115 protein-coding genes, 1 pseudogene and 1 riboswitch (2 of these 117 cut by a window edge) are annotated in these 111,160 nt (G+C 67.0%); of the genes and pseudogenes, 49 read left to right on the forward strand and 67 right to left on the reverse strand.

The window, feature by feature from the left end; all coding sequences use genetic code 11:
- Together IFT87_RS06115 and IFT87_RS06120 are read right to left on the reverse strand one after the other, a co-directional pair.
- Positions 1 to 1,170: the 5' portion of an MFS transporter gene (locus tag IFT87_RS06115; protein WP_037530031.1), read on the reverse strand. The gene continues 153 nt to the left of window position 1, outside the view; only the first 1,170 of its 1,323 coding nucleotides appear in the window; the start codon lies at positions 1,168 to 1,170; its stop codon lies off the left edge, out of view.
- A complete protein-coding gene (locus tag IFT87_RS06120; RefSeq protein ID WP_037530030.1) occupies positions 1,167 to 1,490 on the reverse strand; it encodes an antibiotic biosynthesis monooxygenase in 324 nt (107 codons plus the stop codon). The genes IFT87_RS06115 and IFT87_RS06120 overlap by 4 nt, the downstream gene beginning before the upstream one ends.
- 181 nt (positions 1,491 to 1,671) lie before the next feature.
- Here IFT87_RS06120 and IFT87_RS06125 point away from each other — a divergent pair, with 181 nt between their 5' ends.
- Entirely contained in the window at positions 1,672 to 2,286 is a 615-nt protein-coding gene (locus IFT87_RS06125) for a class I SAM-dependent methyltransferase (protein ID WP_031394390.1), read from the forward strand.
- Here the strand turns inward: IFT87_RS06125 and IFT87_RS06130 are convergent.
- Positions 2,265 to 2,852: a septal ring lytic transglycosylase RlpA family protein gene (locus tag IFT87_RS06130; RefSeq protein WP_084215170.1), complete on the reverse strand. Its 588-nt coding sequence runs from the start codon at positions 2,850 to 2,852 to the stop codon at positions 2,265 to 2,267. The genes IFT87_RS06125 and IFT87_RS06130 overlap by 22 nt on opposite strands.
- Before the next feature lie 120 nt (positions 2,853 to 2,972).
- Between IFT87_RS06130 and IFT87_RS06135 the strand changes: the two genes are divergently transcribed.
- The gene (locus IFT87_RS06135; RefSeq protein WP_192007881.1) at positions 2,973 to 4,982 is read left to right on the forward strand and encodes a putative bifunctional diguanylate cyclase/phosphodiesterase; all 2,010 of its coding nucleotides are present in this window, start codon (positions 2,973 to 2,975) and stop codon (positions 4,980 to 4,982) included.
- A 19-nt stretch (positions 4,983 to 5,001) separates the two neighbouring features.
- On the opposite strand, the gene IFT87_RS06140 is transcribed toward IFT87_RS06135, so the two are convergent.
- The gene (locus tag IFT87_RS06140) at positions 5,002 to 5,928 is read right to left on the reverse strand and encodes a crotonase/enoyl-CoA hydratase family protein (protein WP_342211134.1); all 927 of its coding nucleotides are present in this window, start codon (positions 5,926 to 5,928) and stop codon (positions 5,002 to 5,004) included.
- Between the two features lie 211 nt (positions 5,929 to 6,139).
- Here IFT87_RS06140 and IFT87_RS06145 point away from each other — a divergent pair, with 211 nt between their 5' ends.
- A complete protein-coding gene (locus IFT87_RS06145; RefSeq protein WP_192007882.1) occupies positions 6,140 to 7,522 on the forward strand; it encodes a hypothetical protein in 1,383 nt (460 codons plus the stop codon).
- 15 nt (positions 7,523 to 7,537) lie between these two features.
- Here IFT87_RS06145 and IFT87_RS06150 read toward each other — a convergent pair whose 3' ends face one another.
- The 3 genes from IFT87_RS06150 to IFT87_RS06160 form a co-directional block, all read right to left on the reverse strand.
- Complete coding sequence (locus IFT87_RS06150) at positions 7,538 to 8,560, reverse strand: lactonase family protein (RefSeq protein ID WP_037530029.1); 1,023 nt, start codon at positions 8,558 to 8,560, stop codon at positions 7,538 to 7,540.
- A gap of 73 nt (positions 8,561 to 8,633) precedes the next feature.
- A complete protein-coding gene (locus IFT87_RS06155) occupies positions 8,634 to 8,906 on the reverse strand; it encodes a CsbD family protein (protein ID WP_192007883.1) in 273 nt (90 codons plus the stop codon).
- A 119-nt stretch (positions 8,907 to 9,025) separates the two neighbouring features.
- Positions 9,026 to 11,269, reverse strand: a complete 2,244-nt coding sequence (locus IFT87_RS06160; protein ID WP_192007885.1) for a TonB-dependent siderophore receptor — start codon at positions 11,267 to 11,269, stop codon at positions 9,026 to 9,028.
- 140 nt (positions 11,270 to 11,409) lie between these two features.
- Between IFT87_RS06160 and IFT87_RS06165 the strand changes: the two genes are divergently transcribed.
- The 4 genes from IFT87_RS06165 to IFT87_RS06180 all read left to right on the forward strand — a co-directional run bounded on the left by IFT87_RS06165 (position 11,410) and on the right by IFT87_RS06180 (position 14,054).
- Complete coding sequence (locus IFT87_RS06165; RefSeq protein WP_037529809.1) at positions 11,410 to 11,967, forward strand: pyridoxamine 5'-phosphate oxidase family protein; 558 nt, start codon at positions 11,410 to 11,412, stop codon at positions 11,965 to 11,967.
- Entirely contained in the window at positions 11,964 to 12,164 is a 201-nt protein-coding gene (locus IFT87_RS06170; protein WP_037529810.1) for a putative signal transducing protein, read from the forward strand. Before IFT87_RS06165 ends, IFT87_RS06170 begins: the two co-directional genes overlap by 4 nt.
- Positions 12,165 to 12,335: 171 nt before the next feature.
- A complete protein-coding gene (locus IFT87_RS06175; protein ID WP_031439291.1) occupies positions 12,336 to 12,674 on the forward strand; it encodes a P-II family nitrogen regulator in 339 nt (112 codons plus the stop codon).
- A gap of 27 nt (positions 12,675 to 12,701) precedes the next feature.
- A complete protein-coding gene (locus IFT87_RS06180) occupies positions 12,702 to 14,054 on the forward strand; it encodes an ammonium transporter (RefSeq protein ID WP_037529811.1) in 1,353 nt (450 codons plus the stop codon).
- A 126-nt stretch (positions 14,055 to 14,180) separates the two neighbouring features.
- Here the strand turns inward: IFT87_RS06180 and IFT87_RS06185 are convergent, their stop codons facing one another.
- From IFT87_RS06185 to recQ, 3 genes are read right to left on the reverse strand one after another with little or no spacing between them, the layout of a single operon-like run.
- Positions 14,181 to 14,594: a hypothetical protein gene (locus tag IFT87_RS06185; RefSeq protein ID WP_192007887.1), complete on the reverse strand. Its 414-nt coding sequence runs from the start codon at positions 14,592 to 14,594 to the stop codon at positions 14,181 to 14,183.
- Positions 14,591 to 15,019, reverse strand: coding sequence for a TIGR01244 family sulfur transferase (locus IFT87_RS06190; protein ID WP_037529812.1), 429 nt, complete (start codon positions 15,017 to 15,019; stop codon positions 14,591 to 14,593). The genes IFT87_RS06185 and IFT87_RS06190 overlap by 4 nt, the downstream gene beginning before the upstream one ends.
- On the reverse strand, positions 15,016 to 16,785 hold the full coding sequence (recQ, locus tag IFT87_RS06195) for a DNA helicase RecQ (protein ID WP_192007889.1): 1,770 nt from the start codon (positions 16,783 to 16,785) through the stop codon (positions 15,016 to 15,018). The genes IFT87_RS06190 and recQ overlap by 4 nt, the downstream gene beginning before the upstream one ends.
- Before the next feature lie 200 nt (positions 16,786 to 16,985).
- On the opposite strand from recQ, the gene IFT87_RS06200 reads away from it, so the two are divergent.
- A complete protein-coding gene (locus tag IFT87_RS06200; protein ID WP_031439295.1) occupies positions 16,986 to 18,059 on the forward strand; it encodes a type I restriction endonuclease in 1,074 nt (357 codons plus the stop codon).
- Positions 18,060 to 18,275: 216 nt separating this feature from the next.
- Here the strand turns inward: IFT87_RS06200 and IFT87_RS06205 are convergent, their stop codons facing one another.
- Positions 18,276 to 20,105, reverse strand: coding sequence for an ABCB family ABC transporter ATP-binding protein/permease (locus IFT87_RS06205; protein WP_192007890.1), 1,830 nt, complete (start codon positions 20,103 to 20,105; stop codon positions 18,276 to 18,278).
- A gap of 19 nt (positions 20,106 to 20,124) precedes the next feature.
- Here IFT87_RS06205 and IFT87_RS06210 point away from each other — a divergent pair, with 19 nt between their 5' ends.
- A complete protein-coding gene (locus IFT87_RS06210; RefSeq protein WP_249403231.1) occupies positions 20,125 to 20,457 on the forward strand; it encodes a hypothetical protein in 333 nt (110 codons plus the stop codon).
- A gap of 145 nt (positions 20,458 to 20,602) precedes the next feature.
- On the opposite strand, the gene IFT87_RS06215 is transcribed toward IFT87_RS06210, so the two are convergent.
- From IFT87_RS06215 to crtY, 4 genes are all read right to left on the reverse strand, one after another.
- Entirely contained in the window at positions 20,603 to 21,550 is a 948-nt protein-coding gene (locus IFT87_RS06215) for a phytoene/squalene synthase family protein (RefSeq protein ID WP_159511967.1), read from the reverse strand.
- Positions 21,551 to 21,698: 148 nt separating this feature from the next.
- Positions 21,699 to 22,280, reverse strand: a complete 582-nt coding sequence (locus IFT87_RS06220; protein WP_037529815.1) for an LOG family protein — start codon at positions 22,278 to 22,280, stop codon at positions 21,699 to 21,701.
- A gap of 198 nt (positions 22,281 to 22,478) precedes the next feature.
- The gene (locus tag IFT87_RS06225; RefSeq protein WP_031394044.1) at positions 22,479 to 23,957 is read right to left on the reverse strand and encodes a phytoene desaturase; all 1,479 of its coding nucleotides are present in this window, start codon (positions 23,955 to 23,957) and stop codon (positions 22,479 to 22,481) included.
- Positions 23,954 to 25,120 (reverse strand): lycopene beta-cyclase CrtY, encoded by a 1,167-nt coding sequence (gene crtY, locus IFT87_RS06230; RefSeq protein WP_037529816.1) that lies wholly within the window; start codon positions 25,118 to 25,120, stop codon positions 23,954 to 23,956. Before crtY ends, IFT87_RS06225 begins: the two co-directional genes overlap by 4 nt.
- Positions 25,121 to 25,355: 235 nt before the next feature.
- On the opposite strand from crtY, the gene IFT87_RS06235 reads away from it, so the two are divergent.
- A complete protein-coding gene (locus IFT87_RS06235) occupies positions 25,356 to 25,940 on the forward strand; it encodes a GNAT family N-acetyltransferase (RefSeq protein WP_192007891.1) in 585 nt (194 codons plus the stop codon).
- Between the two features lie 172 nt (positions 25,941 to 26,112).
- Here IFT87_RS06235 and IFT87_RS06240 read toward each other — a convergent pair whose 3' ends face one another.
- Positions 26,113 to 26,532 (reverse strand): hypothetical protein, encoded by a 420-nt coding sequence (locus tag IFT87_RS06240; RefSeq protein ID WP_183936025.1) that lies wholly within the window; start codon positions 26,530 to 26,532, stop codon positions 26,113 to 26,115.
- Between the two features lie 421 nt (positions 26,533 to 26,953).
- Here IFT87_RS06240 and IFT87_RS06245 point away from each other — a divergent pair.
- The 4 genes and pseudogenes from IFT87_RS06245 to thiC form a co-directional block, all read left to right on the forward strand.
- A pseudogene (locus tag IFT87_RS06245) lies at positions 26,954 to 27,309 on the forward strand (sterol desaturase family protein); the annotation flags it as partial.
- Positions 27,230 to 27,664 (forward strand): DUF2141 domain-containing protein, encoded by a 435-nt coding sequence (locus IFT87_RS06250; RefSeq protein WP_084215143.1) that lies wholly within the window; start codon positions 27,230 to 27,232, stop codon positions 27,662 to 27,664. The pseudogene IFT87_RS06245 and the gene IFT87_RS06250, both read left to right, overlap by 80 nt.
- 69 nt (positions 27,665 to 27,733) lie before the next feature.
- Positions 27,734 to 28,597 carry a MipA/OmpV family protein gene (locus tag IFT87_RS06255; RefSeq protein WP_236701581.1) on the forward strand — a complete coding sequence of 288 codons (864 nt, stop codon included), beginning with the start codon at positions 27,734 to 27,736 and terminating at the stop codon, positions 28,595 to 28,597.
- A gap of 89 nt (positions 28,598 to 28,686) precedes the next feature.
- Positions 28,687 to 28,794, forward strand: a riboswitch (TPP riboswitch).
- A 39-nt stretch (positions 28,795 to 28,833) separates the two neighbouring features.
- Positions 28,834 to 30,756, forward strand: coding sequence for a phosphomethylpyrimidine synthase ThiC (gene thiC / locus IFT87_RS06260; protein WP_031439302.1), 1,923 nt, complete (start codon positions 28,834 to 28,836; stop codon positions 30,754 to 30,756).
- Between the two features lie 55 nt (positions 30,757 to 30,811).
- On the opposite strand, the gene IFT87_RS06265 is transcribed toward thiC, so the two are convergent.
- Entirely contained in the window at positions 30,812 to 31,117 is a 306-nt protein-coding gene (locus IFT87_RS06265; RefSeq protein WP_031439303.1) for an alkylphosphonate utilization protein, read from the reverse strand.
- A 25-nt stretch (positions 31,118 to 31,142) separates the two neighbouring features.
- On the reverse strand, positions 31,143 to 31,268 hold the full coding sequence (locus IFT87_RS20680) for a hypothetical protein (protein WP_260171387.1): 126 nt from the start codon (positions 31,266 to 31,268) through the stop codon (positions 31,143 to 31,145).
- Between the two features lie 168 nt (positions 31,269 to 31,436).
- Here IFT87_RS20680 and IFT87_RS06270 point away from each other — a divergent pair, with 168 nt between their 5' ends.
- Both IFT87_RS06270 and IFT87_RS06275 read left to right on the forward strand, forming a co-directional pair.
- Complete coding sequence (locus IFT87_RS06270) at positions 31,437 to 31,985, forward strand: hypothetical protein (protein ID WP_042466426.1); 549 nt, start codon at positions 31,437 to 31,439, stop codon at positions 31,983 to 31,985.
- A complete protein-coding gene (locus tag IFT87_RS06275; RefSeq protein ID WP_192007892.1) occupies positions 31,978 to 32,616 on the forward strand; it encodes a YbhB/YbcL family Raf kinase inhibitor-like protein in 639 nt (212 codons plus the stop codon). The genes IFT87_RS06270 and IFT87_RS06275 overlap by 8 nt, the downstream gene beginning before the upstream one ends.
- A 43-nt stretch (positions 32,617 to 32,659) precedes the next feature.
- Here IFT87_RS06275 and IFT87_RS20685 read toward each other — a convergent pair whose 3' ends face one another.
- The 3 genes from IFT87_RS20685 to IFT87_RS06285 form a co-directional block, all read right to left on the reverse strand.
- Complete coding sequence (locus IFT87_RS20685) at positions 32,660 to 32,788, reverse strand: hypothetical protein (protein ID WP_268745752.1); 129 nt, start codon at positions 32,786 to 32,788, stop codon at positions 32,660 to 32,662.
- A gap of 335 nt (positions 32,789 to 33,123) precedes the next feature.
- Positions 33,124 to 34,134 (reverse strand): GGDEF domain-containing protein, encoded by a 1,011-nt coding sequence (locus tag IFT87_RS06280; protein WP_327195633.1) that lies wholly within the window; start codon positions 34,132 to 34,134, stop codon positions 33,124 to 33,126.
- 95 nt (positions 34,135 to 34,229) lie between these two features.
- Positions 34,230 to 34,760, reverse strand: a complete 531-nt coding sequence (locus tag IFT87_RS06285) for a peroxiredoxin (protein ID WP_031439307.1) — start codon at positions 34,758 to 34,760, stop codon at positions 34,230 to 34,232.
- Between the two features lie 91 nt (positions 34,761 to 34,851).
- Here IFT87_RS06285 and IFT87_RS06290 point away from each other — a divergent pair, with 91 nt between their 5' ends.
- Entirely contained in the window at positions 34,852 to 35,682 is an 831-nt protein-coding gene (locus tag IFT87_RS06290; protein ID WP_031439308.1) for an inositol monophosphatase family protein, read from the forward strand.
- 141 nt (positions 35,683 to 35,823) lie between these two features.
- Here IFT87_RS06290 and IFT87_RS06295 read toward each other — a convergent pair whose 3' ends face one another.
- Positions 35,824 to 37,947 carry an AsmA family protein gene (locus IFT87_RS06295; protein WP_192007893.1) on the reverse strand — a complete coding sequence of 708 codons (2,124 nt, stop codon included), beginning with the start codon at positions 37,945 to 37,947 and terminating at the stop codon, positions 35,824 to 35,826.
- A gap of 199 nt (positions 37,948 to 38,146) precedes the next feature.
- On the opposite strand from IFT87_RS06295, the gene rpmI reads away from it, so the two are divergent.
- The 7 genes from rpmI (at position 38,147) to IFT87_RS06330 (ending at position 45,709) form a co-directional block, all read left to right on the forward strand.
- A complete protein-coding gene (gene rpmI / locus IFT87_RS06300) occupies positions 38,147 to 38,350 on the forward strand; it encodes a 50S ribosomal protein L35 (protein ID WP_031395289.1) in 204 nt (67 codons plus the stop codon).
- Between the two features lie 19 nt (positions 38,351 to 38,369).
- Positions 38,370 to 38,735, forward strand: coding sequence for a 50S ribosomal protein L20 (gene rplT, locus IFT87_RS06305; protein ID WP_031395288.1), 366 nt, complete (start codon positions 38,370 to 38,372; stop codon positions 38,733 to 38,735).
- Between the two features lie 244 nt (positions 38,736 to 38,979).
- Positions 38,980 to 39,321 carry a GIY-YIG nuclease family protein gene (locus IFT87_RS06310; RefSeq protein ID WP_031439310.1) on the forward strand — a complete coding sequence of 114 codons (342 nt, stop codon included), beginning with the start codon at positions 38,980 to 38,982 and terminating at the stop codon, positions 39,319 to 39,321.
- 22 nt (positions 39,322 to 39,343) lie between these two features.
- The gene (gene pheS, locus IFT87_RS06315) at positions 39,344 to 40,438 is read left to right on the forward strand and encodes a phenylalanine--tRNA ligase subunit alpha (protein ID WP_192008174.1); all 1,095 of its coding nucleotides are present in this window, start codon (positions 39,344 to 39,346) and stop codon (positions 40,436 to 40,438) included.
- Complete coding sequence (gene pheT / locus IFT87_RS06320; RefSeq protein WP_192007895.1) at positions 40,435 to 42,849, forward strand: phenylalanine--tRNA ligase subunit beta; 2,415 nt, start codon at positions 40,435 to 40,437, stop codon at positions 42,847 to 42,849. Before pheS ends, pheT begins: the two co-directional genes overlap by 4 nt.
- Positions 42,850 to 43,039: 190 nt before the next feature.
- A complete protein-coding gene (locus IFT87_RS06325) occupies positions 43,040 to 43,915 on the forward strand; it encodes an aldose 1-epimerase family protein (RefSeq protein ID WP_031438819.1) in 876 nt (291 codons plus the stop codon).
- Between the two features lie 225 nt (positions 43,916 to 44,140).
- Entirely contained in the window at positions 44,141 to 45,709 is a 1,569-nt protein-coding gene (locus IFT87_RS06330; RefSeq protein WP_031438820.1) for a peptide chain release factor 3, read from the forward strand.
- A 61-nt stretch (positions 45,710 to 45,770) separates the two neighbouring features.
- Here IFT87_RS06330 and IFT87_RS06335 read toward each other — a convergent pair whose 3' ends face one another.
- The 5 genes from IFT87_RS06335 to rpmF form a co-directional block, all read right to left on the reverse strand.
- Positions 45,771 to 46,130: a MerR family transcriptional regulator gene (locus IFT87_RS06335; protein ID WP_192007896.1), complete on the reverse strand. Its 360-nt coding sequence runs from the start codon at positions 46,128 to 46,130 to the stop codon at positions 45,771 to 45,773.
- Between the two features lie 8 nt (positions 46,131 to 46,138).
- A complete protein-coding gene (locus IFT87_RS06340) occupies positions 46,139 to 46,438 on the reverse strand; it encodes an integration host factor subunit alpha (protein WP_031395326.1) in 300 nt (99 codons plus the stop codon).
- Positions 46,439 to 46,532: 94 nt separating this feature from the next.
- Positions 46,533 to 47,501: a beta-ketoacyl-ACP synthase III gene (locus tag IFT87_RS06345; RefSeq protein ID WP_031395325.1), complete on the reverse strand. Its 969-nt coding sequence runs from the start codon at positions 47,499 to 47,501 to the stop codon at positions 46,533 to 46,535.
- On the reverse strand, positions 47,498 to 48,526 hold the full coding sequence (gene plsX / locus IFT87_RS06350; RefSeq protein WP_031395324.1) for a phosphate acyltransferase PlsX: 1,029 nt from the start codon (positions 48,524 to 48,526) through the stop codon (positions 47,498 to 47,500). The genes IFT87_RS06345 and plsX overlap by 4 nt, the downstream gene beginning before the upstream one ends.
- Before the next feature lie 27 nt (positions 48,527 to 48,553).
- Positions 48,554 to 48,733 (reverse strand): 50S ribosomal protein L32, encoded by a 180-nt coding sequence (gene rpmF / locus IFT87_RS06355; protein ID WP_031438822.1) that lies wholly within the window; start codon positions 48,731 to 48,733, stop codon positions 48,554 to 48,556.
- Between the two features lie 207 nt (positions 48,734 to 48,940).
- Here rpmF and IFT87_RS06360 point away from each other — a divergent pair, with 207 nt between their 5' ends.
- Together IFT87_RS06360 and IFT87_RS06365 are read left to right on the forward strand one after the other, a co-directional pair.
- Positions 48,941 to 49,384: an MAPEG family protein gene (locus IFT87_RS06360; RefSeq protein ID WP_037529964.1), complete on the forward strand. Its 444-nt coding sequence runs from the start codon at positions 48,941 to 48,943 to the stop codon at positions 49,382 to 49,384.
- Between the two features lie 38 nt (positions 49,385 to 49,422).
- Positions 49,423 to 51,042 carry a M28 family metallopeptidase gene (locus IFT87_RS06365; protein ID WP_192008176.1) on the forward strand — a complete coding sequence of 540 codons (1,620 nt, stop codon included), beginning with the start codon at positions 49,423 to 49,425 and terminating at the stop codon, positions 51,040 to 51,042.
- 187 nt (positions 51,043 to 51,229) lie between these two features.
- Here the strand turns inward: IFT87_RS06365 and IFT87_RS06370 are convergent, their stop codons facing one another.
- Positions 51,230 to 51,898 carry an MBL fold metallo-hydrolase gene (locus IFT87_RS06370; RefSeq protein ID WP_031394761.1) on the reverse strand — a complete coding sequence of 223 codons (669 nt, stop codon included), beginning with the start codon at positions 51,896 to 51,898 and terminating at the stop codon, positions 51,230 to 51,232.
- An 80-nt stretch (positions 51,899 to 51,978) separates the two neighbouring features.
- Between IFT87_RS06370 and pabB the strand changes: the two genes are divergently transcribed.
- From pabB to msrA, 4 genes are all read left to right on the forward strand, one after another.
- Complete coding sequence (pabB, locus tag IFT87_RS06375) at positions 51,979 to 53,739, forward strand: aminodeoxychorismate synthase component I (RefSeq protein ID WP_192007898.1); 1,761 nt, start codon at positions 51,979 to 51,981, stop codon at positions 53,737 to 53,739.
- A 50-nt stretch (positions 53,740 to 53,789) separates the two neighbouring features.
- A complete protein-coding gene (locus tag IFT87_RS06380) occupies positions 53,790 to 54,989 on the forward strand; it encodes a pyridoxal phosphate-dependent aminotransferase (RefSeq protein WP_037529965.1) in 1,200 nt (399 codons plus the stop codon).
- A 199-nt stretch (positions 54,990 to 55,188) separates the two neighbouring features.
- A complete protein-coding gene (locus tag IFT87_RS06385; protein ID WP_192008216.1) occupies positions 55,189 to 55,338 on the forward strand; it encodes a hypothetical protein in 150 nt (49 codons plus the stop codon).
- Between the two features lie 84 nt (positions 55,339 to 55,422).
- On the forward strand, positions 55,423 to 56,082 hold the full coding sequence (gene msrA, locus IFT87_RS06390) for a peptide-methionine (S)-S-oxide reductase MsrA (RefSeq protein ID WP_037529969.1): 660 nt from the start codon (positions 55,423 to 55,425) through the stop codon (positions 56,080 to 56,082).
- Between the two features lie 15 nt (positions 56,083 to 56,097).
- On the opposite strand, the gene pdeM is transcribed toward msrA, so the two are convergent.
- Positions 56,098 to 56,793, reverse strand: coding sequence for a ligase-associated DNA damage response endonuclease PdeM (gene pdeM, locus IFT87_RS06395; protein ID WP_052149152.1), 696 nt, complete (start codon positions 56,791 to 56,793; stop codon positions 56,098 to 56,100).
- A gap of 124 nt (positions 56,794 to 56,917) precedes the next feature.
- Here pdeM and IFT87_RS06400 point away from each other — a divergent pair, with 124 nt between their 5' ends.
- Positions 56,918 to 58,882 (forward strand): potassium transporter Kup, encoded by a 1,965-nt coding sequence (locus IFT87_RS06400; protein ID WP_052149153.1) that lies wholly within the window; start codon positions 56,918 to 56,920, stop codon positions 58,880 to 58,882.
- 160 nt (positions 58,883 to 59,042) lie between these two features.
- Here IFT87_RS06400 and IFT87_RS06405 read toward each other — a convergent pair whose 3' ends face one another.
- The 3 genes from IFT87_RS06405 to IFT87_RS06415 form a co-directional block, all read right to left on the reverse strand.
- On the reverse strand, positions 59,043 to 60,434 hold the full coding sequence (locus IFT87_RS06405) for a M20/M25/M40 family metallo-hydrolase (protein WP_426290462.1): 1,392 nt from the start codon (positions 60,432 to 60,434) through the stop codon (positions 59,043 to 59,045).
- A gap of 80 nt (positions 60,435 to 60,514) precedes the next feature.
- Entirely contained in the window at positions 60,515 to 61,465 is a 951-nt protein-coding gene (locus IFT87_RS06410; RefSeq protein WP_192007900.1) for an aspartyl protease family protein, read from the reverse strand.
- An 87-nt stretch (positions 61,466 to 61,552) separates the two neighbouring features.
- Positions 61,553 to 63,976 carry a ligase-associated DNA damage response DEXH box helicase gene (locus IFT87_RS06415; RefSeq protein WP_084215165.1) on the reverse strand — a complete coding sequence of 808 codons (2,424 nt, stop codon included), beginning with the start codon at positions 63,974 to 63,976 and terminating at the stop codon, positions 61,553 to 61,555.
- Between the two features lie 101 nt (positions 63,977 to 64,077).
- On the opposite strand from IFT87_RS06415, the gene IFT87_RS06420 reads away from it, so the two are divergent.
- Together IFT87_RS06420 and IFT87_RS06425 are read left to right on the forward strand one after the other, a co-directional pair.
- On the forward strand, positions 64,078 to 64,683 hold the full coding sequence (locus tag IFT87_RS06420; protein WP_031438832.1) for a hypothetical protein: 606 nt from the start codon (positions 64,078 to 64,080) through the stop codon (positions 64,681 to 64,683).
- Positions 64,684 to 64,751: 68 nt separating this feature from the next.
- The gene (locus tag IFT87_RS06425; RefSeq protein WP_031438833.1) at positions 64,752 to 65,750 is read left to right on the forward strand and encodes a ligase-associated DNA damage response exonuclease; all 999 of its coding nucleotides are present in this window, start codon (positions 64,752 to 64,754) and stop codon (positions 65,748 to 65,750) included.
- Here the strand turns inward: IFT87_RS06425 and IFT87_RS06430 are convergent.
- From IFT87_RS06430 to IFT87_RS06455, 6 genes are all read right to left on the reverse strand, one after another.
- Positions 65,747 to 67,138 carry a DUF418 domain-containing protein gene (locus tag IFT87_RS06430; protein ID WP_084215164.1) on the reverse strand — a complete coding sequence of 464 codons (1,392 nt, stop codon included), beginning with the start codon at positions 67,136 to 67,138 and terminating at the stop codon, positions 65,747 to 65,749. The two genes, IFT87_RS06425 and IFT87_RS06430, sit on opposite strands and share 4 nt — an antisense overlap.
- A gap of 61 nt (positions 67,139 to 67,199) precedes the next feature.
- A complete protein-coding gene (gene rpoN / locus IFT87_RS06435) occupies positions 67,200 to 68,720 on the reverse strand; it encodes an RNA polymerase factor sigma-54 (RefSeq protein ID WP_037529967.1) in 1,521 nt (506 codons plus the stop codon).
- Between the two features lie 4 nt (positions 68,721 to 68,724).
- Positions 68,725 to 69,519, reverse strand: a complete 795-nt coding sequence (gene lptB, locus IFT87_RS06440) for an LPS export ABC transporter ATP-binding protein (protein WP_107045271.1) — start codon at positions 69,517 to 69,519, stop codon at positions 68,725 to 68,727.
- 90 nt (positions 69,520 to 69,609) lie between these two features.
- Positions 69,610 to 70,155, reverse strand: a complete 546-nt coding sequence (locus IFT87_RS06445; RefSeq protein ID WP_031438837.1) for an LptA/OstA family protein — start codon at positions 70,153 to 70,155, stop codon at positions 69,610 to 69,612.
- 5 nt (positions 70,156 to 70,160) lie between these two features.
- Positions 70,161 to 70,826 (reverse strand): LPS export ABC transporter periplasmic protein LptC, encoded by a 666-nt coding sequence (gene lptC, locus IFT87_RS06450; RefSeq protein ID WP_235188218.1) that lies wholly within the window; start codon positions 70,824 to 70,826, stop codon positions 70,161 to 70,163.
- A gap of 1 nt (position 70,827) precedes the next feature.
- A complete protein-coding gene (locus IFT87_RS06455; RefSeq protein WP_031438839.1) occupies positions 70,828 to 71,448 on the reverse strand; it encodes a ribonuclease D in 621 nt (206 codons plus the stop codon).
- Between the two features lie 249 nt (positions 71,449 to 71,697).
- Here IFT87_RS06455 and IFT87_RS20690 point away from each other — a divergent pair, with 249 nt between their 5' ends.
- Both IFT87_RS20690 and IFT87_RS06465 read left to right on the forward strand, forming a co-directional pair.
- Entirely contained in the window at positions 71,698 to 72,546 is an 849-nt protein-coding gene (locus IFT87_RS20690; RefSeq protein ID WP_183936044.1) for a cold-shock protein, read from the forward strand.
- Between the two features lie 37 nt (positions 72,547 to 72,583).
- Entirely contained in the window at positions 72,584 to 73,405 is an 822-nt protein-coding gene (locus tag IFT87_RS06465; RefSeq protein ID WP_192007902.1) for a glutaminyl-peptide cyclotransferase, read from the forward strand.
- Here the strand turns inward: IFT87_RS06465 and IFT87_RS06470 are convergent.
- The 5 genes from IFT87_RS06470 to IFT87_RS06490 form a co-directional block, all read right to left on the reverse strand.
- Positions 73,402 to 75,012 carry a cisplatin damage response ATP-dependent DNA ligase gene (locus IFT87_RS06470; protein WP_037529944.1) on the reverse strand — a complete coding sequence of 537 codons (1,611 nt, stop codon included), beginning with the start codon at positions 75,010 to 75,012 and terminating at the stop codon, positions 73,402 to 73,404. The genes IFT87_RS06465 and IFT87_RS06470 overlap by 4 nt on opposite strands.
- 152 nt (positions 75,013 to 75,164) lie before the next feature.
- Positions 75,165 to 75,350, reverse strand: a complete 186-nt coding sequence (locus tag IFT87_RS06475) for a DUF1328 domain-containing protein (protein ID WP_031395540.1) — start codon at positions 75,348 to 75,350, stop codon at positions 75,165 to 75,167.
- A gap of 74 nt (positions 75,351 to 75,424) precedes the next feature.
- The gene (locus IFT87_RS06480) at positions 75,425 to 75,922 is read right to left on the reverse strand and encodes a Dps family protein (protein ID WP_031438858.1); all 498 of its coding nucleotides are present in this window, start codon (positions 75,920 to 75,922) and stop codon (positions 75,425 to 75,427) included.
- Between the two features lie 106 nt (positions 75,923 to 76,028).
- Positions 76,029 to 76,595 carry a TMEM165/GDT1 family protein gene (locus IFT87_RS06485; protein ID WP_192007904.1) on the reverse strand — a complete coding sequence of 189 codons (567 nt, stop codon included), beginning with the start codon at positions 76,593 to 76,595 and terminating at the stop codon, positions 76,029 to 76,031.
- A gap of 21 nt (positions 76,596 to 76,616) precedes the next feature.
- Positions 76,617 to 76,958 (reverse strand): hypothetical protein, encoded by a 342-nt coding sequence (locus tag IFT87_RS06490; RefSeq protein ID WP_042466204.1) that lies wholly within the window; start codon positions 76,956 to 76,958, stop codon positions 76,617 to 76,619.
- 205 nt (positions 76,959 to 77,163) lie between these two features.
- On the opposite strand from IFT87_RS06490, the gene rpmG reads away from it, so the two are divergent.
- Positions 77,164 to 77,331, forward strand: coding sequence for a 50S ribosomal protein L33 (gene rpmG / locus IFT87_RS06495; protein ID WP_017977469.1), 168 nt, complete (start codon positions 77,164 to 77,166; stop codon positions 77,329 to 77,331).
- Between the two features lie 107 nt (positions 77,332 to 77,438).
- Here rpmG and IFT87_RS06500 read toward each other — a convergent pair whose 3' ends face one another.
- Positions 77,439 to 77,801, reverse strand: a complete 363-nt coding sequence (locus tag IFT87_RS06500) for a response regulator (protein ID WP_037530317.1) — start codon at positions 77,799 to 77,801, stop codon at positions 77,439 to 77,441.
- 39 nt (positions 77,802 to 77,840) lie between these two features.
- On the opposite strand from IFT87_RS06500, the gene IFT87_RS06505 reads away from it, so the two are divergent.
- The 4 genes from IFT87_RS06505 to IFT87_RS06520 are packed head-to-tail and all read left to right on the forward strand — an operon-like array spanning position 77,841 to position 80,424.
- Positions 77,841 to 78,122 carry a DUF3572 domain-containing protein gene (locus tag IFT87_RS06505; protein WP_037530319.1) on the forward strand — a complete coding sequence of 94 codons (282 nt, stop codon included), beginning with the start codon at positions 77,841 to 77,843 and terminating at the stop codon, positions 78,120 to 78,122.
- Positions 78,119 to 78,745, forward strand: a complete 627-nt coding sequence (locus IFT87_RS06510; protein WP_192007905.1) for an HAD family hydrolase — start codon at positions 78,119 to 78,121, stop codon at positions 78,743 to 78,745. Before IFT87_RS06505 ends, IFT87_RS06510 begins: the two co-directional genes overlap by 4 nt.
- A gap of 33 nt (positions 78,746 to 78,778) precedes the next feature.
- On the forward strand, positions 78,779 to 79,246 hold the full coding sequence (locus tag IFT87_RS06515; protein WP_031396590.1) for a RidA family protein: 468 nt from the start codon (positions 78,779 to 78,781) through the stop codon (positions 79,244 to 79,246).
- 32 nt (positions 79,247 to 79,278) lie between these two features.
- Positions 79,279 to 80,424: a GNAT family N-acetyltransferase gene (locus IFT87_RS06520; RefSeq protein ID WP_192007907.1), complete on the forward strand. Its 1,146-nt coding sequence runs from the start codon at positions 79,279 to 79,281 to the stop codon at positions 80,422 to 80,424.
- Here IFT87_RS06520 and IFT87_RS06525 read toward each other — a convergent pair.
- Together IFT87_RS06525 and IFT87_RS06530 are read right to left on the reverse strand one after the other, a co-directional pair.
- On the reverse strand, positions 80,387 to 81,979 hold the full coding sequence (locus IFT87_RS06525; protein ID WP_192007908.1) for a hypothetical protein: 1,593 nt from the start codon (positions 81,977 to 81,979) through the stop codon (positions 80,387 to 80,389). The two genes, IFT87_RS06520 and IFT87_RS06525, sit on opposite strands and share 38 nt — an antisense overlap.
- A gap of 119 nt (positions 81,980 to 82,098) precedes the next feature.
- The gene (locus IFT87_RS06530; RefSeq protein WP_342211135.1) at positions 82,099 to 83,346 is read right to left on the reverse strand and encodes an argininosuccinate synthase; all 1,248 of its coding nucleotides are present in this window, start codon (positions 83,344 to 83,346) and stop codon (positions 82,099 to 82,101) included.
- Positions 83,347 to 83,495: 149 nt separating this feature from the next.
- On the opposite strand from IFT87_RS06530, the gene IFT87_RS20850 reads away from it, so the two are divergent.
- Positions 83,496 to 83,885, forward strand: coding sequence for an EF-hand domain-containing protein (locus tag IFT87_RS20850; RefSeq protein WP_031396586.1), 390 nt, complete (start codon positions 83,496 to 83,498; stop codon positions 83,883 to 83,885).
- 150 nt (positions 83,886 to 84,035) lie between these two features.
- Here the strand turns inward: IFT87_RS20850 and IFT87_RS06540 are convergent, their stop codons facing one another.
- The 3 genes from IFT87_RS06540 to IFT87_RS06550 are packed head-to-tail and all read right to left on the reverse strand — an operon-like array spanning position 84,036 to position 86,847.
- The gene (locus tag IFT87_RS06540) at positions 84,036 to 85,262 is read right to left on the reverse strand and encodes an SAM-dependent methyltransferase (RefSeq protein ID WP_037530326.1); all 1,227 of its coding nucleotides are present in this window, start codon (positions 85,260 to 85,262) and stop codon (positions 84,036 to 84,038) included.
- A 50-nt stretch (positions 85,263 to 85,312) separates the two neighbouring features.
- The gene (locus IFT87_RS06545) at positions 85,313 to 86,074 is read right to left on the reverse strand and encodes a molybdopterin-dependent oxidoreductase (protein WP_159511931.1); all 762 of its coding nucleotides are present in this window, start codon (positions 86,072 to 86,074) and stop codon (positions 85,313 to 85,315) included.
- Positions 86,071 to 86,847, reverse strand: coding sequence for a cytochrome b/b6 domain-containing protein (locus IFT87_RS06550; protein WP_042466308.1), 777 nt, complete (start codon positions 86,845 to 86,847; stop codon positions 86,071 to 86,073). The genes IFT87_RS06545 and IFT87_RS06550 overlap by 4 nt, the downstream gene beginning before the upstream one ends.
- A gap of 51 nt (positions 86,848 to 86,898) precedes the next feature.
- Here IFT87_RS06550 and IFT87_RS06555 point away from each other — a divergent pair, with 51 nt between their 5' ends.
- The gene (locus tag IFT87_RS06555) at positions 86,899 to 87,516 is read left to right on the forward strand and encodes a flavin reductase family protein (protein ID WP_037530329.1); all 618 of its coding nucleotides are present in this window, start codon (positions 86,899 to 86,901) and stop codon (positions 87,514 to 87,516) included.
- 71 nt (positions 87,517 to 87,587) lie between these two features.
- Here the strand turns inward: IFT87_RS06555 and IFT87_RS06560 are convergent, their stop codons facing one another.
- The 4 genes from IFT87_RS06560 to IFT87_RS06575 form a co-directional block, all read right to left on the reverse strand.
- Entirely contained in the window at positions 87,588 to 88,346 is a 759-nt protein-coding gene (locus IFT87_RS06560) for a sulfite exporter TauE/SafE family protein (protein WP_037530331.1), read from the reverse strand.
- Positions 88,339 to 89,529, reverse strand: coding sequence for a 23S rRNA (adenine(2503)-C(2))-methyltransferase RlmN (gene rlmN, locus IFT87_RS06565; RefSeq protein WP_037530332.1), 1,191 nt, complete (start codon positions 89,527 to 89,529; stop codon positions 88,339 to 88,341). Before rlmN ends, IFT87_RS06560 begins: the two co-directional genes overlap by 8 nt.
- Positions 89,530 to 89,750: 221 nt before the next feature.
- Complete coding sequence (locus tag IFT87_RS06570) at positions 89,751 to 90,224, reverse strand: invasion associated locus B family protein (protein WP_056673477.1); 474 nt, start codon at positions 90,222 to 90,224, stop codon at positions 89,751 to 89,753.
- Positions 90,221 to 90,904, reverse strand: coding sequence for a histidine phosphatase family protein (locus IFT87_RS06575; RefSeq protein ID WP_052149309.1), 684 nt, complete (start codon positions 90,902 to 90,904; stop codon positions 90,221 to 90,223). Before IFT87_RS06575 ends, IFT87_RS06570 begins: the two co-directional genes overlap by 4 nt.
- A 139-nt stretch (positions 90,905 to 91,043) precedes the next feature.
- Here IFT87_RS06575 and IFT87_RS06580 point away from each other — a divergent pair, with 139 nt between their 5' ends.
- From IFT87_RS06580 to gyrB, 6 genes are all read left to right on the forward strand, one after another.
- A complete protein-coding gene (locus tag IFT87_RS06580) occupies positions 91,044 to 91,697 on the forward strand; it encodes an outer membrane protein (RefSeq protein WP_192007910.1) in 654 nt (217 codons plus the stop codon).
- A gap of 132 nt (positions 91,698 to 91,829) precedes the next feature.
- Positions 91,830 to 92,948, forward strand: coding sequence for a DNA polymerase III subunit beta (gene dnaN, locus IFT87_RS06585; protein WP_031395114.1), 1,119 nt, complete (start codon positions 91,830 to 91,832; stop codon positions 92,946 to 92,948).
- A gap of 110 nt (positions 92,949 to 93,058) precedes the next feature.
- On the forward strand, positions 93,059 to 93,853 hold the full coding sequence (locus IFT87_RS06590; protein WP_037531835.1) for a Coq4 family protein: 795 nt from the start codon (positions 93,059 to 93,061) through the stop codon (positions 93,851 to 93,853).
- Positions 93,854 to 93,978: 125 nt separating this feature from the next.
- A complete protein-coding gene (gene recF / locus IFT87_RS06595; RefSeq protein ID WP_192007911.1) occupies positions 93,979 to 95,103 on the forward strand; it encodes a DNA replication/repair protein RecF in 1,125 nt (374 codons plus the stop codon).
- 96 nt (positions 95,104 to 95,199) lie between these two features.
- Positions 95,200 to 95,994, forward strand: coding sequence for an OmpA family protein (locus IFT87_RS06600; RefSeq protein ID WP_037529107.1), 795 nt, complete (start codon positions 95,200 to 95,202; stop codon positions 95,992 to 95,994).
- A gap of 267 nt (positions 95,995 to 96,261) precedes the next feature.
- A complete protein-coding gene (gene gyrB, locus IFT87_RS06605) occupies positions 96,262 to 98,793 on the forward strand; it encodes a DNA topoisomerase (ATP-hydrolyzing) subunit B (RefSeq protein ID WP_037529118.1) in 2,532 nt (843 codons plus the stop codon).
- Positions 98,794 to 98,846: 53 nt separating this feature from the next.
- Here the strand turns inward: gyrB and IFT87_RS06610 are convergent, their stop codons facing one another.
- The 5 genes from IFT87_RS06610 to IFT87_RS06630 form a co-directional block, all read right to left on the reverse strand.
- Positions 98,847 to 99,908 carry a LuxR C-terminal-related transcriptional regulator gene (locus tag IFT87_RS06610; protein WP_052149054.1) on the reverse strand — a complete coding sequence of 354 codons (1,062 nt, stop codon included), beginning with the start codon at positions 99,906 to 99,908 and terminating at the stop codon, positions 98,847 to 98,849.
- A gap of 114 nt (positions 99,909 to 100,022) precedes the next feature.
- Positions 100,023 to 100,481 carry a Csu type fimbrial protein gene (locus tag IFT87_RS06615; RefSeq protein WP_084215084.1) on the reverse strand — a complete coding sequence of 153 codons (459 nt, stop codon included), beginning with the start codon at positions 100,479 to 100,481 and terminating at the stop codon, positions 100,023 to 100,025.
- Positions 100,469 to 102,772 carry a fimbria/pilus outer membrane usher protein gene (locus IFT87_RS06620; protein WP_192007914.1) on the reverse strand — a complete coding sequence of 768 codons (2,304 nt, stop codon included), beginning with the start codon at positions 102,770 to 102,772 and terminating at the stop codon, positions 100,469 to 100,471. Before IFT87_RS06620 ends, IFT87_RS06615 begins: the two co-directional genes overlap by 13 nt.
- 10 nt (positions 102,773 to 102,782) lie before the next feature.
- Positions 102,783 to 103,517 carry a fimbrial biogenesis chaperone gene (locus IFT87_RS06625; RefSeq protein WP_206757224.1) on the reverse strand — a complete coding sequence of 245 codons (735 nt, stop codon included), beginning with the start codon at positions 103,515 to 103,517 and terminating at the stop codon, positions 102,783 to 102,785.
- 21 nt (positions 103,518 to 103,538) lie between these two features.
- Positions 103,539 to 104,060 (reverse strand): Csu type fimbrial protein, encoded by a 522-nt coding sequence (locus IFT87_RS06630; protein WP_052149051.1) that lies wholly within the window; start codon positions 104,058 to 104,060, stop codon positions 103,539 to 103,541.
- Positions 104,061 to 104,555: 495 nt separating this feature from the next.
- On the opposite strand from IFT87_RS06630, the gene msrB reads away from it, so the two are divergent.
- Positions 104,556 to 105,008 (forward strand): peptide-methionine (R)-S-oxide reductase MsrB, encoded by a 453-nt coding sequence (gene msrB, locus IFT87_RS06635; RefSeq protein ID WP_031440471.1) that lies wholly within the window; start codon positions 104,556 to 104,558, stop codon positions 105,006 to 105,008.
- A 40-nt stretch (positions 105,009 to 105,048) separates the two neighbouring features.
- Here msrB and IFT87_RS06640 read toward each other — a convergent pair whose 3' ends face one another.
- From IFT87_RS06640 to pgmG, 9 genes are all read right to left on the reverse strand, one after another.
- Positions 105,049 to 105,474 carry an organic hydroperoxide resistance protein gene (locus IFT87_RS06640; RefSeq protein ID WP_031440472.1) on the reverse strand — a complete coding sequence of 142 codons (426 nt, stop codon included), beginning with the start codon at positions 105,472 to 105,474 and terminating at the stop codon, positions 105,049 to 105,051.
- A 111-nt stretch (positions 105,475 to 105,585) separates the two neighbouring features.
- Entirely contained in the window at positions 105,586 to 106,617 is a 1,032-nt protein-coding gene (locus IFT87_RS06645; RefSeq protein ID WP_056673507.1) for a sensor histidine kinase, read from the reverse strand.
- On the reverse strand, positions 106,618 to 107,061 hold the full coding sequence (locus tag IFT87_RS06650; protein ID WP_031394819.1) for a response regulator: 444 nt from the start codon (positions 107,059 to 107,061) through the stop codon (positions 106,618 to 106,620). It abuts the gene before it with no gap.
- The gene (locus IFT87_RS06655) at positions 107,058 to 108,566 is read right to left on the reverse strand and encodes a sensor histidine kinase (protein WP_056673510.1); all 1,509 of its coding nucleotides are present in this window, start codon (positions 108,564 to 108,566) and stop codon (positions 107,058 to 107,060) included. Before IFT87_RS06655 ends, IFT87_RS06650 begins: the two co-directional genes overlap by 4 nt.
- A 185-nt stretch (positions 108,567 to 108,751) precedes the next feature.
- Positions 108,752 to 108,994, reverse strand: a complete 243-nt coding sequence (locus IFT87_RS06660) for a hypothetical protein (protein WP_031394821.1) — start codon at positions 108,992 to 108,994, stop codon at positions 108,752 to 108,754.
- 357 nt (positions 108,995 to 109,351) lie between these two features.
- Complete coding sequence (locus tag IFT87_RS06665) at positions 109,352 to 109,597, reverse strand: hypothetical protein (RefSeq protein ID WP_037529102.1); 246 nt, start codon at positions 109,595 to 109,597, stop codon at positions 109,352 to 109,354.
- A 110-nt stretch (positions 109,598 to 109,707) separates the two neighbouring features.
- The gene (locus IFT87_RS06670; RefSeq protein ID WP_192007915.1) at positions 109,708 to 110,487 is read right to left on the reverse strand and encodes an exonuclease domain-containing protein; all 780 of its coding nucleotides are present in this window, start codon (positions 110,485 to 110,487) and stop codon (positions 109,708 to 109,710) included.
- 27 nt (positions 110,488 to 110,514) lie between these two features.
- Positions 110,515 to 110,970 (reverse strand): PH domain-containing protein, encoded by a 456-nt coding sequence (locus IFT87_RS06675; RefSeq protein WP_031440476.1) that lies wholly within the window; start codon positions 110,968 to 110,970, stop codon positions 110,515 to 110,517.
- A 79-nt stretch (positions 110,971 to 111,049) separates the two neighbouring features.
- Positions 111,050 to 111,160, reverse strand: the 3' end of a protein-coding gene (pgmG, locus tag IFT87_RS06680) for a phosphoglucomutase/phosphomannomutase PgmG (protein ID WP_192007916.1). Its footprint extends 1,257 nt past the window's final position; only the last 111 of its 1,368 coding nucleotides appear in the window; its start codon lies beyond the right edge, outside the window; it ends in the stop codon at positions 111,050 to 111,052.

Here is a 111,160-nt window from a genome sequence, read left to right on the forward strand (position 1 = left end):
GTTGATGCTGGTCACCTTGCCCGCGACCGACCCTTGCGCATTCGCGCCGACCGCGAGCGAGGCACCCGCGGTAAAGCCCGGCCGCGTGAAGCCGAAACCGAGACTCGCCAGCGCATAAGCGGTCGCGATCGTGTAGAGCGAGGTCGCGATCCCCGTCAGCGCGGTGCCCGCCGCCGCCAGCACCAGCCCGGTCAGGACGAGCTGGCGCGGGGTCAGGTTGAGCCGCGGAATGATTCCCCATTGCGCGAGCAGCGCTGCACCCGCGCCCATCATCAGCACGATCCCCGTCGGCTCGAGCGCAAGTGCGGGCGCAAGGTTGAGCCGGTCGATCACCAGGAACCCGATCGCCTGCCCGGTCATCGCCTGCGCATGCCCCATCACCAGCCCGGCGATCATCCAGGCGCGGATGCGCGGATCGGTATAGCCGACCTGTTCGACATGCGACTGGGTCGCGGCAGTGACCGACGCACCGCTCGGCGCGCCGCCGATCGACGGATAGGCCGAACTCGCGCCGTGCATATCGTCATGCGGCGCGACGATCCGGTCGTCGGGCAGCATCCGCCGCACCGTGATCCACACCGCCACGCCGAACAGCGCGAACAGGAAGGCGGGGCCCGCCAGCCCTACCTCGAGTCCGCCGACCGACCCGAGGATCAGATAGGGCGCGATCGCCGGCCCCAGGATCGTGCCGAGCCCGAAGGCGGAAGCGAGCAGCGTCAGCGCGCGGGTCCGCTCCGCGCGCGTCGTCTCGCCCGCGACCAGCGCCTGCACCGCGGGCGGCGCGGCGGCACCGAATGCGCCATAGATCAGCCGCCCGGCGATGAAGCAGCCGAACGCCGCGGTCCCGCCGATCCAGTGGTTGATACCCGCCATCAGGAACAGCCCGCACAATGTCAGCGACACGCTGAACCCGCCGATGCCGAGCAGTATCATCGCGCGGCGGCCATGCCGGTCGGACCGGTTCGCCCAGAACGGCGCGGCGATCACCCACAGCAGCGCGGACACCGAAAACGCGCCCGCCACCGCGCTGTCGGCGACGCCCAGCGACCGGCCGAGCGCGGGCAGCACCGATTGCAGCGCGGTATTGCCCGCCGCGATCGTCAGCATGACGAGGAACATCAGCGCGAAGCGACGATCGATCCGCGCATCCTCGCGACCGGTGCCGGTCATGGCCGCGCCCAGTCATAGTCGCGCTCGACCCGTGCGACGGTGACGCGGTAGCGGTCATACCAGAGCGCCCGCCCGCGCTCGCGAATCGCGGCATGGTCGGGATCGTCGCGCCACGCGATCGCCGCGGCGTCGTCCGCCCAATAGCTGATCGTGATCCCCAGTCCGGCTTCGTCGCGCACGCTGTCGATCCCGCGATAGCCGGGCTGCGTCGCGGCGAGCGCCTGCATCGCGGCGGCGGCCGCGGCATAGCCGGCGGGGTCGGTGCCGTTACGGTTCGACATGAAAATGACCGCCGTCTGGCCCGTCCGCTCGTCGTGCATGCCCAATGCTTAAGCCAAGCCCGGGGGTTGGCAAGCGCGGGTTGCGGCGCCGGGCACTGGTCGCGTTCGGTGCGGTTCGTCGCGTGATGCAACCCGCAGGCCTTGAAACACGTTTGGAATCCGTGCGACGGGGGGCTTAAAGCCTCGCGTGCGCGCGGGATCCCTGATCGTAAGGAACACGATGCCCAGTCCGACCACAGCCGCCCGGCGCGCGCGCACCCGCCCCGCCGGCGTGCCCTCCCCGTGGCAGATGTTCTTCACCGAATTCCTGAAACACCCTGTCATGGTCGGCTCGATCGTGCCGTCCTCGGACAAGCTGATCCGCAAGATGCTCGGCCGGGTCGACTGGGACAACACCAAGGTGTTCGTCGAATATGGACCCGGCGTCGGCACTTTCTGCCGCCCGATTCTCGACCGCATGGCGCCCGACGCGACGCTGATCGTGATCGACACCAACCCCGATTTCATCCGCTATCTGCGCCACACGATTACCGATCCGCGGTTTTCGGCGGTGCTCGGATCGGCGGCCGATGTCGAAAAGATCGTCGCCGATCACGGCTTCGAATCGGCCGACTATGTCCTGTCGGGCCTGCCCTTTTCGACGCTGCCCCCCGGCGTCGGTCCGGCGATCGCCGCCGGCACGCATTCGGTGCTGCGCAGCGGCGGCGCGTTCCTGGTCTATCAGTTCAGCCCGAAGGTGAAGGACTTCCTCACCCCGCATTTCGAATCGATCGATCACGACATGGAATGGTGGAACGTGCCCCCGGCACAGCTCTACTGGGCCTGGAAGGACTGATCCGTCAGCCGCGCGCGCAGCGCGGCGAGTTCGTCGGGCGAGGCATCGGGTCTCGCTGATGCTTGCTTGCCGGCCCGTAACCGCGCCCGGTCTTTTGCATCGGGCTCGACGCGGCGGACGCGGACTGCGGCCCGGCCGAGGCGCTCGATCCCGAGCAGCCGGGCGGCGCCGCGTGACAGGTCGATCAGCCGCGAGGGCGTGAACGGCCCGCGGTCGTTGATCCGCAGCAGGATCGTCCGGCCGGTGTCGAGCGCAGTGACCTCGACATAACTCGGCAGCGGGAGGACGGTATGCGCGGCAGAAATGCCCTTCACACGAAACCGTTCGCCGTTCGCAGTCTGGTTGCCCGATTCCCGGCCATACCAACTCGCCATGCCGACCGCGTCATAGCCCGGCAGATCGGCGGGCCGGTAGGTCGTGCCGCGCACGCTGTAAGGGCGGCCGATCTTGACCGGGTAGTCGCTGACCGGGCGGTAGCGCGTCGTGCCGCAGCCGGCGAGCATGGCGCACAGTGCAAGGGCGGCCAGCAGGCCGGGCGTATCGGAACGCGGTGCGATTGGGATCATTATCCCTGCTAGCGGACACCCGGTCGAAGCTGAACCCCATTGCGGCGAACCGCCCGCGCGCGGGATCGTAGCGTTTGCTTAACCGCTTTACCCTACGGTTACAGTCTGTTCGAAGGTGCCATGACGCATTTCATTACCCGGTTGAGGCAGCTTCGCCACTCGGATCACGCGGTCGCCGCGGACGTCCGGGCGACTCTGGTCACCTCGCTCTATGCCTCACCCAAGTCGCTGGTGATCGGTGCGTTGACGAGCACGGGTATCGCCACGGTCGTGGCTGTCACGAGTGGCGATCGCTGGCTTGCCGGCTTCGCGGTGCTGATCGGGCTGGTCGCCGCACTGCGGATCATCGGCATCGTCCAGCGCGTGCCCGATCAACAGGGCGCTGACGTATTTGCTGTCGATCGGGGTGCCGCCGAGCGCCCGCGGGCAGGACAGTGGGAGTTTTACTACCGCATCGGCGCCTTCGCCTTTTCCGCGCTGCTTGGCATGTTCGGGCTGCTGACGCTGACCCGGACCGCGGACGGCGTGCTTCATCTCCTCTCGGTGACGACGGCGATCGGCTATGCGGCGGGGATTGCCGGACGCAATGCCGGTCGGCCGACGATCGCGCTCGCGCAGCTTTGCCTCGCGTCGCTGCCGCTCGCGGCGGGGCTCTTGCTGTCGGGTGAGCCGCTCAACGCCGTGCTTGCGATCGTCATCATCCTGTTCGTGCTGGCGATGATCGACATCACGCTGCAGACCTATGAGGCCATCCTCGGCGCGACCATCGCGGCGAGCGAAAAGACCGCGCTCGCCGAACATCACGCCGCATTCGCGCGACGCGACGACCTCACCGGGGTCGCCAACCGCACCGCGTTTCGCGAATGGTTCGAGCGGCGGCTGCACCGACTGGAATCGACCGGCGAGCTCCTGTCGATCCACTGGATCGATCTCGACCGGTTCAAGGAGATCAATGATTCGCTCGGTCACCTGGCGGGCAACGTGCTGCTGACCGAGGTTGCGCAGCGGCTCCAGACCGCGTTCGTCACCGATGGCGGCACCATCGGGGTGGCCGGCGACGCGATCGTCGCGCGGCTGGGCGGCGATGAATTCGCGGTCGTCTGCGCGATCGGCGCGCGCGACGATGCCCGCACGATCGCCGATCACATCCTCGACCTCGTCGCACAGCCGGTGGCCTATGCCGGGCGTCGGCTGACCGTCGGCGCCTCGCTCGGCGTGGCGATCGCACCGATCGACGGGGGCGACGCTGACACGCTGCTCAAACATGCCGATCTCGCGCTCTACCGCGCCAAGGAAAGCGGCCGGGGGGCCTTCTGCTTCTACGAGCCGGTGATGGACGAGAAGATCGAACGGACGCGCGCGCTGACCAGCGACCTGCACGGCGCGATCGCGCGCGGCGAGCTGTGGCTCGCCTTCCAGCCGATCTTTGACCTGGCGACGCACCGCATCCTGTCCTGCGAGACGCTGCTGCGCTGGGACAGTCCGTGCCACGGCAGCGTGTCGCCCGCCGAATTCATCCCGATCGCCGAACAGAGCGGCCTGATCGTCGAGATCGGCGCCTGGGTGCTGCGCGAGGCTTGCCGTCACGCGCGCGACTGGCCGGACACGGTACGCGTCGCGGTCAACCTGTCGCCGATCCAGCTCCTGTCGCCCGGGCTCGCCAAGGTGCTGAAGGACGCGCTCGACGCTACCGGGCTCGCGCCGGGGCGGCTCGATCTCGAAGTGACCGAATCGGTGTTGCTCGACGATATCGACGCATCGCTGGCGGCGCTGTCGGCGATCAACCGGATGGCGGTCGGCACCACGCTCGACGATTTCGGCACCGGCTATTCGTCGCTCGGCTATCTCACCAAATTCCCGTTCCAGACGCTCAAGATCGACCGGTCGTTCATCACCGCGCTCGACGACAATCCCGCGTCGATGGCGATCATCCAGACGGTGGTCGATCTGGCCGCGACGCTCGGCATGCAAACCGTCGCCGAGGGTATCGAGACGCCGACCCAGCTCGCGCAGCTGCGCCGCACCCGCTGCACCGCAGTGCAGGGTTTCCTGCTCGCGCGCCCGATGTCGGCAAGCCAGGTGGCGAACCTGCTTGCCGACGAAACCCCCAGGATGCGTGCGCTGTCCTGAGGGCCGGGGGCGATGTCCGTCAGCCTTTCGGCTTGTCGAGCAGACGGGTCTGCGCCGCGACGAGCCGCCGCATCAGCTTGAGATCCCCCTCGCTGAGGCGCAACGCGGCGTCCGCCCACAGGTCGACCACCGCCTCGAGCTCATCGAGCGTCAGCGGATTGACCGCGCGCGACGCCTCGTAGATCGCGCAATGCCCGCTGTGGCGACGCCGGTTCTGGCGGATATAGTCCTCGATCACCCGGCGGCCCTGGCCGGGGTCGGCGAGTGCGTGGACGATACCCAGATCATAGAGCTCCTCCGCGCTGTAGTTGCGCCCGCTGAGGATCATCTGCTCGGCCCGCGCCGCGCCGAGACGCCGCGACAGGAAGCAGTGCGCCCCCATGCCGGGGAACAGCCCGAACACGGTCTCGGGAAGCCCGAAACTCGCGCCGCGTTCGGCGACGACGACGTTGAACGACAGCAGCGCCTCAAACCCGCCGCCCAGCGCATCGCCCTCAACCAGACCGATCGTCACGATCGGCAGATCGAGGCCGCGCAGGTTGCGGTGCAGGATCTGCACGCAGGCGCGGCCATATTGGACCAGCGCCTCGCGGTGACCGGCACGGATATGCTGTGCGAACAGGTCGAGATCACCGCCGAGCGAGAAGACGCCGGGGAATCGCGAGCCGAGCACAAGATAGCGAATCGGCATCGCCCCGGAGGTGTGGGCGCTGTGGATATCGGCCTGCCACTGACCAAAGTCCGCGAGCAGCGCAGGGTTGAAGCTCGGCCGCGTCCTTGGCCGCATATAGGTCCACAGCGTGTCGGCCTGCGGGTCGAACGTCACCTCGAGCTGGTCGAGCGCGAACAGCGGCGGGGTAGGGGCGGGGGCCGCGATCCCGGCTGTGGTCGCGGTTGCGGGTCGCGGGGCCGGCGAGAAATGTCGGGCGGGTAAAGCAAGAGTCACTGTGGCATTCCTTTGTAATCGCAGCGCAGTGCTGCACCGCCGAACCTAGGGCACAATGGCGGCGATCCCGCGGGGGCGTGCGCGCGACGCGCGTTGAAATCCGTCTCGCGCGACACCGCGCCGGTGCGCTAGGCGAGGTCGGGGTCAGGGGCGGTCGTGGCGCACGGCCCGCGACCCGGTGCTGGCCCCCGAAACTGGACGTTTGCCGATCATGACAGCGAGATGGATGCAGGCGGGGCTGGCCGGAGCGCTGGTTGCGGGGTTGGGGTTCGCGGCACCATCTGGCGCGGCGCAGACCGGTGTCGCGCCGCCTGTTTCATCGCCGATCGCGCCGGTCGACACCCTGCAGCTCCAGCTCCCCGTCGACGCGGCGATGCAGGACGCGGCGGAATATGCGCGGCGTTTCGGCGTGCCGCTCGATGTCGCGCTCCACCGGATGCGGGCGCAGGCGGCGACGATTCCCGTCACCGATGCGCTGCGCCGCGAATTCGCCGATCGGCTCGCGGGCATCGCGGTCGAGCACGACCCGGCCTACCGGATCATGGTGCTGCTGACCGGCACCGACCCGGTCGCGGACCGCGTCGTCGAGGCGGGGGGGATGAGCGTCCCGCTGGTGTTCCGGACCGGCGCGGCGGCGACGCTCGACCGGATCCTCGGCCAGATCCGGACCTTCCAGGCGGCGATCCGCGCTGCGCTTCCGCATCCCCCCGGCATCGGTGCGGATCAGCGGACGGGTACGCTCGTCGTGATGGTCGCGACCGCGGACCTTGCGCTCGACCGGGATGGCGCGCTCACCGCCAAGTTCGCCGATATGACCGGCGTTCCCGTGCGGATCGAAGCCAGCGATCGCCCGATGCTGCCGATGGCGCTTCAGACGGGCATAACGGCCACGCCGGGCGCCACGGTGCCCGGGATCCCCGTGGCGACGATCCCGCCTGCCGACGCAGTGACCGTGATGCCGGATGTCGCGGGCGGGGGGCGGGTGGTCGGGACGGTCGACGGCCGGCGCTATATCTGCACGACGGGATTCGTCGTCACCGATGGCGTCGCGGATGCGATCGCCACCGCCGCGCATTGTCCCGACACGCTCGATTATGTCGGGTGGCCGCCGGCGGGCACGGAGCGGCGGGCGATCGCGCTGCCCTATGTCGGCCAATGGGGCTGGGGGTATCAGGACGTCCAGATCAACCGCGCGCCCGCGCTGCCGGCGACGGCGCCACGGCTGCCCGCCTTCTTTGCCGATACCGCCAAGACCCGGCTCAGGACCGTCGCGACATGGCGCAACCGGACCAGCACGCGCGCGGGCGACTTCGTCTGTCACCGCGGCGAGCGCACCGGCTATAGCTGCGCGCCGGTCGCGATGGTCGATTTCGCCCCCGCGGGCGATCTGTGCGGCGGCGCGTGCCTGCCGACCTGGGTCGCGGTCGAAGGGCCGACGTGCAAGTCGGGTGACAGCGGTGCGCCGGTTTTCGAAGGGCAGGTCGCACTCGGCCTCGTCAAGGGCGGCACCTACCGCGCCGATGGCAGCTGCCTCTTCTATTATTACATGTCGACCGACTATCTGCCGCCCGGCTGGACGCTCGCCTATCGCTGAGCGCAGACGCGCAGCCTAGAGGGGCAGTACGAACGCCGCCCCCGGAACCGCGACCCGGGCGACATGCGGCCCGAGCAGCCCGTCCGCGTCGATCGGCAGCAGCGTCACGCATTCGTCCTTCTCGTTCGCGATCACCATCAGGCCCTCGTCCTCCAGCAGCACGAAATGACGCGGATAGGCCGCCCCCGCCGGTGCATGCTGGACCAGCCGCGGGTCGCCTTTCGCGTCGAGCGCGAAGACCGCGATGCTGTCATGCCCGCGGTTGGAAACATAAAGCCGGTCCCCCGCCGCGTTGACCGCCAGATGCGCGACGATGCTCGGACCTTCATACGCCTCCGGCAGCGTCGACACGGTCCTGGCCGCCGAGTACCGACCCTCGCCGCCGACCAAAACGGTCAGCGTGTTCGTAAGTTCGTTGGCAAGATACGCCACCCGCGGCACCTGCGGATGCAGCAGCAGATGGCGTGGCCCCGACCCCGCTGGTGCGTGAAAGGCTGTGCCGGCCGCCCGGACACGGTTGCCGTCCGGCGCCGGCGCCACCGAGAAGGCGCGGATCTCGTCGGTCCCCAGATCGGTTGCATAGAGCCAGCGATCCTCTGCACCGAACCCGACCCAATGCGCGTGAGGGCTAGTCTGACGCTCGCGGTTCGGACCAGATCCGTTATGCGCAAAGACATGCGCTGGCGCGATCGGCAGGCCGTTGGAATCGAGGTCCAGGATCGACACGCTCCCGCTCGCATAATTGGCGACGGCGAGCAGGCTCTGGTCGTGGCTCAGCGCGAGATGACAGGGCGCGTCCCCATCGACCGCCACGCGGGCGATCTGTCGCCATCCGTCGGCGGTGGCGCGATACAGGCCGATCGCGCCATCATCGCGTTCGTCGACGAGATAATGGAGGTCATGGCGCGGCGAATGGACGCCGAAGGACACGTTGATCGCATCGGGATAGGGCGTGCCGGTCGACCAGCCATCGCCGTGTCGCAGCGGATGGAGCCCGCCGCGATTGGTGCCGATCCAGAGGCCGGCGGGTGGGGTCACAGGGCGTTCGCCCCGCGCCGACACCGCCGAGATCCTCCGACCAGCGGGGCCGCGCGGACGCGGCCCCGGGCGATCACTTGCCGCGCAGCGTGTTGAGCAGCGCGATGCCGACGACGCCAACCAGCGCCGCGGTGGCGAACGGACGATCCTTGGCAAACGCACGCGCCTTGTCGGCGAGCGGCGCGACGGTGTCGGTCGCGGTGCCGATCGCCTTGTTCGCGGTGCCTGCGATCTGGTCGGCGACGCCGCCGGCCTGGAGCGAGCTGTCGCCCGTCGCATTGCCTGCTGCCTGCTTCACCGAATCGAGCAGATCCTGGCCTTCACCCTTCAAGGTCGTCGTGTTCATGCTAAACTCCTATGCTGGACGGCATCCGGAACGAATGCGCTCGGACCGCTGAACGGCCGACACGCCAAGATGTGCCATCGACCTGCGCATAAACCGCCCGCGCATGGTCGAGCAGCCGGTTACCAGCGATACCCGATCGTTGCCTGCACGGTGCGGCGGTTGCCGTACCAGCACCAGGCATAGTTGGCGAAGCAGCTCGTCAGATACTTCTTGTCGAACAGGTTGGTCGCGTTGACGCCGAGATCGACATTGGCAAGCCGCGGGCTGAGCTTGCCCAGATCATAACGCAGCAGCGCGTCGAACACCGTATAGGCCGGCGAATAGCGCGCGACGCCGTCCGAATAGAAATCGGCATAGGTCTTGTCGACGTGCCGCACCGCGCCGCCGATCGCAAAGCCCGACGCCGGCCCTTCGGTCGGTGCCCATTCGAGGTTCGCCGAGATCCCGCCGCGCCCGACCGTCGCGAGCGGCAGGCCGATATTTGCGGGGATGACGTCCTCGACCTTCTTCACGCGCTGGCGGCTATAGGCGAGCTTGGCGTTGAAGCCGTAGGGCAGCGGCGCGCTCGCCTCGACCTCGACACCCTGCGACCGGACCTTGCCGACTTGGTCCGCGGTGAAGTCGGGATAGTTGACGACGACATTGGTCTGCTCAATTCGGAACCAGGCCGCGGTGACCAGGATCGCGGTACCGGTCGGCTGGAATTTCGCCCCCGCCTCGATCTGCTTGCCGAGCGAGGGCTGGGCGAGGCTGCCGTCGCGCAGGCGCGCATTCTGCGGCTCGAACGAGGTCGAGTAGCTCGCATAGGGCGCAAGCCCGAACGGCAGCAGGTACAGCGCGCCCGCGCGCCAGGTGAATTTGTCGTCCTCCTGTGCCAGCCCGTCGCGCGCCTGGCGGGCCCAGTCCTGGCGGCCGCTCAGCGTCACGCGCAGCCCGCCGACCGCGATCTGGTCCTGCGCATAGACCCCCTGCTGGCGCTGGCGGACATTGGCCGATGCGACGTCGGCCAGGCTGCCGTCAAAGGCGTAGCCCGCGACCTCGAACGGCGACTGCGGTGTCGGCATCGTCCCGTAGACCGGGTTGAACACGTCGATCGGCGTCGCGCCGCCAAAGGCCGAGAGCCCGGCCGAATGTGCGACCTGCCGATCGGCGCCGAACAACAGGCTGTGCGTCAGCGGTCCGGTGACGACCTTGCCGGTCAGCTGATTGTCGAACGTCCAGTTGTTCAGCTGTTCGCGCGTCGAATAGGAGTAGCGGCCATAGACGGTCGGCGCCGTCGCAAACGGATCGAGCGCCGGTCCGCCGGTATAGACGATCCCCAGATCGCTCTTCACATATTGATAGCGACCCGACGACCGCAACGCCCAGCCGCTGCCGAAATCATGGTTGAAGATATAGGTCAGCGCCGCCTGTTCGCGGCTGAAGAAATCCCCCGGCTCGCCGCCGTAGAATTTCGTCGAGATCTTGCCCGCCGGGTTGTCGATCAACGTGCCGAGCGCGGGGAAGACGCCGTAATTGCCGTTATAGGGATCGTGCGAATAGGCGCCGAGCAGCGTGAAGCTGGTGCTGCTGCCCGCGCCGGCGGTCACCGCGGCGGAGATCGTCTGGCGTTCGCGCTTGCCCTGACCCTGCGTTTGCTGATCGTCGGCGCCATTCGCGCTGCCATAGATGCGCCACAGCACGCCGTCCCCTGCGCGCCCGCCGATATCAGCGTCGACGCGGTACAGGTCGTAGGTGCCATAGGTGCCGCTGACCGCACCATAGGTTGCGCGATCAAGCGGCAGCTTGCTGACCTCCGCGACCAGACCGCCCGGGCTCGACTGGCCATAGAGCACCGACGCCGGGCCCTTGATAATCTCGACCCGATCGAGCCGCGACACGTCGACCTGCGGCACCGCATAGCCGGTCGCGCTGCCGAACTGGCGCAGGCCGTCGAGATAGACCGGTGCGTCGAACCCGCGCAGCTTGAACTGATCGTACACTTCGGCCGATGCGCCGCGCGTCTCGGGGGTCACACCCGCGACGAAGCGCAGCGCCTGATTGAGGTTCTGCAGCCCCAGCCCGGCAATGTCGGCGGCGCTGATCACGCTGATCGACTGCGGGGTCTCGACGATCGGCGTCGCGCTCTTCGTCCCCGACGACGCGATCGTCGTCGCCTTCTCGCCGGTCACGACGATCACGCCGTGATCCTGCGGTTCGAACGCGTCGGACGCGTCGGACTCGTCGAGGCTTGTTGCCGCTGCCACAGACGCGTTGGGGGTCGTGTCATCCGGGGCGGACGTGGCCCAAGCCGGTGCTGGGGGCAGCGCGGCCGTGAGAATGGTGCCGGCGAGCAGCAGGCGGGCGAAGCGACGATCGGACATGAAAAACCCCTTTCCGGCTCGCTACTGTTGTCGCGACTGATTTGCAATAGCGTTGCGACCGATTCGCAAACCGCGCTTTCAGTGGCGTGGAAAGCGGTTCACCGTTCGCGTCGGGGCGATGGTCCTGATAGGGTGGCGACATGGACTTCTTCCCCGCCCTTACCGACGCGCACCGCGCGTTCGTCGAACGCCAGCCCGTGTTCTTCGTTGCGACCGCGGCCGAGGGTGCGCGGATCAACCTCAGCCCCAAGGGCATGGACAGCTTCCGCGTGCTCGACGCCGGCACCGTCGCCTATCTCGACGTCGGCGGCTCGGGGAACGAGACCAATGCACATCTCGCCGCCGACGGACGCATCACGATCATGTTCTGCGCGTTCGACCGTCCCGCGCTCATCTTCCGCATCTATGGGCACGGCACCGCGGTGCTGCCGCAGGACGATCGCTGGGACGCGCTCTATGCGCAGTTCACGCCGTTGCCGGGGACCCGGCAGATCTTCGAGATCGCGGTCGATCAGGTGCAGACGAGCTGCGGATGGGGCGTGCCCGTCATGACGCTCGATCGCGAACGCCAGACCCTGTCCAAATATCAAGCCGGGCAGAGCGACGCCGAACGGCTCGCCGAATGGGCCGAGCATCCGCGCAGCATCGATGGTCTGCCGACGCGCGTGCCGACCGTCGCGCCCGGTGCAGCCCGATGAGTCTCGCCGAGCTTGGCCGCTACAGCCGCAACGAGGCGCTGATCATCGCCGGTCGGCTCGAAAGCGAAGGCATCGCCGCGATCGTGTTCGATGGCGACATGGCGATCGGCGACGGCAGCGATCTGCTGATACCGGTCCGCGTGATGGTCGACGCCGACGATTTCGCCGAGGCACGCGAAATTATTCCTGACCGCTGATCAGAAATCGTCCGGCGACGCTCTGCCCGTTTTTCAGGCAATTGTCCCGCGCTGCACAGTTTCTAGCGGCCCGGCGCATCTGACACCCCGTATTCCACCCCCTCCCGCACCCTGTCAGAAAACTGGCACGGTCGTTGCGTTGTGTTCGACGTAACAAGGGGAAGGGGCGCGATGAAACTCGTCATTGCCATCATCAAGCCGTTCAAGCTCGACGAGGTGCGCGAAGCGCTCACCACGCTCGGCGTGGCGGGCATGACGGTCACCGAGGTCAAGGGGTTCGGCCGGCAAAAGGGTCAGACCGAGATTTATCGCGGTGCCGAATACACGACCAACATGGTGCCCAAGATCAAGGTCGAGGTCGTGTGCGCGACGAGCCTGGTGGACCGCGTGGTCGAGGCGATCCAGGCATCCGCCAACACCGGCGCGATCGGCGATGGCAAGATCTTTGTGGTCGACGTCAGCCAGGCGGTGCGCATCCGCACCGGCGAAACCGACGACTCGGCGCTCTGAGGGGAGGGGGACACGATGAAGCATGACATGAAGACAGCCGCCGCGGCGGTTCTGGGGTTCGGTGCCGCGCTAATCGCCGCCGCGCCCGCCTTTGCACAGACGGTCGTCGCACCCGCGGCCGCGCCCGTCGTCGCCACCGTCAACAAGGGCGATACCGCCTGGATGATGACCTCGACGATCCTCGTCCTGATGATGATCCTGCCGGGTCTCGCGCTGTTCTACGGCGGTCTCACCCGGTCGAAGAACATGCTCTCGACGATGACGCAGATCGGCGCGGTCGCAGCACTCGCGATGCTCATCTGGGTGATGTGGGGCTATACGCTGGCCTTCGGTCCCGACGTGACCAATCCGCTGCTCAGCAACTTCATCGGCAGCCTCGACAAGGCGTTCCTCAAGGGGATCACCCCGGCCTCGCAGGCGGCGACCTTCACCGCGGGCGTCGAAATTCCCGAATATGTCTTCGTCTGTTTCCAGATGACCTTCGCCGCGATCACGATCGCACTGGTGCTGGGCTCGGTCGTCGAGCGGATGAAATTCTCCGCGGTGATGGTGTTCGGCCTGGTCTGGCTGACGATCGTCTATTTCCCGATCGCGCACATGGTCTGGGCCGCGTCGGGCTATTTCTTCAAGGCCGGCGCGCTCGATTTCGCGGGCGGGACCGTCGTCCACATCAACGCGGGCGTTTCCGCGCTGGTCGCCGCACTGATGCTCGGCAAGCGGATCGGCTATCCCAAGGAGCCGATGGCGCCGCATTCGCTGGTGATGACCGGGATCGGCACCGGGCTGCTCTGGGTGGGCTGGTTCGGCTTCAACGCCGGCTCGGCGCTCGAGGCGAACGGGTCGGCCGCGCTGGCGATGATCAACACCTTCGTAGCGACCGCGTCGGCCGCGTTGTTCTGGATGCTCGCCGAGCGGCTGTCGGGTCACAAGGGCTCGGCGCTCGGCTTCTGTTCGGGCATTGTCGCGGGGCTGGTCGCGGTGACGCCGGCGGCGGGCAATTCGGGTCCGTTCGGTGCGATCGTGCTGGGCGCGATCGCCTCGCTGATCTGCTTCATGGCGGTGTCGAAGATCAAGCCGCTACTCGGCTATGACGACTCGCTCGACGCGTTCGGCATCCACGGCATCGGCGGCATGGTCGGCGCGATCGGCACTGCGGTGGTCTATGCGCCGTCGCTCGGTGGCCCGGGTGCCGCCGACTATGCGATCGGCGCCAAGCTGCTGGTGCAGATCCAGGCGGTTCTCGTCACGATCATCTGGGCCTCGGTCGGCACCGTGATCGCGATCCTGATCGCCAAGGCGGTCACCGGCCTGCGCGTCTCGCCCGAAGTCGAGGTCGAGGGTCTCGACATCGGCGAGCATGGCGAGCGTGCCTATAACTGATCCTGTTCGGTAGCGGGCCGCGCGAGCCCGCACCCACGATGTTCCTCCTGCGGACAACCTGGCCCGGTGCGCACAACGCACCGGGTCTTTTTTTGCGTGTCGATCGCGGTGCCGGCAGGGTGGCCGCTAGACGCCGATGTTCCTGGGAGCCAGCCGCCGGATATCGAGCACGTCGACCCGCGAGAGCATCACCGCGCCGAGCGTCCGGTCGCCGGTCTCGACGAGAATTCCCTCCTGCGTCGCGCGCACCGTCCGCCAGGTGACCTCGCGCACCGCGATCCGCTTGCCGACACGCTTGACCGCGGCGACACGGCCATCATCGGCGACCGCGAGCGCGCCGCGCCCATCGGCGCCGACGACCGCGCCCGACACGGCAAAGCCCGGCAGTTGCGCCTGCGCCGCCTCGGCGGCCTCCTCGGCGGTCTCGATCCGTATCACACGCCGCTTCCGGACCGCCGCCCAGCCGATACCACCGACCGACGCCACCAATGCCGCGACCGCAGCCCCGATCACCGCGGGGCCGAGCGCGATCGGGATCATCGCGGCCCTGCGAGCGCGTCCAGCATCGGGCGGATCCCGCGCAGGTCATAGCCCGCGTCCTCGGCCTGCGCGAGCAACAGGTTGGGATTGCGCCCCGCCTTTGCCGCGGCCAGCGCCCACAGATTGCAGCTCCGTGTGCCCGACCGGCAATAGGCGAGGACGGGGCCTTTGGCCTCGGTCAGCGCCTGAGTCATCGCGTCGATCTGCGGATGCGAAAAGCCCGCATGCGTCACCGGGATCGCGACATAGTTCAGGCCTGCCGCCTCCGCCGCCGCACGGATCGCGTCACCCGAAGGCTGGCCCGTATCCTCGTCGTCGGGGCGGTTGTTGACGATCGTCTTGAACCCCGCCGCGGCAATGTCCGCGACGTGCTCGACCGCGATCTGCGGCGCGACCGAAATGCTTTCGTTGATGTGCCGGATCATGCGGACTCGCGGATAACTGCCAGAAAGGCATCCCCATAGGCGTCGAGCTTGCGCGCGCCAATGCCCGATAGCACCGCGAGCGCCGCGCGCGATGCGGGTCGCTGCGCCGCCATGTCACGCAGCACCGAATCGTGGAAGATCACATAGGGTGGAACGCCCGCGTCCTTCGCCAGATCGCGGCGGCATACGCGCAGCGCCTCGAACAGCGGATCGTCGACCGGGTTCGGCACGGCCCCCGGTGCAGCCTTGCGCCGTCGCTCGCGCTTGGGCGGCACGATCACCGACAGCGCCGCCTCGCCCTTCAGGATCGCCTTGGCCGCCGGTCCGAATTCGAGGCCGCCGTGCGGGTTCGTCCGCAGCGCATCCTTCAGCATCAGCGCGCGCGATACGGGTTTCAACAGCGCCACCTCGTCGCCCTCGACGATCCCGTACACCGACAGCGCCTCATGCCTGTTCATCAGGCTCCGCTCGCTCGACACCCCGGTCAGGATGCCCTCGATATAGCCGACGCCGAACATCTGCCCCGTCCGGAACACCGCCGACAGGAATTTCCGCGCGGTCTCGGTCGCGTCGACCGCATCGACATTGCCGAGGCAATTGTCGCAATTGCCGCAATCCTCTTGTCTGTCCTCGCCGAAATGCTTGAGCAGGATCCGTCGCCGACACCCCGCGGTCTCGACCAGCCCGCCCATCGCGGTCAGCCGCTGGCGTTCGCCCGCCTGCCGCTCGGGCTCGACCTCGCCGATCCGCTGGCGCGCGCGCGCGAAATCCTCCGCGCCCCAGAACAGATGCGCAATCGCCGGATCGCCGTCGCGGCCGGCACGCCCGGTCTCCTGATAATAGGCCTCGATCGATTTCGGCAGCCCGGCATGCGCGACGAACCGCACGTCGGGCTTGTCGATCCCCATCCCGAACGCGACCGTCGCGCAGATCACCATGTCCTCGCTCGCGACGAAATCCGCCTGGTTCTTCGCGCGCACCTGCGGATCGAGCCCGGCATGATAGGCGCGCGTCGGCCGCCCGCTGCGCCCCAGCGCCTCGGCGAGCTTCTCGGTCGCGGCACGCGTCTGCGCATAGACGATCCCCGGCCCCGGGATCTTCTCGAGGATGTCGGCAATCTGCCGGTTGACGTTGTCGCGTGCCGAGATCGCATAGCGGATGTTCGGCCGGTCGAACCCCGACACGATCAGCCCCTCACGCGAGATCCCCAGCTGCTCGAGGATGTCCGCGCGCGTGTGCGCGTCCGCGGTCGCGGTCAGCGCCAGCCGCGGCACGTCGGGAAAACTGTCGAGCAACGGCCGCAACAGGCGATAGTCGGGGCGGAAGTCATGCCCCCACTCGCTGACGCAGTGCGCCTCGTCGATCGCGAACAGCGAGAGCTTCGCCTGCGACAGCAGATTGCGGAAACTCTCGTTCGAGGCCCGCTCCGGCGCGACGTACAGCAAATCGAGATCGCCCGCGCGGAACCGCGCGATCGTCTCCTCGCGATTGGTATCCACGCTCGTCAGCGTCGCCGCCTTGATCCCCACCGCGGTCGCGGCACGCAGCTGGTCGTGCATCAGCGCGATCAGCGGCGACACGACCACGCACGTCCCCTCGAGCATCGTCGCCGGCAACTGGTAACACAGCGACTTACCAGCCCCGGTCGGCATCACCGCCAGCGTCCGCTGCCCCGCAAGCACGCGGTCGACGACATCGCGCTGCACGCCACGAAAATCAGGAAAGCCGAAGATGCGCTGGAGATCGGGAAGGGGGTCGAGTGCCATCGCCGTCTAGGTAGCGATCCTCGGGGGGATGTCGAGGCGCGGGCGGCTTTCCCTTATGTCCCCTCCCGCCAGCCCTTTGCGTCCTCGACCGGCGGCGCTCGCACCGCGCAAATAGATCGAGATCCAACCAAGTTACAGACGTCGCGGCATAGACCCTTGAAATATCCCGGCGCACGTTCGTGAATTAACGGGAGGCGCGCGTGGAACTGAGTATCAGACTTAGCGAGTTGCAAAAGCGGACGATCGAACACCGCGAGGTTCTACTGACCGAAGAGGCGGCGAAGACCGCGCTGGTCATGCCCTTCCTTCAGTCACTCGGTTACGACGTGTTCAATCCATCCGAAGTCGTCCCGGAATTCAGCGCCGACGTGGGTACCAAGAAGGGTGAGAAAGTTGACTATGCGATCTGCGCTGGCGGCAAGGTGTCGATCCTGATCGAGTGCAAGCCGTCCTCGGTACAGCTCAACGTTAATCATGCGGGGCAGCTGTTCCGCTATTTCAGCGTCACCGATGCGCGGCTCGCGGTGCTTACCAACGGTGTTGTCTACCAGTTCTATTCGGATATCGAACGCCCGAACAAGATGGACGACAAGCCGTTTTTCACGTTCACGATGGACGCGATCAAGCCAGGCGACATCCGTACGCTTGAGAAGTTTACCAAGGCGGCGTTCGACATCGACAAGATCGTCCTGGAGGCCAGCAGTCTCAAAACGCAGTCCCTGATCCGCCTTGAGCTCGAAAAGGAATTTGCCGAGCCGTCCGACGAGTTTGTGAAGATGATGGCGCAGCGAGTCCATGGTGGCCGGCTGACGCCTGCGATCAAGGACGGTTTCGCCAAACTGCTCGCACCCGCGATTGCCGGGCTGATCCGCGATTTTGTCAACGAGCGGCTGTCGTCAGCTTTGAAGGCGTCGAGCCCGGTCGAGGACTTTTCCGAGTCGGTCGATGACGATCCGTCGGATGGCGACGGCATCATCACCACGCAGGAGGAAATTTCCGGCTTCCACATCGTTCAGGCGATCGCTTCGCGGCTGGTCGATCCGAAGCGTGTCATCGTCCGCGATGCGAAATCCTATTGCGCAGTCCTGCTTGACGACAATAACCGCAAGACGATCGCGCGAATGCATTTCAACGGCATTACGACCAAGTATCTCGGTATGTTTGCCGGTAAGGATGAGACGCGGCACCTGTTGCCGGACCTGACGCATATTTACCAGTATTCGGCTGCGATCGAGGCCCGGCTCCGTGAACTGGACCCGTCGATTCCGGCATAAGCGCGGCCAGCGCGTCTTCTTATCTGTCTCAAAAGGACGAGCGGGAGGCGCGCGGCGTGTCTGGTTGGAAGTAGAAGCGGATACGCATCGCCCAACCACCCCGGCGAAGGCCGGGGTCCAGTTGGAGAGGGTGCAGTAACGGAGCGACGTCCTTCGTTATCGACGTCTGCCAACTGGGCCCCGGCCTTCGCCGGGGTGGAAGACGGAGCGGCGACGCTATTCTGCCGCGAGCGCCCCCGCGTCATCGCCAGCACGCTCCTGCGCCTGGCGGTTCCACATTTCCGCATACACGCCCTCGCGCCGCAGCAACTCCGCATGCGTGCCCTTCTCGACGACCCGCCCCGCCTCCAGCACGACGATCTGGTCGGCATGCACCACGGTCGACAGCCGGTGCGCGATCACGATCGTCGTGCGGCCGCGCTCGATCGCCTCGAGCGTGTCGAGGATTTCCGCCTCGGTGCGGCTGTCGAGCGCCGACGTCGCCTCGTCGAGGATCAGGATCGGCGGGTTCTTGAGCAGCGTGCGTGCGATCGCCACGCGCTGCTTCTCGCCGCCCGACAGCTTGAGGCCACGCTCGCCGACGCGCGTTGCATAGCCCAGCGGCTGGCGTTCGATGAACCCCGCGATCGCCGCGCCCTTCGCCGCCGTCTCGACCTCGGGCATCTCCGCGCCCTCGCGGCCATAGGCGATATTGTAGCCGATCGTGTCGTTGAACAGCACCGTGTCCTGCGGGACGATCCCGATCGCCGCGCGCAATGATGCCTGGCGCACCTGCGCAATGTCCTGTCCGTCGACGGTGATCCGCCCGCCCGTAAGGTCGTAGAAGCGGTAGAGCAGCCGCGCGAGCGTCGACTTGCCCGCGCCCGACGGCCCGACCACCGCGAGCGTCGATCCCGCAGGCACGTCGAGTTCGAGATCACGCAGGATCGGCCGGCCCGCATCATAACCGAACGAGACATTCTCGAACCGGACATGACCCGCGCTCACCGCCAGCGCGGGCGCATTGGCCACGTCGACGACGGAAGCGGGCGTGTCGATCAGGTCGAACATCGCCGCCATGTCGAGCGCGCCCTGGCGGATCGTGCGATACACCATGCCGAGCAGGTCGAGCGGCCGAAATAGCTGCGCCAGCAGCGTGGAAACGAAGACCACGTCGCCCGCCGACGCCTCGCCCCGGCTCCACCGCCACACGACGAAGCCCATGCCGCCCGCGAGCATCAGATTGGTGATCAGCGCCTGGCCGAGGTTCAGCCATGCGAGCGAATTTTCGCTCTTCACCGCGGCTTCGGAATAGGCGGTGATCGCGCTGTCATAGCGCTTCGCCTCGCGCTCCTCCGCGCCGAAATATTTGACCGTTTCGAAATTCAGCAGCGAATCGACCGCATGCGCGACGGCACCGGTATCGAGGTCGTTCATGCGTGCGCGGAGGGCATTGCGCCAGTCGGTGACCATCCGCGTGAACGCGATATAGCCGACCACCATCACGACCGTCGCGACGACCAGCGGCCAGCCGAACTTGGTCCAGAACAGGCCCAGCACCAGCACGAGTTCGAACAGCGTCGGCGCGATGTTGAACAGCAGGAAATACAGCATCGTGTCGATGCTCTTGGTCCCGCGCTCGACCACCTTGGTCACAGCACCAGTGCGCCGTGACAAATGGAAATCGAGGCTCAGCGCATGGAGATGGCGAAACACCTGCGCCGCCAACCGCCGTGACGCGTCCTGTCCGACCCGCTCGAACACCGCGTTGCGCAGATTGTCGAACAGCGTCGTCCCGAACCGCGAGGCCGCATAGCCGACCACCAGCAGCGCGACGAGCGTAAGCGCGCCGCGGTCATTCCCCGCCATCCGGTCGACCGCATATTTCAGGGTGAAGGCCGCGCCGAACACCTGCACCAGCTTCGACCCGATGACGAGCAGCATCGCGACGACGATCCGCACCTTCAGCTTCGGCTGCCCCGCCGGCCACAGGAATGGCAGAAAGCGACGGAGCGTCGGCAGCAACGGCTGGTCCGCGCGGGTGGAGGTGTAGGTATCAGGGGGCATTGCTGGTGGTGATGTAGGCGTGGTCAAGCCCCGGCGAAAGCGGTTGACGGAACAATCCTGCCACTTCGTCGCTTTTCATACCGTGTCCAACGCCGGGCACGGCGATCCACTGGAGAATGAAATGGAACCGCTGTTCTACGTCATGGCCATCATGGGTTGCAGTGACGGCAATATGAACTGCACCGAGGCACGGGTCGTGCCGGCGCGGTACGAAACCATGGCACAGTGCCGCGCGGCGCTTCCCGATCAGCTCGCGCAGAACACCGACGTCCCCTATCCGATGATCGGCGCCAACTGCCGCACCGCGGGCGCGCATATCGCCGTGACAGGCAAGGCCAAAGCACGGGGCTGATCCGCTCGTGTGGGGGTCACCGCCCGTCCCCCCCTCCGTTCGTGCTGAGCGAAGTCGAAGCACAGGCCCCGAACGGATGCCCTTCGACTTCGCTCAGGGCGAACGGAAGGGGCAGGGACAGACGTTGAATGTGCTAGGGCCGGATCTACCGCGGTCGTGTCCACAGCCTCGGATCCCGCGGCGTCCGCGGATACAGCCGCTCCCGCGCCGCCGCCTCCCGCGCGGCTCTGGCGATAAACCCCAGCTTTTGCGCCCCCGACGTCGTAACGCGGTGATCCCAGGCATGCTCGCCACGCGCCGCGACAGCCCGCCCGATCGCGCCATAGATGCCGGCCGCTGACAGCACGGCCCAGGCCGACCGAAACGACAGCGCGGGCGTGCCCTCCCGTGCGCTCGCCTCGAACGCCGCCGCGCGGTCCGCCATCCGCTTCGTGAGCACCGCGAGGCGCGCGCGGAACGGCGGCTTCATGTGCTGGCCGGGCGGAAAGTCCATCTCGACAAGCCAGTCCTCGGGCAGGTAGCAGCGCCCGACCCGGTCGTCCTCCTCGACATCGCGCATGATGTTGGCGAGCTGGAACGCCATTCCCAGGTCACAGGCGCGGTCGAGTGTGTCCTCGTCATCGGGATCGACGCCCATCGCGATCGCCATCATGCAGCCGACAACGCCCGCGACATGGTAGCAATATTTGTACAGGTCGTTTTCGGAGCGCGGTCGCCACTCGCGCGCATCGAGCGCGAAGCCCTCGACCAGGTCGCGCGCGAACCGCTTGGGCATCCGCGTCTCGGCCGCGACGATCCGCAGCGCGTCGAATGCGGGCTCGCCGACGACCTCGCCCGCCAGCGCCTGCTCGGTCATCGCCGACAGCGTGACGAGCCGGGCCGGGGCATCGTCGACCACGGTCATGCCGTGCCCGTGATCCTGCCCGTCGGCGATATCGTCACACCGCCGGCACCAGGCGTAGAGCAGCCACGCCCGTTCGCGCGTCGGCTTGTCGAACAACAGGCTGGCGGCCGCGAAACTCTTCGATCCGCGCGCGATCGACTCCTTCGCCGTCGCGACGATCGCTTCGCGGGTGGGGGAGGGGGAGGTCATGCCGTCACCGTTACTACCACCCCGGCGAAGGCCGGGGTCCAGGTGGGAAAGCGAGTGTAACAACGCTTAGAGCGAGCCAATCCGCGTCCCCCAACTGGGCCCCGGCCTTCGCCGGGGTGGAGCAGGATAGTGTGCGGCCTCAAGACGCTCACAGATCCGACGCGTTCATCCGGACGATCGGCTGCGTCGGCACATGCTCCGCCATCCGGTCGAGCAGCAGGTCGAGCGTATCCGCGACGATCAGCAGGTCACGGTGCTGCGGTCGCAGGAAGCCGACCTCGCCCATCTTGTCCCAGAACGCGATCAGATGGTCATAATAGCCCGCGGTGTTTAGCAGCCCGACGGGATCTGCATGATAGCCGAGCTGCGCCCAGCTGAGCGCCTCCCACAGCTCGTCCATCGTGCCCGTACCGCCGGGGATCGTCACGAACCCGTCCGACAGGTCGGTGAACATCTGCTTGCGCTGGTGCATGCCCTGCACGACGTGGAGTTCGGTCAGCCCCCGGTGCGCAACCTCCGCATCGACCAGCGCCTGCGGGATCACACCGATCACCTCGCCGCCACCCTCAAGCGTGCCGTCGGCGATCGCGCCCATCAGGCCGGTGCGGCCACCGCCATAGACGAGGCCGATTCCGCGCTCGGCAAAGGTCCGTCCCAGCGCGCGTGCGCCTTCAATATACAGGGGATCAGCCGGCGTCGCCGACCCGCAATACACAGCAAGTCTTTTCATGTGGCCTCGCTAGGGGAAGCGCGCGTGGTGCCGCAAGAAAAGAATGGGTTCGCGCGGAGACGCGGAGGCGCGGAGGTGTTGCAGTCCGGACAGCGCTTGCGCTGTCTTCACGCCCGCTCCGCCATGGGTTGGAGACGCGGTCGCTTCGCAACACGCGCATCACCTCCGCGTCCTCCGCGCCTCCGCGCGAACAAACCCTTACTGCTCGCCCTCAAGCATCAACCGCGCCGTCGCCTTAGCACTCCCGACGACGCCCGGAATCCCCGCCCCCGGGTGAGTCCCCGCGCCGACGAAGTACAGGTTCGGGATATGATCGTCGCGGTTGTGCACGCGGAAATAGGCGCTCTGCGTCAGCACCGGCTCGAGCGAGAAGGCCGAGCCCAGATGCGCGTTCAGATCCTGCGCGAAATCCTTCGGCGCATAGCTGAACTTGGTCACGATCCGGTCGTGGATGTCGGGGATCAGCCGCCGACCGATCTCGTCGAGGATCCGCTTCTCCAGGATCGGGCCGATCTCGTCCCAGTCGACCGGGAACTTGCCGAGATGCGGCACCGGCGCGAGCGCGTAGAAGGTCGAATGCCCCTCCGGCGCCAGGCTGGGGTCGGTGACGGTCGGATGGTGCAGATAGAGCGAGAAATCTTCCGCCAGCACGCCGTGATCGTAAATGTCCGACAGCAGCCCCTTATAGCGCGGCCCGAACAGGATCATGTGGTGCGGAATGCCCGGCCACGTGCCCTTGATCCCGAAATGCACGACGAACAGCGACGGGCTGTACTTCTTGCGCTCGAGCGACGCCTTGGTCCGCTGTCCGCTGCGCGACGTCGCCAGCAGGTCGCGATAGGTGTGCATGATGTCGCTGTTCGCCGCCACCGCATCCGCCTGGCCCGACCAGCCGCTTGCCGTCGTGACCCCGGTCGCGCGGTCGCCCAGCGTCTCGATCGAGGTGACCGGGTCGTCGAGCCGCAGCACGCCGCCCAACCGCTCGAACTGGGTCACCAGCGCCGCGACCAGCCGGTTGGTACCGCCGCGCGCGAACCACACGCCGCCGTCGCGCTCCAGCTTGTGGATCAGCGCATAGATCGCGCTGGTCGTCATCGGATTGCCGCCGACCAGCAGCGTGTGGAACGAGAGCGCCTCGCGCAGCTTCTCGGACTTCACGAAGCTCGACACGATCGAATAGACCGAGCGCCAGGCCTGGTATTTCGCCAGTGCCGGCGCCGCCTTGATCATCGATCCGAAGTCGAGAAACGCGACATGGCCGAGCTTCTCATAGCCTTCGTGAAACACGCCGGCGGAATAGGCGAGGAACTTCTCATAGCCCGCCCAGTCGCCCGGATGCAGCTTCTCGATCTCCGCCCGCATTTGCGTATCGTCGTTGGTATAATCGAAGTTCGTCCCGTCCGCCCAGTTCAGCCGGTAGAAGGGCAGCACCGGGTCGAGCGTCACGTCCGCGCTCATGTCGTGCCCGCTCAGCGCCCATAGTTCGCGCAGGCAGTCGGGATCGGTGATGACGGTCGGGCCGGCATCGAAGGTGAAGCCGTCGCGCTCCCAGTAATAGCCACGCCCGCCCGGCTTGTCGCGGCTCTCGACGATGGTCGTCTGGACGCCTGCGGATTGCAGCCGGATCGCGAGCGCCAGCCCGCCAAACCCTGCGCCGATGACGATAGCTGTCTTCATGATCTCATACTGCCTGCGATGGCGCGGACGGCGCGCACGATGGGGACGGGGGGCTTGCCGGTCAGGATCCGCGCCTTGTCGGTCATGGTCGAACGTCCGGCATAGAAACGGCCTATCAGCGAAGGGGAGAGACGATAGAAGCGCTCGAGGATCCGGTAGCGTTCCTCGGGCTCCGCCGCGCGGAACAGCATCGTGTCGAGCATCCGGTAGAAACCGCGACTCTTCCACGTCGCCTGCGCCATCGCATAGGTCGCGTCATGCAGCCGTGCGCCCGAGAAATCCCCCAGCGCCGCGATCATCGACGCGGTCCGCACCGCATCGGGCAGCGAATAGCCGGTGGTCGGGTGGAACATCCCCGCGCGCATCCCCGCCTTGGCGACGCGCGCGCCGGTCGAGCGCCAATAGGCCTCGAAATCGCCGCCCATCGCGACCGGCAGCACGCCCGATTCCTCGCGCTCGATCCGCTTTACTGACCAGCCGCGCTCGGCGACATAGGCATCGATCCGGTCGCGCAGCACGGGCAGATCGAGATCGGGCGTGTCGCTGTAATAGGTGTCCTCGACGAACATCCGCCGCGCCTTGAACGGCAGGCAATAGACGAAGCGATAGCCGTCGAGCTGTTCGACGCCTGCATCCATCACCATCGGCCGCGGCGCCTTGTGCATCGCGTCGAGCAGCATCTCGCGTCCGAGAAATTTCTGCCACGCCAGATCGAGCAGCGTGAGGTCGCCCGGCCCGCGCGCGTCGATCACCCCGGTCGCTTCGATCCGGTCGCCGTCGCTCAGCACCACCGCGGTCGCGCTCGCGCCGCTGACCTTGCGGTCGAGCATCAGCGCGTGCGGCGGCAGGACGCGGCGTACCTCGCGGTCGAGCTGGACGCTCTCGATCGAATTGTAACGCGCGTCGATGGTCCGCGCATGCCCTGGAAAGCGCACGTCATAGCCCTGCCAGCCATGCACCACGAGCGGCGCGACGATCCAGCGGTCCGCCGCCGCCACGTCGCTGTCGAAGAACGACCAGAGGTGATTGCCACCGACCGTCGGGGCGGCATCGACCAGCCGCACGTCGAGCGCCGGATGCTTCGCTTTGAGCGCCAGCGCGATCATCCCGCCGGCCAGGCCCGCGCCAACGATCGCGACGTCGCAGGAGATCGTCGATGCCATGGCTCCGACTAGCGCAAACCGGCGCCTGCGAAAACAGCCTTTCCCGCCCAATCGCACGCGAAGACAACCTGCATTGCCGGCCCCGCTGCCTCTTCCGCCACCGAGGCGATCCCCCTCGGGTTACCGCCTTCCGCTGCCACCGCGCGGCGGACGCGAAGGGACGGGGAGCGCCAGGTCGGGCATGGCGCGCCGCCGCCATCTCCGCCACTATGTCCATGCCAGATCCGGAGCCGCCATGCCCCCCTCACACCCGACCGACGCTTCGCCAGCACCGCACGCCGGCCCCCGCCACCCCCAGGCGCCGACGCTGGCCACGGCGCGCCTGACGCTGACCGGCCATGTCCCTGCCGATCTCGACGACTGCGCCGCGATGTGGGCCGATGCCCGCGTCTATGCGATGATCGGCGGCTCGCCGCGCAGTCGCGAGGAGGTGTGGATCCGGTTGCTCCGCTCGATCGGGCAGTGGACCGCGTTCGGCTATGGCAGCTGGATCGTGCGCGAGACCGCGACCGGCCGGCTGATCGGCGAGATGGGGTTGATCGATGCGCGGCGCGCGATCCTGCCGCCGATCGACGGTCCCGGTGCGATCGGCCCCGAAATGGGCTGGACGCTGACCGGCGACGCGCAGGGCCAGGGCTATGCGTCGGAGGCTATGGCGGCGGTCCTGGCCTGGGCCGACCCGCGCATCGCCGCCACGACCTGCATCATCGACCCCGGCAACGCGCCCTCGCTCAGCCTCGCCGAGCGCCTCGGCTACCGCCTGCGCATCGAGGGTCGTTATCGTGACGCGCCGATCCTAATCCTCGACCGGCGCGCCTGACCTCGGTTCCGGACGCTCGGCGGACAGGTCGAGCGATGCTGGCCGAGGAACTGCGCGGGTTTTTACGGTACCGGGCAGCCGCAAGTCGTCGCTGCTGCCCGGCACCGTGTGCGGTGCGCGCTCTTTTCCGGATCAGCCGGGAGCGCTCATGCCCATGTTTACGCGCTGGCGATCAGTTCGCCGGGACCTTGATGAACGGGTCATAGCTGTAGGTCTTGCCCGACATCGAGAAGACGACGCTGTACTGGTAGGACCCCTGTCCTGTGCCGTTGTTGATCACACAGGTCCAATAGATGACGCCCGCGGGCGTCGTCTGTTTTTCAAGATTCTGGAATACACTATTCGGCGGGTTCTGCGTGCATTGACCGGTAAACCCGGTGATTGCGATATTATCGGCGGGATTGATGGGATAGACGGTCCACACCAAGACGTCACCGGCATTGCACGGCGTCGTCAACTCGTTGCCACCCTCGGACGTGCCTTCATAGCCCGTCGTGTCGATCATATACAGACCCTGGGTGATGGTCTGGCCACTGGCCGTCGACTGAGCTGTTTCCACATCCACAGCAATCATGATGTTGATGGTTGCCATATCCTCATCTCCTAAATTTATAGTATCGAGATGGCCTGTCTCCGACATGGCGTCAGACTTTCAAACAGGCGTTATCGTCGTAATGGAGCAATGTTCTGCTATCCGGATCTGAAATTCGTTGACCTGAGTGAAATTTCACATTGCAAGGCGTCAATGAGACTTCAACAACCGAGTTGTTGGCGCATGAATTCTGCAAAATCGATAAAGTTATGATGAGGATTCGGTGTTCGGACATAGATCAGGGCGGCGTCAAGTTTGCAGGCGCACAGGCCGTCGCGCTTTGCAGCCGCGTACCCGGATGCCGCCGGTATCGATCATTTTGCGGGGGCGATAGGCTAGAGTGAGTGCAAACAGGTGGAGCACCGTCCGGGTGTGGTCGACCTAGGATCTGAATGGCAACGGCGTTCGATCCGGTCCCGTTGCTGTGATAATTCCGCTACGGGTCGTCGCGATTCCGACCCTGGCGGTGCGCTCGGTTTGGCTCTGACGGTCATGACCGTTATGGAGGGGGCCAATCCGATGGGCCGGGAGGTTTTTCCCCGGTTCATGTGGAGGGGAGCATTGGGGACATGGCTGATCACGGCCAGCCACCATCAGCCACATCATGAACGATACAGGTGCAATTATGAGCTCACTTTCCGGTTCTGGGATCGGCTCTGCGGCACCGACCGGGAGCACGGCGATGCGGGCAGCTCGCATGCCAAGGCTGCCGCGCGTGCTGGCGGCGGCCGCGGTCTGGGCCGTTCTGGCGGCAGCGAGCCCGGTCACGCGGCTTGACGTCGAGGTCGACAATCTCCGCTCGGCCAAGGGGTTGATCCGTATCTGCCTGACCGCCGACCCCGATAATTTCCCCGCCTGTGTCGACGATGCCAAGGCACTGACCCGGACCCTGCCCGCCGCGGTCCGGACGACGAGCTTTCCGGGCCTGCCGCAGCGTGGCTATGCGCTGGCGATCATCCATGACGAGAACAGCAACTCCAAGCTCGACACGATCGCGGGTATCCCGCGCGAGGGCTATGGCTTCTCGAACAACGCGGCGGTACGCTTCGGACCGCCGCGCTTTTCCGCAGCACGGTTCATGCTCGCCGGTGATGCCGAAATGCAACAGGTTAGGATGCGTTACATCTTCTGACGGATTGCAACGGACCGAATAGGGTTGCCCCGCGTTGCGCGGTGGAACCTTTTTGTCCGGAGCCCGTCCTTGCGCGCATTCTCACTCGTTCTGACTGCCGCAACCGCGGCCGTCGCCCTCGCCACGCCGGCACTTGCGCAGACGGATCCCAATCCGACCCCGCCAATCACCGATCCCGCCGACAACAACCGCATCACGCTCGGTCTCGGCGTCGCGTCGCTTCCCGATTACGAGGGTGCGGACAGCAACAGCTTCACCCCCGGCGCGGTCGCGATCGGCACGATCCGCGGGCATGACTTCTTCACGCGCGGTACGCAGCTCTATGTGAACCTGATCCCCAATACCGGGTCGGTCGGGATCAACTACGAAGTCGGCGTTATCGCCGCCGTCCGCACCGATCGCACGGGCCGGGTCGACAACCGGCAGGTCCGCGCGCTCGGCAAGATCGACACGGCCTATGAAGTCGGCGGCTTTGTCGGCATCGGCAAGACCGGCGTCATCACCAGCGATTACGACACGCTGACCGCGCGTGTCGCCTATATCCACGACGTGTCGGGCACGCACGACAGCTATGTCATCACCCCGCAGGTCAACTACACGACGCCGCTGTCGGTCCGCACCCTGGTCGCCTTCGGCCTGTCGGCGGATTATGCAGGCAAGGGCTTTGGCCGGACCTATGCCGCGGTCACGCCGATCGGCACGATCAACAGCGGTCTGCGCACCTATGACATCAACGACAGCGGCTTCCGCCGGGTCAACGTCTCCGCGTTTGCTTTGCAGAGCCTGTCGGGCGATCTGCGCCGCGGCTTCGGCGTCGGCGCAGGGGTGCTCTACGGCCGCATGCTCGGCAAGTACAAGGACAGCCCGATCGTCGCGGACGTCGGCGATGCCGACCAGTGGCTCGGCGCGGTGGGCCTGACCTACACCTTCTGATCGCAACCCGCCGATCGATCCGAAACCCCGTGCGGCCCGGCCGTGCGGGGTTTTTCCGTTTGCGCCCCCGTCCGTTGCGCCTATGCTCGCCCTACCCCGGGGGAGCGCCGATCCGCGCTTGAGAGGAAGGCAGGAGCCTTCGACCCGCTGAACCTGATCCGGTTGATACCGGCGGAGGGAGGGAGCGGTCGCCACAGAACCGCATGCCTTGCTCCGAGACCTTTAGGAGCAAGCGCATGGCCGATTACGATCCCCGCATCCCGACCGCCGACATCGGCGTCACCACCGGCCCGATCCGCGGCTCGCGGAAGATCCATGTCGCGGTGCCCTCCAGCCCCGACGTCCGCGTCGCGATGCGCGAGATCGTGCTCGACCCCAGTTGCTCCGAGCCGCCCTTGCGCGTCTACGACACCAGCGGTCCGTACACCGACCCCAGGGCGACGATCGACATCAACGCCGGCCTGCCGCAACTCCGCCGCCAGTGGATCGAGGCGCGCGGCGACGTCGAGAGTTACGACGCGCGCGCGGTCCGGCCCGAGGATAATGGCCAGCTCGGCCCCGACCGCTCGGGCGGCGTCCCGCAATTTCCCGGCAGCATCAAGCGCCCGTTGCGCGCCAGGGCTGGCGCCAATGTCAGCCAGATGCATTACGCACGCCGTGGCATCATCACGCCCGAGATGGAATATGTCGCGACGCGGGAGAATCTCGGCCGCGCGATGCTGAAAGAGTATAAGCGCGACGGCGAGAGCTTCGGTGCGTCGATCCCCGACTTCGTCACCCCCGAGTTCGTCCGCGACGAGGTCGCGCGCGGCCGCGCGATCATCCCCAACAACGTCAACCACCCCGAATCCGAGCCGATGGCGATCGGCCGCAACTTCCTGGTCAAGATCAACGCCAATATCGGCAATTCGGCGGTCGCGTCGAACGTCGCCGCCGAGGTCGACAAGCTCGTCTGGTCGATCCGCTGGGGCGCGGACACGGTGATGGACCTGAGCACCGGCCGCAACATCCACGACACGCGCGAATGGATCCTGCGCAACAGCCCCGTGCCGATCGGCACCGTGCCGATCTATCAGGCACTCGAGAAGGTCGGCGGCGTCGCCGAGGATCTGACTTGGGAGATCTTCCGCGACACGCTGATCGAACAGGCGGAGCAGGGCGTGGATTACTTCACGATCCACGCCGGCGTGCGCCTCGCCTATATCCCGATGACCGCCAAGCGGGTCACCGGCATCGTCTCGCGCGGCGGCTCGATCATGGCGAAATGGTGCCTCAGCCACCACAAGGAGAGCTTCCTCTACGAGCGCTTCGACGAGATCACCGAGATCATGAAGGCGTATGACATCGCCTATTCGCTCGGCGACGGGCTGCGCCCCGGCAGCATCGCCGACGCGAACGACGAGGCGCAGTTCAGCGAGCTCTACACGCTCGGTGAACTCACGCACCGCGCATGGAAGAGCGACGTCCAGGTTATGATCGAGGGCCCCGGCCATGTGCCGATGCACAAGATCAAGGAGAATATGGAAAAGCAGCTCGAGGTCTGCGGCGAGGCGCCCTTCTATACCTTGGGGCCGCTCACCACCGACATCGCGCCGGGTTATGACCATATCACCAGCGGCATCGGCGCGGCGCAGATCGGCTGGTACGGCACCGCGATGCTTTGCTACGTCACGCCCAAGGAGCATCTGGGCTTGCCCGACCGCGACGACGTGAAGGTCGGCGTCGTCACCTACAAGCTCGCCGCACACGCCGCCGACCTCGCCAAGGGTCACCCTGCCGCGCAGATGCGCGACGACGCGCTGAGCCGCGCGCGCTTCGAGTTCCGCTGGCGCGACCAGTTCAACCTGAGCCTCGACCCCGATACGGCCGAGCAATATCACGACCAGACGCTCCCCGCAGAAGGCGCCAAGACCGCGCATTTCTGCTCGATGTGCGGTCCGAAATTCTGCTCGATGAAGATCACGCAGGAGGTGCGTGACTTCGCCGCCAAACAGAACGGCCCCGCCGACACGTTCCTAGCGGCCGATATCGATCAGACCGACGCCAACCGCGCGATCTTCGCCAAGGGTGCGCATGCCGACGCAGAAAAGGGCATGGCTGAAATGAGCGAGAGGTTCCGCGAGAAGGGCAGCGAGATCTACCTCCCCGCGGACGTCTGATCCGCCACATCCCGAACTCCTCCCCCGGCAGGGGGAGGATCAGGGGGTGCGTCCGTTACCGCTTGCGCACGAACTCCGCGCGCAGCACCAGACCCTTGATCCCCTCATAGCGACAGTCGATCTCCTGCGCGTCACCGGTCAGGCGGATCGCCTTGATCAGCGTGCCGCGCTTGAGCGTCTGGCCCGCGCCCTTGACGGTCAGGTCCTTGATCAGCGTCACCTGGTCGCCGTCCGCCAGCACGTTGCCGACCGAGTCGCGGACCACGACCGTGTCGTCGTCCGCCGCGCGGGTCGTGGATGCGGCGTCGGCGGCGACCCATTCGCCGCTGGCCTCGTCATAGACGTAATCGTCGTCCGCCATCGTCATCGTCCTGTTTCGTGCCGGATCACTTGAGCGTCGTCATCTCGACGGGCTTGCCCTTGGTCGTCGGGTTCGACGCGTTCGCCTTGGGCTCCTTCTCGGCCTTGGGCTTGCGGACTTCCTTGTTCGATTTCTTCTGGCTCTTGGCCATGATGCTGCCCTTCCGGCGGGGCGGAGCGCCCCGGGACGGCGACGATACACGCTTGCACTCGCGCATACCCGTAGATTCGGATCGTCGAGTCGCCCCGGCAGCGCCGGCATCGCGGGCAACCTCAGCCCGGTCGGCGCGTTGGGATGAAAAGACCATGAGGGGGCTGCGATGCATATCGGATCCGGGGCTGCGCCGATCACCCTGTCGCTGCGTGCGGGGATGGCAATGCTTGCCATGGCCGTGTCAGGCTGCAGTGCGGGCGACGATCCCCAGCAGACCGCTGCGGTCGCCAACTTCACGCCGCCTGCCACGCGGACGCCGACCCCCGTGGCGGGGCAGGCGCAGACCACGCCGCTCACCGCCTATGTCGGCAAATACCCGCATGACGCGGTCGATGGCGTCGATTTCTTCGATCGCACCGAGGTGGCCGGCGGGTTGCTCGCGGTGGTCGACGATGCCCGGCTGCGGTCGCTGATCCGCGGACGCTCGGGACCGCAGACGCCGATCTTCCAACGGGGCCGGCGCATCGCCTCCTGGGGGTGCGAGGCACATAACTGCGGCGATCACAACTGGATGGTCGCGATCGATCCGGCGGGTGGGACAGCGCAGGCCTGTTATCACGATGCCGGCACGATGCGCGATCAGAGCCGCTGGTATGCCGATGGCGCACCGGTCCTGCGCCCTGGCGCCTGTCCTTCGGAGGGTAACGATGCTTGAACACATGCCTGCCTGGCTCGGCCACGCACTTAAAGGATTGCGCGCTGGTGCCGACGCGTTGGTGATCGCCCGGTCCGGTCTCGGGTCGGGCGCGCAGGCCGGCACGGGGTTCGCGACGCTCGACCTGACCAGCCCCGCCTTTGCGCATGAGGGGCGGTTGCCGCCGCGGTTCACCGCCGATGGTGACGGGGTGTCGCCGCCGCTGGTCTGGAGCGTGCCACCTGCGGGCACCGCCGCGCTCGCGCTGATCGTCGAGGATGCGGATGCGCCGACGCCGCAACCGCTGGTTCACGCGATCGTCTGGCATATCGCTGCCGATGGGCTGCGACTGGCCGAAGGTGCGATCGCGGCCGACGGCGCAGGGACGCCCGACGGCGATGTCGGGCGCAATTTATATCTGCGCGAAGGCTGGCTGCCGCCCGATCCGCCGACCGGGCATGGCGAACATCGCTACGCCTTCCAGCTGTTCGCGCTCGATGCGGCGCTGGGCGATCCAGGCGTGTCACCGGGCCGCACCGCGCTGGTCGAGGCGATGTCGGGACATGTGCTCGCGGCGGGGTTGCTGATCGGGACCTATTCGCGCGAGGAGGCCGCGCCCGTCGGCCCCGCTTCTTCGGCCATGCTGGCCTGACCGCGACCCGCGCCTGGCGGGCAGGGATCCCCCGCGCTGCCGATCAGGCGAACGCTGCGGCATGAGTCGCGATCAGCAGGACGGTGGTCGAGAAGGCGACGATGCCGACGAGCAGGCCGCTGTCCCGCAGGCGGTCGGGCCGGTATTGGCCGCGATGGAGGTGATGAAGCATGATGCAGTCTCCGCAGTCAGGCCGGATCACGCGATCGGGATGATCGGCGTCGCTGCGCTGATCGCGATGCCGGCGAAGACCAGCGCCCCGGCGAACGAGAGGAGGATGCGCTTGGCGGATTCGAAATGGATCGAGGACATGGTGGCTTCCCTTCGGTGATGGCGGCGTCCGGACCATCCGGCTGCCGATATCCCCTGCTTTGCACACCCCGTGCCAGTTCCGTATCCGGCTGAATCAGCGCGGTTTTTCGCAGCAGCCACGCAGCAGTTGGGATTTTGCGCCACACTTATCCGGTGAACGGCGCCAAGGATCGGTGCCGCGGACCGCCGCGCGGATCAGGCGGCGCAGATCCGGTCGCGCCCGTCGCCCTTGGCAGTGTAGAGGAGCCGGTCCGCACGGGCGAACGCGCTCTCGGCGGCTTCGTCCGCATGGATCGCGGTGACGCCTGCCGAAAAGGTGATCTGGCCGAGCGGGGAATCGGTCTCGCGATTGCGGAAGCGTTTGGCGGCAACGATCGCGCGGACCGAATCGAGCAGGCGCGCGGCGTCGCTCAGGCTGACGCCGCACAACAGCACCGCAAACTCCTCGCCGCCGTGCCGCACGACGAGATGCCCTTCGCACCCCGCCGCGATCATCTGGCCGATCGCGGTCAGCACCCGGTCGCCGACGCCGTGGCCGAACGCGTCATTGACGCGCTTGAACCGGTCGACGTCGCATACCGCGAGGCAATAGGGGCCTTTGTCCGCGTCGCGTGCGCCGAACGCCTCGTCGAACGCGCGCCGGTTCGGCAGGCCGGTCAGCGTGTCGCGTCGTGCGCTGTCGCGGGCCTCGATGAGCTTGGCCCGCAGGACGTCGGTCTCGTGCTTCGCCTTGGCCAGCCGCACCTCCGACTCGCGGATCCTGCCGATCATCGCGGTCGTGATCCGCGTGATCTCGTCGATCTCGGCCAGTCCCGGCGACGTCGTGATCGCCGCCGCGCTTTCGGCCAGGTCATGGCCGAAGCCGCGGGTCTCGGCGTGGATGCTGTGCATGATCGTCGCGAATCCGTCGACATGCTCCTGCGTCTCGGCGACCAGCCGGTCCGCCTCCCCCTCGCGCAGCGCGGGATCGCATTGGTCGTCGGGGTCGACGGTCGCGGGCGTATCGGTAACCTGTCCGCCAAGCGCCTCGATATCCCTGCGCAGCAGCCGGACGCCGCCCTCGGTCAATCGCGCAACCTGCGCCGCGAGCGGGCCGTCGGGTGCCGACAGCACGGCATGCGCGAACGCATAATGCGACGGATCCGGACGCAACCGGTGCTTACGGAGGAATCGGCCGATCTGGTCGAACAGGTCCTCCGTGCTCACCTGTTGTGCGCCCTGCGCGTCCCGCATGTCATTTGCCCCCGTTTCGCCCCCGGAATAGAACGATAAAGGTTAGCAACGCGTGACGATTTGCGGATCTATCGGCGGTTAAGCGTCTCAACTGCGGCCAGCGTCGAACTGACATGCTCGGCCGGGTTCATGTCGTCGTGAACAAAGGCGACCCGGCCGTCGCGGCCGATCACGTAACTGGTGCGCTTCGTGACGTCGCGTCCCATCACTTGCTTGCCGAGCGCGACGTCATAGCCGGCGACGACCTTCGGCCCTGCACTGGCGACCGCGAACTTGCCCGCGCATTTCTCTGCCGAGAATTTGCTCAGCGTCTCGACGTTGTCCGCCGACATGCCGATCACCGTCGCGCCGGCCTTCTTGAACGCGGGGACCGCCTCGGCAAAGGCATGCGCCTCGGCATTGCAGCCGCCGGTATAGGCCGCGGGGAAGAAGTAGAGCACGACGGGGCCCTTCTTCAGCTGTTCGGCGAGGTGGACCGTGAACACCTTGCCGGCGATCGCGCCGCGCGTGGTGAAGTCGGGCGCCTTCGCACCGGGCGCGAGCGCCGCGACTGCGGGGGTGGCGACGAGGAGGGCGGCAAGGGTCGGGACGAGGCGCATGGGGCTATACTCCGGTATGATCGCAGTGACGTACGCCCGCTCGCGGCATCCGTCCATTGCTCGCGCCGTACCGTATCGATAGGCAGGGCGCATGCCAGTGACCCAAGCCGATATCGACCTCGCGCACCGCCTCGCGGATGCCGCGGGCCACGTCATCCGACCCTATTTCCGCCACGAGCACGGCGTCGAGATCAAGGACGACCAGTCCCCCGTCACCCGCGCCGACCGCGAGGCCGAATCGGCGATGCGCCGGCTGCTCGACGCCGAACGCTCGGGCGACGGCATCGTCGGCGAGGAATTTGGCGAGAAGACCGGTGTCACCAACCGCAAATGGGTGCTCGACCCGATCGACGGCACGCGCAGCTTCACCGTCGGCCGCGCGATCTTCGGCACGCTGATCGCGCTGGTCGAGGATGGCTGGCCGGTGCTCGGGATCATCGACCAGCCGGTCCAGCGCGAACGCTGGGTCGGCGTCGCGGGGCGTCCGACGACGCTGAACGGCGTGCCGGTGCGCACCCGGGTCTGCCGCGAACTGGCGGGATCGACGATCGCGACGACCAGCCCGCATTTGTTCGGCGAGGCTGACGTCCCGCATTATCTCGCGCTCGTCGCGGCGATCTCGGGCGGCAACCCGCGCCAGGGGCCGGTCTATGGCGGCGACTGCTATAATTACGGGCTGCTCGCGAGCGGGCATCTCGACGTCGTCTGCGAATCGGGTCTCCAGCTCTACGACTTCGCCGCGCTGGTCCCGGTCGTCGAAGGCGCCGGCGGGATGATGTGCGACTGGAACGGCGACCCGCTGACCGCGGCGAGCGAAGGCCATGTGCTCGCGATCGGCGATCCGGCGCGGCTGGACGACGTGCTCGAGGCGATGCACCGGATCACGGGTGATGCGCATGACCATGGCGGTCACGACCACTGAGGCCGTCATGGCGGGAAGGCTGGCGTTACGCCTCGCACCCCGCCTGATATCCGTCATCCCGGTGAAAGCCGGGACCCACGGACACGGAACGGTCGCTAANCAGTGAGGTGAGCGGCGCGGGTGAGACCAAAGCCGCCGCCCTTAGAAGATCCCCAGAAACTTCTTCTTCTGCCCCTTCTTCTCCGCCTCGGACGCCTTGCCGTCCTCGCCCTTGGCGGTCGTCCCGCGGCCGACATCGTCGCGCGTCTCACCCTTGGTCGTCCGCTGCGCCTTGGCGGTCGCGCCGGCCAGCACCGGGCCGCACGCGGTGGCCTTCGCATCGCCGACATCGACGAACGCGAGCACACCTGCGACCGGCGTCGCCACCAGCGCGAGGCCCAGCCCGGTGCCGACGCGGGCGAGCAGGTCCTTCGACACCACGCTCATTTTCGGTGCCGCGAACACGCCGCCGAACCCGACCGGCGACTGGCCCGCGAACAGGCTGAACTTCTTCGAATCGGCGCGGAAGGCGAGGTCGACCGCCTCGTTGCGGAAGCTGAACCCGCCGCGCCCGACGATCACGTTCTTCTTCGTGTCGATCAAGATCGGGTCCGCTGCCGCCACACCGCCGCGCACGGTGAAGCCGATCAGGCCGCAATTGACCTGGACCGGCTCGTCGAGCTTGCCTTGGAACATGCGCTGCGCGAATGTGCCGATGTCGAGCTCGGCGAGCTGGACGTTGCGCACCGACAGTGCGCCCGACGGCATCACGAACGCGATCCGGCCGCGTGACGAGGCCAGCGAATCATGGATCGAATCGCCGCGCCCGTCGAGCTTGATCCGCCCCTTGATCGTGCCGGTCGTCCCCGCCTCGGCAAGCCCATAGCCCTTGAGCAACCGCCCCATCGGCGTCGGCGCGAGGCGAATGTCGTAGGACACCGCGCTCGGCCGCGACCGCGTGTCGAAGACCGCGTCGGAGGCGACATTGCCGCGCGCCATCGCAAACGTCAGCGGCGACAGCGCCAGCCGCCCGCGCTCGAGGTCGAGCGTCAGGTCGACGTTCGAGATCGGGATGTTCTTCGACCGCACCACGCCGATCGTCCATTTCAGGTCGGCATCGAAGATCTGCATCGTCTCGACCGGGAAATTCCCATCGGGCAACAGGCGTTGCGCGCCCGCACCGGTCGCGGCGGCGGCCGCCACCGCGCCGCGGCTCTCGACGATGTCGGGATTGTAGCCGATGAACGGCGCGGCATCGACGATATCGAGGCTCTTGGTCGCCAGCACCGAATCGAGATGGATGCGTTCGCCATTGGTGATCGTCAGCTTGCCCGCCAGATCGGTCTTACCCGCCACGCCGGTGATCCGCGTGAAATGATATTCCTCGCCCTGTTTCACGAGCTGTCCGCGCAGCCGATAGGTGCGTGTGTTCGGGATCGCGACGTCGATCACGCCGAGCAGGGTCGACAGGTTGGCACCGCGCGCGGTCACTGCGAGCGGCACGTTCTCGACGTCCGCGATGCTCGGCAGCGTGCCGGCGACGTCGATAACGTTGCCCGCCGCGCGCATCCGCGCGACCAGCTTGTTCTGTCCCCGATTGGCGGTCGCGTCGGGCGACAGCAGCTGCGCGGTCACCGTGAACGGCGTCTCGCGCAGCTGGCCGGTGCCCTTGAGGCCGACCGCGCGGCCGATCGTCGCATCGACCGAGCGGATGTCGGCGACGTCGAGATTGGCGAGCACGCGCATTCGCGGGTCGAGATAGCGCACGCTCGTCCCCGTCACCGTCGCCACGTCGATCCGCGGGAATTCGAGCGGCTCGCCGCCCTTCTTGTCGCTGAACGTCCAGCTATTGGCGGTATGCGCGGCATTCCATTCGAGATCGACCGCGCCGTTGACCAGATCGAGCCAGTAGAGCCGCCGCTTGCCGAAGATCAGCGACAGCGGCGCGATCCGCGTGTCGAGCTTGTCCGCCTGGAAGAGGTTGGGCCGGCTCGCCCAGTCGGGGTTGGAGAGCGTGAAGCGCTCGGCATAGAATTTGATTCGGAACGGCGCGAAATAGAGCTGGAAATCGCCGCCGACGGTCACCGTCCTGTTGGTCATCGACCCGACGATCCGCTCGAACGGATGCTTCAAGAAGCGACCCTTGGTGATGTAGAGCACCAGCCAGATGGCGGCGATCACCGCGAGGATCCCGATCAGAATGTTGCGCAGGATCCGCCGTTTGCGCCTCTTCTGCGCCGCGGCGGGCGGGGGGGCGTCGATCGGCTGCGTCGGGCTGGCGTCCATGATAAGCCTATCGCATGGCGGGCGTAGCGGTTCCACTATGGTCGGATGCCGCATTAATCCTGGAATGCGACTTGAGATTTCGGACCGATGCGGGTATCGGCCCCGCTTCCTCGAAGGGATGCGCGTTCGACGAATCGCCCGGCCAGTGTGGGCTGCCGCGGCGATTTCAGCGTTTCCCTTCGTAACCGAAAGGATAAAAATGCCCAAGCTGAAGACCAAGAGCGGCGTCAAGAAGCGCTTCAAGCTCACCGCCACCGGCCTGCTCAAGCACGGCGTCGCCGGCAAACGTCACCGTCTGGCGCATCACAACGGCAAGTACATCCGTCAGAACCGCGGCACCAAGCTGCTGTCCAAGGCCGATACCGCAGCAGTGAAGGCCTGGGCGCCTTACGGCCTGCGTTGAGCTGAGAAGGAATTAGACAATGGCACGCGTAAAACGGGGTGTTACCACCCGCGCCAAGCACAAGCGTATTTTGGTTCAGGCGAAGGGCTATTATGGCCGTCGCAAGAACACCATCCGTATCGCCCGTCAGGCCGTCGAAAAGGCCGGACAGTACGCATATCGTGACCGCAAGGTTAAGAAGCGCACCTTCCGTGGCCTGTGGATCCAGCGCATCAACGCCGGCGTCCGCGCCGAGGGTCTGACCTATTCGCAGTTCATGCACGGCGTGAAGCTGGCGGGTATCGAACTCGACCGGAAGGTCCTGGCCGACATCGCGATGCACGAGGGCGCAGCCTTCAGCGCGATCGTCGCACAGGCGAAGGCAGCACTTCCCCAGGCCGCGTAATTCGCGACTGAGGTTGGGTTTGAAAAGGGCGCCGGTGGGAAACCACCGGCGCCCTTTTTCGCGTTTGGGGTTCGCCAGCCCGTCATCCCCCCTTCCGTCATCCCGGCGAACGCCGGGACCCACGGTTACGGCGGACCCGGCGAAAGCGTGCTACCATCATCCGGCCCGCAACCATGGGTTCCGGCTTCCGCCGGAATGACGGATGTAAGAAATCTGGGGAAGGGCGATCAAGGGGGAGCAAGAAATGCGCGAAACCTTCCAGCCCTGCGTCTACATCCTCGCCTCCCGCCGCCACGGCACGCTCTACATCGGCGTCACCTCAAACTTGCTCGCGCGGCTGGTTCAGCACCGCGAGGGGTTGATCCCCGGCTTCACTCACCGGTACGGCATCAGGCGTCTCGCCTATTACGAGATGTTCGACACGATGGAGGCCGCGATCGTTCGCGAGAAGCGGCTGAAGGAGTGGCGAAGAGCGTGGAAGATCGAACTGATCGAAGCGCGCAACGAAAATTGGGACGATCTGGGTATCGGTCTGGGGCTGCCCCGCCTACCCGATCTGCCGACCGAACCCGCCCTGGGAGTATGACGTGACGCAAGACCTGAACCAGATGCGCGAACACATGTTGGCGGCGATCGCCGCGGCATCCGGCCTCGACGCGCTGGAGGCGTGCCGGGTCGAGGCGCTCGGCAAGCAGGGCACGATCACCGCGCTGCTGAAGACGCTCGGCAAGATGACCCCCGACGAGCGGCTCGTGCAGGGCCCGATGATCCAGGGTCTTCGCGAAGCCGTCGCCAATGGCATCGCAGAGCGCAAAGCGACGCTCGAACGCGCCGCGCTCGACGCGCGGCTCGCCAGCGAAACGCTCGACATGACGCTGCCCGCCGACGCGCCCATGCCCGGCACGATCCACCCGGTCAGCCAGGTCATGGACGAACTCGCCGAGATCTTCGCCGACCTGGGCTTCGCGGTCGCGACCGGGCCCGAGATCGAGACCGACTGGCATAATTTCTCCGCGCTCAACATCCCCGAGACGCATCCGGCGCGCGCGATGCACGACACCTTCTATCTCCAGCAGGGGATCAACGCGAAGGCCGCGGGCACCGCCGACGAGAAGACGACCTTCTCGCTGCTCCGCACGCACACCTCGCCCGTCCAGATCCGCACGATGCTGAGCCAGAAGCCGCCGATCCGCATCATCGCGCCGGGCCGCACCTACCGCTCGGACTCGGACGCGACGCACACGCCGATGTTCCACCAGGTCGAGGGCCTCGTGATCGACAAGGGCATCACGCTCGGCCATCTGAAGTGGACGCTCGAGACGTTCGTGAAGGCGTTCTTCGAGCGTGACGACATCGTCCTGCGGATGCGCCCGAGCTATTTCCCGTTCACCGAACCCTCGGTCGAGATCGACGTCGGCTACACGCTGGTCAAGGGCAAGCGTGTCGTCGGCGGCGCGGAGCCAGACGGCTGGCTCGAGATCCTGGGCAGCGGCATGGTCCATCGGAAAGTGATCGAGGCGTGCGGGCTCGATCCGGACGAGTGGCAGGGCTTTGCGTTCGGCTGCGGGATCGATCGGCTCGCGATGCTCAAATACGGCATGGACGACCTCCGTCCGTTCTTCGACGGCGATATCCGCTGGCTGAAACATTATGGTTTCTCGAGCCTCGACGTCCCCACTTTGTCGGCAGGAGTCGGCGCATGAAGTTCACGCTCAGCTGGCTCAAGCAGCACCTCGACACCACCGCCACGCTCGACCAGATCGTTGACGCGCTCACGCGTATCGGCCTCGAAGTCGAAGGCGTCGAGAATCCGGGCGAGAAGCTCGCCGCGTTCCGCATCGCCAAGGTGCTCAGCGCCGAACGCCACCCGCAGGCCGACAAGCTGCAGATCCTATCGGTCGACGCCGGTGATGGCCCGCTGCAGGTCGTCTGCGGCGCGCCCAACGCGCGCGCCGGGCTGGTCGGCGTGTTCGGGGCGCCCGGCGCGTACGTCCCCGGGCTCGACGTGACGCTCAAGCTCGCGAGCATCCGCGGCGTCGAATCGAACGGCATGATGTGCTCGACGCGCGAACTGGAACTCGGCGAGGATCATGACGGCATCATCGAACTGCCCGCGGACGCGCCGATCGGCACGCCGTACCCCGATTATGCCGGGCTCACCGATCCCGTCATCGACGTCGCGATCACACCCAACCGCCAGGACTGCATGGGCGTCCGCGGCATTGCGCGCGACCTCGCCGCGGCCGGCATGGGCACGCTCACGCCGCTGATCTTCGATCCGATCGTCACCGACGGGGCAGGGCCATCGGTCCGCACCGCCGACACCGCCGGCTGCCCCGCCTTCTTCGCGCAGACCGTCACCGGCGTGCGCAACGGCGAGTCGCCCGACTGGATGCGCCGCAGCCTGCTCGCGATCGGCCAGAAGCCGATCTCCGCGCTCGTCGACATCACCAACTATCTGATGATCGACCTCGGCCGCCCGCTGCACGTCTATGACCGCGCCAAGCTGTCGGGCGGCCTAGTCGCGCGGAAAGCCAAGGACGGCGAACAGGTCGTCGCGCTTAACGGCAAGACCTACACGCTCGACGAAACCATGACCGTCATCGCCGACGACGTGGCCGTGCACGACATTGGCGGCATCATGGGCGGCGAGCATTCGGGCGTCTCCGCGAACACCACCGACGTGCTGATTGAATGCGCCTATTTCGATCCCGACCATATCGCGCGCACCGGCCAGAAGCTCACGCTCACCTCCGACGCGCGCAGCCGCTTCGAACGCGGCGTCGACCCCGCCTTCCTCGACGACGGCCTGGCGATCGCCACCGCGCTCGTGCTCCACGTATGCGGCGGCACCGCAAGTGAGGTCACGCGCTCGGGCGAGCCACCGCTCGAACCTCGCGTCGTGCACTACGACCCGCGCCTCAGCGCCGACCTAGGCGGGCTCCACGTGGCCCCCGAACGCCAGGCCCGCACGCTCCTGTCGCTCGGCTTCACGATCGGTGCGATCAAATCGGCCGACGCGTTCAGCGACGCGCTGTTCTCGACGATCGAGGGCAAATGGCCGGTCACGGTCCCGAGCTGGCGCCGCGACGTCGACGGCCCCGCCGACCTCGTCGAGGAAGTCGTCCGGATCGAGGGCATCGACAGCATCCCCTCGACACCGCTGCCGCGCCTGCCCGGCGTCGCCAAGCCGACCGCCACGCCCGAGCAGAAGCTCGAACGCCGCGCGCGTCGCGCCGCCGCCGCCCGCGGCCTCGACGAGGCGGTGACGTGGAGCTTCCTTTCGGAGGCCGAAGCCGCACCCTTCGGCGGCGGCGCGTGGACGCTCGCCAACCCGATCAGCGAAGACCTGAAGGTCATGCGCCCCTCGCTGCTCCCCGGCTTGCTCGCCGCGACCGGCCGCAACCTCAAGCGCGGCCAGCAAAGCGTCCGCCTGTTCGAGATCGGTCGCCGCTACCTCGCCGAGGCCGAACGCGCGACGCTCGGCGTGGTGCTGGCGGGCGACCGCCGCCCGCGCGGCTGGCGCGACGGCAAGGCCGCGAGCTTCGACGCGTATGATGCGAAGGCCGAAGCGCTGGCACTGCTCGCCGCCTCGGGCGCACCCGTCGACAATCTCCAGGTCATGGGGGAGGCGGGTGATGCCTGGCATCCGGGTCAGTCGGGCACGCTCCGGCTCGGGCCGAAGACGGTGCTGGCGAGCTTCGGCATGCTGCATCCGCTGGTGCTCAAGGCGTTCGACCTCGACGGCGCGGTCGCTGCGGTCGAAGTCTATCTCGACGCGATCCCGCCCAAGCGCGCTTCGGGCTTCGCGCGCCCGGCCTACACGCCGCCGGCGTTGCAGGCGGTCCGCCGCGACTTCGCGTTCCTCGTGCCGGCGGCGCTCGCGACCGACGCGCTGGTGCGTGCGGTCAAGGGCGCCGACAAGGCTGCGATCGTCTCGGCGCGCGTGTTCGACGTGTTCACCGGCCAGGGCGTCGAGGACGGCCACAAGTCGGTCGCGGTCGAGATCGTCCTGCAACCCACCGCCAAGAGCTTCACCGACGAGGAGCTGAAGGCGGTCGCGGACAAGGTCGTCGCGGCGGCAGCGAAGCAGGGCGCGAGCCTGCGCGTCTGAGCGTCTCCTCACCCTCCAACACCACCCCGGCGAAGGCCGGGGCCCAGTTGAGGAACGGGTGTAACGGCGGACAGTCTCTCGTTACTTCCACCTTTCCAACTGGACCCCGGCCTTCGCCGGGGTGGGGCCGCCGGGTTGTCCGATGAGCGTTTTGAAGACCCGCATGTTCGACCACGAAGGAAGGACCCCAATGACCGACCTGATCACGATCGCCAACGACCACCTCACCGCGCAGATCAACCCGCTCGGCGCCGAGCTCACGTCGCTCAAGGACGCGGACGGGCGCGAGCTGATGACCGACGCCGACCCGGCCTATTGGACCGGCCACGCGCCGATCCTCTTCCCGGTCGTCGGTCGCCCCTACCGCGACACGATCCGCGTCGACGGCACCGAATATTCGATGAAGCAGCACGGCTTCGCCCGCCGCATGGCGTTCGCGGTATCCGAGCAGCAGCCGGGATCGGTCGCCTTCACGCTCGAGGCGACGCCCGAGACGCGTGTGGTCTATCCGTTCGATTTCCGGCTGACGGTGACGTTCGCGCTGGTCGACGCGACGCTGAGCGTCGACGTCGCGATCACCAACCCCGCCGCGCAGCCGCTTCCGGCGAGCTTCGGTTTCCACCCCGCCTTCGCCTGGCCGCTGCCCTACGGACAGGATCGCGCCGACCACCGTATCGTCTTCTCGGCCGACGAGCCCGATGCGCTGCGCATGATCGCCGACGACGGCACGATCGCGGAGGGCGAACGGCCCTCGCCGCTGGAGGGGCGGACGCTGCGCCTGCAGGACGCGCTGTTCGCGAAGGATGCGCTGGTCTGGGATTCGGTCCGGTCCGACTCGGTCACCTATGGCGCCGAAACCGGCCCGCAGCTGCGGATCGACTTCCCCGACACGCCGATGCTCGGCATCTGGACCAAGCCCGGCGCGGCCTATGTCTGTGTCGAGCCGTGGCACGGCATCGCGGACCCCGAAGGCTATGACGGCGATTTCCGTGCCAAGCCCGGCGTCTTCGAGATCCCAGCAGGTGCCACCAAGCGCATCGCGCTCCACGTAACGCTGATCCGCTAAAAACCCCTCCCCTTCAGGGGAGGGGGTGGGGTGGGGCATAGCCGCAAGCGCCAAGCCCGTGGTGAGACCCCACCCCCAGCCCCCCTGAAGGGGAGGGGACCAGCTATCGCTGCGATTGCACCCCCTGTCCTCCGGCCCCCGCATCTGCCAAGAGCGGCAGCATGACCGCCGGACTCCCGGCCCAACCTTCTTTGCGAGCCGCGACAGGCTCCCCGGACCCACGCCATGACCCAATTTCCCCGCCGCACCTTCGCGATCATCTCGCATCCCGACGCCGGCAAGACCACGCTGACCGAAAAGCTCCTGTATTTCGGCGGCGCGATCCATCTCGCCGGCGAGGTGAAGGCGCGCGGCCAGAACCGCCGCGCCCGTTCCGACTGGATGAAGATCGAGCAGCAGCGCGGCATCTCGGTCACGTCGTCGGTGATGACGTTCGAACGCCAGGGAATCACTTTCAACCTGCTCGACACGCCGGGCCACGAGGACTTCTCGGAAGACACCTACCGCACGCTGACCGCGGTCGACTCGGCGGTCATGGTGATCGACGCCGCCAAGGGCATCGAGCCGCAGACGCGCAAGCTGTTCGAGGTCTGCCGCCTGCGCAACGTGCCGATCATCACCTTCGTCAACAAGGTCGACCGCGAGGGGCGCGACCCGTTCTCGCTGCTCGACGAGGTGGCCGAGATGCTTCAGCTCGACGTCTGCCCGATGAGCTGGCCGGTCGGCATGGGCGGCGAGTTCGAGGGGGTGTACGACCTCTACGCCAACACGCTGAGCCGCCCCGAAGGCGACAGCCGCGAATTCATGGGCAAGGCGATCCCGTTCGCGGGTATCGACGACCCCAAGCTCGCCGAGATACTGAGCCCCGAAGGTATCGTCCGCCTCTCCGACGAGGCCGAACTCGCACAGGGCGGCTATTCGAGTTTCGACGCCGACGCCTATCGCGCAGGCAATCTGACGCCGGTCTATTTCGGCTCGGCACTCAAGGATTTCGGTGTCGCCGAGCTGATCGCAGCGCTCGCCGACTACGCCCCGCCACCGCGCGCGCAGCCCGCCGAGCCCGCCCCCATCTCCCCCGACGAGCCCGAAGTCACCGGCTTCGTGTTCAAGGTGCAGGCGAACATGGATCCCAACCACCGCGACCGGATTGCGTTCATGCGGCTGTGCTCGGGCGTGTTCAAGCGCGGCATGAAGCTGACGCCCACGGGCCACGGCAAGCCGATCGCGGTCCACTCGCCGATCCTGTTCTTTGCGCAGAACCGCGAGCTGGCGGACGAGGCGTTCCCCGGCGACATCATCGGTATCCCCAACCACGGCACGCTGCGCGTCGGCGATACGCTGAGCGAACGCGCCGCGATCCGCTTCACCGGCCTGCCGAACTTCGCGCCCGAAATCCTGCGCCGCGTCGTGTTGAAGGATTTCACCAAGACCAAGCAGTTGCGGAAAGCGCTCGACGACATGGCCGAGGAGGGGGTGACGCAGGTCTTCTACCCCGACATCGGCTCGAACTGGATCATCGGCGTCGTCGGGCAGCTCCAGCTCGAGGTGCTGCTGTCGCGGCTCGATGCGGAGTACAAGGTTGCGGCCGGGCTCGAGCCTGCGCCGTACGAGACCGCGCGCTGGATATCGGCGGAAGATCCGCAGGAGCTCAAGACCTTCGCCGAGATCAACCGCGGCGCGATGGCGAAGGATCGCGACGGGAACCCAGTGTTCCTCGCCAAGAGCGCGTGGGAAGTGAACTATATCGCCGACCGCTATGCGAAGATCCGCTTCGCCGCGACCCGCGAACGGTAAGGGACCGCCATCGATCGTCATCCCCGCCCACGCGAGGATGACGAACCGGCAGGCATGCGGATCAATCCGCGGCCAGGGCCTCGGCGAGCATGTCGCGGATCGCGCGCAGTGCCGTGATCGGCGTCTCGGCGGGCGCAACGATCTCGGCAGCGACCGCGGCCGGTGCGCCCTTTTCCGCGGCCAACAGCTGCTGGACGCCGCGCACGGTATAGCCGTCGCGATTGAGCAGCTGGTCGATCCGGCGCACCAGCGCGACGTCCTCGACGCGATAATAGCGACGATTCCCAGCACGCTGGAGCGGTCGGAGCTGGGAAAAACGCGTTTCCCAATAGCGCAGGATATGCTGTGGCAAGCCGGTATCGTTCGACAGTTCGCCGATGGTCCGGAATGCGGTACTGGCCTTGCCGGAACTGTCCGGCATCGCGTGCCTCAGCCTGCGCCGACGATGCGTTCGCGCATCATCTGGCTTGCGCGGAACGTCAGCACGCGGCGCGGTGCGATCGGCACCTCGACGCCCGTCTTGGGGTTGCGACCGATGCGCTCGCCCTTGTCGCGCAGAACGAACGTACCAAAGCCCGAAATCTTGACATTCTGCCCGCTGGTCAGTGCTTCGCACATCTCGGTCAGGATCTGTTCGACGACTTTTGAAGCATCCGATCGCGAAAGTCCGATTTCGCGATGAAGCGATTCGGCTAGATCGGCTCGTGTCAGCGTACCCGTCATTGTCATTCCGAAACTCCCACACCCATTGCGGTACCTACACAAGCAGCGTGATCATCGGAAGAGCTTTATCGGACAAATTGCAACTGGCTTTCAGTTGCGTTTAGAAGCGGATGACCGCCGCACCCCAAGTAAAGCCGCCACCCATCGCCTCGAGCACGACGATCTGGCCCTGCTGGATCCGTCCGTCACGGACCGCCACGTCGAGCGCGAGCGGTACCGACGCCGCGGAGGTGTTGGCATGCTGGTCGACGGTGACGACGACGCGCTCGGGGGCAAGGCCCAGCTTGCGCGCGGTCGCGTCGAGGATCCGGGCATTCGCCTGGTGCGGCACGACCCAGTCGACCTGGTCCGCGGACAAGCCCGCCATCGCCAGCGATTCGGTCATGACGGCGGCAAGGTTGGTCACTGCGTGACGAAACACCTCGCGGCCCTTCATCCTGAGCTTGCCGACCGTCCCGGTCGTCGAGACGCCGCCATCGACATAGAGAAGCTGGTTGTGTCGCCCGTCGGCATGCAGCTTGGTGGTCAGGATCCCGCGACCGTCCGCATCGGCAGTGTCCTGCGCCTCGAGCACGATCGCGCCCGCACCGTCGCCGAACAGGACGCAGGTCGTGCGATCCTCCCAGTCGAGGATCCGGCTGAACGTCTCGGCACCGATCACCAGCGCGCGCTTGGCGACGCCGCTGCGGATCATGCTGTCGACGACCTGGACCGCGTAGAGAAAGCCCGAGCAGACCGCAGCGACGTCGAACGCGACGCAGTCGTCGATCCCGAGCATCGCCTGCACCTTGGTCGCGCTGGCGGGGAAGGTCTGGTCGGGCGTCGCGGTGGCGAGCACGATCAGGTCGATGTCCTGCGCGTCTACGCCTGCTGCAGCGAGAGCCGCGCGGCAGGCATCCGCCGCCAGAGTCGCGGTCGTCTCGCCTTCGCCGGCGATATGGCGGAATCGGATGCCGGTGCGCTCGACGATCCATTCGTCGCTGGTGTCGACCTGTTCCGCCAGCTGCGCATTCGAGACGCGGCGGACCGGCAGGGCCGATCCGGTGCCGGTAATGACCGAACGGATCATGCGGCTTCCTTGACGTTGCCCAGATCGTCGCTGATCCGGCGAACGAGGTCGTTTCTCACCATCTTGGCGGCATTGCCGATCGCCGTCGCCACGCCACGCTCATTGGCGCCGCCATGGCTTTTAACGACGATGCCGTTGAGCCCGAGAAACACCGCGCCGTTGTGATTATTGGGATCGAGATGATCGCGCAGCAATTCGGTCGCGGGCTTCGAAATCAGGAAGCCGAGCTTCGACCGGACCGAGCTGCGGAATGCGCGCTTGAGCAGGTCGGCGACGAATCGCGCGGTGCCCTCGGCGGTCTTGAGCGCGATATTGCCCGAAAAGCCGTCACACACGACGACGTCGACATCGCCGCGCGACAGCCGGTCGCCTTCGATGAAGCCGGTGAAGTCCATGTCGAGCTTCGGCGTCGCGCGCAGCATGGCGGCGGCCTCGCGAATCTCGTCGGTGCCCTTCATGTCCTCGCTGCCGATATTGAGCAGCGCGACACGCGGATGCGCGATGTCGAGCGCGGTCCGTGCATAGGCGCCGCCCATGATCGCGAACTGGACGAGGTTGCGCGCATCGCACTCGGTATTCGCACCAAGGTCGAGCATCACCATGTCGGTGTCGCCAAGCGTCGGAAGGCGCGCGGCGAGCGCCGGGCGATCGATGCCCGGCAGGGTCCTGAGCGACAGCTTCGCCATCGCCATCAGCGCGCCGGTGTTGCCGCTCGAGACCGCGGCTGCGGCACGCCCCTTTTTGACGAGATCGATGGCGATGCCCATCGATGTCGTCTTGGCGCGACGAATCGCCTGGCTCGGCTTGTCGCTCGAGCCAACCACCTCGGGGGCGTGGACGATCTCGGAGTTGAGTTCGAGATTCGGATGGGCTTTCAGCCCGTCGCGAATCGCGGTTTCGTCACCGACCAGCAGGAAATGCATGCCGTCAAACTGGCGTCGCGCACGCGCGACACCCGCCAGCATTACCGCCAGCCCGTCATCGCCACCCATCGCATCGACGGCGATCCAGGCGCTGTCGGGCATGCTCACGTCCTTCGCTCAGGTAAGGGCTCAGCCCTCGACCGAAAGGATTTCGCGACCGTTGTAATGGCCGCAAGACGTGCAGAGGTTGTGCGGGCGCTTGAGTTCGCCACAGTTCGGGCACTCCTGAAATGCCGCGATCGTCAGCGAATCGTGGCCACGGCGCATGCCGCGCTTGGAGGGCGAGGTTTTTCTCTTGGGGACGGCCATTTCGGCACCTTGTTCTTTATAAAGGTCGGGGCTCCGATAGGCCCGGACGAAGGAGTCGGCAACCGACTGTTAAGGTCGGCCGCGTGAGCTACCATACGGCCTGACGCATCGCGAAGCGTGGCGCTATAGCGATAATCGCCTGCGTTGCAAGCATGGTGGCACAGTGGCACGACCCGCGCACACCGGAAACATCGAGGAATAAGCTGCATGATCCTGCCCGTAACCCTGACGATCGCCGCCGCGGCCGCGATCATCAATCTCTGGCTGGCCTTCCGGATCGTGCCGACTCGCCTCAAGGACAATGTCCTGCTGGGCGACAATGGCAATCCGGTCCTGCAGGGGCGGATGCGGGCGCAGGCGAACTTCGTCGAATATGCGCCCTTCATCCTGATCCTGTTTGCGCTGATCGAACTGGGCGGCGGATCACCCCGCTGGTTGTGGATCGCGGGAGTCGTTTTCGTTGTCGCGCGAATCGCGCACGCCTTCGGCATGGACAAGACGACGTCGAACCTGCCGCGCGCCGGCGGCGCGCTCGCGACCTGGGCGCTGATGGCGCTGCTCGCGGGCTGGGCGCTCGCGATCGCCTATCAGGCCGGTGCCACGCCGTCGGTCACGACGTTCCAGACCGCACCGATCGAGGGTCGCGCATGAGCATCGTCCGGAATGTCGCCGCGCTCCTCGCCACGCCGATGCTGCTCGCGGTCGCGACGCCCGGTCTTGCGAAGGACGGCCCGGCGCAGGACGCCATCTCACCCGAGCATCTGTCCGCCGATGTCAGGACGCTGGCGTCGGACGCGTTCGAGGGGCGGGCACCCGGAACCGCGGGCGAAACCAGGACGATCGACTGGCTCATCGCGCAGTTCAAGGCGATGAAGCTGTCGCCGGGCGGGCCGGACGGCAGCTGGACGCAGGCGGTGCCGCTGGTCCACACGCGCCTGGGGCAGGGCAGCGTGCGCGCCGGGGCAACGCCGCTGGTCCAGGGCCGCGACGTCTATCTCAGCACGGTGCGCGGGGTCGACCGCGTCGCGATCGCAGACGCGCCGATGGTCTTTGTTGGCTACGGCGTCACCGCCCCTGAACGCGGCTGGGACGACTTCAAGGGTCTCGACCTCAAGGGCAAGGTCGCCGTCTTCCTGGTCAACGACCCCGATTTCGAGGCGGTGGCGGGGGACGATGCCAAGGGCCGGTTCGGCGATCGGCGCATGACCTATTATGGACGCTGGACCTACAAGTTCGAGGAGGCCGCGCGGCGTGGCGCGGTGGCGGCGCTGATCGTCCACGACAAGCCGGGTGCCGGTTATGGCTGGGCGACGGTCACCGCACCCGCGGGCGAGAATTACGACATCGTGCGCGAGGATCCGGCCTCGCGCGTGCTGCTGCAGGGGTGGATCGAAGGGGCCGCCGCGACCCGGCTCTTTGCCGCCTCCGGCCTCGACCTCGCCACCTTGCGCAAGGCCGCGCGGCACAGCGATTTCCGCCCCATCGCGCTGAAGCAGCGGTTCACGACCGACCTTCCTGTCCGTCACGACACGGCGGAGAGCCGCAACGTGCTGGCGATGCTGCCCGGCAAGACCCGTCCCGACGAAGTGGTGATGTTCGGGGCGCATTGGGATGCGTATGGCGTCGGCGCGCCCGATGCGCAGGGGCGCACGATCCGCCCGGGTGCCAATGACGACGCGCTCGGCGTCGCGGGCGTGCTCGGCCTTGCCCGCAGCTTTGCCGCCGCGCCGCGCACCGACCGCAGCCTCGTCTTCGCGTTGTGGAGCGGGGAGGAGCGGGGGCTGCTCGGGTCGGAAACCTATGCGGTAAAACCGGTCTATCACGCGGCGAAGACGGTCGCCAACCTGACGCTCGACATTCTCCAGACGGCAGGGCCGGCGCGCGACGTCCTGCTGGTCGGCGCGGGTCAGAACAGCCTCGAGGACATGCTGGGCGATGCCGCCAAGGCGCAGGGCCGCGTCGTGACCCCCGAAGCGCTCCCCGAACGGGGGCTGTTCTACCGCGCGGATCATTTCTCGGTCGCACGGCGCGGCGTGCCGACGCTGTTGCTGATGGCGATCAGCGGTGCGTCCGACCTCGTGACGGGCGGCAGACCCGCGGGGCAGGCGTGGCTCGACGGCTATATGAAATGCTATCACCAGACGTGTGACGCCTGGAGTGCGGACTGGGATCTGCGCGGCGCGGCGCAGGATGTCGGTCTGTTCCAGACGATCGGTACGAAGCTGGCGAACAGCAGGCTCTGGCCGGAGTGGCGCAACGAATCGGAGTTCAAGTCGGTTCGGGCTGAAAGCGCGGGGGAGCGGAAGTAGGACTCAACCCACACTCGCTACCACCCCGGCGAAGGCCGGGGCCCAGTTGGGAAGGTTGCAGTAACGGTGCGCGACTTTCGCCAATTCTCGTCCCCCAACTGGGCCCCGGCCTTCGCCGGGGTGGGGTGATTGGCACGTTGGACATCTGCTTCCCGGTGTCCTCCCGCCTCCGCGGGGGAACAGGGACCTACGCCGCCAGCGCCCGATCGCTCACGAACAGGTTGGTCGCGCGCTCATGGGCGAACGTGCTCGCGGGGCCGTGACCCGGGATGAAGCTCGTATCGCTGCCCAGCGGCCACAGCTTCTCGACGATCGACGACAGCAGCACCCGGTGATTGCCGCCGGGCATGTCCGATCGTCCGACCGACCCCTGGAACAGCACGTCGCCGACCTGCGCGAATTTCGATGGCGCGTGATGGAAGATCACATGGCCTTCGGTGTGCCCCGGCGTTTCGTAGACATCGAGAACGAGGTCGCCGACCGACACCCGGTCGCCCTCGACGAGCCACCGGTCGGGTTCGAAATTGACGCCGGCGATCCCGTATTTCGGCCCGTCCTGATCAAGCCGCTGGAGCCAGAAACGGTCGGCCTCGTGTGGCCCCTCGATCGGCACTGCCAGATCGTCGGCCAGCGCCTTCGCCTCGCCGGCATGGTCGATATGCCCGTGCGTCAGCAGGATCTTCTCGACCGTCACACCCGCCTCCGCGATCGCCGCCTTGATTCGCGGCAGGTCGCCGCCGGGATCGACCACCGCCGCCTTCATCGTCGCGGTGCACCACAGCAACGTGCAGTTCTGCTGGATCGGCGTGACGGGGATGATCGCGGCACGCAGCGGCGGCAGGGAGGTCTTTGTCATTCCGGCAAAATAGGGCGGCGGGCGGTTTCGGGCAATCGCCGCTTGCGGTTTGCCTGCCGCCCCGTGCATCAGTCGGCACGATGTGGACTGCGCCCTTCGTGCTGCTTGATGATGCCCGGGAGGCGGGGGCCCCCGCGCGCCTGTACGACCGGCCTGTTCGGGTCGTTCGCGCGGACACCCCCGATGCCGTGCAACCCGCGCTTGCGGAGATCCGTCGCGGTCTGGCCGAGGGGCTGCATGCCGCGGGGATGCTGGCCTACGAAGCGGGGATGACGTTCGCGTCGCGTGCGGTCGATACCGGCCCGCCGGACGGCCCGTTGCTGTGGTTCGGCCTGTTCGAGCGCTACGAGACGATCCCCGCGGCGGCGCTGCCCGCGCTGTTGCCCGATCCTGCCGGAATCTGGGTTGGGCCGCCGCAGCCGCAGATCGACCGCGAGGTCTATGATGCGCGAATCGCGCGGCTGCTCGCGCTGATCGCGGCGGGCGACATCTATCAGGCCAATCTGACCTTTGCCGCGACCGTGCCGTTCATCGGCGATCCCCGCGCGCTCTATGCCCGTCTCAGACACCAGGCGCGCGCCGGCTATGGCGCATTGATCGACACGTGCGACCAGACCTGTCTGTCGCTGTCGCCCGAACTGTTCTTCACGCTCGAGGGCGATCGGCTGACCTGTCGGCCGATGAAGGGCACCGCGCCGCGCGGCGCCACGCCCGACGTCGATCGCCGCCTCGCCGAGGAACTAGCCGCCGATCCGAAGCAGCGCGCGGAAAATCTGATGATCGTCGACCTGATGCGCAACGACCTGTCGCAGGTCGCGCAGGGTGTCTCGGTCCCCGACCTGTTCACGGTGGAAACCTATCCAACCGTCCACCAGATGACGTCGACGGTGGCAGCGCGGCTGACCCCAGGTCGCGATGCGATCGATGTGCTCGCCGCGCTGTTTCCCTGCGGCTCGATCACCGGCGTACCCAAGCAGCGCGCGATGGAAGTGATTGCAGAGGTCGAGCAGGCCCGTCCCCGCGGCCTCTATACCGGCGCGATCGGCCGGTTCGATCCCGGCGGCGACGCCGCGCTGAACGTCGCGATCCGCACGCTGACGGTGCGCGACGGTGACGCGGTGATGGGACTCGGCTCGGGGATCGTCGCGGACAGCGTCGCCGACCAGGAATGGCAGGAATGCGCGGACAAGGCGGCCTTCGTCACCGCCGGACAGCGCAAGCTGGACCTGATTGAGACGATGGCGTTCGATCCCGAACACGGGGTGATGCGGCTCGAACTGCATCTCGCCCGGCTGACCGCGAGTGCTGCGGCGCTGGGGTTCAGCTTCGATCGTCACGCGGTTCGGAACGAGCTGCAGGCGGCGACCTTCCGGCTGCGCGGTCCGCGGCGGATCCGGCTGGTCGTCGCGGCATCGGGCGCGGTCGCGATCCAGGTCGGTCCGATGCCGGTCACGCCCGCGCAGATGACGGTCGCGATCGTCCCGCTGCCCGTCGCGCCCGCCGATATCCGGCTGCGCCACAAGACCAGCGACCGCGCCTTTTACGACGACGCGCGGCGTGCCGCGGGTACCACAGAAGTGGTGTTCGAGGGGCCCGACGGTTTCCTGACGGAGGGGAGCTTCACCTCGTTGTTCGTGCCGCGCGACGGGGTGCTGGTGACCCCGCTTGCGGGCGCGCTGATCCCCGGCGTGCTGCGCGCCGATCTGCTCGCCAGCGGCCAGGCGGTCGAGGGACGGTTGACGCGCGCCGACCTCGCCAACGGGTTCCGTATGGGAAATGCGGTGCGCGGGCTCGTTCCGGCCGTTGTTGCGGTTGCGAAATCAGGCGATCGCGGCGTATAGCCCGCGCGAATTCCGCAGGCGCCGCTGCGGTCAACCGCAGAGGTTTCACCATGCACGCATCCGCCGCCCTTGGCCGCATCAGCCCTTCGCCGACCCTCGCGATCACGTCGCGTGTGCTCGAACTGAAGCGCGCCGGCGTCGACGTGATCGGGCTGGGGGCGGGCGAGCCTGATTTCGACACGCCCGATTTCGTCAAGGAGGCCGCGATCCAGGCGATTCGCGACGGCAAGACGAAATACACCAATGTCGACGGTACGATCGAGCTGAAGCAGGCGATCGCCGCCAAGTTCGCGCGCGACAACGGCCTGACCTATGCGACCGACCAGATCAGCGTGAACGTGGGCGGCAAGCACACCCTGTTCAACGCGATGGTCGCGACGATCGATCCGGGTGACGAGGTCGTGATCCCCGCACCCTATTGGGTCAGCTATCCCGACGTCGTGCAGTTCGCCGGCGGTGTACCGGTGATCGTCAAGGCCGGCCCCGAGGTCGGCTATAAGCTCGCACCCGAGGCGCTCGACGCGGCGATCACGCCCAAGACCAAGTGGGTGATCCTCAACTCGCCGTCGAACCCGACCGGCGCCGGCTACACGATCGACGAGCTGAAGGCTCTGGGCGCGGTGCTCGCGAAGCACCCGCATGTCTGGATCTTTGCCGACGATATGTACGAGCATATCGTCTATGACGGCTTCAGGTTCGCGACGATCGCCGAGGCGTGCCCCGAGCTGTTCGAGCGCACGCTGACCGTCAATGGCTGTTCCAAGGCCTATGCGATGACCGGCTGGCGGATCGGCTATGCGGGCGGCGCAAGCTGGCTGATCAAGGCGATGGCCAAGCTCCAGTCGCAGTCGACCTCGAACCCGTGCTCGATCGCGCAGGCCGCCGCGGTCGCTGCGCTCAACGGCGACCAGTCGTTCCTCGCCGAGCGCAACACCGCTTTCCAGGGCCGCCGCGATCTGGTCGTGTCGATGCTGAACGAAATCGACGGCATGGAATGCCCGACGCCCGAGGGGGCGTTCTACGTCTATCCGTCGTTCGCCGCGCTGATCGGCAAGTCGACGCCGAACGGTCGGCTGATCGACACCGACGAGGCGATGGTCGGCTATCTGCTCGACGATGCCAAGGTCGCAGTCGTGCAGGGCGCGGCGTTCGGCCTCAGCCCCGCGTTCCGGATCAGCTATGCCACGTCGGACACGCTGCTGCGCGAGGCCTGCACGCGGATCCAGACCGCCTGCGCGGCGCTACGCTGATCCAGCACGCCCGGCAACATCGCGGACATGCCCGGACATCCGCCAGCAACCCTGCTGGCGGATGAACGGATTGGCCACATCGCGTTAATCGACCGTTTCATAAAACGGCATTGTGAAGACGCGGCATCCCCACGACATGCTGGGTCGTAGCTGACGTGATCCACCGGGATCACGCCAAGTCTGATTTCAACAGGAGCGCATGATGCGCAATCTTATCAAGTCGAGCTTTCTCTGGCAGTTTACTGGCGGTTTTGTTCTGGGTGCGCTGGGTCTCCTTGCGTTCCAGCCCGCCGAGGCAACGCAGCCGGTGTATGGCGCGCCCGTGCACACCGCGCCCGCCCAGCGCTGAGCCTGCTGAATCCCGGTGATCGGTCGCCGAAAGGCATTCCGCGCCGGGGCTGGAAACGTCATCGAGACGCCCCACATGATCAACATGCACACGCCCCTTTTCGCAACGCTCGCCGCCGTCGGACTCGCCGGTGCGGTCATCGCCACCGGTTCTGCGCAGGCAGAGCGCGCGGTCATCATCCCGGCCGCGACCGTCGATGTCCCGCGGACGGGCGGCCTGCAGACCGCAGTGTTGGCGGGGGGCTGTTTCTGGGGGCTCGAGGCGGTGTTCGAGCATGTCCGCGGCGTCAAGGGCGTGACCGCAGGCTATGCCGGCGGGACCAAGGCGACCGCGACCTATGAGCAGGTGTCGAGCGAAACCACGCGGCATGCCGAGGCGGTGCGGATCAGCTATGATCCCCGCGTCGTGAGCTACGCCACGCTGCTGCGCGTCTATTTTTCGATCGCGCATGATCCGACGCAACTGAACCGCCAGGGTCCCGACAGCGGCACCAGCTATCGCTCCGCGATCTTCCCGCAGTCCCCGCAGCAGGCGCAGGTCGCACGCGCCTATATCTCACAACTCGGTCAGACGCGGGCGTTCGCGCGGCCGATCGTCACGACGCTGGAAACCGGCAGCTTCTATCCCGCCGAAGCCTATCATCAGAACTTTTTCGACCGGAATCCGACGCATCCCTACATCGTCGCCTGGGACAAGCCCAAGCTCGCGGCGTTCCGCAAGGCCTTCCCGACGATCGCCAGCTGACGCCGGCTGATCGCTTTAGGCAGACACGGCGATCCGCGTGTCCGGTCGCTGCGCGGCGACCGGAAAGCGCAGCATCCGGTCCGCGACCGGCAACAGCGCCTGCGCACCCCTGCCCACGGCGCGGATGATCTCGGGATGGTCGACGTCCAGCCCGCCCGTCAGCGATCCGAAGGCGGGCAGGATCAGCTTGGTCTCGGTCGCGACGAAACACCGTCGCGCGACCTGCTTGCCGCGCAGCCGAAGCCGCAATTTGGGATGGAAATGGCCCGAGAGTTCGGGTCGGGTTTCACGGGGATCGGCCTCGTGGCGCAGTACCAGGCCATCGACACAGGCCTCGTCGACGACCGTGCCACCGCACCGGTCGAGGATCATCGGGTCATGATTGCCCGTGATCCAGGTCCAGTGCGTCTTTTGCGTCATGGCGCGCAGCATCTCCTGCGCGCGCTGCGGCAGCCGGACGCAGCCGTCGTTGTCATGGAAACTGTCGCCGAGACACCAGATCTCGGTCGCGCCGGTCGCATCGAGCACGGCGGCGAGTTCGGTCAAGGTCGCGATCGAATCATAAGGTGGCAGCATCTGGCCACGGCTGGCGAACCAGCTCGCCTTCTCGAAATGCAGGTCGGCGACCAGCAAGGCGTGTCGCGCGGGCCAGTAAACCGCACCTGCCGCCAGCGCCGAAAGCGTGTGTCCGCCGAACGAAAAGGGAACCATCAGGTGGCCATGCCGTCGGTCGACGTTCGAATCAAGCGATTGTGCAGCGCAGCGTCGAACACTTGCGCATGGCTGCAATCGGCGTAAAGCGCGCCGTCCCATCAGGAGGAGCGCTTTTCGCGCCATGTCGTCCGTCGCCGGAACACCCCAGCCCGCTGAAACGTCCACCGATCTGTCGGCGGCGCATCTTCACCCGCACCCGGCGCTTGCCGCGCTGACCGTGGGGGCGATCGGCGTGGTGTTCGGCGATATCGGCACCAGCCCGCTCTATGCCTTTCGCGAAGCGCTCGGCCAGAGTGCGGCGGGCGGGATCGATCCGAGCGAGATTCTCGGCGTGCTCAGCCTCGCGCTGTGGTCGCTGTTCCTCGTCGTCACGGTAAAATACGTCATTTTCCTGATGCGCGCGGACAATCAGGGCGAGGGCGGCGTGCTTGCGCTCGCAGCGCTTGCAAGGCGGGCCTTGGGGGTGCGCTCGAAGATCGCGATCGTGCTCGGGGCCGCCGGTGCGTCGCTGTTCTACGGCGATGCGATCATCACGCCCGCACTGTCCGTCCTCTCGGCGATGGAAGGGCTGCGCACGATCCCGAGCGCTGCGCACATCTTCAACGAAGGCGTGGTGCGCGCGTTGACGATCGCGATTCTCATCGTCCTGTTCGTGATCCAGTCGCGCGGCACGGCGCATGTCTCGAAGCTGTTCGGTCCGGTCTGCATCGTCTGGTTCGTCGCGATCGGTGCGCTGGGCGTGTGGCATATCGCCGACGAGCCCTCGATCGTCCGCGTCTTCTCGCCGACCTACGGCGTCGCGTTTCTCGCGACCCACGGCGTCACCGGGCTGTTCGTGCTCGGCGCGGTGTTCCTGACCGTCACCGGCGCGGAAGCGCTGACCGCGGACATGGGCCATTTCGGCAAGCTGCCGATCCGCATCGGCTGGTTCTTCCTCGTCTTTCCCGCGCTCGCGCTCAACTATCTGGGGCAGGGCGCGTTCGCGCTGTCGCAGCTCGAGGATGCCGCGCGTCGGGGCGTCCCGTTCGTCAATCAGGACTGGTTCTTCCTGATGGCACCCGAATCACTGCGCCCCGCGCTGATCATCCTCGCGGGCTTCGCGACGGTCATCGCCAGCCAGGCGGTGATCACCGGCGCGTTCAGCCTGACGCAGCAGGCGATCCAGCTCGGCCTGCTGCCGCGGCTGCGCATCCGCCAGACCTCGGCGGTGTTCGCCGGGCAGATCTACCTTCCCGCGATCAACTGGCTGCTGCTGATCGGCGTGCTGGTGCTGGTGATCCAGTTCAAGACCTCGTCGGCGATGGCTGCGGCGTATGGTATCGCGGTGACCGGCACGATGGTCGTCACCACGCTGCTCGCCTATATCGTCGTGCGCCACCGCTGGAACTGGTCGCGGCCGCTGGCGCTGGCGGCGATCCTGCCGTTCCTGACGCTCGACCTGATCTTCTTCGGCGCGAACATCCTGCGCGTGATCGAGGGCGGCTGGGTGCCGCTGGTGATCGCGGCGTCGATCGGGCTGATCATCTTCACCTGGGTGCGCGGCAAGAAAATCGTCAGCGCGTTCGAGAAGCGGCAGAGCATCCCGCTCAGCGATCTTGCAGCCGCGCTCGAGAAGCGCCCGCCCGAGCGTGTGTCGGGGACCGCGGTGTTCCTCACCGCCAATCCGCACGCCACGCCCGGCGCGCTGCTCCACAATTTGAAGCACAACAAGGTTCTGCACGAGCGCAACCTGATCGTCAGCATCCGCACCGCGGATCGCCCGTTCGTCGATCAGGCAGGCCGCGCCAAGGTCGAGCGGGTCGATGACAATTTCTCGATCGTCGTGCTGACCTACGGCTTCATGGAATCGCCCGACGTACCGCGCGATCTCGGTGTCGGCGCCAAGACCGAGCAGCTCGGGCTCGACCCGATGCGGACGTCGTTCTTCATCGGCCGCAACACGCTCAAGCCCGACGCGGAAAAGGGCATGCCGCCCTGGCAGGACCGGATCTTCATGTTCCTGCAGCGCAACGCGAGCGATCCGACCGATTTCCTGCGGATCCCGCCGGGCAAGGTGCTCGAACTCGGCGAGCAGGTGACGGTCTAGACTCCCTCTCCCCTAGGGGGAGAGGGAAGGGGCCCGCACGGCGAAGCCGGGTGGGAAGGGTGAGGGGCTTGAGGCTACGGACGATGATCCCAATGCCCCTCACCCTTCCGTCGCCTGCGGCTCCTCCCTCCCTCTCCCCCGGGGGGAGAGGGACGAGCGGTCATCCCGCGAACGCCTTGACCAGATCGTACAGATAGTCGCGGCCGTCATAGAGCGATGCAATCCGGATCCGTTCGTTCAGGCCGTGGATGCCGCCCATGTCCTTGTCGATGAACACGCCCGGCGCGCCATAGACCGGGATGCCGATCGCCTCGAAGAAGATCCCGTCGGTCGCGCCGGTCGACATCAACGGCAGGATCGGCAGGCCGGGGAAGTGCTTGGCCGCGACCTTCGTCACCGGGCCCATGATCTTGGGATCGAGCGTCGGCGGGATCGCGGTCGGCCGGACCGGCTGGTTCGCGGTCACGCTCACCTTGGTACCGGCGAGCGACTTCAGCTTCGCCAGCGTGCCGTCGACCGTCTCGCCGGGAAAGATCCGGCAGTTCACATTCGCGGTCGCGCGCTGCGGCAGCGCGTTTTCGGCATGGCCCGCACTCAGCAGCGTCGCGACACAGGTGGTGCGCAGCGTCGAATGCATCGCCTTGTCGCGGCTGACGATCGCGTCCGCCGCCTTGTCCTGCGGGTTGGCGAGCAGGCGCGTGATCGCGTCGCCCATCGTGCCCGGCATCGCCTTTGCACTCGCGGCGAAGAAGGCGCGCGTCGTGTCGGTGAAGGTCACGGGGAATTCATGGCCCTGCACCGCCTTCACCGCATCGGCGAGTTCGTAGATCGCGTTGTCGGGCGTCGGCTGGGAGCTGTGCCCGCCGGGATTGGTCGCGGTGAAGGTGTAATTCTGCGCGGCCTTCTCACCGACCTGGATCGCCAGCAGCTGGCGCTTGCCATTATCGTCGAGCCGCCCACCGCCGCCCTCGTTCAACGCGAATTCGGCGGCGATCAGGTCGGGCCTGCTTGCGGCGAGATATTGCGCGCCGTTCCACGCGAAGGTCGTCTCCTCGCCACAGGTCAGCGCGAGCTTGATCGTCCGCTTCGGCGTATAGCCCGACGTCTTGAAGCGGATCATCGCGTCGGACCAGATCGCCGCCTGCGCCTTGTCGTCGACGGTGCCGCGGGCATAATAATAGCCGCCCTCCTCGATCAGCGTGAACGGATCGCGCACCCAGTCCTCGCGCTTGGCCTCGACGACGTCGAGATGGCCGAGCAGCAGCATCGGCTTGATCGACGCGTCCGACCCCTTCAGCACCGCGACCAGCCCGCCATCCTTGGGATGCTCGGGCACCGAGAAATAGGTGATGTCGGCATCGGCATAGCCCGCGCTTTTCAGCCGCGCGCCGATCTGCGCGGCGGCCTGTGTGCAACTGCCCGACGACAGCGTCGTGTTGGTCTCGACCAGCTCCTTGTAGAGTCCGAAGAACGCCTTCTGGTCGGGGCGGCTCTGCGCAAATCCCGTACCGGGCATGGTGACGACACTGGCCGTCAGCATCATTCCCGCCATCACCCTGCTTACTGCGCGCATCGTCGTCCCCTTGATCGTTTATTGCAGCAGCGTTGCAGCGAATGATCGATCACGCAACCTCAACGCGGCGGGACATTGCGCGGCAGGGCAAGCCGCACCTCGCGATTGGCAAAGTCGATGTCGACGCGGCGGAACAGCATGAGCGCATCCATGCCGAGCAGGATCGCGGGCCGTTCCGCCAGTCCGAACTGGCGAAAGGGCGGGGCGTCGACGGCCGTCAGCGCGATCGGCAGGCTGGTGATCGTCAGGCTGCCGATCATGACGCGATCGATCGTCGAATAGTCCGCCATCACCGTCTGTCCGGTGACACCGGTCAGCGCGATCGATTGCGACCGGACCGGCTTGCGCAACAGCTTGCGGCGCAGTGCGGCATTGCCCATGCTGACCGACGACCCGGTATCGATGATCACGCGGATCCGGACGCCGTTGCAATAGGCGTCGGTGACGACGAGCTGGCCGAACAGACTTCGTGCCCGGACGACGATCTCGCCCCGCTCGGTTCGCTCGCGGCGGTTGCGCCGGCGCGCGGGCGTCACGGTCATCGTGCGGGTGTCGAAATCGATTCCCACCGCGCGTCCCTGCAGCGTGTCGATCCCCAGCAGCCCCAGCGCACCCAGATTCTGCGCGGCGATCGCGGGCGCCTCGATTGCCGGGGTGTCGATCGTGCCGACCCGCAGCGCCGGGATGATCACGGTCGCGACGTTGTCCGATCCGGTCATGCCCGTGACGCGGACGATCCGGCCGGGCGCAAGCCGCAACACCGCCGCAAGCTCGCGTGAGATCACGGTGCGTTGCGCGCCGGTATCGACGACGAACTTCTGCGGACTGGTGCCCGCGATCGACACGGGCACGGTCATCCTGCTCTCGTCCTGCCCGAACAGCATCACCGTGTTTGCTGCAGATGCTGCATCATCGACCGGTGCAGCATAAGCGGGCGGGGCGGCGGGTTGCGGGGTAGCGTCCGGGGCAGACTGCTGGGCCGCAGCCGGGGCAGCGATGATGAGCAACACCGGGCCTGACCACCTGCGCATGACCCGATGCTGCGCCCGAAACCGACGGACGACAAGTCGTTCGTCCCTGGTTCGTCTCGGGTCCGTTCAGTCGATCCGCATCGCCTCGGCCGCCAGCGCCTCCGCCTCGATCAGCAGGGCGTCGTCGGACGTGTTGGTGGTGACCTTCTCGCGCCCGATCAGCGTCAGGATCGGCACCGCGAGCGGCGTCACGCGCTCGAGGTCGACATGCAGCATCGTTTCCGCCGCGCGGTCGAGCAGCCCGGCCAGTCGCCCGACATCGGTCATCCGTGCGCGCGCATCCGCCCAGGCCGCCTCGAGCAGCAAATGCGTCGGCTCGTATTTGCGGAGTACGTCATAGATCAGGTCGGTCGAGAAGGTGACCTGGCGTCCGGTCTTGCGCTTGCCGGGATGCTGGCGCTCGACCAGCCCGCCGATCACCGCGACCTCGCGAAACGCGCGTTTGAGCAGGTGCGATTGCTGCACCCAGTCGACGAACTCATGTTCGAGAATATCGGCGGAGAACAGCGATGCCGGGTCGGTGATCTTGTCGATCCCGTACACCGCCAGAGCATAGTCGTTCGCGACGAAGCCGAGCGGTTTCAGCCCCTGCGTTTCCATCCGCCGGGTGATCAGCATGCCGAGCGACTGGTGCGCGTTCCACCCCTCGAAGCTGTAGGCGACCATGTAATGCCGCCCTTCGCGCGGGAAGGTTTCGACCAGCAGCTGACCGGGTTCGGGCAGGACCGAGCGAAGCCGCTGATATTCGAGCCATTCGCGCACATCGTCGGGAAACCGCGCCCATTCGCCAGGATGCGCCAGGAACCCGCGGACGCGGTCGGCGAGGTTGGTCGACAGCGGCATCCGGCTGCCGCCATAGGTCGGGATCCGCGCAGGCTTGGAGGTTGCGCGGACGACCAGGTCCTCGGTGTCCATCTTCACCACCTCGAGGCTGAGCCCGGCGAAGAAGAAGGTGTCGCCGGGGCTGAGCTGCGCCGCGAAGCCTTCCTCGACGCGGCCGAGCGCGCGGCCATTGCCGAACCGCACGTTGAGCATCGTCGCCTCGACGATGATCCCCGCGTTCAGCCGGTGCTGGCCGATGAACTTCGGGTGGCTGATCCGCCATGTGCCGTCCGCATCCTGCGTCAGCCGCTTGAACCGGTCATAGGCCTTGAGCGCATAGCCGCCGTCGCTGATGAAGCCGAGCACGCGCGAGAAGGTCTCGGCCGGCAGCGCGGAATAAGGGAGGGCCGAGCGGACCTCGTCGAGCAGGTCCTCCTCGCGGAACGGCGCGGCGCAGGCGCAGGCCATCACATGCTGCGCCAGCACGTCGAGCGCGCCGACGCGGAACAGGTCGGGATCGAGCTCGCCCGCCTCGACCGCGTCCAATGCGGCGCGCGCCTCGAGATATTCGAACCGGTTGCCGGGGACGAGGATCGCCTTGCTCGCTTCGTCGAGCCGGTGATTGGCGCGGCCGATGCGCTGGAGCAGCCGCGACGAGCCCTTGGGCGCGCCCATCTGGATCACGCAGTCGACATTGCCCCAGTCGACGCCGAGGTCGAGGCTCGCGGTCGCGACCAGCGCGCGCAGCTTGCCCTCCGCCATCGCGCCCTCGACCTTGCGCCGCGCCTCGCGTGCGAGGCTGCCATGATGGACGCCGATCGGCAGCGTGTTCGCATTCACCTTCCACAGATCCTGGAAGATCAGCTCGGCGAGGCTGCGCGTGTTGCAGAACACGATCGTCGTCGCATGCTTCTCGATTTCCGCCATCACCTGCTCGGCGGCATAGCGGCCCGAATGGCCCGACCACGGGATGCGACCCTCGGGCAGCAGGATCGCGATGTCCGGATCCGCGCCCGCCTCGCCCTGCACCATCGCGACCTGGTCGATATCGCCGTCGGGGGCGAGCCATGCGCGATAGCCGTCGGCATCCGCGACCGTCGCCGACAGCGCGACGCGCCGCATGCCCGGCGAGATTGTCTGCAACCGCGCCATGCACAGCGAGAGCAGGTCGCCGCGCTTGCCCGTCGCAAACGCATGGACCTCGTCGATCACGATCGTGCGGATGCCCTCGAACATCGTGATGCTGTCGGGATAGCTGAGCAGCAGCGAGAGCGATTCGGGCGTCGTCAGCAGGATCTGCGGCGGTTTCACGCGTTGCCGCGCCTTGCGGTCCGACGGCGTGTCGCCGGTGCGCGTCTCGACGCGGATGTCGACTCCCATTTCCTCGATCGGCGTCAGCAGGTTGCGCTGGACGTCGACCGCGAGCGCTTTCAACGGCGAGACATAAAGTGTGTGGAGCCCGCTGGTCGGCTCCTCGATCAACTCGGCGAGCGTCGGCAGGAACCCGGCGAGCGTCTTGCCTGCCCCCGTCGCCGCGACCAGCAGCGCGTGGTGCCCGGCGCGTCCCTGCGCCAGCATGTCGGTCTGATGCCGGCGCGGCCGCCAGCCCCGTGTCGCGAACCAGTCATCGAGTTGGGGGGGAAGGTCGCTCACGGCCTGTTCACGCATGGTCGTCATATGGGTGCACTATGCCGCAACGCCATGGACGGCGCCCGCCCGGTCGGCGATTTGTCGGACCATCGATCTGTTTAGCCTGTGAAAGACCAACCTTGTCGATTCTTCGCCATCTCGCGCCGCTGTCCCTGATCGCGCTGTTGCCCTTTGCCAATGCGACGGCGGCGACGCAGAAGTTCGTCGGCGCAGGCGGCACGGTTCGCCTCGCCTATCCGTCGAGCCTGACCCCGACGCGCAACTTTGCCGGCCGCGCGTTGATGACCAGCGGCTGGCGGACGATGTGGGACGGCACGCTGCCCGGGCGGGGCGTCGGCATCGTCCGGTTCTGGCAGGTCGCAAAGCCGACCGACGGGCAGGGGCAGGTGACCGAGATGATCCAGGTCGGCTTCAGCCGGAGCACGGCGGTGATCGCGCGCTGCACCACCGACGGGCTGACATCGGCGAACAGCCGCCGCCTCGCCGATCGCACGCTCGGCGGCCAGCGCTGGGCGACCTATGAGACGGGCGACGCCGGGATGAGCCAGCAGGTCCGAGCACTCACGCTGCGCAGCGTCATCGGCGGCACCTGCTACGCGGTCGACCGGATCACCTATGCGGCCAAGGCGGGATCGCCGCCGCCGCGCAATGCACCGACCCAGGCGGTTGCCGCGGCGCGGATGGATGCGATCCTGAAGTCAGTCAAGGTCGGCCGGCGGCGCTAGGCGGCCGCGCCGGTGTCGCTCCGCTGTCGCGCGTGGCACCGCAGCCATGGCTCGGGCGTAGTAGCATGATGGCAAAACTCGGCGACTGGCTCGAACCGCATCCGCACGGCATCCTCGTCAAGCCGATCGACGCATGGATCGATCCGTCGATCCCGAGCGAGAGGGCGCTCGTCACGCACGGCCATGCGGATCATGCGCGCGGCGGCCATGCCGCGGTCTGGGCGACGCCCGAGACGCTGGCGATCATGGACGCGCGCTATGGTCCGCAATCGGGTCACCCGGTCGCCTATGGCGAGACGATCCGCATGGGCGAGGTCGATATCGGTTTCGTCCCCGCCGGCCATGTCCTGGGTTCGGCGCAGATCGTGCTCGACTATCGCGGCGAACGGGTGGTCGTCTCGGGCGATTACAAGCGGCGGAGCGATCCGACCTGCACGCCGTTCGAGCCCGTCAAATGCGACGTCTTCGTCACCGAGGCGACCTTTGGCCTGCCGGTCTTCCGCCACCCCGATACCGGCGACGAGATCGACAAGCTGATCGCCGCATTGCACGCCAATCCCGACCGCTGCGTGCTGGTCGGGGCCTATGCGCTCGGCAAGGCGCAGCGCGTGATCGCCGAACTTCGCGCGCGGGGGCATGAGGCGCCGATCTACATCCATGGTGCGCTCCAGCGTCTGTGCGACCTCTACGCCGATCACGGCGTCCGGCTGGGTACCTTGCTGCCGGTTGCGGACGCCAAGAAGGCCGACATGGCGGGGCATGTCGTGATGTGCCCGCCCGGCGCGCTCAACGATCGCTGGTCGCGGCGGCTGCCCGATCCGATCACCGCTATGGCGAGCGGCTGGATGCGCGTCCGCGGGCGCGCGCGGCAGAAGAATGTCGAATTGCCGCTGATCCTGAGCGACCATGCCGACTGGGACGAGCTCATCGACACGCTCGCCGAGATCGCACCGCGCGAGGTATGGGTTACGCATGGCCGTGAGGATGCGCTCGTTCACTGGTGCATGACCCGCCAGATCAAGGCGCGCGCGCTGGCGCTGGTCGGGTTCGAGGACGAGGACGACTAGGCGGATACCGTCCGTGCGGCGGGGGTGATACGTGTTTTGCGCCACGGCAACCGGCGCCGCTCGAGCAGCGACCGCCACGCCCATTCGACCGGTGCGATGCTGAACGCACGCAGATAGGCATTGGCGAGCCACAACAGGCCGATATTGATCGCCAGCGCGATCCCCATCAGCGCCGCCCAGCCGAACTCGCCGTACAGCCCGAGCGCGAAGGGCGGGAACAGGATCCACAGGCCGATGATCGTCTGCAGCACGTAGAGCGACAGCGCGGTCCGGCCCGCGGCGGCGAAGGGGCGCAACAGCCGCGCGCCGAGGATCGTCCCGACCAGCAGATGGACAGCGCCGACATGGCCGAGCGTCATCGCCAGCCGGCTGACCTCCGCGGTAGCCCAGAGCGTCTTCGGCGCAGTGTCGAAGCGCATCTGCTCCGCCGCGCCGATCATCCGCAGCGGGATCGCGATCCCGTAGGCGACCAGCGTCATCCGTACGTAGAAGACGCGCGATCGTCCGCCCTGCAGGATGCCGAGCCTGTACAGCGCCGCGCCGATCAGCATCACGCCGGCCGCTTCCCACACGAACACCAGCTCGAGCCCACGGCTCTGCAGATAGGCGATGACACTCCACTGATACGCCGCCCAGGTCATGAAGCTGCCCGTACGCGCCTTGTCCTCGGCGGCGATCCGCGCAGCATCCTCGGCCTTGGTCTTGGCGCGTCTTGCAGCCCCCTCGGCGACCTTGGTCAGCAGCGTGCGGTCCGCGGCGGTGACCGGTCGCCCGGCGCGCTGCGCGCTTTCGATCGCGGCGACCTGCGCCTGGGTCTGCGTGGTGGAGACATAGCCGTAGGTGCCGCCGGCGAACTGCAGCGCCGCCGCCGACAGGCCGATGGTCAGAAGCAGGCGGGGGCGCAGTCCGCGAAACAGGAAGGCGATCAGTGCCGCGAGGCCATAGGTGTGGAGGATGTCGCCCGGCCACAGCAGGACGAGGATGTGCACCACGCCGAACGCAAACAGCAGCAGGTTACGCGCATAATAGCGCTTCATCACCACGCGCGTCCCCGCCAGTTGCGCGGCGCGGTCGGTCAGGATCACCATCCCGGCGCCGAACAGCATCTCGAGCATGCAGCGGGCGGTGCCGTTGGCGATCACCTCGCGCAGCCACCAGGCGATCTGGTCCTGTGTGGTCCAGCCGAAATGCCGGATATCGTCGAATGACGCGTAGAGCGACCCGCCCATGTCGTTGATGTTCATGAACAGGATGCCGAGGATCGCGATCCCGCGCAGGATATCGAGCACCGCGATACGTGGCGCGCCATCGGGCTCGGCCGCGGTCATCGGTGGCGACGTCGCCACGCGCTCGGCGTCGCCATCACGGCTGGCGGAAAGGTCGTTCATCGGTCTGGGCCCCCCCGTGATGCAAGCCGGACGCTACGCCGATCCGGTGCGAAGGCAAGCGTCAGCCCGTACCCTCGAGCGCCCGCGCCCGGCGGCGTTGTACCGAACTGCCGATGCCGAGCGCCTCGCGATATTTGGCAACGGTGCGCCGGGCAATGTCGAAGCCCTTGCCGTCGAGCAATTCCACCAAAGTATCGTCGGACAGGATCTTGGCACCCTCGTTCGCGATCAGCGCCTTGATCGCGCTCTTGACCGCCTGCGCCGACACCGCATCGCCGCCGTCCGCCGACTGGATCGCCGAGGTGAAGAAATATTTCAGCTCGTACAGGCCGCGCCCGCACGAGACATATTTGTTGCTGGTCACGCGGCTGACGGTCGATTCGTGCATCTCGATCGCGTCGGCAACCATCCGCAGCGTCATCGGCCTGAGATGTGCGACGCCGTGGAGGAAGAACGCCTCCTGCTGCTTCACGATCTCGGTTGCGACCTTGATGATCGTGCGCTGCCGCTGGTCGAGCGCCTTGACCAGCCAATTCGCGCTGGCGAGACACTCGCTGAGCCACGCCTTCGACGCCTTGTCCTGCTCGCCGCGCGCCAGTTCGGTGTAATAGCTGCGGTTGACGAGGATGCGGGGCAGCGTCGCGGTGTTGATCTCGATGCTCCAGCCCGTCTTGGTCCGCGCGACGAACAGGTCGGGCACGACCGCGCGGCTCGGCTCGCCGCCGAACCGGCATCCGGGCTTCGGATCATAGCCGCGCAGCTCGCGGATCATGTCCGCCATGTCCTCGTCATCGACCTGGCACAGGCGCTTCAGACGCCCGATCTCGCCCCGCGCCAGCAGGTCGAGATTGTCGATGAGCCGCGCCATGCAGGGGTCATAGCGATCCGCCTCCCGCGCCTGGATCGTCAGGCATTCGGCCAGGTCGCGCGCGCCCACCCCGGTGGGGTCGAAGGTCTGGATCACCGCCAGGACATGCTCGACCCGGGCAAGCGCGACGCCCAGCCGGTTGGCGATCTCGAGCAGCGGCACGGTGAGATATCCCGCCTCGTCGATCTGGTCGATCAGATGCGCCGCGACGAACGCATCGTCCGCGGCGATCGCGGGGCCCGCCTGTGCCAGCAGATGATCCGCAAGGCTGAGTCCGGTATCGGCAAAGCCGTCCAGATCGAGACCGTTCCCGTCGCCATCGCTGCCACCGCCCGCGCCGGCCCCGCTCATCGACAGCGCGCCGTCGGTGCCGCTGCCACCGTCGGCGACGCTGTCCTGGTGATGGCTTTCGGTCGCATAGTCGATGTCGAGCGCGGGCTCGTCGCTGCCGACACTGCCGCTCACCAGCTCGTCGGCGGCGACGCGTTCGTCGCGGGGGGCGGCGTCGTCAGGTTCCGGTCCGGCGTCGCGGTCGGGTCTGTCGCCATCGTCCGCGGCGCCCGCCTCAAGCAGCGGATTGCGCTCGATCTCCTCGGCGATGAACCCCTCGATCTCCAGGTTCGACAATGCCAGCAGCTTGATCGCCTGCTGCAGCTGCGGGGTCATCACCAGCGACTGCGATTGGCGAAGGTCCAGGCGAGGCGCGAGGCTCATGACACTAGAGCGAGAAGCCCTCGCCCAGATAGAGGCGGCGGACGTTCGCGTCGGCAACCAGTTCGGCCGGGCTGCCCGAGAACAGCACGCGGCCATCGTAGATGATGTAGGCGCGGTCGACGATGTCGAGCGTCTCGCGGACATTGTGGTCGGTGATCAGCACGCCGATATCGCGGCGCTTGAGATCCTTCACGAGGTCGCGAATGTCGGCGATCGAGATCGGATCGATGCCCGCAAACGGCTCGTCGAGCAGCATGATCGACGGCTCGGCGGCCAGCGCGCGGGCGATCTCCGCCCGGCGCCGCTCGCCGCCCGACAGCGCCATCGCGGGCGCGGCGCGCAGCCGGGTCAGGCCGAACTCCTCGAGCAGCGTGTCGAGCTTGCGCTCGCGCACCGCCTTGTCGGGCTCGGACAGCTCGAGCACCGTCAGGATGTTCTTCTCGATCGTCAGCCCGCGGAAGATCGAGGTTTCCTGCGGCAGATAGCCAAGACCCAGGATCGCGCGCCGATACATGGGCAGGCGCGTGATATCGTCGCCGTCGAGCATGATCCGGCCCGAATCGGGCTTCACCAGCCCCATCACGGAGTAGAAGCACGTCGTCTTGCCGGCGCCGTTCGGCCCGAGCAGCCCGACCACCTCGCCACGCCCGACCGACACCGACACATCGGTCAGGACGGTGCGCTTGTCATAGGATTTGGCGATCGACACGACCTGAAGGCCGTTGGTCGTGGGCGCTTCGACGATCGCGTCGCCGTGCGGGCCGGGGGTTTCGATCGGGGGCAGCGTGGGGGCATCCATCAGGCTTTGGCCTTGCTGAGGGCGGGCGGGTAAAAGCGGCTGGCGCTCGGCTGGCGGGTTTCGCGGATGACCGGCGGTGCGCGCATCGGATCAGTTGCGCTTGGGAACCGAGAAGGTGCCCGTCACGCGCCCGCCCGTCTGGGTCACGGTGCCGCCGCTGGCCGTCGCGCCGCCGCTGCCGCGGACCGACGATCCGTCGATCACCGCGCGACCGGTGTCGAGGTTCATCGTCAGCCGCCCGCCATTCACGGTGTTGCCACCCTGGGTCAGCGTCACCGCGCCGAGCATCGTGATCACCCGCCGGTTGAGGTCGTAGATCGCATATTGGCTCTTCGCGGTCTGGTCCGGCCGGCGCACCGTCACGCCGCCCGACGCGTCGAGGCGCGACACCTGCGGGTTCCCGCCGACCACTTCGCCGGTATAGGCCACCGTCATCCGCGCCGAATTCAGCGTCATGTCCGCCTGCTTGACCGACACGCTTCCGTTCAGCACCGCACGGTTCGCCTTGTCCTGCAGCTCGATATGGTCCGCACCGAAATCGATCGGCGCGTTCGAGTTGTGCGCACGTTGCGCGGAGACGCCGGTCGCCGCGAGCGCGGAGAGCATCAGGAGGACGGAGCTTGGTATGAGGCGCATGGCGGCTATTTCGGCCCTCGCGGCACGATCCGCAAGCGCGCATTGCCGTCGAGCCTGACGGTGCGGGCTTCCAGATCGGCATGCAGCTTGTTTGCACTGAACACGCCCTGCGGCACGGTTCCCGTCACCGCACTGCCGCTGTCCATCGTCCGCGCGCGCATGTCGAGCGTCGCATTGGTGGTTTTCAGGTCATAGCCGTTGGGAGCGGTGACGTTGAGCGGGCCGTTCAGCTGCACCTTCTCGGTGTCCATGTCGTAGCGCCCGGAATTCGCCCTGATGTTGGCGGGGCCGTCGGCGAGCTGGAGCTGCGCGCTCAGCGTGTTGAGCTGCACGATCGGCTCCGCCGAACTCTTCTGGATCGCCGAGCGGGCGTCGAGCGTGAACGCCTGGCCCTTCGAATCCTGCCCGCGATATTGCGCGGCCTGCAGCTTCATGCGCTCCTGCGCGACCTCGACCTTGTTCTTGTCGAGCACGAACGACACGTCGCCGCCCGCGGTCAGCGGCGCCATCACAAGGAATGCGGTCAGCACGCCGATCGCGGTCGGCAGGCCGAGTCGCGCCAGTCCGACGACGCGGTCGTGGCGGCTGCCCGGCGCCGCCCAGACCTGACGCGGCGAGCGGGCCTGCCGGATCGTCTTCGCCGATGCGTCGGACGGGGGCGCCATGGTCATGTCAGGCGTGCGCGAAGATGTCGATCTCGGGCCATCCGGCGAGATCGAGCGCGGCACGGGTCGGCAGGAAGTCGAAGCATTTCTGCGCGAGCTCCATGCGGCCTTCGCGAATCAGCCGCTTGTCGAGCTCTTCCTTCATCCGGTGCAGGAAACGGACGTCGGACGCGGCATAGTCTTTCTGCGCCTCGCTGAGATTCGGGCTCCCCCAGTCGGAGGATTGCTGCTGCTTCGACACGTCCTGGCCCAGCAGTTCGCGGACCAGCTCCTTGAGGCCGTGCCGGTCGGTATAGGTCCGGACCAGTCGCGACGCGATCTTGGTGCAATAGGCCGGCGCCGCGACGACGCCGAGATAATGCTGGACCGCGGCGATATCGAATCGTCCGAAATGGTAGAGTTTCAGCCGCTCCGGATCCGCGAGCAGCGCCTTGAGGTTGGGCGCCGCATAGTCGCTGTCGGCCGCGAACCGGACGAGATGTTCATCTGCGCCGCCATCCGACAGCTGCACGACGCAGAGCCGGTCGCGCGGCGTGATGAGGCCCATGGTCTCGGTGTCGACGGCAATCGAGGCGCCCGGTGCGAAGATCCCGGACGGGATGTCGCCTTCATGAAGATACACTGTCATGCGGTGGCCCTAGCGGTCGGGGGCGCCTTGCTCAATGGTCCTCCGCGATGACGCGGGTGCGCCATGCTTTTGCCGCGATCATCGCCAATGGAGCAAGCGGACAAGATTCTGTTCGCGATAGCTTGATTTTTGCGCTATGCCCTTCCCCAAGGCGCAAAAGGTTTCGCGCCCGAGGGCCCGCGTTCGTCGTCCGGACACGCCGGCTTTTGGAGAGATTTTGCGGGCGAACCGGGAAGACGATCAGGGCTTATGGGTTTCGATAAAGGTGGCCGCGGGAACCGTGGCGGGCGTGGCCGCGACAAGCGCGACAGCTTCGGCGGCGGCAGCGACGATTTCGGTGGCGGCAGCAGCTTCGGCGGCGGCGGTGACCGGTTCGGCGGCGGCGGCAGCAGCTATGGTGGCGGTGGCAGCAGCTACGGCGGCGGCAGCAGCTTCGGCGGCGGCGGTGATCGCTTCGGCGGCGGCGGCGGTGGCGGCGGTGGTTACCGCGGCGGCGGCGGCGGCGGCGGCTTCAGTGGCGGCGGCGGTGGCGCCGGGCGCGGCATGCCCCCCCAGGTCGTTGGTGAAGGCACCGGCGTCGTAAAGTTCTTCAACGCACAGAAGGGCTTCGGCTTCGTCGTTCGCGATGACGGCGGCGAGGACGTGTTCGTGCACATCAGCGCAGTCGAGCAGGCTGGCATGGTCGCTCTCGCTGAGGGTCAGCCGCTCGGCTTCACGCTCGTTGATCGTGGTGGCCGCATCTCGGCAACCGATCTCAAGATCGATGGCGAGCCGATGGCCGTGACCGATCGTGGTCCGCCGCGTGATCGCGATGCCGGCCCGGGTGCACCCCGTGGCGGTGCCGATCGTGGTGCAGGCGGCGCGCCGCAGCGCCAGCTGACCGGTGAGAAGGCAACGGGTACGGTCAAGTTCTTCAACGCGATGAAGGGCTTCGGCTTCATTCAGCGCGATGATGGCCAGCCTGACGCGTTCGTGCACATCTCGGCGGTCGAGCGTGCCGGCATGGCCACGCTGAACGAGGGCGACAAGCTCGAGTTCGAGCTCGAAGTCGATCGTCGCGGCAAGTATGCAGCGGTCAACCTGAGCGCAGGCGGCTAATCCCGTCCGTCCGGTCATCGGGGTTTTTCGAACCAGCATGACGATCGGACATAGCCTGATAGCGGCCGGTCTCGCACTTGCGGGGCCGGCCGTTGCCGTTCTGGCGCAGGGCGCAACGGCGCCCCAGCCCGCCACGCGCACATTGGCCGCTCCTGCGCCCGCGCCAGCCGTGCCGATCCTGTCGGTCAGCATCGTGGCCCGCTATCCGCACGATGCGACGGCATTCACCGAAGGCCTGTTGTGGCACGACGGCGCGCTCTACGAGAGCACAGGCAAGGAGGGGCAGTCCGATGTCCGCCGCGTCACTCTCGATGGTCGTATCGTCGCGCGCCGCCGGATCGATCCGGCACAGTTCGGCGAGGGGCTCGGGCTGTGGAAGAACGAGCTGATCAGTCTGACCTGGCATGACGGCATCGCGCACCGCTGGGACGCCCGCACGCTCAAGCCGACCGGCACCAACCGCTATGCGGGCGAGGGCTGGGGCCTGACGAGCGACAGGGACGGCCTGATCCAGTCCGACGGCAGCGCGTCGTTGATCCTGCGCGATCCCAGGACATTGGCCGAGCGTCGCCGGATCGGCGTGACGATCGACGGACGTCCGCTGACGCAGCTCAACGAACTCGAATATGTCGACGGTGCGATCCTCGCCAATGTCTGGCAGACGGGATATCTCGTCCGCATCGCCCCCGGCACCGGTCGCGTCACCGCGATCATCGACCTGCGTCCGCTGGTTGCCGAGATCGGCGCCCGCGACCGCGACGCGGTGCTCAACGGCATCGCCTGGGATGCCGCGAAGAAGCGGCTGTTCGTCACCGGCAAGCTCTGGCCAACCCTGTTCGAGATCCGGATCAACGGCTAGGGCGCGGGAATCATCCGGCGGAGCGTGTCGATCCGGTCGGCCTCGGCCGCGGGCTTGTCCGTCCGGATCCGCGCGATCCGCGGAAACCGCATCGCAATCCCCGACTTGTGCCGCTTCGACTCCTGCAGCGCGTCGAACGCGATTTCGAGCACCATCGTCTTGGCGACCTCGCGCACCGGCCCGAACCGGTTGAGCGTGTTCTTGCGGACGAACGAATCGAGCATCCGGAGCTCCTCGTCGGTAATCCCCGAATAGGCCTTGCCGACCGGCAGCAGTTCGCCTTCCTCGGTCCAGCAGCCAAAGGTATAGTCCGAATAATAAGAGGACCGCCGGCCGCTGCCCCGCTGCGCGTACATCATCACGCAATCCGCGGTGAGCGGGTCGCGCTTCCATTTATACCACAGCCCGACGCGGCGACCGCCGACATAGGGCGAATCGCGGCGCTTGAGCATCACGCCCTCGATCGCCGAGTCGCGCGCACCCGCGCGCACCGCCTCGAGCGCGGTGAAGTCCACGGCGTCGATGACCTGGCTCAGGTCGAACCGCTCGGCATCGAGCTGCGGCACGAACGCCTCGAGCCGCGTGCGTCGCTCGGTCCAGGGCAGCGCGCGCAGATCCTCGTCGCCATCGATCAACAGGTCATAGAGGCGGACAAAGGCCGGATACTCGGCCAGCATCTTCGCCGACACCGTCTTGCGCCCCAGCCGCTGCTGCAGCGCGTTGAAGCTCGCCGCGCCGCCGCCCTCCTCCAGCGTGCCGCCCTGATGCTCGCCCTTGACCAGCAATTCGCCATCGACCGTCCCCGGCGTGACGAAGGCGGCGGCGATTTCGGGGAAGCTCGCGGTCACGTCGTCGCCGGTCCGGCTGTAGAGTCGCGTTTCACCCGCGACATGGACGATCTGCACGCGGATCCCGTCCCATTTCCACTCCGCCGCATAGTCGGCGAGGTCGACGCGCAGATCCTCCAGACCATGGGCGAGCATGAAGGGACGGAAGACGGGGACGTTGGCGGGGGTCGGTTGCGCGCCATGCCCCTCCGCCCAGGCGAACAGCGTCGGATAGGGGGCTGCCAGGCCATGCCAGACTTCCTCGACCGCATCGACGTCGAGCCCGAACGCATCCGCCAGCGCGGTCTTCGCCAACCGCGACGAAACGCCGATCCGCAGCCCGCCGGTCGCCATCTTGAGCAGTGCGAAGCGCTCCTCCGCATCCGACCGATCTAGCATCGCGGCAAGCGCCGCCGGCGCCTCGGCGCGCGACAGCGTCATCAGCCGGTCGACCACCTGCGAGATCGACAGCGGTTCGGCGGGCACCGGATCCGGTCCCAAGGGCTCGGGCTCTGGCCACAGCAGGGCGACGGTCTCGGCGGTATCGCCGACATAATCGCGGCTCATCCGGAAGAGGACGGGATCGATACGGTCCTCGATCAATCCGCGGATGACCGCCGATTTGACGCCCGGCAGATCGAGATCGCCGGTCAGCGCCGCCATCGCCCAGCCACGATCGGGGTCGGGCGTCACGCGCAGATAATCGCCGATCAGCTTCAGCTTCGCATTGCGCGACCGCGTATAGGTGAGGGCATCGAGGAGCGCGGCGAAAGCATGCATGATCCGACAACGCGCCGCCCGGCACTCGGCTCCGGGCCGGCGTCCACGTCGCTGCGGGCGCTACATCAAAAAGGCCCCCGCCGTTACCGGCGAGGGCCCTGTCGTGGCATTGACGTCGTGGCATCGGCGCGGGCCGATGCCATCTTGTCGCGTCAGTCGATCGCGTTCTTGATTCCCTTGCCGGCCAGCAGGCCGAGCACCAGGAAAATGACGAACAGCGCGATCGCGATGAAGAACAGCACCTTGGCGATGCCGATAAACGCCCCGCCGACGCCGCCAAATCCGAGCAGGGCCAGCACGAGGCCGATGATCAAGAAGGTGATGGCGAGCTTCAACATGGGCATTCTCCTGTTCCTGACAGAACCCGTCCCGCCCATGTCGGTTCCGACACGGGCGGGACGGGCGCCCGGGTTCAGGCCTTGCGGCTGGCTTCGAACAGGAACCAGGCGCGTTCCTCGGCCTGGTCGGTCCATTCGTCGACGATGCCGCTGGTGGCATTGTCCTTGGCCTCGTCCGCGGCGTCCTTGACGATCCGGAACTGTTCGACGAGCTTCAGATTGTCTTCGCGCAGCTCGGCGAGCATTTCGGTCGGTCCGACGAAATCCTTGTCATTGTCCGGGATGCTCTGGTGGCGCGAAATGTCACCGATCGAGCGCAGCGTCGTGTTGCCCGTCTTGCGGACGCGCTCGGCGATCGCATCGGTCACGCCCAGGATCTGTGCCGCCTGGTCATCGAGCAACAGATGATAGTCACGGAAATGCGGACCCGACATGTGCCAGTGGAAGTTCTTGGTCTTCAGATACAACGCATAGCAATCGGCGAGCGAGGCATTGAGCGCCTCGGCAACCGTCTTCGTGCTGTTGCTGACGAGATCGGTGGGCGTGTCGAGTGCGGGGTTGGTGGCGGGCATCGAAAACTCCATGCATGGGAATGTCTGTGGATCGTTGCGTCAACGAAGCGATAGCCGAAATGCTCCCGCTGCGCATGTGCCATTCCTCATCTGAGTGATCGCCCCGCTAGATCAATCGCGCAGCGCTGAGGCCCAGAATGACCCCCAGGAGCACGAATATCAGCCCGATGCCGGTGCGCAGTCGGGCGAGCGGCCATCGGCGCCACGCGGCTTCACCCATCATCGCCGCGGGGACGATCACCACCAGCGATCCGATCGTCGCGCCTACCGCGGCCAGCATCGGTACGGCACTGCGGAGCGCAAGCGCGGCCACGATGAACTGTATGCCGTCGCCGAACGCGAGGATGAACAGCCCGAGCATCGTGGTGGCGATCGCGCCGGTCCGCCAGCCGCGCAGCGGATCGGGCGCCTTGACCGGCAGCAGCGCACCGCCGCCCTGGAGGATCAGCGCCAGCGCCAGCATCAGCTGTCGCGCATTGGGGGTCAGCAGCGGCGCGACCGCGATCCCGCCCGCGACCGCCAGGCTGCCCGCGAGCAGCAACGCGACCGCCGCGGCGAGGATCACCAGCCGCGGCTTGCGATACCGATCGGACAGGATCGCGGCGAGCCACGCGGTCCGATCGCCGACCTGCGCCAGCGCGGCGGCGACGAGCGCCGCCATCAGCGCGTCCATCGCTAACGCGTCATGCGCGGGTCATCCCGCGAGCCGGACCGAACAGGCGGCCGCGAAGACATGGCAGGCCTGGACGTCCTGCCGCTCGCTGTAGATCGCGTCGCTGAGCGTCATCAGCCAGCCATGGACGAGCGCGCCATGTTCGCCGCGCGACAGTGCCGAATCGATGAAGTGCGTGACGGTCACCGCGGGGTTCATGCCGTTGCGATGCGCGATCAGGCGGATCGCGTCGATATCGGGCGCGAGATCGGTCGCACGGGTATAGGGCGCGCGGACGTCGATCGCGGCGATCCGGGCCGCAAGCTCGGCCTTTACCAGCGCCAGATCCTGGAATTCCGCGACTCGCTCGGCAACCTGCCCCATGATCCCGCCTCCTGTCTTTCTTATGGGATGCATCATGCGCCCATGCCGATAAAGATGGGGTTAAACACCCTGTGATGCGGGATTCCGGGGCGAATATGGGGTGATATGGTTGACTTGGCCGGCAGCATGCGCCATGCGCCGCGACAGATCGGGCGGTGGCATGCGTGCTGCCGCCCTAGCATTTTCAGCCTTAAGGATTGGGCTCATGGCCAAGCCGACTACCGTCAAGATCAAGCTCGTCAGCACCGCGGACACCGGCTTCTTCTACGTCACCAAGAAGAATCCCCGCACGAAGACCGAGAAGCTCTCGTTCAGCAAGTATGATCCCGTCGTGCGCAAGCATGTCGAGTTCAAGGAAGCCAAGATCAAGTAAGTCGACGCGGCGGCGATGCCGTCGCGCGTTTACGATGCGATCGCAAGGCCGCGGGTAGCGATACCCGCGGCCTTTGGCGTTCCTGCGCGGCAGGTCTCGTTGTTCGTTCAGATGAACGCGCGCACCGCTTCCATGAAGCGGGCGAGGCTGATCGGCTTCGAGATATAGGCGTCCGCGCCCGCGGCACGGATCCGGTCCTCGTCCTCGCGGCCTGCATAGGCGGTGACCGCCATCACCGGGATCGCGCGCAGCACGTCGTCCGCCTTGAGCTCGAGGATGATCTCATAGCCGGTGACGTGTGGCATCTGGATGTCCATGATGATCAGGTCGGGGGCGAATTCGCGCGCCCGCACCACCGCCTCGCGCCCGTCGCGTACAGGTTCGGCAAGGTAATCATGCGCCCGCAAAAGGTCGCAGAATAGTTTCAGGTTGAGTTCGTTGTCCTCGACAACGAGCACCTTCTTTGCCACGCGAGCCACCATTCGTTTCAAGAAGGATGACAATAGGCAATGCGCGGCGCCGTTACAAATCAAGACGCTGAGGCCCTGGCACTGCAAGCCCTGGTATGGACGCTGAGCGAGCCGGACCGAGCGATGCGCCTGTTGTCGGTGACCGGACTCGACCCTGCCGACCTGCGCACGCGGGCCGGGGAGCCCGCCGTGCTCGCGGCGGTACTCGGTTTCCTCGAATCGCATGAACCCGATCTTGTCGCCTGCGCCGAAACGCTCGGCATCAGGCCCGAGGCGCTGGTCCGCGCGCGGATGACGCTCGATCCGGGGTTCGAGGCATGAAGCCGCTGCTGATCAGCGATTGCGACGAAGTGCTGCTGCACATGGTCAAGCATTTCGGCACCTGGCTCGACGAGGCGCATGATATCGATTTCGAAATCGGGCACGGCGATTTCGCCAACAGCATGACGCGCCGCGACGGCGGGCCCGCGCCCACGCGCGAGGACATGTGGGCGCTGCTCGGGGGGTTCTTTCCCGCAGAGATGCACCGCCAGACGCTGGTGCCGCATGCCCGCGAGGCGCTCGCGTCGCTCGCCGAGATCGCGGACATCGTGATCCTGACCAATTTGCAGGACGAATGCCGCCTGCCGCGGATCGAGCAGCTCGCCGCGTTCGACATCGCCCACCGCGTCGAGTGCAACCAGGGCGGCAAGGGCGACCCCGTCGCGCGGCTGGTCGCCGAATATGGCAACCCCGTCACCGTCTTCGTCGACGACCTCGCGGTACATCACGAATCGGTCGCGCAGCATGCGCCGGGCGTCCACCGGCTGCACATGGTGTCCGAGCCGACGCTGGCGGGGGCGGTGCCCAGGGCGCCCGCCGCGCATGCCCGGATCGACGACTGGCGCGAGGCGCAGGCCTGGATCGCCGCGCGGTTCGCCGCCGGGGTGCCCGCGGACGCTTGACCCGCCCCCCGTGGCTGTGGTGAGACCGCGCACATGACCGATCGTATCGACCGCAAGCTCGAAGAGCTTGGCCTGACGCTGCCGCAGGCCGCCGCCCCCGTCGCATCCTATGTTCCCGCCGTCGAGGCGAACGGGCTGCTCCACATCTCCGGCCAGCTGCCGTTCAAGGATGGCCAGATCGTCACCGGTCGCCTCGGCGACGGCGTGTCGCTCGAGGACGGGCAGGACGCGGCGCAGCGTTGCGCGCTGATGCTGGTCGCGCAGATGAAGGCGGCGCTCGGCTCGCTCGGCCGCGTCGAGCGGATCGTGAAACTCGGCGTGTTCGTCAATTCGCATGGCGATTTCACCGATCAGCCCAAGGTCGCGAACGGCGCGTCCGACCTGATGGTCCAGCTGTTCGGCGAAGCGGGCAAGCATGCCCGCTCGGCCGTCGGCGTTCCCGTGCTGCCGCTGGGCGCCGCGGTCGAGATCGACGCGATCGTCCAGGTCTCGGCCGCTTGAGACTGACGCCTGCGCGCCTATTTTAGGAGCGCATGACAGCCATTACCGCCCGCATCGCCCAAGGCGTTACCTCGATCGCGGCGGAGGACTGGGACGCCTGTGCCGGCGACGCGAACCCGTTCGTCGGCCACGCCTTCCTCGCCGCGCTCGAGGCTTCGAAAAGCGTCGGTGGACGATCGGGGTGGCAGGCGCTGCCGGTGGTCGTCGATGGCGACGACGGCAGGCCGGCCGGGATCGCGCCCGCCTATGCCAAGAGCCACAGCCAGGGCGAATATGTGTTCGATCAGGGCTGGGCCGATGCGTGGGAGCGGGCGGGGGGGCAGTATTACCCCAAATTACAGATCGCCGCGCCGTTCAGCCCGGTGCCCGGCCCACGCCTGCTCCTGCGCGACCCGGCAGTTGCGCCCGCGCTGATCGCCGCGCTCGAGGCGGTGACCGACCAGAGCGGGCTGTCCTCCGCGCATGCGACCTTCATCGCTCCCGCCGAAGTCGCGCTGTTCGAGGCCGCCGGATGGCTGATCCGTCAGGGCACGCAGTTCCACTGGACGAATGAGGGCTATGCGAGCTTCGACGATTTCCTCGCCGCGCTCGCCAGCCGCAAACGCAAGGCGATCCGCAAGGAGCGCGCCGCCGCGGTCGAGGGGCTGACGATCCGCCATCTGACGGGCGCGGAGATCACGCCCGCGCACTGGGACGCGTTCTGGGTCTTCTACCAGGACACGGGCAGCCGCAAATGGGGCCAGCCCTATCTGACGCGCGCCTTTTTCGATCGAATCGGTCAGACGATGGGCGACCGGGTGCTGCTGATCCTCGCCGAGCGTGACGGCGTGCCGATCGCGGGGGCGCTCAACCTGATCGGTGCGGACACGCTCTACGGCCGCTATTGGGGCGCGACCGAGGAGGTGCCGTTCCTCCATTTCGAGCTCTGCTATTACCAGGCGATCGATGCGGCGATCGCGCGCGGGCTGACGACGGTCGAGGCGGGCGCACAGGGCGAACACAAGCTCGCGCGCGGCTATGCGCCGGTCGCGACCTATTCCGCGCATTACATCCCGGATCCGGGCTTCCGCCGCGCGATCGCCGATTACCTCGTCCGCGAACGCGAGGCGGTCGCCTCCGACCGCGAGTATCTCGGCGAGCTTACTCCGTTTCGGCGGGCGGAACCGCCGACCGGTTGACCTTGTACAGCACGCTGGTGCCGTCGCGGCGGATCGGGGTCAGGTCGCGGATCAGCGCGGGGTCGAACGCCGGCGGGTGGATCAGCCACACATAATCGAACGCTTCGCGGGGGAAATGCTCTAGCGCCATAGCGATCGGCCGCCAGAACTGGCCACGACACCGGATATCCGTAACGATTTCGGACGGATCATGCGCGAAGCCGCGCGCGATCGGATAGCGCGTCGTCATCAACTGTCCGCCCGCCATCGACCACTGGTCGTTGGTGAAGGCCAGCCGCCGCTCGAGCAGCAGCGCCGGGACATGCTCGAGCCGCGAATAGGCCCAGTCGTCGCGACAGCGCCGCCCGACGAACGAAACCACGCGTGCGCGCTCGGGCACGGTGTCGATCGCGGCGATCGCCTGGTCGTAGCTGCGGTCATAGATCAGGAAGCTGATCGTGGTGCCCGCCAGCCGGACCGCGAAGAAGCTGAACCCCAGCACCGCCAGCGTCGCGGCACCGCGCAGCGACAGGCGGTTGCGCGGGCGCAGCGCGATGATCGCGAACGCCAGCATGAACGGCGCGAGGCGCATGTCGGCATAGGCCGAGCCGAACACGATCCGCGGCAACAGGATATAGACCAAAGCCAGGAACAGCGCGGACAGCGCGAGGTTGCGCGAATATTCGATCGTCTGGTCGCGCACACCGCGGAACAGGATCACGAACAGCACGGTGACCGACGCGATGTCGAACGCCATCCAGCGATCGCGCAGGACCATCGTGATCCAGTTCATCTTCCAGCGCCAGTTGAACCAGTCCTGCGTCTTGCCCGTGACGTGGTCGCCTGACCGCCATAGCACCATCATCACCATCGGCAGCGCCAGCGGGATACAGCTGAGCCCGGCGCGGATGCACGCGCCGATCCAGCCCTTGACGGCGCCTTCGCCGCGCACCCCGGTCTTGCGGATGTCGTGCTGGCGGATCAGCTCTGCGGAGAAGGCGAGCACGCCCAGCACGCCCCAACCGAAGGTATGGCACAGCCAGAGCAGGCAGGATCCGGGCACGAACAGGATCGTGCGCAGCCGCAGCCGCTCAAGCCGCCCGAGGCGGAGCCACAGCGCGAACATGTTGAGCGCGAGCGCCATCGCCAGCGCGAAGTTCACGAAGCCGAACTGGAACGGATAGCTATAGGCGAGCGGCAGCGCGAACAGCGCGGTCGCCGGGATCCGGCCATGCACCTCGCGCGCGATCCACAGCAGTCCGGTGACGGTGAGCGCGGGTATCGCCATGACGATCAGCTTCACGGCGAGCTGCAACCCGAAGATCGGCGCGAGCGGCACGATCAACAGGTCGATGCCGAGATTGCCGATCAGCTGCCAGCGGAAATCATACCATTGGCTGAGCCAAGGATTGTCGCCGATCGCGAGCTGGACGCGGTAGCGCCCCATATGCCCGGGCAGATCGACCAGCGGCGGCACCTCCGGCCACAGCAGCGGGATGATCGATGCCAGCGCGACGCACGCGACGAACGTGCGCGTCTGCCACCAGTGAAGTTCCGTTGTTGTCCCCCGCGCCATCCCTCGACGCCTAGCGCCGCAGGGGGGCATTCGACAAGCGCCGACCGCGCCGCATTGCGACGGAATACACCGCCAGGGCTCCCGGCCCCCGAGCGTCGGGGGACGGGAGCCGGTATCGCTCACACTTGGTCGCGGCGGCCCAGCAGGCGCAGGCGCAGCGCGTTCAGCTTGATGAAGCCCGCCGCGTCGCGCTGGTCATAGGCGCCCTGATCGTCCTCGAACGTCACGACCTTTTCCGAATAGAGCGAGTTGGGCGACTTGCGGCCAACCACATACACGCCGCCCTTATAGAGCTTCAGCCGGACGGTGCCCGACACCTTCTCCTGGCTGTGATCGATCGCTGCCTGCAGCATCTCGCGCTCGGGCGAGAACCAGAAGCCGTTGTACAGCAGCTCGGCGTAGCGCGGCGCGAGCTCGTCCTTCAGATGCGCCGCGCCGCGATCGAGCGTCAGCTGCTCGATACCGCGATGCGCGAGGTGATAGATCGTGCCGCCCGGCGTCTCGTACATGCCGCGGCTCTTCATCCCGACGAAGCGGTTCTCGACCAGGTCGAGACGGCCGATGCCGTGACGGCGGCCATAGTCGTTGAGCGTCGACAGCAAGGTCGCCGGGCTCATCCCCTCGCCGTTGATCGCGACGCCGTCGCCACGCTCGAAATCGATCGTGATGTACTCGGGCACGTCGGGTGCGTCCTCGGGGTTCACCGTGCGCGAATAGACATAGTCGGGGACCTCGTCCCACGGATCTTCGAGAACCTTACCCTCGGACGAGGTGTGCAGCATGTTCGCATCGGTCGAGAAGGGCGACTCGCCGCGCTTGTCCTTGCTGACCGGGATCTGGTGCTGTTCGGCGAATTCGATCAGCTTGGTGCGGCTGGTGAGATCCCACTCGCGCCACGGTGCGATCACCTTGATGTCGGGCGACAGCGCATAATAGCCGAGCTCGAAGCGGACCTGGTCGTTGCCCTTGCCGGTCGCGCCGTGGCTGACCGCGTCGGCGCCGACCATCCGGGCGATCTCGATCTGGCGCTTGGCGATCAGCGGCCGCGCGATCGACGTGCCGAGCAGGTACAGCCCCTCGTACAGCGCGTTCGACCGCATCATCGGGAACACGTAATCGCGCACGAATTCCTCGCGCAGATCGTCGACGAAGATGTGCTCGGGCTTGACGCCCATCATCTCGGCCTTGGCGCGTGCGGGCTCGAGTTCCTCGCCCTGGCCCAGATCGGCGGTGAAGGTGACGACTTCGCAGTTGTAGGTCTGCTGGAGCCATTTCAGGATCACGCTGGTGTCGAGGCCGCCCGAATAGGCGAGGACGACCCGATTGATGCCGGCGTCGCCGGCGGCGCGGTTGATCTGATCGGTCACGGGCAAGATCCTTTGGGCAATATCCAATGCCCGCGCCCCTATGCGCTGGACGCCCTGCATGCAACCGGAGCATGCAACCCGCCGCATTCATGGCGCGTACAACCAACCCGCGCTACGTGCGCCCCCAGATCATTTGGAGTGTACCGACCGTGCTACGTCAAACGCTTACCCTGTTCGTCCTCGCCGGCCTCGCGACGCCCGCGCTGGCGCAGGAGACCCGCGCCTCCGTTTCCGCCAAGTTCAAGGCCGAGTTCGCCGCGCGCGATACCAACAAGGACGGCGTCCTGACGCGCGCCGAGGTCCAGGCGGGGATCAGCCAGATGAAGGTCGGGCCGGGGCGCCCGGATCCGGTCCACGCCAAGCGGCTCGCCGAACTGTGGTTCAGCAGCGCCGACACCAACAAGGACGGGAAGGTCACGCAGCCCGAGGCCCAGGCACTGCTCGCCGCGACCTTTGCGAAATATGACGCGAACAAGGACGGCAAGATCGGCGGCGACGAGCGGTCGGCCGCGAAATCGCAGATGCAGGGCAGCCGCTGAGGCCACCCTTATAGTATCGTCATCCCCGCGGAGGCGGGGATCCAGACAGGCTGGCCTTTCGGTTCCATCACCGGAGCCTGCCAGTCTGGATTCCCGCCTTCGCGGGAATGACGAACGTACGGATCTTACCCTGCGCCAAGCGGCGGGAAATCACCCCGCGCGCAACGCCCGTTCGCCCTCGATCATGTAATCGCGTGTCAGCGGCAGGGTCATCCGGCTCTTCGACAGCTGGATCTGGTAATTGACCATCCCCCCGGTCCGGAACGCCGCCGCCGCACCCGCAAGGTAGAAGGTCCACATCCGGTAGAAGCGCTCGTCATACAACGCGACGATCGCGTCCTTCGCCGCCACCGTCCGGTCGTACCAATGGTCGATCGTCAGCGCGTAATGGACGCGCAGCACCTCGATATCGGTCGGGAAGAACTTCAGCCCCTCATAGCCGCGGACGATCTCCGAAAGCGCGGGGTTGTAGCCGCCGGGGAAGATATATTTGGTCGTGAAGGTGTCGGTCACGCCGGGCCCGCCCATGCGGCCGATCGTGTGGAGCAGCATCACCCCGTCTGCGCTCAGCAGGTCGCGGCACTTGCGGAAGAACGTCTTGTACTGCGGCGGGCCGACATGCTCGAACATGCCGACCGACACGATCCGGTCGAACGTGCCCGTCAGCGCGCGATAGTCGATCAGCTCGAACTTCACCTTGTCCGCGACGCCGGCCTCCTCGGCGCGGCGCCGCGCGACCTTCAGCTGTTCCTCGCTCAGCGTGACGCCCAGGACCTGGGCCCCGGTCTTGGCGTGCAGGTACAGCGCCATGCCGCCCCAGCCGCAACCGATGTCGAGCACGCGCATGCCGGGCTGGATCGCGAGCTTGGCGGCGATATGCGCCTTCTTGTCGTCCTGCGCCTGTTCGAGGCTGTTGCCGGCATCGGTGAAGTACGCGCACGAATATTGGCGATCGGCGTCGAGGAACAGGTCGTAGAGCCGGTCGGACAGGTCGTAATGATGCGCGACGTTCTTCTTCGACCGGCGTGCCATGTTCACCCGGTCGACGCGGTGGACGACCTTGTCGAGCAGCTTGATCGGCAGCGAGGGGTTGAGCCCGCCACCGCGCTCCCACGGGCTGTTGCCCTTGAGCAGGGTGACGAGGTCACGAATGTCGCCGCGCTCGATCACCAGGCGGCCGTCCATGAACGCTTCCGCCGCGCCCAGCGCCGGGTGGCGGACGATCGCGCCCGCGACACCGGGGGCGGTGAGGCGGATCGTGACGGGGGTGTAGGCAGGGTCGGGCGTGCCGAACTGCTTGGTGGTACCGTCCGCGTGGATCAGCGTGAGTTCGCCGGTTTTTACCTGCCGGGCGAGAAAGCGATCGAATAGGGCCATGTCGCGTTAGCTAATGACTGGTACGGAAATGCGCCACCCCCCGGGCGGCGTCAGATTCCCGCATACCAATCATAATCCACGTTATCTTCCCAATAGCCGCCCTTGCCCTTGCCGATCCCGGCCAGGCTGGCGACGGCGTCTATCGCCATGATATATTTGGCATGTTTGTAGCCAAGCTGACGTTCGACGCGCAGCCGGACGGGGGCGCCGTGCGCGACGTCGAGAATCTGATCATTTAACGCCCAGGCGAGGATCGTCTGTGGGTGGAATGCGTCGATCAGGTCGATCGACTCGTAATAGGGCGTGCCCCGGTACAGGTCGGCGCAGGTGAAGACGATGTAGCGCGCGGTGTCGCGGATTCCCGCAGCCTGCAACAGCGTGGCAAGCTTCGGGCCCTGCCACTTGGCGATCGCCGACCAGCCCTCGACACAGTCGTGCCGCGTGATCTGCGCGCGCGCGGGCATCTGGCGGAGCTGCGGCAGCGAGAGCGACAGCGGCCGGTCGACCAGCCCGCCGACGCGCAACCGATAGTCCGCGAAGTTGTTCACCAGCATCTCGGTATAGGCCGGGGTGCCGGGGTTGCGCGTGCCGTTCGACCGGAAGATCGGCGACATCTGTGCCGCACTGAATTCGGGGACGAGCGCGTTGCGGTCGGTCAGCGCACGTTGCAGCCCGCGCTGCATCTCCTCGCCCATGAACAGGATCTTGCGCGCCTCGGGATGCTGGATGATCTTGTCGCACCCGGTGAGCAACGCGCCGGCGCCGACCGCCGCGCCCGCGACCAGCGAGCGGCGGGTGATGATGGTGCTCATGCGGCGTCCTCCCCGGTATGCGCGGGGACGTGCCCCGGAACGGTAAAGCGTCCGGTGATCATCGATCGCACCTCGTTCCACGCGCCCGCCAGGATCACGAGCGCGAGGTGGACGATGATGAACAGCACGAGCGCGACCATCGCGATGAAGTGGATCGACCGCGCCGACTGCCGCCCGCCGAAGATGTCGAGCAGCCATGGCCAGGCGGCATCCATCGCCGGCGACATCGCCAGCCCGGTGAGGATCATCACCGGCAACAGGATGAAGATCGTCGCGACATAGGACAGCTTCTGTAGGATGTTGTACGCGGCCGGTCGCTTCGGATCGTGAAAGCGCAGCGCCAGATGCTCGCGCACGTCATGCGCCACCTCGCGCGGCGCAAGCTCGCCCGCCCGGACGCGAAGGTCGCGCTGGAAATGCCGGTTGAACAGGCTGACGATCATGAAGCCGAGCAGCGCGAACGACAGCACCAGCGCGAAGAACAGGTGCCAGCGTCGCGAGATGGCGAGGTTGTAGCTCGCGGGGATCGTCAGCAGGTTGATCAGCGTCACCACCCAGCCCGGCCACTGGTCGAGCGTCGTCCACGCCTGATCGAAGTTCGCACCATAGCGCCCCCAGTAGAATCGCGGATGCGCCTTCAAGATGCCGATCCCGCTGCCGATCATGATGAACATCGCCACCGCGGTGATCCAGTGCCACAGCCGCGTCGCGATCCGGTGGCGTTTGATGACGGTGACAGGGGCGGTGGCGATAGGGCGGGCGGGATCGTTCATGCTTGGCCTTCGCTTTAGGCGACAAGCTCCGACCATAGCAGGGATACGCGTATGACCGAATGGCATTCTTACGAACCGGCGAGCGGCCATCGCCTGCCGCATGATCCGCTCAACGCGATCGTCGCGCCGCGCCCGATCGGCTGGGTGAGCACGCTGTCCGCGGACGGCGTACCCAATCTTGCGCCCTACAGCTTCTTCAACCTGTTCAACTACACCCCGCCGCTGATCGGCTTTTCGTCGATGGGGTGGAAGGACAGCGTCGCCAACATCGCCGCGACCGGCGAATTCGTCTGGAACCTCGTCAGCCGCGATCTGGGCGAGGCGATGAACGCGACCGCGGCCAATGTCGCGGCGGACGTCGACGAATTCGCACTCGCGGGGCTCGAGACGCTGGCGTCGCTGCACGTGAAGCCGCCGCGCGTCGCCGCGAGCCGTGCGCAGTTCGAATGCAAGGTGACGCAGATCGTCCGGCTGGAAACCAAGGAGGGACGCGAACTCGACCAGTGGCTGGTGCTCGGCGAGGCGGTCGCGATCCATATCGACCCGGCGATGCTCGAGGACGGTGTGTACCAGACCGCGCGCGGCGAACCGATCCTGCGCGGCGGCGGCCCGGCGGATTATTTCGCGATCACCGAGGAGTCGCTGTTCAAGATGCGTCGGCCGGGTTGACCTGAGGCGGTTGGTCCACCCGCGAAGGCGGGTGCCCAGACTGGGTCCCCGCCTTCGCGGGGACACACGCCTCAGCCATACGCTCGCCAGAAGAACACGATCGTCGTCGCGATCGTCACCAGCAGCGTCCACACCCGAATGACCTTGGCGGGCAGCACCAGCCCGAGCTTCGCCCCGAAATGCCCGCCGACGATCCCGCCGAGGAGCATCGGTATGCACAGCGCCCAATAGACCATGCCGGTGGCGATGAAGATGATCGTTGCCGCGAGATTGGCGACCGCGAGCATCAGCGTGCGCGGTGCGGCAAGCATGGCGGGCGTCGCGCCCGACAACAGCCCCCAGGCGGCGGTCAGCATCAGCCCGACCCCGCCGCCGAAATAGCCGCCATAGACGCCCAGCATCGCCTGCACCGCGACCAGCGATTTCGGCCCGATCTCGACGCGTGACCGCAGCCAGAGCGACGCCTGCGTGCCGAACGCGATCGCCAGCGTCGCGAACAGCAGTAGCCACGGCACGATCAGGTCGAACGCGCGTGCCGAGGTCGCGACGAGTAAAAGGCTGCCGACGAGCCCGCCGACGAAGGTGATCCCCGCCATCGTCCGCATGCCGACGCCCGACACCGGCTCCAGCCCGTGCCGGTAGGTCCATGCGCTAGCCATCGCGCCTGGCTGGAGCGAGACGTTGCTCGTCGCATTGGCGAAGGTCGACGGCACGCCCAGCCCGATCAGCGCGGGCATCGTCGCAAAACTGCCGCCCCCCGCCAGCGCGTTCATCGCGCCGCCCAGCAACCCCGCACCCGCCGCCAGTGCCACCACACCCAAATCAGGCAAGCGCGGCTTCGCGATCGAGTTGCGCGCGGCTTTTCTTCTCCGACGCGGTCTTCAGCTGCCCGCACGCCGCATCGATGTCGCGGCCGCGCGGCGTGCGCACCGGCGCGGAGATGCCCGCCCCGAACACGATGCTCGAGAAGGACTTGATCCGCTCGGGGGTCGAGCATTCATAGGCCGCGCCCGGCCATGGGTTGAACGGGATCAAATTCACCTTGGCGGGCAATTCATATTTGCGCAGCAGCCGGACGAGTTCGTGCGCATCGGCGTCCGAATCATTCTTGTCCTTCAGCATCACATATTCGAACGTGATCCGGCGGGCATTATTGGTGCCGGGATAGTCCGCGCAGGCCTGGAGCAGTTCCTCGATGCCGTATTTGCGGTTGAGCGGCACGATCTCGTCGCGCACCTCCTTGGTCACCGCGTGCAGCGACACCGCGAGGTTCACGCCGATCTCAGCACCCGCGCGCGCCATCATCGGCACCACGCCGCTGGTCGACAGCGTGATCCGGCGGCGGCTGAGCGCGAGCCCTGCGCCGTCCATCACCAGCTTCAGCGCATCGCGGACATTCTCAAAATTATACAGCGGCTCGCCCATCCCCATCATCACGATGTTGGTGAGCATGCGCCCCTCGGGCTGGCTCGGCCATTCGCCCAGCGAATCGCGCGCGAGCATCACCTGGCCGACGATCTCGGCAGGCGTCAGGTTGCGGACCAGCCGCATCGTGCCGGTGTGGCAAAAGGTGCAGTTGAGCGTGCAGCCGACCTGGCTCGACACGCACAAGGTGCCGCGATCCGCGTCGGGGATGAACACCATCTCGTAATCCTGCGCGTCGTCCGATCGCAGCAGCCATTTGCGCGTGCCGTCGGTCGACACCTGCGCCTCGACCACATTGGGCCGGCTGATCACGAAGCGCTGCTCGAGCCACGGGTGCATCGTCTTCGAGATGTCGGTCATCGCCGAAAACTCGGTCGCGCCGCGATTGTAGATCCAGTGCCACAGCTGCTTGGCGCGCAGCTTGGCCTGTTTTTCCTCGAGCTGCGACGTCTCCAGCGCCATGCGCAGATCGGCGAGCGACAGCCCGAGCAGGTCGATACGCCCGTCGCTGCGCGACACGAAGCTGCGGGGAACGGGCACGGGATCGATGTGCCCGGGGATGGGCATGAGGTTCGCGGCGGTCTGCATGGGGCGGCCCTTAGCGGAATTTTGCCGATTTTTCTACAGCGTGTGTGGAGCGAAGCGTTGCCGCCATGAACACCACGCGCAGCCCCACGCGATAACACCTCCCCGGCGAAGGCCGGGGCCCAGTTGGGGAACGGAGGTAAGGACGGCCAGCCCGTCGTTACGACCACCTTTCCACCTGGGCCCCGGCCTCCGCCGGGGAGGCGCAGATGTTCGGCGCGTTCTTACCCCCCGCGACACGCCAGCACCGCGGCATCGATCGCCGTCGCCGCGCCCGACAACGCATAGACATCCGCGAACGGCCGGCCGCCGACCCCGACCGCCTCGACGCTCATGCTGCGTCCCGATCGCAGCGCGGCGACGATCGCGCGGTCGCTGGGGGCATCGCTCGCCCACGCGTCCAGCCCGTTTGCGGCCAGCGCAAACCGGCGTTCGCCGACCGTCAGCGTCACCCCGGCGGAGCGATCGCGCTCGCGGCTGAGGCGGATGTACAGCGAGGCGCGCAGGCCGCGCTTCGGCCAGGTCGCGATGGTCGCGAAACCCGTCGTGCGCCCACCCGCCATCACCGGCCGCGCGATCGCGTAGCAGCGCGGCGGCGCCGCGTCGCGGAACGCGCCCCATCCCCGGTAGATGCCGATCGTGTCGCGCGCCGTCGCCGGTGTCGCGACCGCGAAGGCCAGCAGCACCGCCAGCTTCACGCGGGGGCGAAGCCGGTGCCGCGGTGCGGAACGGTCGCGCGGCCCTGCGCGACTAGCGTCACCGACCCCTGCGGCAACCCGGGCGCAACCGCGGCGCCGAGCACCGGATCGACCGGCGCACCCGTCATCGCGCCAAGCATCACCCGGCTCGAAATCCCGTGCATGATCACCAGCCGGTCGCCCGGGTCCTGCGCGGTGTCCGCCAGCCAGCCGCCGACCCGTGTCGCGATCTGCGGATAGGTCTCTCCGTCGGGCGCGGGCTTCAGCGTGCCGCCGGGCATCATCACCGGCCCGACCTCGTCGACGACATCGGCATAATAGCGGCCGCCCCACGAGCCCATGTCGATCTCGACCAGCCGCGGGTCGGTACGCGCATCGTGCCAGTCGAGCTCGAGATGCTCGCAGATCACCGCCAGCGTCTGCAGCGCACGCCCGGTCGGTGACGCCCACAGCGTCAGAGCAGGCCTGGCCCCGAGCAGGTCCCGCAACGCACGGCCGAGCTCGTCGGCCTGCGCGAATCCGGCGCGCGTCAGCGGCGTGTGCGCGGCATCGCCCTGCAACCGGTGCGCGGCGTTGAATACGGTTTCGCCGTGCCGCGCGACGAAATCCCGGCCAAGCCTGACGGGCGGTTTGCCGGTTGGACCGAGGTCCGCTGCACGTTGCCGAGGGCTTGGAATCATGGCCCGCATTTCAACCCCCTGTTGCGCAAAAGCAACGGATTTCCGTGTTTATCTGGGGTTCATGCAACGCCTGTCGGATTGGTCCATTGGAGCCATCCACCCCGCGTTCGGGGGTGACGAAGATCAATGGAGTATCCCAATGCGTAAGCTTATCGCCGCATCGCTGTTCGCGACCACCGCCGTCGCCGCCCCCGCGCTGGCACAGACCAACCCGACCTTCACCGGCCCGCGCGTCGAAGCCACGCTCGGCTACGACCACACTGGCGCCGGCAGCAGCGTGTCCAACAACAACGGGCGCGACGACCAGAAGATCGACGGCCTGCTGTACGGCGGCGGCATCGGCTACGACATCGCGACCTCGAGCAACATCGTGCTCGGCGCCGAGGCCGAACTGACCGGTTCGACCGCGAAGAGCGACCGCAACGACTATACCAGCGACTTCGGCTTCGGTCGCGTCAAGCAGGGCCGCGACATCTATGTCGGTGGTCGCGTCGGCTATGTCGTCGCGCCGACGACCATGATCTATGCGAAGGGCGGCTACACCAACGCCAAGCTGAACGTGCTCGCGGGCGACACCGACCAGACCACCGACACCGACTTCAACCTCGACGGCTGGCGCATCGGCGCGGGTGCCGAGCATGCGGTCGGCCCGAACAGCTATGCCAAGCTCGAATATCGCTATTCGAACTATGAGCGCAGCAACATCGACTACGCGACCGGCGGCACCAGCGGCCGATTCGACGTCGACACCGATCGTCATCAGGTCGTCGCCAGCTATGGCTTCCGCTTCTGATTGCGGTCTAACGCGACGTTTACCGTGATCAAAGAAGGGTCGGGGCGCTTGCTCCGACCCTTTATTGTTGGGTAAGCCATCTGCGGATTGCCCCCAGCCCCGAATCCGGCTGTGGAGGCCGGGGGAATTTTGATGAAGGCGACGATCGAACGCGCAACGCTCCTCAAGGGGCTGAGCCATGTCCAGTCCGTGGTGGAACGGCGCAACACCATCCCCATCCTGTCGAACGTGCTGATCGAGGCGACGGCCGAAGGCACGCTGAAGCTGATGGCGACCGATCTGGATCTGCAGATCAACGAATCGATTGCAGCCGCGGTCGACCAGCCCGGCGCGACCACCGTGTCCGCGCACACGCTGTTCGACATCGCGCGCAAACTGCCCGAGGGCAGCCAGGTCCAGCTCGCCGCCTCGGAAGGCCGGATGAGCATCATCGCGGGCCGCGCACGCTTCTCGCTCGGCACGCTGCCGCGCGACGACTTCCCGGTGATCGCGGAAGGCGAACTGCCGACCCAGTTCGAACTGCCCGCCGAGACCTTGAAGCAGATCATCGACAAGACGCGCTTCGCGATCTCGACCGAAGAGACGCGCTATTATCTCAACGGCATCTTCCTCCACGTCGCGGACGGCGACAGCGCGAACCCGGTGCTGAAGGCCGCCGCGACCGACGGTCACCGCCTCGCGCGCGTCACGCTGCCGCGGCCCGAGGGCGCCGAATCGATGCCCGACGTGATCGTGCCGCGCAAATGCATCGCCGAGCTGCGCAAGTTGCTCGACGAGGTCGACGGCTCGGTCGGCGTGTCGCTGTCGCCGACCAAGATCCGCTTCGACCTCGGCCAGGCGATCCTGACCTCGAAGCTGATCGACGGCACCTTCCCCGATTACAGCCGCGTGATCCCGACCGGCAACGACAAGATCCTCAAGATCGACCCCAAGAGCTTCATGGAAGGCGTCGACCGCGTGTCGACCATCGCCACCGAGAAGACCCGCGCGGTCAAGATGGCGCTCGATCGCGACAAGATCACGCTGTCGGTGACCTCGCCCGAAAACGGCACCGCCGCGGAGGAAGTTCCCGGCGATTATGTCGCGCTCCCGTTCGAGATCGGCTTCAACAGCCGCTATCTGATGGACATCCTCGCGCAGATCGACGGCGACATGGTCGAGGTCCACCTCGCCGACGCCGCTGCGCCCACGCTGATCCGCGAGAACGACAAGTCGCCCGCGCTCTACGTGCTGATGCCGATGCGCGTCTGACCGGCGCACGCCGGCGATCGCGTGAAAGGCCATCCTGCGGGGTGGCCTTTTTCGTTTGAAGGCTCGAGCGGATCTGATACTGACATTACTGTTAGTAAGGAGTCGACTCGATGGCGAAGCTTCCTCCCTTTCCTGGTACGACCGGTCGTCGCGACTGGCGGACCGCGATGGATGCGATCCGGAAGCTCCTCGCCAATGGCGACGACACGACTCAGGTGTTCCGGATCATGCGCGCGCTGAACGTCGGCAACGCGCCGATGAACTATGCGCGGCTGATCGCGACCGAGCGGGGCGGGCGGATCGCCTATGATCAGGTCGAGCTGGCGCGGCGCTTCTCCGATCCGGCGTTCGTCGCGAGCTTTGCGCCCGGCACGGTCGGCGCGGCCTATCGCCATTTCCTCGAGACGACGGGCTATTCGGCGGACGGGCTCGTCGAGGTGTCGCGGCTGGTGCCGAGCGAGGACGATCTGGCGCATCCCTATGCGTGGTTCGGCCGGCGGGTGCGCGACACGCATGACATCTGGCACGTGCTGACCGGCTACAAGGCGGACGAGAGTCTCGGTGAGGCGGCGCTCGTCGCGTTCAGCTATGCGCAGGTCGGCGGGCTCGGCTGGGCGCTGATCGGGTCGGCGGCGGCGCTCAAGAGCCTCCGTGTGACCGGCAATGGCTTGTTCGCCAAGGCGGTCTGGGAAGGCTATCGCAATGGCCGCAAGGCAAAGTGGATTTCAGGCGAGGATTATCTGACCCTGCTTCATGAGCCGCTCGATGCGGCACGCGCGCGGCTCGGGATCGCGACGCCGGTCGCCTATCTGCACGCGCAGCGCGAACTCGGTCCCGTGCTCGCTTCCTATCTGAGCGCGCAGAAAGCGGGAGCGGGCACCGGACCCGAGCGGATCGCCGCCTGACGCGAAGGCTGACAGCGCACCGGGTCTGTCGCGGGCGGTCCTGACCAGACCGATCGCCGACTTCGCTCAGGGCGAACGGAAAAGGGCGATGCACTCGGCTGCAAAACTCCTTTAAGGCCGGTGCGATGCTGTCGCGCCTCGTCCTTACCGATTTCCGCAATCATGCCGACCTGACGCTCCAGCCGGGGGCGGGGTTCGTGGTGCTGACCGGCGCGAACGGCGCGGGCAAGACCAACATCCTCGAGGCGGTCTCGCTGCTCGCCCCCGGCCGGGGGCTGCGCCGGGCTGCGCTCGGCGAGATGGCGCGGCAGGGCGGTGCGGGCGGTTTCGGCGTCGCGGCGACGCTCTGCCCCTCCGCGCGAGGTGAGACTTCCGTAGCTGGGGCCGAACGCGACCAGCATGCCGACGCTGGTAGCCACATCGGCGATGTCGATATCGCGACCGGCGCGCTGACCTCGGCGCCTGAGCGACGCATCGTCCGCGTCCAGGGTGCGACCACCACCGCCAATACGCTCGCCGAGTGGCTGACGGTGTTGTGGCTCACCCCCGCGATGGACCGGCTGTTCGTCGCCCCCGCGGGCGAGCGCCGCGGCTTTCTCGACCGGCTGACGCTCGCGCTCGCACCCGGGCACGCGCATCATGCCGCGCGCTACGAGGCGGCGATGCGCGCGCGCAACCGGCTGCTCGGCGACGAAGGCCGTCCCGATGGCGACTGGCTGTCCGCGCTCGAGGCGCAGATGGCCGACCACGGCGACGCGCTCGATGCCGCGCGCCGCGAAACGGTCGATCTGCTCGGCGCGCGGCTGGCGGGCGAGACGGACGGCGCATTTCCGCGGGCGGGCCTCGCGCTCGACGGCTGGGCCGGCGATGCCGCGCCGCTCGCGGTCGCGCTCGCCCAGGGTCGCGCGCGTGACGCCGCTGCCGGGCGGACCCTGGTCGGGCCGCACCGTGTGGACCTGATCGTCACGCACCACGACAAGGCGCGCGCCGCGTCGCTCGCCTCGACCGGCGAGCAGAAGGCGCTGCTGCTTGGCATCGTCCTCGCGCATGCCGAGCTGGTCGCCGAGCGGACCGGGCAGGCGCCGGTCCTGCTGCTCGACGAGGTCGCGGCGCATCTCGATCCGGCCCGCCGCGCGGCGCTGTTCGATCGGCTGGCGGGGCGCGGGCAGGTGTGGATGACCGGCACCGAGGACGCACTGTTCGATGCGATCGACGCGCAGGCGACGCGGATCGCGGTCGGGCCTGGCTGAACGCGCGCTGTCGATGCGCGTCACGAGGGGTTCAAGCGGGCGCGGGCAAATCCCGGTCCATCGCGCCCCGGTCCATAGCGGGGGCGACGGAGAGACATGATGAAGACGACTATCGCACGCGCCGCATTCGGACTGGTCATGATCGCGGCAACCACCGCACCTGCATTCGCGCAGGCGCGCTATGACATGAGCAACCCGCCCTGGTCGCGCCCCGGTTACAGGCTGGCGGGCGCGGGCGTGCCGATCCTGTTTCCCGAACTCCGCAATACCGCGCGGGGCCGTGCGTTCGTGATGCCCAATTTCGACGCGAACGGCGATGGCCGGATCAACCGGCAGGAGGCCGGTGACGCCAACCGCGAATTCGCCCGCATCGCCGGGCCGCGTCGCGACCGGTTCGACTGGGCCGCCTATGGCCGCGACCCGGGAGGCTATCGCGGCGACCGCGGCGGCGGCACCACCGTGGTCGAGACCAGCACGACGTGGGACCGCGGCGCGATGCGCAACTATGGTTTCCGCCAGACGCCACGCGGCGCGACGCTGACCCTGCAAGAGGACGTGCTGTTCCGCACCGACAGCGCGGTGCTGCGCCCCGGCGCGATCGAGAAGCTGCGCCCGCTCGCCGGCTATCTGCGCGGCAATCCGGGCGTCCGCGTGGCGATCGACGGCTTTACCGACTCGCGCGGGTCCGATGCGCACAACCAGGATCTGTCCGAGCGCCGCGCGGCGAGCGTCCGCCAGGCGTTCGACGACATGGACGTCGTCCGCGCACGCTTCAGCGTCGTCGGTCACGGCGAGCGCCAGCCGGTCGCGACCAACGCGACCGCCGCCGGCATGCGCCTCAACCGCCGCGTCGAAGTCACCCTGCTCGGCCAGCGCGCCGACCGCTTCTGAGCGCAAGCTCCCTCTCCCCCCCGGGGGAGAGGGAAGGGGCAGGCCCGCCTCTACCACCCCGGCGAAGGCCGGGGCCCAGGTGGGGGACGTCTCTGACGGAAGGCGTCGCTGCGTTACGACCGCCTTTCCAACTGGGCCCCGGCCTCCGCCGGGGAGGCGACGTGTTTGGAGCGAGGCCAGAGCCGACCGTTGTCCTACGCCCCCGAGCCCCCGGCACCACAGGCCATTTCGCTTCCGTTTCGGGCGTGCGATGCCTATATGCTGGGCATGGCATCCAACCCTGAATCCAACAATCCCAACCTGCCCAACCAGGGCGACTATGGCGCAGACTCGATCAAGGTCCTCAAGGGCCTCGACGCGGTCCGCAAGCGCCCCGGCATGTATATCGGCGACACCGACGACGGGTCGGGCCTCCACCACATGGTGTTCGAGGTCAGCGACAACGCGATCGACGAGGCGCTTGCCGGGCATTGCGACCGGATCGACATCGTCCTGAACGCCGACGGATCGGTCAGCGTCACCGACAATGGCCGCGGCATCCCGACCGGCATCCACACCGAGGAAGGCGTGTCCGCAGCCGAGGTCATCATGACCCAGCTCCACGCCGGCGGTAAGTTCGAGAACACCAGCGACGAGAACGCCTACAAGGTCTCGGGCGGCCTGCACGGCGTCGGCGTCTCGGTCGTCAACGCGCTCAGCGAATGGCTCGACCTGACGATCTGGCGCGACGGCAAGGAGCATTACATGCGCTTCGCGTTCGGCGACGCGGTGCTCCCGCTCAAGATCGTCGGCGACGCGGCCGAGGGCCAGAAGGGGACGCGCGTCACCTTCTTCCCGTCGCCCGCCACCTTCAAGATCACCGATTTCGACTTCGACAAGCTCGAACATCGCTACCGCGAGCTCGCCTTCCTCAATTCGGGCGTGCGCCTGTTCCTGACCGACGCGCGGCATGAGGAACTGAAGACCGTCGAGCTCTATTACGAGGGCGGTATCGCCGCGTTCGTGAAGTATCTCGATCGCGCCAAGCTGCCGCTGATGCCCGAGCCGGTCGCGATTTCGGGCACGCGCGACGACGTCACGATGGACGTCGCGCTGCAGTGGAACGACTCCTATTACGAGAACGTCCTCGCCTTCACGAACAACATCCCGCAGCGCGACGGCGGCACGCACATGGCCGCGTTTCGCGCCGCGCTGACCCGCACGCTCAACAATTATGCCGAGAAGTCGGGCCTGTTGAAGAAGGAAAAGGTCCAGCTCACCGGCGAGGACATGCGCGAGGGGCTCACCGCGATCGTCTCGGTCAAGCTGCCCGACCCGAAGTTCAGCAGCCAGACCAAGGACAAGCTCGTTTCGTCCGAAGTCCGCCAGCCCTTGGAAAGCCTGATGGCCGACAAGATGGCCGAATGGCTCGAGGAAAACCCCGCGCACGGCAAGGCGATCGTCGCCAAGATCATCGACGCCGCCGCCGCGCGCGAAGCCGCCAAGCGCGCGCGCGAATTGACGCGCCGCAAGGGCGTGATGGACATCGCCTCGCTGCCCGGCAAGCTCGCCGACTGCCAGGAGCGCGATCCCGCCAAGTCCGAGCTGTTCCTGGTCGAGGGTGACTCGGCCGGCGGTTCGGCCAAGCAGGGCCGCGATCGCCATTTCCAGGCGATCCTCCCCCTGCGCGGCAAGATCCTCAACACCGAGCGCGCGCGCGAGGATCGCATGTTGTCGAGCCGTGAAATCGGCACGCTCATCACTGCGATGGGCACCGGCATCCGCGACGACTTCAACGCGGACAAGCTGCGCTACCACAAGATCGTCATCATGACCGACGCAGACGTCGACGGCGCGCACATCCGCACGCTGTTGCTGACGCTGTTCTACCGTCACATGCCCAAGATCATCGAGGGCGGCTATCTCTACATCGCGCAGCCGCCGCTCTACAAGGCGACCAAGGGCCGGTCCGAGATGTACCTGAAGGACGATGCCGCGCTCGACGAATATCTGGTCGATGCGGGCGTCGGGTCGATGGTCCTCGAAGGGCCCGGTGGCGCCCGCTTGGGTCGCGACCTGAAGGATCTGGTCGATCACGCGCGGCGGATGCGCACGCTGATGCGCTACGTCCCCAAGCGCTATGACGCGGGCATGATCGAGGCGCTGGCGCTGGGCGGCGTGTTCGATCCCGAGGCGTCGGTCGCGGACCGCACGTCGCGGCTCGAGATCGTCACGCGTCGCCTCGAACTCGACGACGGCGATGCGCGCTGGACCGCCGAGCTGACGCAGGATGGCGGCATCCATTTCCAGCGCGCGTGGCGCGGGGTGACCGATCACCACATCATCGAGGCGAGCTTCCTCGTCTCGGCCGAGGCGCGCAAGCTGCACGCTTTGTCGGCCGAGCAGTCGGACAGCTATGCGCGCACCTCGAACCTCGTCCCCGCGAGCAAGGCAGCGCACGCCGACGAGCCCGAGGCGGAAGACGCCGCAGAGACCGGTGCCGGCGTGATCGGGTCCGCCACCGCGGTCGCGACGCGCGGCTCGACGCAGGTGTCGCGCCCGAGCCATCTGCTCGACGCGATCCTCGCCGCGGGCCGCAAGGGCCTCGCGATCCAGCGCTACAAGGGGCTGGGCGAGATGAACGCGGAACAGCTGTGGGAAACCACGCTCGATCCGTCGGTCCGCTCGATGCTGCGCGTCACCGCGGTCAATGCCGAGAGCGCGAACGAGATCTTCACGCAGCTGATGGGCGAAGTCGTCGAACCGCGGCGCGAGTTCATCCAGGACAACGCGCTCAACGTCGCCAATCTCGACGTCTAGGGCGCGTTTCGCTTCCGCGGACCGACGCGCAGGGATCGTCCGATCCGGGTGCGTCAGTCCGGTTTGGCAAGGCGTGGCGCGTCGGTTTTGCGGATGATCGCGCCGAAATGCGTCTGGCCGTCCTCGCGCCACATCGACAGCGACAGGGTGACGGCCAGTTTCGACCCGCCGCGGTGCGTCGCCTCGAGGGTGACGGTCGTCCCGACCAGATGCGCAGCGCCGCGGGCCGCGAGTTGCTGAAGGCTCAGGGCGTTACCTCGTTCTCGCGGATCGATGATGGCGATCGTCTGACCCAGCGCCTGGTCGGTGCTGAAACCGAACAGCGTCTCGCATGCCGCGTTCCAGACGATGATCCGGCCGTCATGATCCGCACATAGAATGCCATCGGGAGAGGTCGCGGCGAAATTGTCGAAGCGGGACCGGCCCGGGTCGGGCAGCTGTGGCACGTGGTTCGTCAGCGGCGACCCCTCACGCAGGCTGCGCGCGAGTTCGGGCGTGTCGAGCCAGCGTTCGCGGGGCGCAAGCCCGCCATCGACCGCGACATAGACCATCTCCGCCACGCTGCTGACGTTCAGCTTGCGCAGCGCCTGTGCGCGGTGCCCCTCGACCGTGCGCGGGCTGATCGCCATCGCCTGCGCGATCGCCTTGTTCGTCTGGCCGACGATCATCGCGCGCACGACATTGCGCTCGCGCTCGGTCAGCAGGTCAAGACGCGCGCGCGCTGCGCCGCGCTGCGCCGTCCAGTTCACCAGCGTCGCGACCCGTTCGAACGCGCGGTCCAGCGCGGCCGCCAGCGTTTCGGGCTCGAGCGGCATGTCGAGCACCTCGGTCGCGCCCAGTTTCATCGCCTCGACGGTGACCGTCGCATCGGTCCGCGCCGTGATCGCGATCGCCGGCCATCGGATGTCGCGCAGCGCCAGCGCGGAAAGCAGCCCCAGGCCGTGCGCCGGCGGCGTCCGCAGCTCGATCAGGATCGGCGCAGGTTTGAGCGTCGGCAATTGCTCGAGGAACAGGTCGGCATGGGCAAAGGGCCAGACCGTGATGCCCGACGGCTTCAGACAGGCCTGCAGATGCCGCCGCGTGCCGCTGTCGTCGTCGATGACGTATAGGATCATGGCTGCTCCGGTCGGTGGCGGTGCCAGGGGCCCGAAAATGGTGCCGCGGCCGGGACGATGAAATTCGGCGTTACACGGTAAAGTTTAAGAGTTCGAGGGGGCTGTCGCGGACGTTCAATAGGTGATGCTGACCCAGAGGATGTCGCTGTAGGATCCCGGCTTCAGCTGCGTCTGGCGGGCCGGTGCGCGGGCGTAGACGGGAATCGCGGTGCTTGTCGCGACCGCGGTGCTGCTGACGGTGCTGCTGCCATTGGTGCCGTCACCCCAGACCCGGGAGTGCGCAGGATCGATATAGAGATTGTAGAGCAGCGCCTGGGCGCCGCCGGTCATGGTCCGCGCGCCATAATCGCCATTGCCCGGGCCGATCGCGATGACGACGCTGGTCTCGACGTCGCAGCTGATCGCGATGCCGGTGACCGCATCCTGGGGTGCGGTCGCGAACGGATCATAGGAGCCGAGCGTCAGCGCCTGCGGGCTTACGCTGCAACTGGCAGCCGCTGCCGGCGCTGCGGTCGCGAGTAGCGCGAAGACAAACGCGGCGGTGATCGCGCTGCGACCGATCATGAGGTGCATGTGAAGGTTCCGAGATCGGGTTGGGTCTGCCCGGCGGGGACGAAGTCGAAGGCGAAAGCGCACCCGCCGCCGGCGAAGGTGGCGGATACGCGATTGCGCGCGGCCAGCCCGGTCAGATAGGCGTCGCCGCCGGGCGCCAGCAGAAAGGCTTCGCCCGCGCCGTTCAGGTGAAGCACGGTGCCGGCGGGAAGCGGGTTGCCGTCCGCACCGACCACCCGGAGCCGCGCATCGCTTGCGGCGCGCGCGCCGAACCGTACCGCGACGCCGCTGCGATCATAGGGCCGCACCGTACGCTTGGTCTCGTCGATGATCGCGTCGAGCGGCAGGTCCTCGGCCTCGATCCGGATATGATTGTCCTGAAACGGCAGCAGCCGCGGGATGACCAGCACGCCCGCCGCGTTCGTCCGGCCGACCAGCTGGTTGTCCGAATAGACGCGGACATTGGCGTAGGGGCCGACGCGCACGGTCCCGAAGCTCTGCTCGATCCGACGCGCGGCGAACACCGCGCCATCGACCGTCGCGACCGATCCGACCAGCTGCAGCCGCGTGCCCGACGCACCGTTCAGCCGGGTCACCTGCGCATCGACACGGCCGATGCCGCTCTGGGCATTGACCTCTGCATCAAGCCGCTCGATCGCCCCGGTTTCCGCCTGCAGCCGGTATCCGACGCCGTCTCCATAAGGGAGGTTGCGTTGCAGCGTCGTCGTCGCGCCGAGCTCGCCGTCGCGCAGCTGCACGCCGGCGGTGGCGCTCGTCCGCTGGCCGAACGGGACGGTGAGGCGGAACTGCACCGTCGTGTCGCGCGCGCCGGCAAAGCTCCGGCTCGCATTGAGGCTGAGCGCGCCGATCCGACGGAGCCGCATCGACGCATTGGCATTGCCCGACAGGATATCGCCGCGCTGGTCGCGGCTGCGGCGCCACAGGAGAGAAGCGGTGACCGACCCATAGGGCGTGGGCGTGCCGATAAAGCCGGTCACCGTGCTGCGCGCGCGCCGATAGGCGGTCGAATCGCCGACCGTCGCATAGTCCGCGGTGGTGATCTCGCCATTGCCGCCCAGCGACAGGCCGCGCGTCTGGCGTTCGAACCCGATCCCGAACAGGCCGCCGCCGCCCCGGTCCGAATGGCTGCCCGCGGCCGAGAGCGAGAAGATCCCGACCGCGGGCCACAAGGCGCTGACCTGCATGCTGGTCGCCTGCATCTTGCGGGTGGTTTCGCCATGCGCCTCGACCGTCAGCCGCTCGGTCACGCCGTAGCGATGCGTCGCCGACAGGATCGGCGTGCCATAGTCGAAGCTCGCCCGCGTGAAATTGCGCCGCAGCACGCCGATCTCGTACGAGAAATCATGCAGGCCCCGGCGCAGGATCTGCGGCGCGGCATAATAGGATTGCGTCACCCGCGTCTCGCGACCCAGCGCATCGCGCACCACCAGCTGGATATCGCCGCTGCCATTGACCACCGGGACGTCGGTCAGCGCGAACGGTCCGGACGCGACGGTCTGGCGGTTCTGGAGGATGTTGTTGACATAAAGGTCGACGACCGAGGGAACGGCGGCGCTGCCGTTCAGCGTCGGCAGCGCCATCGTCAGATAGCCCGGCTGCGTCGCGAAATTGGTCGCGAGCTGAAGGCCCGCGAACCGCAGCGCACCGGTCCCGGTGCTGCCGCGCGTCACGCCATCGCCGATCCGCAGCGATCGCAGCCGCGCCGGGTCGTCGATCGTCCAGTTGGTATCCAGCCTGACGAGGCTGCGTCGCCCGTCGCCACTGTTCCCCGTGCCGGCGATGAAGCCCGTCCCCATCGTCCCCGCGCCGCTGAACGCGCCCAGCTCGAACAGGCCGTCGAGCGAGGACGCGCCTGACGCGGTCTGTGCGGACAGGTCGTAATTGAGGAAGCCGCCGATCCCGCTGCGCGTCATCGGCCCGTCGGTCCGGCCCGACAGCAGCGCGCTCGACGGCATGAACAATGCCGCCGGCGCGGTGATCGACAATGTCTGCGTCGCATCGTCGAGGCCGGCGACAAGCCCTTCCGCCGTGTCGAGCCGAAGATAGGTCTCGCCCTCGAACAGCCGCGTATCGTCCTCTTTCAGCACCAGCCGCCACGCGCGTGCCGCGTCTCCGGTGACGTACAGCGCGTCCGCATCGTACAGCACCCAGACCGGATCGGGCTGATCGATGCCGTTGATCCGGATCGCGAGCAACGCCAGACGCAGGTCCGCCGGCGCCGCAGCCTGCCCCGCAGCCGGGATGGGCGCGGGGTCGGCAGCGATGCCGGGCGAACCCGCGGCCAGAAGCACGATTGCCAGACTAGCGCGCGGCCAGATTCGCCGTGACTTCGTGCTCGCCATCGGCGGTGCGGATCGCGAGCGTCAGCGGCGTCCCGGTCGTGAGTTCGGGGTGTTTGCCGATCTCCCATTGGCGCATGCTCTCCGGCAGGACGACGCCCATCGCGTTGCTCAGCACGGTCGATGTGCCGCCCGTCCCCGTACCCGCCCGATGCGCGATGCCGGTGACCTGCGCGATCGCGCCGCCGGTATTGCGCGCCTCGAGCACGATGTCGCCGGCCGGACGCCGCCAAGCGGTCCAGGCGACGTCAGCCTTGGCGGTCGGATCGGCGACGATGTAGAGGGGCAGGTTCAGTTTGACCGCGATGCGCACGCCGTTCGCCGTCGCCGGCCCGGGGATCTCCTGCAGCATCACGCGATAGGCGGCATTGGGCAGGCGGTGCCGCACGCCGATGCGGACGAGTTGCGGCGCCCGCGTCGCGGCGGTGAAGATGGGGGGCGACGCGATCAGGTCGTCGGTCGGCGTATAGACGTCCTTGCCGTCGACCTGGGTCCAGCGAAAGGCGGACACCCGGATCGATACCGGTACAGCCTCGCCATTGGTGATGGTCAGCGATCCGACCGGGCGGTTGGCGGGCAGGGTGAGCGTGACCGGGCTGACGCGGAAGTTGCTCGCGACCGCATCGCCGGGCAGGGCGATGGCGGCGGCCATGCAAAGACCGGCCGCCGTGAGGCGACCGGTCTGCAAGAGGCTCATAAAGCGCATTGCTTGAAGAGCTTAGTAGTTGACCGTGACCTGGACGACATCCGCATAGGTTCCTGCCGGTGCGTTCGTCTGGCCAAGCGGGATGCTGCCGGCCAGCACGATCGGCACAACGACGCCGGTGCCGGTGCCGGTGATCGGCGAGCTGCCGGCCGTGCCATCACCCCATGGGCTGGTGGTGGTGTTGTCATTGTACAGGACGTAGTTCAGCTTCTGGCCTCCCCCGCCGGTCGAGGTCATCCCGCGCAAGGCCATCGTTGCATTTGCGCCCGTGCCGACATCGGCCGTCGCGGTCCAGGCCGTGCCACTCGTGCACATGACGTCCAGACCACCGGTGCCCGCATGCGCGGCGCCATCGGTCACATCGGCGCCGCCGAACTGCAGCGCGGTCGAGGTGACCACGCAGCTCTCGGTGACTTCGGCGTTGGCGGCGATCGTTGTGCCAGTGCTCTGCGCCGATGCCGGGAGGCCGACGAAAGCGGTCAGGCCGAGCGCGGACGCCAGCGCGAATTGGACGCGCATGTTGTTGATAGCCATTGGTAATTCCCAGGACTGGGCGCAGCAGGACATACCTTGCGCCACTTATGTCGAGCCGTATCTGTCATCAAGAGGCTTCTTGAAAACATGCCGCCTCATCGATGCAGTTCTACGCCAATGGCATTGCGAAGACCTGAACAAATGTACAATATTTCCCACGTAGATCTACGTGGAAATGCATGGTCTTGCCTTGGGATAATCGTCGATCATTGCCGTACATCATGACGAATCATGGTAAACGGAATGAGTTTCGATGGTTAATACTAGATGAAAGGCTGAATGCTGGCAAGGCGTGCCGTGCGGATGGGCCCCACATGCCCCGGGATTGCGACGATCGCGGCCCGGGCACCGGCTCATCGGGCTGGCCATCACCGTCGCGCGGCCATTCCTATAGCGCCAACGCCTCCTATATCCCGTCGGCACCCTGCTGACCGGACGCAGCTTTCGCGCATCCCGGCCGGCCAACCGACGCGGATCGCCGCGTGAGAGGACAGCATGACAGAGTATAAGAAGACCGACGCCGCGCTCGCCAAGCTGACGCCCGAGCAATATTACGTCACGCAGGAAAGCGGCACCGAGCGGCCCGGGACGGGATCCTATCTCAACACCCGCGAACCCGGGCTCTATGTCGACATCGTGTCGGGCGAACCGCTGTTCGCGTCGGCCGACAAATTCGACTCGCACTGCGGCTGGCCGAGCTTCACCAAGCCGATCACCCCCGCGCATGTCGCCGAGCTGCATGACCGCAGCCACGGCATGGTCCGCACCGAGGTCCGCTCGGCGGGCGCGGACAGCCATCTGGGGCATGTCTTCGAGGATGGGCCGCGCGACCGCGGCGGGCTGCGCTACTGCATCAACTCGGCCGCACTCCGCTTCGTCCCGCGCGACGCGATGGAAGCCGAGGGGTATGCGGACTATCTCGACCAGGTCGACGCCGCAGGCGCGTGACGGAACGGCCGGCCGCTCGCGCGGCCGGCCACCCCGTGGGTCAGGCGAGCGTCAGCCCGACATCGACATTGCCGCGCGTGGCGTTCGAATAGGGGCAGATCTGGTGCGCGGTATCGACCAGCTTCTGCGCCTGCTCGCGGTCGAGACCCGGCAGCGCGACGGTCAGATCGGTGGTGATGCCGAACCCGCCCGCATCGCGCGGACCGATGCCGACCTTGGCCGTCACCGACACATCGTCGGGCAGCTTCATCTTCAGCTGCTGTCCGGCGACCTTCAGCGCGCCGATGAAGCAGGCCGAATAGCCCGCCGCGAACAGCTGTTCCGGGTTGCTCCCGTCACCACCTGCGCCACCAAGCTCCTTGGGCGTCGACAGGGCCACCGCGAACCGGCCGTCCTCCGACCGTGCCTGACCGTCACGACCGCCGGTGGCGGTTGCCGTGGTGCTGTATTTCACATCGACCGACATGCTGAATCTCCTATCTGTTTATCGCGATAACTAAATAGGAGTGCGTGTCGGCGCTGTCCAGAGCCGCGCGCTCTGACCAGCATCGACAATCCTGCTCGTAACTGACGGAGGTCAGCGCACCTCGGCGCGGAGCGTCGCGCGAACGCCGCGATGCGCGCGGTCATATTCGACGATCGAATGCAAGCTCTGCGCCATCGCGCGGATCAGCTTGGTGCCGAGCCCCGTACCCCGCGGCGTGGCGTCGGCGGGCATGCCGCAGCCATCATCCTCGACCGCCAGTAGGAACTGGCCGTCATCGGTCTGCGACAGCGTCACGCGGACCTCGCCCGATCCCGCGGGATAGGCGTATTTGCAGGCATTGGTGACGAGTTCGGTGACGATCACGCCCAGCGACACCGCGCGGTCGGTCGCCAGCCGGATCGGTTCGGCGACCAGCCGCAATGCGCGTGGCAGCGCCTCGCTCGACCAGGTCTCCGCCAGTTCGTCGACCAGCGCGCCGAGATATTCGCGCATGTCGACGCTCTCGACATCGTTGCTCGTATACAGGCGGCGATGGACCTGCGCGATCGCCTGGATCCGCCGCTGCGTATCCTCGAGCGCCTCGCGCGCGGCCGGGTCGGTCAGCGCCCCCGCCTGCAGGCTGACCATCGCCGAGACCAGCTGCAGCGAATTGGCCACGCGGTGGTTCACCTCGCCGAGCAGCGCCTCGAGCCGTGCGTTGGTCGCGCGCAGATCGGCCTCGGCGACGGCCTTGGCCTGTTGCAGCACCGACCGCGCGCCGACCTGTTCGAACGCCGCATCGAGCAGCTCGAAAAACTCCTCGCCGACGGTCTTCACGACATAGTCGGCCGCGCCCGCCTTCAGCGCGGCGACCGCGATCCGTCCCTCGTCTGACCCGGTGACATAGACGACGGGGGGCGCATCGGGCAGCGCGCGCAGCACGTTGAGCGTCTCGAGCCCGTCCATCCCGGGCATGTAATGGTCGACCGCGATCAGGTCATACGGTTCGGCGCGCGCCATCGCGATGCCGTCCGCGCCCGACTCGGCCAGCGTCATATGGTACCCGCGACGCTCCATCGCGCGCCCAACCAGCCGCCGGATACCCGCATCGTCATCGATATAGAGAACGCGTTTGCCGGTCATTCAACTCTCGGCCGAGGGGACCTGGATCACCGACAGGAACAGGCCGAGCTGGCGGATCGCCTGGGCAAAGCTCTCATAATTCACCGGCTTGGTGATATAGACGTTGCAGCCGAGATCATAGCAGCGCTGGATCTCGACCTTGTCGTCGGTGGTCGTCAGCACAACGACGGGCGCGCGTCGCAACGGGCTGCCCTCCGCCTTGATCCGCGCGAGGATGTCGGTGCCGCTCATGTCGGGCAGGTTGAGGTCGAGCAGGATCAGCGCGGGGCCGCTCTTCGCCGGACCGTCGGCCGCATCGAACAGGAAGTCGAGCGCGGTCGTGCCATCGGTGAAATGGCGGATATCGTTGAGGATGCCCGCACGGCGGATGTTCTTCTCGATAAGGCGCGCATGGCCCTCGTCGTCCTCGATCATCACGATGCCGACGGATTTGTGATCGTTCATGCCACGGGATCCTGTAACCTGAGGTCGAAGGGGAGATTGAGCCGGAAGGTCGCGCCTTCGCCGAGCGTCGAGACCACGTCGATCGTCCCGCCCAGCCGATAGGCCAGCGCGCGGACATGCGCGAGGCCGATGCCCTCGCCGGGCTGGTCCTGCGGCCCGGCACGCCGGAACAGGTCGAAGACGCGCTGGTGATCGCCCGGCGCGATCCCGCGGCCATTGTCGATGACCGACAGGATCACGCGGTTGCGCTCGCGCGTGCCGGCAAGCCGGATCACGCCCGGCCGTCCGGGCTGGAGATATTTGGTCGCATTCTCGATCAGGTTCGACAGGATCTGTTCGAGCGCGAGCCGGTCGGTGACGAGTGCGGGCAGCGGGCGGTCGATCGTGACGGTCGCGCCGCGATCGTCGATCAGATGCTGGATCGACGCGACGATCGCGTCCCCGACGGCGGCCGGGTCGACCGGTTCGGGGGTGATCGACCGCCGCCCCTCGCGCGACAGCTTCAGGATCGCGTTGATCAGCCGGTCCATCTTCTGCGTCGAGGCGCGGATGAAGCCGATCGCCTCGGGCAGATCCTCCCGCGCGGCGATCCGCGCCTCGGGCGTGACGATCTCCGGGGCGATCGCCTCCGCACGGTCGATCAGTGCGGCCAGCGGCGCGGCGGCCTCGGCCAGCTCCGCGGTAAAGCCCATCACGTTGACGAGCGGCGAGCGCAGGTCGTGGCTGACGATATAGGCGAAACGCTGGATCTCGTCATTCGCCCGGCTGAGATCCGCGGTCCGTTCGACTACCTGATCCTCGAGCGTCTCGTTGAGCAGGTGCAACCGGTCGCGCGACGCGCCGAGATCGGCGGTGTAGCGCCGGATCACCAGGATCGCGAGGATCGCCACGACGAGGAGGAGCAGCGCTGCGAGGCCCGCCACCGACAGGAACAGCATGTTCGACCGCTGCTGGCGGTCACTGCGGATCTCGAGCAGGCGAACTTCCTCGGCAGCCATCGCCCGCAGCCGGTAGCGGATGCTGCGCATCAGCGGGACGCTCGCATCGACCGCGAACCGGCGTTGCGCCTCGCCGATCCGGCCCGCGTCGACCAGCGCGATCGACTGGGTCCGCAGGCTGCGCAACTGGCCCACCCGCGGTTCGATCAGGTCGAGCCGCGCGGTCTGGCGTGGATTGTCGTGGGTCGAGGAGCGCAGCGCCGTCAGCGCCGGCGCGAGCCGTTGGGCCGTCGTCTCATAGGCCGTCGAGAACAGGGGCAGGCCGGTGAGAAGATAGCCGCGCCGCGCGGTTTCCGACTGCTCCATCTCGACCTGCAACGTGGCGATCGCCTGGCGGACGTCCTGCGTATGAAGAATATCGGCGGTGTAGCGCGCGTTACGCACCGTGATCCAGCCGATCGCGACCGCGGCAGCGGCCAGCGCGACGAAGCCGAGCGTCATGAACGCGACCAGCCAGCGGGCGATGCGCCCTTCCGACTGGGGAAGTTTCAAGCTGATACGCGCCATATGCGACCCGTCTAGGATACCGCCTATCGTTACGCCAGCGATACTGACGGACGGCGGCCGGAGAGGGTGGATACCGGCGGCTGCGCGACGGCGATTGCGAGGATCGGGGCGTCTGGCCGCGCCGGATGGGCATCGACACCGGCCCGCCAGGGTGGGGCCGGCGCCAGCGCCGACCCCGTTATGTCTTAGTTGCTGTCGGAGTTGTTGTCGTCGTCGATCGCGAGATACAGCGCGCCGCCCACGGCGACGGCAGCGACGGCGACGATGACCAGACCGGCACCGGCAACCTTGTTCTTCTTGGCAGTCGGCGATGCAGCGCGCACCGACTTGGCGACCGACAGCGACGCTGCGGAATTTGCAGCAGCATTTGCCGCGACGGGCATGGCCGAGACGGCAACGGCAGCAGCCGTGAGAAGGATCTTACGCATGAGAACAACTCCGTAACTTTATGAGAAGAGCGCACAGTATAGGCGTTTGTATTAAAAATGAAGCAACGTCTAAACCGATCGGGGGCAATTATCGGTCGCCGACCGTGACCCTAGGGCAACAGTTTTCGGGTGCTGGCCTTGCCAACGCGGCGGTCGCCACTGTGCCGCATCGATCGCGGGATTGGCCGAGACCCGGAGATCGCAATCGCGATCGGTCGGGATGGCCATCAAGATCACGGATCATCATGACCCGGTGATATCGTCGTCATGGTTCGACTTTGGCAGGCCCTCTAACCCGCCCGACAAGGCGAGACCGCTGCCGTTCGAGCGGATGACATCGCTACGCCGTTCGTTTGCTCAGTTGCTGTCCGAATCATCGTCGTCGCTCGAGGCGAGCAGAATGGCGCCGCCCACGATGACAACCGTTGCGAGCAGGGGGACGATCAGGCTCGGACCGGCAAGCTTGGTCTTCCTGACGGTCTGCGTCGATACACGCACCGACTTGGCGACAGACAATGGCGCCGCTGCGTTGGTGGCTGCATTCGCGGTGGCCGGCATTGTAGCGATTGCAAATGCTGCAGCAGTGATGATGAACTTGCGCATGAAGGGGTCTCCACTTCACCGAAGGAGACACGATCATAGTTCAATTCATGAATAATATAAACGCGCGTCATGTTTTGGTACGGATTATATCTATCCGCCGCGAAGTCGCTCTAAAGCAACAGTTCCTGCGCGCTCGCCTTGCCGACACGGCCGCCACCACTGCGCCGATCCATCTCGTGATTGGCGGTGAAGCGGATATCGGGGTCGCGATCGGTCAGGAACGCCATCAGGGTCTCGTGATCCAGTTCGGACCATTCCTTGCCGCGGTCGGGGCCATAGCGCACGCGCGGGATCAGGCCGGGATCGCGCGACCATTCGATCAGCTGCGCCAGGCTCGCCTCGTTGAGCATGTCACGCAGATGAAAGGCGGTGACATAGGCGTCGGGGAAGGCGCGATGCGCGGGCAGGCCGCGCTCATGCTCCATCCCCGCGGGCTTGCGCCAATAGCGCAGCACCTGGTTCGAGAAGCTCGGCGAATCGGGCCACAGCCGCAGCGCGCATTTCCAGGTGCAGATCCATTCGGCATCACGGGTCAGCGCGGAAGTACAGAATTTCTGTTCGAAATCGGCGCGGTGCGCGGCCAGCGCGAGCCGTCGCGGCCAGGGATCGAGCACCTGGCGCGCGCAATCATGCCACCAGGGCGCATCGGCGACATGCTCGTCGAGAATATGGTGGATCGCCTGCGTTACCGGCGGAATCAGCCGGCCGGGATTGACCAGCAGGCTGCCGCCCTCGCCGTAGATTTCCCAGCGCCCGTCCTCGCCCAGCGCGACGTCCTGCCAGCCGATCTCGCACACGCCGTGCGCGGGGGGAGCCGATCCGGTGGTCTCGAGGTCGATGACCCGGATCATCTGCGGCTGGGGTTTGGGCTTTGCATAAGATGGCGCCATGACTGCCATGTGGGGACAAAAGCGCGGCTAATCCAGCGCGTATGCACCATCCCGGTCGATATCGACCTCGCGCACGCCGCGCCGCTGGCGCGCACGGTCGACGAGCGTGCGCAGCCCTTCGCGCCGGTCGCGCGCCATCGGCACGTCGCGCAGGACGAATTCGCCGCCGCCGGTCGTGCGATCGGTCGACGTCAGCACGATCGTGCCGATGTCGGTCATCTGGTTGAGCAGCGAATAGCCGAGCCGGACGTCCTTGATCCGGTAGAGCTCGATCTCGTCGATCGTCTTGAACAGGATGCCGCGCTTCACGATCAGCCGCTGGTCGGTGATCTCGAAGGTCGTGCTCCGGTTCCGGAGCCAGCGCAGCCCGATCAGCACGAAACCCACGCCGACCAGGCAGGTCAGCAGCGTTCCCCAGCCGGCAAAGCTGCCGAGCAGCCAGCGCCGCGTGCTGGACCGGAATTCGTCGATGGGTCGCTCCACGCGGCACTCCTTGGGATGATGGCGGAGGGTAGGGTAGCGCGGCCCCGAGTCAATCGCCGCGCGCGGGGCGGCACGCGGATCAGGCTCGCGTCACGCCGCAGGCCGCGAGGTGCGCATCGACCGCGGCGAGCAGGCTGGCCAGCGCGTCGTCGGTGCGTGCCTCGGCGCGCACCGTCAGCATCGCCTGCGT

The sequence above is a fragment of the Sphingomonas sp. CFBP 8765 genome, from assembly GCF_014841445.1.
GTDB classification, from domain to species: domain Bacteria; phylum Pseudomonadota; class Alphaproteobacteria; order Sphingomonadales; family Sphingomonadaceae; genus Sphingomonas; species Sphingomonas aerolata.

Coding starts and splice junctions, on each gene's coding strand:
- IFT87_RS06665 (WP_037529102.1), bottom strand. CDS start 109,597: ATGCGCAAGTTCATCATCACTGCTGCAGCATTTGCAATCGCTACAATG.
- IFT87_RS06290 (WP_031439308.1), top strand. CDS start 34,852: ATGCCAGTGACCCAAGCCGATATCGACCTCGCGCACCGCCTCGCGGAT.
- IFT87_RS06630 (WP_052149051.1), bottom strand. CDS start 104,060: ATGGCTATCAACAACATGCGCGTCCAATTCGCGCTGGCGTCCGCGCTC.
- IFT87_RS06515 (WP_031396590.1), top strand. CDS start 78,779: ATGACCGATCGTATCGACCGCAAGCTCGAAGAGCTTGGCCTGACGCTG.
- IFT87_RS06295 (WP_192007893.1), bottom strand. CDS start 37,947: ATGGACGCCAGCCCGACGCAGCCGATCGACGCCCCCCCGCCCGCCGCG.
- IFT87_RS06175 (WP_031439291.1), top strand. CDS start 12,336: ATGAAACTCGTCATTGCCATCATCAAGCCGTTCAAGCTCGACGAGGTG.
- IFT87_RS06455 (WP_031438839.1), bottom strand. CDS start 71,448: ATGACAGTGTATCTTCATGAAGGCGACATCCCGTCCGGGATCTTCGCA.
- IFT87_RS06540 (WP_037530326.1), bottom strand. CDS start 85,262: ATGGCCCTATTCGATCGCTTTCTCGCCCGGCAGGTAAAAACCGGCGAA.
- IFT87_RS06205 (WP_192007890.1), bottom strand. CDS start 20,105: ATGCCCCCTGATACCTACACCTCCACCCGCGCGGACCAGCCGTTGCTG.
- rlmN (WP_037530332.1), bottom strand. CDS start 89,529: ATGCAGACCGCCGCGAACCTCATGCCCATCCCCGGGCACATCGATCCC.
- dnaN (WP_031395114.1), top strand. CDS start 91,830: ATGAAGGCGACGATCGAACGCGCAACGCTCCTCAAGGGGCTGAGCCAT.
- IFT87_RS06425 (WP_031438833.1), top strand. CDS start 64,752: ATGGCAAAACTCGGCGACTGGCTCGAACCGCATCCGCACGGCATCCTC.
- IFT87_RS06170 (WP_037529810.1), top strand. CDS start 11,964: ATGAGTCTCGCCGAGCTTGGCCGCTACAGCCGCAACGAGGCGCTGATC.
- IFT87_RS06345 (WP_031395325.1), bottom strand. CDS start 47,501: ATGATCCGTTCGGTCATTACCGGCACCGGATCGGCCCTGCCGGTCCGC.
- crtY (WP_037529816.1), bottom strand. CDS start 25,120: ATGGCATCGACGATCTCCTGCGACGTCGCGATCGTTGGCGCGGGCCTG.
- rpmF (WP_031438822.1), bottom strand. CDS start 48,733: ATGGCCGTCCCCAAGAGAAAAACCTCGCCCTCCAAGCGCGGCATGCGC.
- msrB (WP_031440471.1), top strand. CDS start 104,556: ATGACAGAGTATAAGAAGACCGACGCCGCGCTCGCCAAGCTGACGCCC.
- IFT87_RS06445 (WP_031438837.1), bottom strand. CDS start 70,155: ATGCGCCTCATACCAAGCTCCGTCCTCCTGATGCTCTCCGCGCTCGCG.
- IFT87_RS06430 (WP_084215164.1), bottom strand. CDS start 67,138: ATGAACGACCTTTCCGCCAGCCGTGATGGCGACGCCGAGCGCGTGGCG.
- IFT87_RS06645 (WP_056673507.1), bottom strand. CDS start 106,617: ATGACCGGCAAACGCGTTCTCTATATCGATGACGATGCGGGTATCCGG.
- IFT87_RS06510 (WP_192007905.1), top strand. CDS start 78,119: ATGAAGCCGCTGCTGATCAGCGATTGCGACGAAGTGCTGCTGCACATG.
- IFT87_RS06475 (WP_031395540.1), bottom strand. CDS start 75,350: ATGTTGAAGCTCGCCATCACCTTCTTGATCATCGGCCTCGTGCTGGCC.
- rpmG (WP_017977469.1), top strand. CDS start 77,164: ATGGCCAAGCCGACTACCGTCAAGATCAAGCTCGTCAGCACCGCGGAC.
- IFT87_RS06545 (WP_159511931.1), bottom strand. CDS start 86,074: ATGAGCACCATCATCACCCGCCGCTCGCTGGTCGCGGGCGCGGCGGTC.
- pheS (WP_192008174.1), top strand. CDS start 39,344: ATGCGCGAACACATGTTGGCGGCGATCGCCGCGGCATCCGGCCTCGAC.
- IFT87_RS06385 (WP_192008216.1), top strand. CDS start 55,189: ATGATGCGCAATCTTATCAAGTCGAGCTTTCTCTGGCAGTTTACTGGC.
- IFT87_RS06360 (WP_037529964.1), top strand. CDS start 48,941: ATGATCCTGCCCGTAACCCTGACGATCGCCGCCGCGGCCGCGATCATC.
- IFT87_RS06370 (WP_031394761.1), bottom strand. CDS start 51,898: ATGACAAAGACCTCCCTGCCGCCGCTGCGTGCCGCGATCATCCCCGTC.
- recF (WP_192007911.1), top strand. CDS start 93,979: ATGCTGTCGCGCCTCGTCCTTACCGATTTCCGCAATCATGCCGACCTG.
- IFT87_RS06190 (WP_037529812.1), bottom strand. CDS start 15,019: ATGATCCGGCACATCAACGAAAGCATTTCGGTCGCGCCGCAGATCGCG.
- IFT87_RS06225 (WP_031394044.1), bottom strand. CDS start 23,957: ATGAAGACAGCTATCGTCATCGGCGCAGGGTTTGGCGGGCTGGCGCTC.
- IFT87_RS06650 (WP_031394819.1), bottom strand. CDS start 107,061: ATGAACGATCACAAATCCGTCGGCATCGTGATGATCGAGGACGACGAG.
- rpmI (WP_031395289.1), top strand. CDS start 38,147: ATGCCCAAGCTGAAGACCAAGAGCGGCGTCAAGAAGCGCTTCAAGCTC.
- recQ (WP_192007889.1), bottom strand. CDS start 16,785: ATGGCACTCGACCCCCTTCCCGATCTCCAGCGCATCTTCGGCTTTCCT.
- IFT87_RS06215 (WP_159511967.1), bottom strand. CDS start 21,550: ATGACCTCCCCCTCCCCCACCCGCGAAGCGATCGTCGCGACGGCGAAG.
- IFT87_RS06480 (WP_031438858.1), bottom strand. CDS start 75,922: ATGCCCGCCACCAACCCCGCACTCGACACGCCCACCGATCTCGTCAGC.
- IFT87_RS06615 (WP_084215084.1), bottom strand. CDS start 100,481: ATGCACCTCATGATCGGTCGCAGCGCGATCACCGCCGCGTTTGTCTTC.
- IFT87_RS06180 (WP_037529811.1), top strand. CDS start 12,702: ATGAAGACAGCCGCCGCGGCGGTTCTGGGGTTCGGTGCCGCGCTAATC.
- IFT87_RS06270 (WP_042466426.1), top strand. CDS start 31,437: ATGCATATCGGATCCGGGGCTGCGCCGATCACCCTGTCGCTGCGTGCG.
- IFT87_RS06265 (WP_031439303.1), bottom strand. CDS start 31,117: ATGGCGGACGACGATTACGTCTATGACGAGGCCAGCGGCGAATGGGTC.
- IFT87_RS06555 (WP_037530329.1), top strand. CDS start 86,899: ATGACCGAATGGCATTCTTACGAACCGGCGAGCGGCCATCGCCTGCCG.
- IFT87_RS06125 (WP_031394390.1), top strand. CDS start 1,672: ATGCCCAGTCCGACCACAGCCGCCCGGCGCGCGCGCACCCGCCCCGCC.
- IFT87_RS06220 (WP_037529815.1), bottom strand. CDS start 22,280: ATGAAAAGACTTGCTGTGTATTGCGGGTCGGCGACGCCGGCTGATCCC.
- IFT87_RS06400 (WP_052149153.1), top strand. CDS start 56,918: ATGTCGTCCGTCGCCGGAACACCCCAGCCCGCTGAAACGTCCACCGAT.
- IFT87_RS06660 (WP_031394821.1), bottom strand. CDS start 108,994: ATGCGTAAGATCCTTCTCACGGCTGCTGCCGTTGCCGTCTCGGCCATG.
- IFT87_RS20680 (WP_260171387.1), bottom strand. CDS start 31,268: ATGGCCAAGAGCCAGAAGAAATCGAACAAGGAAGTCCGCAAGCCCAAG.
- rplT (WP_031395288.1), top strand. CDS start 38,370: ATGGCACGCGTAAAACGGGGTGTTACCACCCGCGCCAAGCACAAGCGT.
- IFT87_RS06490 (WP_042466204.1), bottom strand. CDS start 76,958: ATGGGGCAGGTTGCCGAGCGAGTCGCGGAATTCCAGGATCTGGCGCTG.
- thiC (WP_031439302.1), top strand. CDS start 28,834: ATGGCCGATTACGATCCCCGCATCCCGACCGCCGACATCGGCGTCACC.
- plsX (WP_031395324.1), bottom strand. CDS start 48,526: ATGCCCGACAGCGCCTGGATCGCCGTCGATGCGATGGGTGGCGATGAC.
- IFT87_RS06465 (WP_192007902.1), top strand. CDS start 72,584: ATGACGATCGGACATAGCCTGATAGCGGCCGGTCTCGCACTTGCGGGG.
- IFT87_RS06275 (WP_192007892.1), top strand. CDS start 31,978: ATGCTTGAACACATGCCTGCCTGGCTCGGCCACGCACTTAAAGGATTG.
- rpoN (WP_037529967.1), bottom strand. CDS start 68,720: ATGAGCCTCGCGCCTCGCCTGGACCTTCGCCAATCGCAGTCGCTGGTG.
- lptC (WP_235188218.1), bottom strand. CDS start 70,826: ATGACCATGGCGCCCCCGTCCGACGCATCGGCGAAGACGATCCGGCAG.
- IFT87_RS06520 (WP_192007907.1), top strand. CDS start 79,279: ATGACAGCCATTACCGCCCGCATCGCCCAAGGCGTTACCTCGATCGCG.
- IFT87_RS06625 (WP_206757224.1), bottom strand. CDS start 103,517: ATGAGCCTCTTGCAGACCGGTCGCCTCACGGCGGCCGGTCTTTGCATG.
- IFT87_RS06405 (WP_426290462.1), bottom strand. CDS start 60,434: ATGGCGGGAATGATGCTGACGGCCAGTGTCGTCACCATGCCCGGTACG.
- IFT87_RS06160 (WP_192007885.1), bottom strand. CDS start 11,269: ATGTCCGATCGTCGCTTCGCCCGCCTGCTGCTCGCCGGCACCATTCTC.
- pabB (WP_192007898.1), top strand. CDS start 51,979: ATGTGGACTGCGCCCTTCGTGCTGCTTGATGATGCCCGGGAGGCGGGG.
- IFT87_RS06330 (WP_031438820.1), top strand. CDS start 44,141: ATGACCCAATTTCCCCGCCGCACCTTCGCGATCATCTCGCATCCCGAC.
- IFT87_RS06155 (WP_192007883.1), bottom strand. CDS start 8,906: ATGAACACGACGACCTTGAAGGGTGAAGGCCAGGATCTGCTCGATTCG.
- IFT87_RS06380 (WP_037529965.1), top strand. CDS start 53,790: ATGCACGCATCCGCCGCCCTTGGCCGCATCAGCCCTTCGCCGACCCTC.
- IFT87_RS06340 (WP_031395326.1), bottom strand. CDS start 46,438: ATGACAATGACGGGTACGCTGACACGAGCCGATCTAGCCGAATCGCTT.
- IFT87_RS06135 (WP_192007881.1), top strand. CDS start 2,973: ATGACGCATTTCATTACCCGGTTGAGGCAGCTTCGCCACTCGGATCAC.
- IFT87_RS06640 (WP_031440472.1), bottom strand. CDS start 105,474: ATGTCGGTCGATGTGAAATACAGCACCACGGCAACCGCCACCGGCGGT.
- IFT87_RS06580 (WP_192007910.1), top strand. CDS start 91,044: ATGCGTAAGCTTATCGCCGCATCGCTGTTCGCGACCACCGCCGTCGCC.
- IFT87_RS06120 (WP_037530030.1), bottom strand. CDS start 1,490: ATGCACGACGAGCGGACGGGCCAGACGGCGGTCATTTTCATGTCGAAC.
- IFT87_RS06185 (WP_192007887.1), bottom strand. CDS start 14,594: ATGATCCCGATCGCGCTCGGCCCCGCGGTGATCGGGGCTGCGGTCGCG.
- IFT87_RS06285 (WP_031439307.1), bottom strand. CDS start 34,760: ATGCGCCTCGTCCCGACCCTTGCCGCCCTCCTCGTCGCCACCCCCGCA.
- msrA (WP_037529969.1), top strand. CDS start 55,423: ATGCACACGCCCCTTTTCGCAACGCTCGCCGCCGTCGGACTCGCCGGT.
- IFT87_RS06600 (WP_037529107.1), top strand. CDS start 95,200: ATGATGAAGACGACTATCGCACGCGCCGCATTCGGACTGGTCATGATC.
- IFT87_RS06485 (WP_192007904.1), bottom strand. CDS start 76,595: ATGGACGCGCTGATGGCGGCGCTCGTCGCCGCCGCGCTGGCGCAGGTC.
- pdeM (WP_052149152.1), bottom strand. CDS start 56,793: ATGGTTCCCTTTTCGTTCGGCGGACACACGCTTTCGGCGCTGGCGGCA.
- IFT87_RS06670 (WP_192007915.1), bottom strand. CDS start 110,487: ATGGCGCCATCTTATGCAAAGCCCAAACCCCAGCCGCAGATGATCCGG.
- gyrB (WP_037529118.1), top strand. CDS start 96,262: ATGGCATCCAACCCTGAATCCAACAATCCCAACCTGCCCAACCAGGGC.
- pheT (WP_192007895.1), top strand. CDS start 40,435: ATGAAGTTCACGCTCAGCTGGCTCAAGCAGCACCTCGACACCACCGCC.
- IFT87_RS06655 (WP_056673510.1), bottom strand. CDS start 108,566: ATGGCGCGTATCAGCTTGAAACTTCCCCAGTCGGAAGGGCGCATCGCC.
- IFT87_RS06525 (WP_192007908.1), bottom strand. CDS start 81,979: ATGGCGCGGGGGACAACAACGGAACTTCACTGGTGGCAGACGCGCACG.
- IFT87_RS20690 (WP_183936044.1), top strand. CDS start 71,698: ATGGGTTTCGATAAAGGTGGCCGCGGGAACCGTGGCGGGCGTGGCCGC.
- IFT87_RS06235 (WP_192007891.1), top strand. CDS start 25,356: ATGCCCCCCTCACACCCGACCGACGCTTCGCCAGCACCGCACGCCGGC.
- IFT87_RS06590 (WP_037531835.1), top strand. CDS start 93,059: ATGGCGAAGCTTCCTCCCTTTCCTGGTACGACCGGTCGTCGCGACTGG.
- IFT87_RS06550 (WP_042466308.1), bottom strand. CDS start 86,847: ATGAACGATCCCGCCCGCCCTATCGCCACCGCCCCTGTCACCGTCATC.
- IFT87_RS06250 (WP_084215143.1), top strand. CDS start 27,230: ATGCCAAGGCTGCCGCGCGTGCTGGCGGCGGCCGCGGTCTGGGCCGTT.
- IFT87_RS06610 (WP_052149054.1), bottom strand. CDS start 99,908: ATGATCCTATACGTCATCGACGACGACAGCGGCACGCGGCGGCATCTG.
- IFT87_RS06240 (WP_183936025.1), bottom strand. CDS start 26,532: ATGGCAACCATCAACATCATGATTGCTGTGGATGTGGAAACAGCTCAG.
- IFT87_RS06335 (WP_192007896.1), bottom strand. CDS start 46,130: ATGCCGGACAGTTCCGGCAAGGCCAGTACCGCATTCCGGACCATCGGC.
- IFT87_RS06145 (WP_192007882.1), top strand. CDS start 6,140: ATGACAGCGAGATGGATGCAGGCGGGGCTGGCCGGAGCGCTGGTTGCG.
- IFT87_RS06165 (WP_037529809.1), top strand. CDS start 11,410: ATGGACTTCTTCCCCGCCCTTACCGACGCGCACCGCGCGTTCGTCGAA.
- IFT87_RS06415 (WP_084215165.1), bottom strand. CDS start 63,976: ATGCGTGAACAGGCCGTGAGCGACCTTCCCCCCCAACTCGATGACTGG.
- IFT87_RS06505 (WP_037530319.1), top strand. CDS start 77,841: ATGCGCGGCGCCGTTACAAATCAAGACGCTGAGGCCCTGGCACTGCAA.
- IFT87_RS06575 (WP_052149309.1), bottom strand. CDS start 90,904: ATGATTCCAAGCCCTCGGCAACGTGCAGCGGACCTCGGTCCAACCGGC.
- IFT87_RS06365 (WP_192008176.1), top strand. CDS start 49,423: ATGCTGCTCGCGGTCGCGACGCCCGGTCTTGCGAAGGACGGCCCGGCG.
- IFT87_RS20685 (WP_268745752.1), bottom strand. CDS start 32,788: ATGCTTCATCACCTCCATCGCGGCCAATACCGGCCCGACCGCCTGCGG.
- IFT87_RS06325 (WP_031438819.1), top strand. CDS start 43,040: ATGACCGACCTGATCACGATCGCCAACGACCACCTCACCGCGCAGATC.
- IFT87_RS06470 (WP_037529944.1), bottom strand. CDS start 75,012: ATGCATGCTTTCGCCGCGCTCCTCGATGCCCTCACCTATACGCGGTCG.
- lptB (WP_107045271.1), bottom strand. CDS start 69,519: ATGGATGCCCCCACGCTGCCCCCGATCGAAACCCCCGGCCCGCACGGC.
- IFT87_RS06310 (WP_031439310.1), top strand. CDS start 38,980: ATGCGCGAAACCTTCCAGCCCTGCGTCTACATCCTCGCCTCCCGCCGC.
- IFT87_RS06130 (WP_084215170.1), bottom strand. CDS start 2,852: ATGATCCCAATCGCACCGCGTTCCGATACGCCCGGCCTGCTGGCCGCC.